The 114,401-nt window shown below is 52.1% G+C and carries 111 protein-coding genes and 1 tRNA gene (2 of these 112 cut by a window edge); 90 read left to right on the plus strand and 22 right to left on the minus strand.

Annotation, left to right across the window (positions count from 1 at the left end; genetic code table 11):
- The 3 genes in view from C1714_RS08790 to C1714_RS08800 are tightly spaced (at most 12 nt apart) and all read left to right on the plus strand, a layout consistent with a single transcriptional unit that may run on beyond the window.
- A protein-coding gene (locus C1714_RS08790; protein ID WP_102342816.1) for an RluA family pseudouridine synthase crosses the window boundary here: on the plus strand, positions 1–696 show its 3' portion. Its footprint begins 216 nt before the window's first position; the window shows 696 of its 912 coding nt (coding positions 217–912); its start codon lies beyond the left edge, outside the window; the stop codon is at positions 694–696.
- Positions 693–1,475: a rhomboid family intramembrane serine protease gene (locus C1714_RS08795; RefSeq protein WP_102342817.1), complete on the plus strand. Its 783-nt coding sequence runs from the start codon at positions 693–695 to the stop codon at positions 1,473–1,475. The genes C1714_RS08790 and C1714_RS08795 overlap by 4 nt, the downstream gene beginning before the upstream one ends.
- Positions 1,476–1,487: 12 nt before the next feature.
- Entirely contained in the window at positions 1,488–1,991 is a 504-nt protein-coding gene (locus C1714_RS08800) for a deoxycytidylate deaminase (RefSeq protein ID WP_102342818.1), read from the plus strand.
- Positions 1,992–2,101: 110 nt separating this feature from the next.
- Here the strand turns inward: C1714_RS08800 and C1714_RS08805 are convergent, their stop codons facing one another.
- Together C1714_RS08805 and iolC are read right to left on the minus strand one after the other, a co-directional pair.
- Positions 2,102–2,884 (minus strand): 5-deoxy-glucuronate isomerase, encoded by a 783-nt coding sequence (locus C1714_RS08805; RefSeq protein WP_210115284.1) that lies wholly within the window; start codon positions 2,882–2,884, stop codon positions 2,102–2,104.
- Between the two features lie 2 nt (positions 2,885–2,886).
- A complete protein-coding gene (gene iolC / locus C1714_RS08810; RefSeq protein ID WP_102342819.1) occupies positions 2,887–3,927 on the minus strand; it encodes a 5-dehydro-2-deoxygluconokinase in 1,041 nt (346 codons plus the stop codon).
- 111 nt (positions 3,928–4,038) lie between these two features.
- On the opposite strand from iolC, the gene C1714_RS08815 reads away from it, so the two are divergent.
- From C1714_RS08815 to uxaC, 11 genes are all read left to right on the plus strand, one after another.
- On the plus strand, positions 4,039–4,710 hold the full coding sequence (locus C1714_RS08815; protein ID WP_102342820.1) for an aspartate/glutamate racemase family protein: 672 nt from the start codon (positions 4,039–4,041) through the stop codon (positions 4,708–4,710).
- A gap of 27 nt (positions 4,711–4,737) precedes the next feature.
- Positions 4,738–5,502 (plus strand): DeoR/GlpR family DNA-binding transcription regulator, encoded by a 765-nt coding sequence (locus tag C1714_RS08820; protein WP_102342821.1) that lies wholly within the window; start codon positions 4,738–4,740, stop codon positions 5,500–5,502.
- Complete coding sequence (locus C1714_RS08825; RefSeq protein ID WP_102342822.1) at positions 5,499–6,134, plus strand: hypothetical protein; 636 nt, start codon at positions 5,499–5,501, stop codon at positions 6,132–6,134. The genes C1714_RS08820 and C1714_RS08825 overlap by 4 nt, the downstream gene beginning before the upstream one ends.
- Positions 6,131–8,095, plus strand: a complete 1,965-nt coding sequence (locus tag C1714_RS08830) for a BglG family transcription antiterminator (protein ID WP_102342823.1) — start codon at positions 6,131–6,133, stop codon at positions 8,093–8,095. The genes C1714_RS08825 and C1714_RS08830 overlap by 4 nt, the downstream gene beginning before the upstream one ends.
- Before the next feature lie 61 nt (positions 8,096–8,156).
- Positions 8,157–8,690 carry a PTS sugar transporter subunit IIA gene (locus tag C1714_RS08835; RefSeq protein WP_102342824.1) on the plus strand — a complete coding sequence of 178 codons (534 nt, stop codon included), beginning with the start codon at positions 8,157–8,159 and terminating at the stop codon, positions 8,688–8,690.
- Positions 8,691–8,925: 235 nt separating this feature from the next.
- Positions 8,926–9,240, plus strand: a complete 315-nt coding sequence (locus tag C1714_RS08840) for a PTS fructose transporter subunit IIB (protein ID WP_102342825.1) — start codon at positions 8,926–8,928, stop codon at positions 9,238–9,240.
- A 58-nt stretch (positions 9,241–9,298) separates the two neighbouring features.
- On the plus strand, positions 9,299–10,417 hold the full coding sequence (locus C1714_RS08845) for a PTS fructose transporter subunit IIC (RefSeq protein WP_102342826.1): 1,119 nt from the start codon (positions 9,299–9,301) through the stop codon (positions 10,415–10,417).
- A gap of 91 nt (positions 10,418–10,508) precedes the next feature.
- Positions 10,509–11,393, plus strand: coding sequence for a class II fructose-bisphosphate aldolase (locus tag C1714_RS08850; protein ID WP_102342827.1), 885 nt, complete (start codon positions 10,509–10,511; stop codon positions 11,391–11,393).
- A 57-nt stretch (positions 11,394–11,450) separates the two neighbouring features.
- Entirely contained in the window at positions 11,451–12,542 is a 1,092-nt protein-coding gene (locus tag C1714_RS08855; RefSeq protein WP_210115285.1) for an iron-containing alcohol dehydrogenase family protein, read from the plus strand.
- A 32-nt stretch (positions 12,543–12,574) separates the two neighbouring features.
- The gene (locus C1714_RS08860) at positions 12,575–12,769 is read left to right on the plus strand and encodes a hypothetical protein (RefSeq protein WP_102342829.1); all 195 of its coding nucleotides are present in this window, start codon (positions 12,575–12,577) and stop codon (positions 12,767–12,769) included.
- Positions 12,770–12,786: 17 nt separating this feature from the next.
- Complete coding sequence (uxaC, locus tag C1714_RS08865) at positions 12,787–14,244, plus strand: glucuronate isomerase (RefSeq protein ID WP_102342830.1); 1,458 nt, start codon at positions 12,787–12,789, stop codon at positions 14,242–14,244.
- A gap of 138 nt (positions 14,245–14,382) precedes the next feature.
- On the opposite strand, the gene C1714_RS08870 is transcribed toward uxaC, so the two are convergent.
- From C1714_RS08870 to eda, 3 genes are read right to left on the minus strand one after another with little or no spacing between them, the layout of a single operon-like run.
- The gene (locus C1714_RS08870; protein ID WP_102342831.1) at positions 14,383–14,823 is read right to left on the minus strand and encodes an HIT family protein; all 441 of its coding nucleotides are present in this window, start codon (positions 14,821–14,823) and stop codon (positions 14,383–14,385) included.
- 49 nt (positions 14,824–14,872) lie between these two features.
- A complete protein-coding gene (locus C1714_RS08875; RefSeq protein WP_102342832.1) occupies positions 14,873–15,898 on the minus strand; it encodes a sugar kinase in 1,026 nt (341 codons plus the stop codon).
- A 17-nt stretch (positions 15,899–15,915) separates the two neighbouring features.
- Entirely contained in the window at positions 15,916–16,881 is a 966-nt protein-coding gene (gene eda, locus C1714_RS08880) for a bifunctional 4-hydroxy-2-oxoglutarate aldolase/2-dehydro-3-deoxy-phosphogluconate aldolase (RefSeq protein WP_102342833.1), read from the minus strand.
- A 233-nt stretch (positions 16,882–17,114) separates the two neighbouring features.
- On the opposite strand from eda, the gene C1714_RS08885 reads away from it, so the two are divergent.
- From C1714_RS08885 to hpf, 8 genes are all read left to right on the plus strand, one after another.
- Positions 17,115–18,146: a LacI family DNA-binding transcriptional regulator gene (locus C1714_RS08885; protein WP_102342834.1), complete on the plus strand. Its 1,032-nt coding sequence runs from the start codon at positions 17,115–17,117 to the stop codon at positions 18,144–18,146.
- A gap of 22 nt (positions 18,147–18,168) precedes the next feature.
- A complete protein-coding gene (locus C1714_RS08890) occupies positions 18,169–19,653 on the plus strand; it encodes a tagaturonate reductase (protein ID WP_102342835.1) in 1,485 nt (494 codons plus the stop codon).
- Between the two features lie 4 nt (positions 19,654–19,657).
- Entirely contained in the window at positions 19,658–21,139 is a 1,482-nt protein-coding gene (locus C1714_RS08895) for a UxaA family hydrolase (protein ID WP_102342836.1), read from the plus strand.
- A gap of 45 nt (positions 21,140–21,184) precedes the next feature.
- A complete protein-coding gene (locus tag C1714_RS08900) occupies positions 21,185–22,516 on the plus strand; it encodes a C1 family peptidase (RefSeq protein WP_102342837.1) in 1,332 nt (443 codons plus the stop codon).
- Positions 22,517–22,587: 71 nt separating this feature from the next.
- Entirely contained in the window at positions 22,588–23,901 is a 1,314-nt protein-coding gene (gene rimO / locus C1714_RS08905) for a 30S ribosomal protein S12 methylthiotransferase RimO (protein ID WP_102342838.1), read from the plus strand.
- Positions 23,888–25,126 carry an aminopeptidase gene (locus C1714_RS08910; RefSeq protein ID WP_102342839.1) on the plus strand — a complete coding sequence of 413 codons (1,239 nt, stop codon included), beginning with the start codon at positions 23,888–23,890 and terminating at the stop codon, positions 25,124–25,126. The genes rimO and C1714_RS08910 overlap by 14 nt, the downstream gene beginning before the upstream one ends.
- 35 nt (positions 25,127–25,161) lie before the next feature.
- Positions 25,162–26,622, plus strand: a complete 1,461-nt coding sequence (locus tag C1714_RS08915) for a DUF2779 domain-containing protein (RefSeq protein ID WP_167849994.1) — start codon at positions 25,162–25,164, stop codon at positions 26,620–26,622.
- A gap of 176 nt (positions 26,623–26,798) precedes the next feature.
- A complete protein-coding gene (gene hpf, locus C1714_RS08920; protein WP_102342841.1) occupies positions 26,799–27,323 on the plus strand; it encodes a ribosome hibernation-promoting factor, HPF/YfiA family in 525 nt (174 codons plus the stop codon).
- Between the two features lie 84 nt (positions 27,324–27,407).
- On the opposite strand, the gene C1714_RS08925 is transcribed toward hpf, so the two are convergent.
- Positions 27,408–28,070: a hypothetical protein gene (locus tag C1714_RS08925; RefSeq protein ID WP_102342842.1), complete on the minus strand. Its 663-nt coding sequence runs from the start codon at positions 28,068–28,070 to the stop codon at positions 27,408–27,410.
- A gap of 413 nt (positions 28,071–28,483) precedes the next feature.
- Here C1714_RS08925 and C1714_RS08930 point away from each other — a divergent pair, with 413 nt between their 5' ends.
- From C1714_RS08930 to pssE, 5 genes are read left to right on the plus strand one after another with little or no spacing between them, the layout of a single operon-like run.
- Positions 28,484–28,858 (plus strand): MG284/MPN403 family protein, encoded by a 375-nt coding sequence (locus tag C1714_RS08930; RefSeq protein ID WP_102342843.1) that lies wholly within the window; start codon positions 28,484–28,486, stop codon positions 28,856–28,858.
- A gap of 27 nt (positions 28,859–28,885) precedes the next feature.
- Positions 28,886–29,122: an acyl carrier protein gene (locus C1714_RS08935; RefSeq protein WP_102342844.1), complete on the plus strand. Its 237-nt coding sequence runs from the start codon at positions 28,886–28,888 to the stop codon at positions 29,120–29,122.
- The gene (gene ptsP / locus C1714_RS08940; RefSeq protein WP_102342845.1) at positions 29,116–30,828 is read left to right on the plus strand and encodes a phosphoenolpyruvate--protein phosphotransferase; all 1,713 of its coding nucleotides are present in this window, start codon (positions 29,116–29,118) and stop codon (positions 30,826–30,828) included. Before C1714_RS08935 ends, ptsP begins: the two co-directional genes overlap by 7 nt.
- 52 nt (positions 30,829–30,880) lie before the next feature.
- Positions 30,881–31,363, plus strand: a complete 483-nt coding sequence (pssD, locus tag C1714_RS08945) for a PssD/Cps14F family polysaccharide biosynthesis glycosyltransferase (RefSeq protein WP_102342846.1) — start codon at positions 30,881–30,883, stop codon at positions 31,361–31,363.
- Positions 31,363–31,848, plus strand: coding sequence for a PssE/Cps14G family polysaccharide biosynthesis glycosyltransferase (pssE, locus tag C1714_RS08950; protein WP_102342847.1), 486 nt, complete (start codon positions 31,363–31,365; stop codon positions 31,846–31,848). The genes pssD and pssE overlap by 1 nt, the downstream gene beginning before the upstream one ends.
- Here the strand turns inward: pssE and C1714_RS08955 are convergent.
- Complete coding sequence (locus C1714_RS08955) at positions 31,826–32,560, minus strand: tRNA threonylcarbamoyladenosine dehydratase (protein ID WP_102342848.1); 735 nt, start codon at positions 32,558–32,560, stop codon at positions 31,826–31,828. The two genes, pssE and C1714_RS08955, sit on opposite strands and share 23 nt — an antisense overlap.
- Entirely contained in the window at positions 32,557–33,300 is a 744-nt protein-coding gene (locus tag C1714_RS08960; RefSeq protein WP_167849995.1) for a metallophosphoesterase, read from the minus strand. Before C1714_RS08960 ends, C1714_RS08955 begins: the two co-directional genes overlap by 4 nt.
- Positions 33,301–33,411: 111 nt before the next feature.
- Here C1714_RS08960 and C1714_RS08965 point away from each other — a divergent pair, with 111 nt between their 5' ends.
- From C1714_RS08965 to C1714_RS08975, 3 genes are all read left to right on the plus strand, one after another.
- The gene (locus C1714_RS08965; RefSeq protein ID WP_102343197.1) at positions 33,412–34,137 is read left to right on the plus strand and encodes a YebC/PmpR family DNA-binding transcriptional regulator; all 726 of its coding nucleotides are present in this window, start codon (positions 33,412–33,414) and stop codon (positions 34,135–34,137) included.
- Between the two features lie 127 nt (positions 34,138–34,264).
- Complete coding sequence (locus C1714_RS08970; protein ID WP_102342850.1) at positions 34,265–34,963, plus strand: response regulator transcription factor; 699 nt, start codon at positions 34,265–34,267, stop codon at positions 34,961–34,963.
- Positions 34,963–36,876 carry a sensor histidine kinase gene (locus tag C1714_RS08975; RefSeq protein ID WP_167849996.1) on the plus strand — a complete coding sequence of 638 codons (1,914 nt, stop codon included), beginning with the start codon at positions 34,963–34,965 and terminating at the stop codon, positions 36,874–36,876. Before C1714_RS08970 ends, C1714_RS08975 begins: the two co-directional genes overlap by 1 nt.
- On the opposite strand, the gene C1714_RS08980 is transcribed toward C1714_RS08975, so the two are convergent.
- A complete protein-coding gene (locus tag C1714_RS08980) occupies positions 36,854–37,987 on the minus strand; it encodes a tRNA(Met) cytidine acetate ligase (protein ID WP_102342852.1) in 1,134 nt (377 codons plus the stop codon). The two genes, C1714_RS08975 and C1714_RS08980, sit on opposite strands and share 23 nt — an antisense overlap.
- 110 nt (positions 37,988–38,097) lie before the next feature.
- Here C1714_RS08980 and C1714_RS08985 point away from each other — a divergent pair, with 110 nt between their 5' ends.
- From C1714_RS08985 to C1714_RS14580, 27 genes are all read left to right on the plus strand, one after another.
- Entirely contained in the window at positions 38,098–38,991 is an 894-nt protein-coding gene (locus tag C1714_RS08985) for an alpha/beta fold hydrolase (protein ID WP_102342853.1), read from the plus strand.
- 67 nt (positions 38,992–39,058) lie between these two features.
- The gene (locus C1714_RS08990; protein WP_102342854.1) at positions 39,059–39,577 is read left to right on the plus strand and encodes a YceD family protein; all 519 of its coding nucleotides are present in this window, start codon (positions 39,059–39,061) and stop codon (positions 39,575–39,577) included.
- An 18-nt stretch (positions 39,578–39,595) separates the two neighbouring features.
- The gene (gene rpmF, locus C1714_RS08995) at positions 39,596–39,778 is read left to right on the plus strand and encodes a 50S ribosomal protein L32 (RefSeq protein ID WP_102342855.1); all 183 of its coding nucleotides are present in this window, start codon (positions 39,596–39,598) and stop codon (positions 39,776–39,778) included.
- Between the two features lie 273 nt (positions 39,779–40,051).
- Positions 40,052–41,365, plus strand: a complete 1,314-nt coding sequence (locus C1714_RS09000; protein ID WP_102342856.1) for an IS4 family transposase — start codon at positions 40,052–40,054, stop codon at positions 41,363–41,365.
- A gap of 480 nt (positions 41,366–41,845) precedes the next feature.
- Positions 41,846–42,277, plus strand: a complete 432-nt coding sequence (gene mraZ / locus C1714_RS09005; protein WP_102342857.1) for a division/cell wall cluster transcriptional repressor MraZ — start codon at positions 41,846–41,848, stop codon at positions 42,275–42,277.
- Positions 42,274–43,221, plus strand: a complete 948-nt coding sequence (rsmH, locus tag C1714_RS09010) for a 16S rRNA (cytosine(1402)-N(4))-methyltransferase RsmH (protein ID WP_102342858.1) — start codon at positions 42,274–42,276, stop codon at positions 43,219–43,221. The genes mraZ and rsmH overlap by 4 nt, the downstream gene beginning before the upstream one ends.
- Entirely contained in the window at positions 43,218–43,532 is a 315-nt protein-coding gene (locus C1714_RS09015) for a hypothetical protein (RefSeq protein WP_102342859.1), read from the plus strand. Before rsmH ends, C1714_RS09015 begins: the two co-directional genes overlap by 4 nt.
- A gap of 6 nt (positions 43,533–43,538) precedes the next feature.
- Positions 43,539–45,719 (plus strand): penicillin-binding protein, encoded by a 2,181-nt coding sequence (locus tag C1714_RS09020; protein WP_102342860.1) that lies wholly within the window; start codon positions 43,539–43,541, stop codon positions 45,717–45,719.
- Positions 45,720–45,760: 41 nt separating this feature from the next.
- Positions 45,761–46,723 carry a phospho-N-acetylmuramoyl-pentapeptide-transferase gene (mraY, locus tag C1714_RS09025; protein ID WP_102342861.1) on the plus strand — a complete coding sequence of 321 codons (963 nt, stop codon included), beginning with the start codon at positions 45,761–45,763 and terminating at the stop codon, positions 46,721–46,723.
- Between the two features lie 78 nt (positions 46,724–46,801).
- Positions 46,802–47,089, plus strand: a complete 288-nt coding sequence (locus tag C1714_RS09030) for a post-transcriptional regulator (RefSeq protein WP_102342862.1) — start codon at positions 46,802–46,804, stop codon at positions 47,087–47,089.
- A 13-nt stretch (positions 47,090–47,102) separates the two neighbouring features.
- Positions 47,103–49,391, plus strand: coding sequence for a protein translocase subunit SecD (secD, locus tag C1714_RS09035; protein ID WP_102342863.1), 2,289 nt, complete (start codon positions 47,103–47,105; stop codon positions 49,389–49,391).
- A 79-nt stretch (positions 49,392–49,470) separates the two neighbouring features.
- Positions 49,471–50,838 (plus strand): MurL-like N-terminal domain-containing, encoded by a 1,368-nt coding sequence (locus C1714_RS09040; protein ID WP_102342864.1) that lies wholly within the window; start codon positions 49,471–49,473, stop codon positions 50,836–50,838.
- Positions 50,835–52,139, plus strand: coding sequence for a UDP-N-acetylmuramoyl-L-alanine--D-glutamate ligase (gene murD, locus C1714_RS09045; protein ID WP_102342865.1), 1,305 nt, complete (start codon positions 50,835–50,837; stop codon positions 52,137–52,139). The genes C1714_RS09040 and murD overlap by 4 nt, the downstream gene beginning before the upstream one ends.
- Positions 52,136–53,731 (plus strand): single-stranded-DNA-specific exonuclease RecJ, encoded by a 1,596-nt coding sequence (locus tag C1714_RS09050; protein WP_102342866.1) that lies wholly within the window; start codon positions 52,136–52,138, stop codon positions 53,729–53,731. Before murD ends, C1714_RS09050 begins: the two co-directional genes overlap by 4 nt.
- Positions 53,732–53,826: 95 nt before the next feature.
- Positions 53,827–54,354: an adenine phosphoribosyltransferase gene (locus C1714_RS09055; RefSeq protein WP_102343198.1), complete on the plus strand. Its 528-nt coding sequence runs from the start codon at positions 53,827–53,829 to the stop codon at positions 54,352–54,354.
- 123 nt (positions 54,355–54,477) lie between these two features.
- Positions 54,478–56,199, plus strand: a complete 1,722-nt coding sequence (locus tag C1714_RS09060) for a RelA/SpoT family protein (RefSeq protein WP_425349051.1) — start codon at positions 54,478–54,480, stop codon at positions 56,197–56,199.
- Positions 56,200–56,207: 8 nt separating this feature from the next.
- Complete coding sequence (locus tag C1714_RS14675) at positions 56,208–56,690, plus strand: ACT domain-containing protein (RefSeq protein ID WP_425349052.1); 483 nt, start codon at positions 56,208–56,210, stop codon at positions 56,688–56,690.
- A 268-nt stretch (positions 56,691–56,958) separates the two neighbouring features.
- Positions 56,959–58,227, plus strand: coding sequence for a histidine--tRNA ligase (hisS, locus tag C1714_RS09065; RefSeq protein WP_102342867.1), 1,269 nt, complete (start codon positions 56,959–56,961; stop codon positions 58,225–58,227).
- Between the two features lie 2 nt (positions 58,228–58,229).
- Positions 58,230–59,996, plus strand: coding sequence for an aspartate--tRNA ligase (gene aspS, locus C1714_RS09070; RefSeq protein ID WP_102343199.1), 1,767 nt, complete (start codon positions 58,230–58,232; stop codon positions 59,994–59,996).
- A 368-nt stretch (positions 59,997–60,364) separates the two neighbouring features.
- Positions 60,365–60,583: a YneF family protein gene (locus C1714_RS09075; RefSeq protein ID WP_102342868.1), complete on the plus strand. Its 219-nt coding sequence runs from the start codon at positions 60,365–60,367 to the stop codon at positions 60,581–60,583.
- A 121-nt stretch (positions 60,584–60,704) separates the two neighbouring features.
- Positions 60,705–64,256, plus strand: coding sequence for a pyruvate:ferredoxin (flavodoxin) oxidoreductase (gene nifJ, locus C1714_RS09080; RefSeq protein WP_102342869.1), 3,552 nt, complete (start codon positions 60,705–60,707; stop codon positions 64,254–64,256).
- 147 nt (positions 64,257–64,403) lie between these two features.
- Entirely contained in the window at positions 64,404–66,395 is a 1,992-nt protein-coding gene (locus tag C1714_RS09085) for a RecX family transcriptional regulator (protein ID WP_167849997.1), read from the plus strand.
- Between the two features lies 1 nt (position 66,396).
- Complete coding sequence (locus C1714_RS09090; RefSeq protein WP_102342871.1) at positions 66,397–67,338, plus strand: 3'-5' exoribonuclease YhaM family protein; 942 nt, start codon at positions 66,397–66,399, stop codon at positions 67,336–67,338.
- Positions 67,335–68,657 (plus strand): Mur ligase family protein, encoded by a 1,323-nt coding sequence (locus C1714_RS09095; protein ID WP_102342872.1) that lies wholly within the window; start codon positions 67,335–67,337, stop codon positions 68,655–68,657. Before C1714_RS09090 ends, C1714_RS09095 begins: the two co-directional genes overlap by 4 nt.
- Complete coding sequence (locus C1714_RS09100; RefSeq protein WP_102342873.1) at positions 68,654–69,409, plus strand: type 1 glutamine amidotransferase; 756 nt, start codon at positions 68,654–68,656, stop codon at positions 69,407–69,409. Before C1714_RS09095 ends, C1714_RS09100 begins: the two co-directional genes overlap by 4 nt.
- Positions 69,410–70,191: 782 nt before the next feature.
- Complete coding sequence (locus C1714_RS14680) at positions 70,192–70,572, plus strand: reverse transcriptase domain-containing protein (protein ID WP_425349058.1); 381 nt, start codon at positions 70,192–70,194, stop codon at positions 70,570–70,572.
- Entirely contained in the window at positions 70,559–71,260 is a 702-nt protein-coding gene (locus C1714_RS14580) for a group II intron maturase-specific domain-containing protein (RefSeq protein WP_280952016.1), read from the plus strand. The genes C1714_RS14680 and C1714_RS14580 overlap by 14 nt, the downstream gene beginning before the upstream one ends.
- A 90-nt stretch (positions 71,261–71,350) precedes the next feature.
- Here the strand turns inward: C1714_RS14580 and C1714_RS09115 are convergent, their stop codons facing one another.
- From C1714_RS09115 to C1714_RS09125, 3 genes are all read right to left on the minus strand, one after another.
- The gene (locus C1714_RS09115) at positions 71,351–71,746 is read right to left on the minus strand and encodes an HIT family protein (protein WP_102342875.1); all 396 of its coding nucleotides are present in this window, start codon (positions 71,744–71,746) and stop codon (positions 71,351–71,353) included.
- Positions 71,747–71,825: 79 nt separating this feature from the next.
- Complete coding sequence (locus C1714_RS09120; RefSeq protein ID WP_102342876.1) at positions 71,826–72,758, minus strand: hypothetical protein; 933 nt, start codon at positions 72,756–72,758, stop codon at positions 71,826–71,828.
- On the minus strand, positions 72,755–73,930 hold the full coding sequence (locus C1714_RS09125) for a peptidylprolyl isomerase (protein ID WP_102342877.1): 1,176 nt from the start codon (positions 73,928–73,930) through the stop codon (positions 72,755–72,757). The genes C1714_RS09120 and C1714_RS09125 overlap by 4 nt, the downstream gene beginning before the upstream one ends.
- Before the next feature lie 251 nt (positions 73,931–74,181).
- Here C1714_RS09125 and sufC point away from each other — a divergent pair, with 251 nt between their 5' ends.
- The 12 genes from sufC (at position 74,182) to C1714_RS09185 (ending at position 82,431) form a co-directional block, all read left to right on the plus strand.
- Positions 74,182–75,030 (plus strand): Fe-S cluster assembly ATPase SufC, encoded by an 849-nt coding sequence (gene sufC / locus C1714_RS09130; RefSeq protein WP_102342878.1) that lies wholly within the window; start codon positions 74,182–74,184, stop codon positions 75,028–75,030.
- Entirely contained in the window at positions 75,027–75,836 is an 810-nt protein-coding gene (locus C1714_RS09135; protein ID WP_245305089.1) for a SufB/SufD family protein, read from the plus strand. Before sufC ends, C1714_RS09135 begins: the two co-directional genes overlap by 4 nt.
- The gene (locus tag C1714_RS09140) at positions 75,824–77,062 is read left to right on the plus strand and encodes an aminotransferase class V-fold PLP-dependent enzyme (RefSeq protein ID WP_102342879.1); all 1,239 of its coding nucleotides are present in this window, start codon (positions 75,824–75,826) and stop codon (positions 77,060–77,062) included. Before C1714_RS09135 ends, C1714_RS09140 begins: the two co-directional genes overlap by 13 nt.
- A 15-nt stretch (positions 77,063–77,077) precedes the next feature.
- Positions 77,078–77,533, plus strand: coding sequence for a Fe-S cluster assembly sulfur transfer protein SufU (gene sufU / locus C1714_RS09145; RefSeq protein WP_102342880.1), 456 nt, complete (start codon positions 77,078–77,080; stop codon positions 77,531–77,533).
- Positions 77,530–78,942, plus strand: a complete 1,413-nt coding sequence (gene sufB / locus C1714_RS09150) for a Fe-S cluster assembly protein SufB (RefSeq protein WP_102342881.1) — start codon at positions 77,530–77,532, stop codon at positions 78,940–78,942. The genes sufU and sufB overlap by 4 nt, the downstream gene beginning before the upstream one ends.
- Positions 78,942–79,466 (plus strand): 5-formyltetrahydrofolate cyclo-ligase, encoded by a 525-nt coding sequence (locus tag C1714_RS09155; RefSeq protein WP_102342882.1) that lies wholly within the window; start codon positions 78,942–78,944, stop codon positions 79,464–79,466. Before sufB ends, C1714_RS09155 begins: the two co-directional genes overlap by 1 nt.
- A 57-nt stretch (positions 79,467–79,523) precedes the next feature.
- Positions 79,524–79,598 (plus strand) — tRNA-Val (locus C1714_RS09160).
- A gap of 8 nt (positions 79,599–79,606) precedes the next feature.
- The gene (locus C1714_RS13860; protein WP_135567924.1) at positions 79,607–79,831 is read left to right on the plus strand and encodes a hypothetical protein; all 225 of its coding nucleotides are present in this window, start codon (positions 79,607–79,609) and stop codon (positions 79,829–79,831) included.
- Between the two features lie 490 nt (positions 79,832–80,321).
- A complete protein-coding gene (locus C1714_RS09170) occupies positions 80,322–80,795 on the plus strand; it encodes a hypothetical protein (RefSeq protein WP_102342883.1) in 474 nt (157 codons plus the stop codon).
- Positions 80,796–80,897: 102 nt separating this feature from the next.
- Positions 80,898–81,068 (plus strand): hypothetical protein, encoded by a 171-nt coding sequence (locus tag C1714_RS14075; protein WP_167849998.1) that lies wholly within the window; start codon positions 80,898–80,900, stop codon positions 81,066–81,068.
- 194 nt (positions 81,069–81,262) lie between these two features.
- A complete protein-coding gene (locus C1714_RS09180; protein ID WP_102342885.1) occupies positions 81,263–82,111 on the plus strand; it encodes a GNAT family N-acetyltransferase in 849 nt (282 codons plus the stop codon).
- 89 nt (positions 82,112–82,200) lie between these two features.
- Positions 82,201–82,431, plus strand: a complete 231-nt coding sequence (locus tag C1714_RS09185; protein ID WP_102342886.1) for a hypothetical protein — start codon at positions 82,201–82,203, stop codon at positions 82,429–82,431.
- Between the two features lie 76 nt (positions 82,432–82,507).
- Here the strand turns inward: C1714_RS09185 and proC are convergent, their stop codons facing one another.
- Positions 82,508–83,329 (minus strand): pyrroline-5-carboxylate reductase, encoded by an 822-nt coding sequence (gene proC, locus C1714_RS09190; RefSeq protein WP_102343201.1) that lies wholly within the window; start codon positions 83,327–83,329, stop codon positions 82,508–82,510.
- 70 nt (positions 83,330–83,399) lie between these two features.
- Here proC and priA point away from each other — a divergent pair, with 70 nt between their 5' ends.
- From priA to C1714_RS09230, 8 genes are read left to right on the plus strand one after another with little or no spacing between them, the layout of a single operon-like run.
- Positions 83,400–85,559, plus strand: coding sequence for a replication restart helicase PriA (gene priA / locus C1714_RS09195; RefSeq protein ID WP_245305090.1), 2,160 nt, complete (start codon positions 83,400–83,402; stop codon positions 85,557–85,559).
- A 4-nt stretch (positions 85,560–85,563) separates the two neighbouring features.
- Complete coding sequence (gene rsmB / locus C1714_RS09200; protein WP_167849999.1) at positions 85,564–86,781, plus strand: 16S rRNA (cytosine(967)-C(5))-methyltransferase RsmB; 1,218 nt, start codon at positions 85,564–85,566, stop codon at positions 86,779–86,781.
- Positions 86,782–86,810: 29 nt separating this feature from the next.
- Positions 86,811–87,851 carry a dual-specificity RNA methyltransferase RlmN gene (gene rlmN / locus C1714_RS09205; protein WP_102342889.1) on the plus strand — a complete coding sequence of 347 codons (1,041 nt, stop codon included), beginning with the start codon at positions 86,811–86,813 and terminating at the stop codon, positions 87,849–87,851.
- Entirely contained in the window at positions 87,848–88,615 is a 768-nt protein-coding gene (locus C1714_RS09210) for a Stp1/IreP family PP2C-type Ser/Thr phosphatase (protein ID WP_102342890.1), read from the plus strand. The genes rlmN and C1714_RS09210 overlap by 4 nt, the downstream gene beginning before the upstream one ends.
- Positions 88,602–90,323 (plus strand): Stk1 family PASTA domain-containing Ser/Thr kinase, encoded by a 1,722-nt coding sequence (pknB, locus tag C1714_RS09215; RefSeq protein ID WP_102342891.1) that lies wholly within the window; start codon positions 88,602–88,604, stop codon positions 90,321–90,323. Before C1714_RS09210 ends, pknB begins: the two co-directional genes overlap by 14 nt.
- Positions 90,324–90,332: 9 nt before the next feature.
- A complete protein-coding gene (gene rsgA, locus C1714_RS09220) occupies positions 90,333–91,193 on the plus strand; it encodes a ribosome small subunit-dependent GTPase A (protein WP_102342892.1) in 861 nt (286 codons plus the stop codon).
- An 18-nt stretch (positions 91,194–91,211) separates the two neighbouring features.
- Positions 91,212–91,859: a ribulose-phosphate 3-epimerase gene (gene rpe, locus C1714_RS09225; RefSeq protein ID WP_102342893.1), complete on the plus strand. Its 648-nt coding sequence runs from the start codon at positions 91,212–91,214 to the stop codon at positions 91,857–91,859.
- Positions 91,813–92,469, plus strand: a complete 657-nt coding sequence (locus C1714_RS09230) for a thiamine diphosphokinase (RefSeq protein ID WP_102342894.1) — start codon at positions 91,813–91,815, stop codon at positions 92,467–92,469. The genes rpe and C1714_RS09230 overlap by 47 nt, the downstream gene beginning before the upstream one ends.
- Positions 92,470–92,651: 182 nt before the next feature.
- Here C1714_RS09230 and C1714_RS09235 read toward each other — a convergent pair whose 3' ends face one another.
- The 4 genes from C1714_RS09235 to rpmB form a co-directional block, all read right to left on the minus strand.
- Positions 92,652–92,951 (minus strand): hypothetical protein, encoded by a 300-nt coding sequence (locus C1714_RS09235; protein ID WP_102341322.1) that lies wholly within the window; start codon positions 92,949–92,951, stop codon positions 92,652–92,654.
- A complete protein-coding gene (locus C1714_RS09240; protein ID WP_167849870.1) occupies positions 92,948–94,363 on the minus strand; it encodes an ISL3 family transposase in 1,416 nt (471 codons plus the stop codon). Before C1714_RS09240 ends, C1714_RS09235 begins: the two co-directional genes overlap by 4 nt.
- Before the next feature lie 34 nt (positions 94,364–94,397).
- Positions 94,398–94,871, minus strand: coding sequence for a DUF6431 domain-containing protein (locus tag C1714_RS09245; protein ID WP_135567852.1), 474 nt, complete (start codon positions 94,869–94,871; stop codon positions 94,398–94,400).
- A 299-nt stretch (positions 94,872–95,170) separates the two neighbouring features.
- Complete coding sequence (gene rpmB / locus C1714_RS09255) at positions 95,171–95,383, minus strand: 50S ribosomal protein L28 (RefSeq protein WP_102342895.1); 213 nt, start codon at positions 95,381–95,383, stop codon at positions 95,171–95,173.
- 142 nt (positions 95,384–95,525) lie between these two features.
- On the opposite strand from rpmB, the gene C1714_RS09260 reads away from it, so the two are divergent.
- The 5 genes from C1714_RS09260 to C1714_RS09280 all read left to right on the plus strand — a co-directional run bounded on the left by C1714_RS09260 (position 95,526) and on the right by C1714_RS09280 (position 101,701).
- A complete protein-coding gene (locus C1714_RS09260; protein WP_102342896.1) occupies positions 95,526–96,791 on the plus strand; it encodes a cell division protein FtsA in 1,266 nt (421 codons plus the stop codon).
- A 13-nt stretch (positions 96,792–96,804) separates the two neighbouring features.
- Positions 96,805–97,917, plus strand: a complete 1,113-nt coding sequence (gene ftsZ / locus C1714_RS09265) for a cell division protein FtsZ (RefSeq protein WP_102342897.1) — start codon at positions 96,805–96,807, stop codon at positions 97,915–97,917.
- Positions 97,918–98,000: 83 nt separating this feature from the next.
- Positions 98,001–98,423, plus strand: a complete 423-nt coding sequence (locus tag C1714_RS09270; RefSeq protein WP_102342898.1) for a flavodoxin domain-containing protein — start codon at positions 98,001–98,003, stop codon at positions 98,421–98,423.
- Positions 98,424–98,592: 169 nt separating this feature from the next.
- On the plus strand, positions 98,593–101,457 hold the full coding sequence (locus C1714_RS09275; RefSeq protein ID WP_167850000.1) for a glucosaminidase domain-containing protein: 2,865 nt from the start codon (positions 98,593–98,595) through the stop codon (positions 101,455–101,457).
- The gene (locus C1714_RS09280; protein ID WP_167850001.1) at positions 101,423–101,701 is read left to right on the plus strand and encodes a ParB N-terminal domain-containing protein; all 279 of its coding nucleotides are present in this window, start codon (positions 101,423–101,425) and stop codon (positions 101,699–101,701) included. Before C1714_RS09275 ends, C1714_RS09280 begins: the two co-directional genes overlap by 35 nt.
- On the opposite strand, the gene C1714_RS09285 is transcribed toward C1714_RS09280, so the two are convergent.
- The gene (locus C1714_RS09285; RefSeq protein ID WP_102342901.1) at positions 101,695–103,350 is read right to left on the minus strand and encodes an Rqc2 family fibronectin-binding protein; all 1,656 of its coding nucleotides are present in this window, start codon (positions 103,348–103,350) and stop codon (positions 101,695–101,697) included. The two genes, C1714_RS09280 and C1714_RS09285, sit on opposite strands and share 7 nt — an antisense overlap.
- 96 nt (positions 103,351–103,446) lie before the next feature.
- On the opposite strand from C1714_RS09285, the gene gmk reads away from it, so the two are divergent.
- Positions 103,447–104,022: a guanylate kinase gene (gene gmk / locus C1714_RS09290; RefSeq protein WP_102342902.1), complete on the plus strand. Its 576-nt coding sequence runs from the start codon at positions 103,447–103,449 to the stop codon at positions 104,020–104,022.
- 65 nt (positions 104,023–104,087) lie between these two features.
- On the opposite strand, the gene C1714_RS09295 is transcribed toward gmk, so the two are convergent.
- The 3 genes from C1714_RS09295 to C1714_RS09305 all read right to left on the minus strand — a co-directional run bounded on the left by C1714_RS09295 (position 104,088) and on the right by C1714_RS09305 (position 106,790).
- The gene (locus C1714_RS09295; protein WP_102342903.1) at positions 104,088–104,453 is read right to left on the minus strand and encodes a helix-turn-helix domain-containing protein; all 366 of its coding nucleotides are present in this window, start codon (positions 104,451–104,453) and stop codon (positions 104,088–104,090) included.
- A 123-nt stretch (positions 104,454–104,576) separates the two neighbouring features.
- Positions 104,577–105,179 carry a 30S ribosomal protein S4 gene (rpsD, locus tag C1714_RS09300; protein ID WP_102342904.1) on the minus strand — a complete coding sequence of 201 codons (603 nt, stop codon included), beginning with the start codon at positions 105,177–105,179 and terminating at the stop codon, positions 104,577–104,579.
- Between the two features lie 228 nt (positions 105,180–105,407).
- On the minus strand, positions 105,408–106,790 hold the full coding sequence (locus C1714_RS09305) for a peptidoglycan bridge formation glycyltransferase FemA/FemB family protein (RefSeq protein WP_102342905.1): 1,383 nt from the start codon (positions 106,788–106,790) through the stop codon (positions 105,408–105,410).
- Positions 106,791–106,937: 147 nt separating this feature from the next.
- Here C1714_RS09305 and C1714_RS09310 point away from each other — a divergent pair, with 147 nt between their 5' ends.
- The 4 genes from C1714_RS09310 to C1714_RS09325 are packed head-to-tail and all read left to right on the plus strand — an operon-like array spanning position 106,938 to position 111,228.
- Positions 106,938–108,656, plus strand: a complete 1,719-nt coding sequence (locus tag C1714_RS09310) for a septation ring formation regulator EzrA (RefSeq protein ID WP_167850002.1) — start codon at positions 106,938–106,940, stop codon at positions 108,654–108,656.
- Positions 108,637–109,782, plus strand: coding sequence for a cysteine desulfurase family protein (locus tag C1714_RS09315; RefSeq protein WP_102342907.1), 1,146 nt, complete (start codon positions 108,637–108,639; stop codon positions 109,780–109,782). Before C1714_RS09310 ends, C1714_RS09315 begins: the two co-directional genes overlap by 20 nt.
- Positions 109,769–110,962, plus strand: a complete 1,194-nt coding sequence (gene thiI, locus C1714_RS09320; RefSeq protein WP_102342908.1) for a tRNA uracil 4-sulfurtransferase ThiI — start codon at positions 109,769–109,771, stop codon at positions 110,960–110,962. The genes C1714_RS09315 and thiI overlap by 14 nt, the downstream gene beginning before the upstream one ends.
- A gap of 14 nt (positions 110,963–110,976) precedes the next feature.
- Complete coding sequence (locus C1714_RS09325) at positions 110,977–111,228, plus strand: hypothetical protein (protein ID WP_102342909.1); 252 nt, start codon at positions 110,977–110,979, stop codon at positions 111,226–111,228.
- A 34-nt stretch (positions 111,229–111,262) separates the two neighbouring features.
- Here the strand turns inward: C1714_RS09325 and C1714_RS09330 are convergent, their stop codons facing one another.
- Positions 111,263–112,138: a metallophosphoesterase gene (locus C1714_RS09330; protein ID WP_102342910.1), complete on the minus strand. Its 876-nt coding sequence runs from the start codon at positions 112,136–112,138 to the stop codon at positions 111,263–111,265.
- Positions 112,139–112,193: 55 nt separating this feature from the next.
- On the opposite strand from C1714_RS09330, the gene C1714_RS09335 reads away from it, so the two are divergent.
- The 3 genes from C1714_RS09335 to C1714_RS09345 form a co-directional block, all read left to right on the plus strand.
- A complete protein-coding gene (locus C1714_RS09335; protein ID WP_102342911.1) occupies positions 112,194–112,946 on the plus strand; it encodes an HAD family hydrolase in 753 nt (250 codons plus the stop codon).
- Positions 112,947–113,055: 109 nt separating this feature from the next.
- A complete protein-coding gene (locus C1714_RS09340) occupies positions 113,056–114,348 on the plus strand; it encodes an HlyC/CorC family transporter (protein ID WP_102342912.1) in 1,293 nt (430 codons plus the stop codon).
- Positions 114,349–114,350: 2 nt separating this feature from the next.
- On the plus strand, positions 114,351–114,401 hold the 5' portion of the coding sequence (locus C1714_RS09345; protein ID WP_102342913.1) for an RsmE family RNA methyltransferase. The gene runs 657 nt beyond the window's last position; the window shows 51 of its 708 coding nt (coding positions 1–51); it begins with the start codon at positions 114,351–114,353; its stop codon lies beyond the right edge, outside the window.

Raw genomic sequence — 114,401 nt, forward strand, 5'->3', positions numbered from 1 at the left:
GGGAGTATTCCTCTGGATATTCTGTATGAAGATTCGGATGTGATTGTCATCAACAAGCCGAAAGGAATGGTCGTCCACCCGGCCCCCGGTGTTTATACGGGGACACTGGTGAATGCGCTGCTGTACCATTGCCGGGATCTTTCCGGTATCAATGGTGTACTGCGGCCGGGAATCGTGCATCGAATTGATAAGGATACGACCGGATGCCTGGTCGCGTGCAAGAACGATTTTGCGCATCGCGCCATTGCCCTCCAGCTGCAGGATAAGACCTGCCATAGAGAATACAAGGCGGTTGTGGAAGGTGTACTGAGGGATGATGATGGTCTGATCGATGCGCCGATCGGCCGTGATGCGCGGGATCGGCAGAAGATGACGGTCACTGAAAAGGGCAGAGAAGCACGGACACGCTTCCATGTTCTGGAGCGCTATGCCCATGCCAGCTTCATTCAGTGTGCGCTGGATACGGGAAGGACCCATCAGATTCGTGTCCATATGAAGTTTATCGGTCATCCGGTAATGGGGGATGAGAAGTATGGTCATGCCTGCAGGTATATGGATACGCAGGGGCAGGTTCTGCATGCCTACCGGCTGACCTTTGTTCATCCCCGTACTGGGAAAGAAATGACGTTTGAAGCGCCGCTTCCCGACTATTTCGAGAAGCTGCTGACGATTCTGCGCGGAGAAACAGAGGCATGAAGAAGCAGCGGATGCCGCTGACCTGGGTGGTGATTGCGGTCTGTGCGCTGAATTATGGTGTCTCTCTGCTGTTGCAGCACAGCGGCATTTCACAGATTAACGCCGAGATTCTTGCCGGTGCCTACTATAAGCCGTGGATTCTCTGCGGCGAGTGGTGGCGGTTATTGACGGCCGGGTTTGTGCATGGAGGCTTGTGGCATCTGGTCATGAACATGCTGGCGCTGTATTCGCTGGGCCGGATGATGGAGCCATATTACGGTTCGCTGCGCTACGGGATTCTCCTGCTGGCGTCGACCGTATGCGGTTTTCTCTTTCTGATGGCAGGCGGTCACAATACGATAGCCGTCGGGCTGTCGGGCGGTCTGTACGGACTGATGGCAGCCTATTTCATCCGCCTGACGTATCTGCGTGCGTGGAGACTGCCGGGGATCCGGCGCAGTATGATTGAAATGGCCGGTCTGAACCTGCTGATCAACTTTTTGCCGCAGGTTGCCTGGCAGGCGCACTTCGGCGGCTTTGTGTGCGGAGGTCTGCTGGCGATGGTGGTAGATCCCGATCCCCGCCTTTCGCAGAAACTGCGCCGGAGCTTTACGGTATGCTTTGCGTTTTTTGCCATCGTGCTTGTTTCATCTGTGGTTAAACAGCGGACCATTGACCCGGATGAAGTATATCTGGGTACGGACCGGCAGATTCTGATGGTTCTTGATGAACATGGAATGAGCAGTTACAGCAGTCAGATGTGGAACCGGCTGCTGAAACTGTATGGCTTTGATCAATGAAGGGAGACAGCTATGACAGGAAAACGGCCAAGTGATCAGGTACTGACCTGGGATGAGTATTTTATGGGGCTTGCGCATCTGAGTGCGCTGCGTTCCAAGGATCCCCATACACAGGTTGGTGCGGCAATTGTCGATGAAAACCACCGGGTTGTTTCGGTGGGCTACAATGGCTTTCCGAAAGGCTGCAGCGACGACGTCTTCCCCTGGGATCGGGATGGAGACGGCCTCAACAGCAAGTATCTGTATGTCGTTCATGCGGAGCTGAATGCCATTCTCAATGCGCCGCGCTCGCTGCAGGACTGCACACTGTATGTTTCGCTGTTCCCGTGCAATGAATGTGCCAAGTCCATCATTCAAAGCGGTATCAAGCGCATCGTTTATGAGTCTGACAAGTATGCCGATACCGAGGCGATGAAGGCATCAAGACGCATGCTGGAGGCGGCAGGCATTGAACTGATCCGCATTCCCAACACCATTAAGCTCCACGTGGAAAAGGTTCCCAATACATCTCTATGATCATTGAAAGCGTCCGCAGTCTGTGGCCGCTTTTTTCTTTTTCCCCTTTTCTTTCTTTGCTGATAAAACAACCGGAGGGATGCTTGCTCCTCCGGTTGTTTGTATCGTGATCAGGATTTAGCGTCGTGCATCCAGGTGAAGGCTTCGTCTTCACACCGGTCGGTCTGCAGCCACGGGTTTCCGTCAATGTGACGGATCATCCAGCAGGTGTACATCTGGTAGCCGGGGGCAGCGGACTGCGGATGCAGGCGGCCGCCGGGGATGGCTGAGAAGCTGTTGTTCACGGACTTGAACACATCATCGCCGACAAAGGATGCACCGAAGCCTTCCGGGCGGTCAAACTTGAAGAAGTAGCACTCCGGCTGCGGGTGACGGTGGGGCAGATAGCCGGACCAGTTGCCGCGGTCGTTGAGCACTTCGCCCAGGACCATATTTGATTCGGGGCAGATGTCATGATCGAAGATCGTATTGACGCGGCGGTTTGCCGTATTGCCGTAAAGACCCTTGCAGGAATACTTCCACGGCGCATCGGCCGGAGTATAGAGGCGGCTGGCAAAAACACGCTCATTCTTCGTGCACTGCACCAGAATCTCACAGTCGCTCAAAGCCATGACGCTGACCGGCGTATCTTTTGAAACATGCAGAGCGTAGGGGCCGTCGGTGAAGACATCCTTTCGATGTGCATTCTCCGACTTTCCTTCCCACTGGTAGGTGATGTCGCCGCTCAGCAGAAGAACCGCCATCTCTTCCTCCGGCTTTTCGAAGGAGCGGATCTGATACTTCTTCATGGCATAGACACGGATGTCCATGTTCATGTGGGCATATTCACCCTCGTAGCTGACCAGTGGCATTTCGCCGTTTTCATTAAATTTTCCGTAGCCGAATACCTTCATGTTCAATCCTCCATTCTGGCAACCTGTTCGCCATATTGTTTCTTTTCTTCGTCAATGAACTGCTGTACTTCTTCCGTCGAAGGAAGGGCATCAGAGCAGTTGTTGGCGCGTACCATCATACTCGCTTCTGCAGAGCCGAATTCCAGACACTTCGTCATGTCCCAGCCCTGATAGATTCCATACAGGAAGCCGGACGCATATCCATCGCCCCCGCCGAATCCCTTGCGGGCATGGACAGGGAAGGGCTTGATCGAATATTTCTGACCGTCAGCCGTATAGGCCGTGGAACCCTGCATGCCGTGCTTGATCACGCATACCCTGGCATGGAACTTTTCCCAGTAGGCGGCGCTTTCTTCATCGCTCATGCCTGGGCGGATCAGACGTTCCGTGAGATCAAACTCTTCCCGCGATCCCATGATGATCGATGCCTGACGGGCGGCCAGCGTATAGTAGATGCTGATTTCATCCGGATTCTTCCAGTTGTATTCCCGGTAGTCGATATCGAAGATGACCGGCGTATGAACCTTTTCGGCATACATCATTGCCTTCAGCGCTGCTTCTCTGCTCGGCGACTGGGCAAGGGCACAGCCCGAGATCAGCAGTGCCTTGCTTGAGGCAATGTAGGCTTCATCGATGTCATCCACATCCAGGCTGAGATCGGCAGCCATGTTCCGGTACATCAGGATATGGCTTTCGGTTGCGGAACACATTTCCGTAAAGGTAAGGCCGAGTTTTTCACCGTGCTTTGCCCGCACGATGCGGCTTGTGTCAATGCCGTGATCCGCAAAATATTCCGTCACGAAGTCGCCGAACTGATCATCGCTGACCATGCCGATGAAGCCGACCTTCATGCCGTGCTTCCGCGTCCCAAGGGCAACGTTGGCCGGAGAACCGCCGACATACAATTCGAAATTGTGTACCTTCCTGAGCGGCTTGAAGTCTTCCTTGACCTGATCGTTCCAGGCGGGGTTGAAGTCAATGGCAATGCGCCCGAGTAGAATGAGATCCAATGGCCGGCTTTGATCCAGATGAATGTATTCCATATCTGTCCTTCTTCCTTGTCCCCTTGATAGTAACATCAATTTATCAAAAGATGATCATAAAATGACAAAAATATGATACATTGATCGTGAAAATGGACAGGAGAAATAATCATGACAAAAATCTATGCAGTTCATACCAGCAACGTTTCCTATAACGATCTGAAGGCTCTGTTTCATAAATATGCTCCGGATGTGGAGTACTACAGCATCGTCGATGATTCTCTGATCGAAGAGGTCAAGACCGTCGGCTATATCACGCCGGGCATCATTTCCCGGATGAGTGCCTATTTCAAGATTGCCGAGGACTGCGGCGCCGACCTGATCTTCAATCAGTGCAGCTCCGTCGGTGATGCGGCCGACATTGCGGCCAAAGGCGTCGATATCCCGGTTGTGCGCATTGATGAGGCAATGGATGAAACGGCAGCCAGGATCGGTCATCACATTGCCCTGATTGCGACGGTTGCTTCGACGGTCGATCCTTCGACGCGCCTGCTGAAGCGCAAGATTGCGGAAGCCGGCAGTGATGCGAGTGTAGATTCGATTCTTGTGGACGGAGCCATGGACATGGTCATGGCGGGAAAGGTTGAGGAACATAACCGCCTCGTCAAGCAGGCAATTGATCAGGCAGCTTTGGATCATGACTGCATCGTACTTGCCCAGGGCTCGATGACGGCGATTCTTCCGTATCTTGGCGATGTGAAGGTTCCGGTACTGACATCCCCGGAGCTTGGTGTAAAGAAGGCGGTCAGCGTATTGAGAGCATCGCTTGCAATGAAGAAGTGACCAGGCAGATCGGATATAATCAATCAAATGAAGTACGAACGGATCAGTTCTGTTGAACAGTATATTGAGGAACACGGCAGTGCGTCGCTCGAAGATCTGAGCAGCCATTTTAACGTCAGCGTGCAGACGATGCGCCGTGACATCGCATCCTTGTGTGCGCAGGGCGTGATAGAAAAGGTGTATGGCGGCGTTGTATGGAAGGGATCGCCTGTCCAGTTTACGGTTCCTGCCGCGATTAAGCGGGATCAGGAGTGCGCGGAGGAAAAAAGGGCCATTGCCGCCCTGGCTGCCGAACAGGTCGAGGACGGTCAGGTCATTTTTCTCGATTCGGGAACGACCGTCTGCCGCATGGTTCCGTTTTTGAGCACACGGAAAAATCTCACGGTCGTAACCCATTCATTGCTGGTGCTTGATCAGCTGCGGGCAGTGCCGATGATCCGTACGATTGTGCTGGGCGGTGAGCTGGATCACAGTGCCAACTGCATGATCCCGGATACGGTGAACTACCAGTTTGATCAGGCCTTTGTGGCAACCGTCGGCATCGATGTGGAGGGCTGCACCAATACCAATCTTTCGGAGGCCAGAATCAAAAGCTATGTTCTTGGCCACAGTCAGCGGGGCTGGATTCTGGCGGATCATCGCAAGTATGTTTCCCGCGGCTGCCGCCGCTTTGCCTGCTGGAAGGATATTTCAGGCATCATTACGGACGGAGCGGGCGCCGATTGGCTGGATCGGCTTTCAAAAGAGCAGAATCTGAAGATCCTGCGTGCGGATATGAGGAAATCCATATGAATAATCTGACACTTCTTCTGCTTTTCATTCTTCTGTTCATTTTGACCGGGTGGGCGTTTCAGGCTGCCCGCATGTATCCGGAATATAAAAATTCTCCGCTGGGCGAACTGTTCGGCGGTTTCATCGGCTACTTCTGGCACGCTGCCATCCGTCAGGACGCAAGTCAAAGCTTTACGTTGCGCCGCGAGATCGGTACCAGCCGCCTGCTGTATTCAAAGGTGGATGACAAGGGGCATACGGTGGCGAGAATTGTTACCGTGTTCTACAGCCGCGGCATCATGGTCATTGCCTATCTGATTACGGAAGGAACCTTCCGCGGCAAGGCCAAGGATGCGGACTGGATCGTCACCCGTCAGGAAAAGAAGGAGACTGTCAGCCGGCGCATTACCAATCCGACGCCGTATATCGAAACCTATCTTCTGCGTCTTGCCCGTACCTATCCGGATGTGCATCTGGAGACGCGCCTGTGCTTTCCGGATCAGGCCGACGTTTCGCAGCTGAAAAGCGACATCCGGTGCATCCACGCTGCGGATGTTTTGAATGAGCTGAAAAATGTCACCGGTGCGACCATGAGTGATCAGCAGATTCTTGACTGTGTGGCCAGGACAGTGGAAGGCACCTCGAAGAAATGAACCAGAAAAAGGAAACACAGGAGGCAATGGCAATCATTCAGCAGCTGCTGGATGGAAAGGCGATGGCGGCGCAGCAGATTGCGGCGAATGTCGGCATTTCCGAGAAGACGGTACGCAAGCGGATTGCCACTGCAAATGAAATACTAGGACAGCAGAATCTCGGCCATTTGACGGCACGACCGCGCAAGGGCGTTGTGCTGGAATGCGTTCCGGGGCAGAAGGAACAACTGCTGGCTCTGTTTGCACGTCAGGATACGCCGCAGGCGGTGCTGGACCAGGAACGCCTGAAGCCGGCGCTGCGCATGATTCTGCGCGCTGTCTTTTCGGATCCGGTAACCGTCAACCAGGTTGCGGATGCTTTGTATCTTTCGGCTCCGACGGCAGCCAAGCTGATCCGTGAATGCGGACAGTGGCTGTCCTCCAGCGGCATGCAGCTGCAGATGGTGCGCAACCGGGGCATTACGCTGGCGGGCAGCGAGTCATCCTACCGCCAGGCGGTCACTGCCTATCTTCTGATGATGGTGCAGCCGCAGGATGCGCAGAGCGAACTATCGTATCTGTTTCCGCATCTTGATGTGGCATTGATTCAGGACTGCCTCGTGAAGGTGGAGAAGGAGTGGAATTTCAGCTTTACGGACTCTTCGTTCGTTGAAATTCTGACCTGCGTATGCATTGCATCCTACGAAAACATGCAGAACCAGTATCTTCTGAAGCTGAACTATGATGGCGAAGCACTGGAGCAGTATAACGAATACAATTTTGCCGCAACCGTCTATTCGACGGTCAATGAACGGATCGGACTGGAGAATCGAAGGGAAGAGGTGCAGTATCTGACGATTCAGATTCTGTGTTCCCGGGTCATTTCGGCGGGCAACACGGAAACGCCGGAAGAGATGGTTCGGGAGTATGGCGAAAAGCTGAGCAGCTTTGTCAAAAAGGCGATTCTCGTTGTATCGCAGGTGCTGAACATTGATCTGACGAAGGATCAGGATCTGTATTCGGGCCTGTTGAATCATATCCGGGCACTGATGTTCCGGGTCAAATACGGACAGCCGCTGGAGTCGACCGTCAATGCCTATGTACGCAAGGAGTTCATTATGACTCTGCGCGTGACGTGGCTGATTTCGACGCTGTTTGAGGAGTACTTCTACTTCTCAATCAACGATGATGAGCTGAGCTACATTGCCCTTTACATCCAGAGTGCGATTGACTCTGTTTCCCGTCCTGTCCATGCGCTGCTGGTCATGGGGCAGAACCGCAGTGTCATGCGTCTTGCGCATGAGCGGATCATGCGCTGGAGCCGTGATATTTCCCGCCTAGAGGATGTGACGGCACATGAGTTCCGCTCGCATGCATGGCCGGATGCCGACCTGATTCTGACGACCGTTCCGCTGGACGGGGACGATCCCAGAGTCCTTCTGATCAAGGAGACGATCGGGGAAGATGATATGGAAGCGATCCATTCCCGCATCAATGATCTGCGGATGGAACGTGAGATGAAGAAGCAGTTTCACTTTGACCCGGTTTGCCATCAGCTGTTTGAACCTGATCTTCTGATGACAAGAGTCCACTACGATTCGAAGGAAGATCTTCTGCGGGATATGTGTCTGAGGCTGAAGAAAAAAGGCTATGCGAGCAGCCGCTATCTGCAGAGTGTGATGAAGAGGGAAGCGGCCGCCACGACGTCGATCGGTCAGGGCGTTGCGATTCCCCATGGCAATATGCGCTACACCAACGAGTCGAAGATCGTGATTGCGACGCTGGATACGCCGATTGACTGGGGCAATGAGAAGGTTGATACGGTGTTTCTTCTGAATATCCGGATGAACAATGAAGTGGAACTGAAAAAATGGCAGGCTTTTTACCGGCAGTTCCTCCGTCTGACCGGTTCCAAGGAGCTTGTCAGTAAAATAAACCAGTTTACGAATCCGGTCGATCTGTATTATTATTTGATTCAGTAACACAACATATTCAATGAACCTTTTTCGAGAACTGCGCTGACTGGAAGAGAAAGGGCGGATTATGGATCTGAGTGAAATTCTGAATCCTGCGATTGTAGATCTGCAGGTGGAAGGTACGACGAAGCGCGAGGTGCTTGAGAATCTGAGCGGGCGCCTTCTGGCCAATGGCTACATTGGCGATGTGAAACAGTTTGTAGATGATATTTTTGTGCGGGAGGCGGAAGGCCCGACCGGCATGGGCTCGCAGCTTTCGATTCCTCACGGAAAATCGAAGACAGTGAAGAAAATCGGCATTGCCATCGGCCGTACGGTCAATCCGATCCGCTGGGAAAGCTCGATTGAGGATGGCGGCTGGCAGGATACGCGGCTGATCTTTCTGTTCTGTGTCAGTGCGGATTCTTCCTTTGCCGAAAACCACATGAAGCTGCTGAGCCAGCTGGCCGGCAAGCTTGGCAACGATGCGCGCGTCAAGGCGCTGCAGAAGGCGCAGACGGCGGATGAAATCATTCATCTGATCCTGTGCGGGGATGAGGAACTGGAAGGTTCGGCGACTGATGAGTCCGAAAAGATCGTTGACCTGGACATCAAGTTCTGAGTAAAAAACGGTAATTCAAGTATAAAAAACGGAAAAAAACGAAAAGGATGCGCTTACATCGGCGCATCCTTTTTCTGCGATAGTAATACGGTTTACCTTTTTGTTTACTAACCGGTTTACTTAAATAAATAAAAAAATGCCGTTTATCCGGTACGCAAAATTCTTATTCGCTGATTTGTGAACGATATATTTTAGGTAACAGCGCAGTAAACGGTTTCAAAGAAAGGAGTTCATCATGAAGATTATTGGAGTTACCGCATGTACAGCGGGTATTGCACACACTTACATCGTTGCCGAGAAAATTCAGAAGGCAGCGGAAGAAGCAGGGTGCCAGTGCAAGATTGAAACCCAGGGCACCATCGGTGTCCAGAATGAACTGACCGCAGAAGATGTAAAGAATGCTGATGTCGTCATTCTTGCTCATGACATTGCTGTTCATGGCACAGAGCGTTTTGCTGGAAAGCCGGTCGTTGACATTCCGATCAGTGTCGCAATGAAGAATCCGAAGAGTCTGATCGCGACGATCCAGAAGAAGCTCGGCAAGAAGTAAATGAAGTTTGGATTCAACTCAGTAAACCGAATCACAGAAAGGGGATAAACAAAGGTTTATGAAGTGGCAGGAATTTAAGAAGCACTTGATGACCGGAATCTCATTCATGATTCCTATGGTCGTCGCCGGTGGTATCCTGGGAGCTCTTGCAAAGGGCCTTGGCGGATACACCATCGGATCCTTGGGTCCGGAAGCTGGTGCAACAGCATTCTCGAACCTCAATGCATTCAACTGGACGCAGTACTGGTGGGCAATCTCGAAGCTGTCTGACTTTGCGATGAGCTTCGTCTGCGGCGTTCTGGCTGCCGGTATCGCATACTCGATGGCAGACCGTCCGGGGATTGTTCCGGCGTTCATCATCGGTTATACCGCTAACCAGGCAAAGGCAGGCTTCCTTGGCGCAATGCTGATGGCTTACATCGTCGGTGTCATCGTTCTCTGGATGGAGAAGTGGAAGCTGCCGAAGGCGCTGCAGGGTCTGATGCCGGTTCTGATCATTCCGGTGCTGGCTACGCTGATTTCCGGCTCTCTGTTCTTCTGGATCATCTGCAAGCCGATGGCTCTGGTGATGACTGCTTTCCAGAACTGGATTCAGAGTCTGTCTTCCGGCTCTCTGTTCATTATCGGTGCTGTTATCGGTGCCTGCATGGGCTTCGATATGGGCGGCCCGATCAACAAGACTGCATCCATGGCAGCAAATGCTCTGTTTGCGGATGATCCGGATGGCACGGGCATCGGTTCTTCGGCCGAATCTGCAAAGATTGTCGGCGGCATGACTCCTCCTCTGGGAATCGGCATCGCTACGATCATTGCCAAGAACAAGTTCACGCAGGAACAGCGTGATGCCGGTATCACCTGCATCCCGATGGGACTCTGCTTCATTACCGAAGGTGTTCTGCCGTTTGCAGCGGAAGATCCTCTGCGTGTCATTCCGTCTTCGATGATTGGTTCCGCAATTGCCGGCGGCATGGTCATGGCAATGGGCTGCCATACACCTGCAGCTCATGGCGGTATCTTCATCGTTCCGGTCACCACGAATCCTGGTGCATTCCTTCTCGCTCTTGCCGTTGGCACGATCGTTACAGCAATTCTGTATGCAGTACTGAAGAAGCCGCTGGATGAGAGTGAAAACGTTGAAGAGAAGGTTGATGACAACCTGGACATCAACATTCAGTAACGATTGATTTTGAACAGGGCAGAGTCGTTCGGCTCTGCCCTTGGTTATGTATTAACAGCAGAATCATACGAACAGGAGGAAGATATAGTTTATGTATGAGTCGATGAAGTATATTCTCAAGGATGCCAATGAGCACAACTACGCCGTCATGGCGGTCAACAGCGTAAACATGGAGATGGCGCGCGCCGTCATCAGTGCCGCTGCTGAAAAGCATTCGCCGATTATTATCAATATCGGTGTCGGCCAGATGAAGAAACTTGCGCATCCAAGCGAGATGGTTCCGATGATCAAGGAGATGGCCGAGCGTGTCGATGTTCCGGTCGCTCTCAACCTGGATCATGGTTCCACGTTCGAGGATGAAGTCGCTGCCATGCGCTGGGGCTTCTCGTCGGTAATGATCGACGCTTCTTCGCTGCCGTATGAGGAAAACGTTGCCCGTGTTTCCAACATCGTCGCTCTTGCGCATGCACGGGACATCTGCGTTGAAGGTGAGCTGGGTCATGTTGGTCAGGCGAATGTCGGCGATAACGAGCATCTGGATCTCTACACCAATGTTGCCCAGGCACGTGACTATGTCGATCGTACCGGCATCGATGCGCTGGCCGTTGCCATCGGAACGGCGCATGGTGACTATCCGAAGGGCATGGTTCCGAAGCTGGACTTCGACCGTCTTGCCGAGCTGAAGGCTGAACTCAAGATGCCGCTGGTTCTTCATGGCGGTTCCGGTTCGGGTGAAGAGAACATTCGCAAGGCGGTTGCCGGGGGCATCAACAAGATCAATGTCTGCACCGATGCATTCCATGCGGCTGAAAAGGCGATGAAGGCCAAGTGGGAAGAGAATCCGAACACGAACTATCTTGAAATCATGATGACGGCAGAAGCCGCAATCAAGAAGTTCGTCATGGACTACATTGATCTCATCGGCTCAGCAAACCGTTATGGCTACGGAGCTACGTTCTCCGACAGCCAGGAGTAAGTTTCGCAATCCATTCGGGCCGGGGTTTTCCCGGCCTTTTTTACAAAGGAGCGAATGATGAATTCATTGTTTCTACCCCGCGTATCGGTCGGTACGGATGCCTATGATGCCTTTGCGGATATTCTTCCTTCGGCTGGAACAACCTGTGCCATCTATTACGGGGAACATGCATGGAAGGCGGCGGGAGGGAAAGTGCTTTCGGCCATGAGCCGGGCCGGCATCAGGATTCTCGAACAGCAGTGCTATGGCAAAGAGGCTTCCTTTGAAAATGCGCAGCGTATCATTGATTCTTCTTCTGCAGCCAGCGCTGACTTCCTTCTGGCTGTCGGTGGCGGCAAATGCATGGATACGGTCAAGTATGCCGGCTTTGTGATGCATAAGCCGGTGTTTACGTGTCCTACGATTGCAAGCAACTGCGCCCCGGTCACCAGGATTGCCATCATGTATACGCAGCAGGGGGCCTTCAGGGAAATTGTTCAGCTTTCCGAGCCTCCCCGGCATTGTTTTATTGATCTTCAGGTCGCTGCTGAGGCACCGGATTGCTATCTTTGGGCAGGTATGGGAGACACAATGGCAAAACATGTGGAGGCATCCTTTTCTGCAAGGGGCGATGAACTGACATACGGACCAAGGCTGGGTATAAAAGTAAGCGAGCTTTGCTATGAGGATATTCTGCAGTATGGTGCCAGAGCACTTGCCGATGCCAATCGAAAACAGACATCGTTTGCGCTGGAAATCGTTGTCCAGAACATCATCGTTACAACCGGACTAGTATCGGTCAGTGTAGGCGCGGATTATAACAGTGCGCTGGCGCATGCGCTGTACTATGGCCTGAGTGTCCGCAGGGATGTTGCGGAACATCATCTTCATGGAGAGATCGTCAGCTACGGGACACTGGTGCAGCTGATGATGGATGCTCAAACGAAGATGTTTGAGGAAGTGTATGCCTTCAACAGGTCGATCGGTCTGCCGCTGAAACTGGCGGATCTTGGTCTTGATGTCAACAGTGATCTGAGCGATGTTCTTGAGGTGACGGCGAACAATCAGGAGCTGATTCACGTTCCCTATCCCGTGACGAAAGAGAAGATACTGCAGGCCATGAAGAGGGTGGAGCAGTACCGTTTGGATGATAGGGATTTGGTAGAATAAAGGTGCTTTTGCAGGAAGGAAACGGTGAGTGTATGCTGCGAATGATTATTATGCTCGTGATTCTGGCTGCGGGCATGTATCTGATTCTGAAGGCGAAGGTTCACTTTGCCCAGCGTCAGAAAACCCAGCCGGATAATGCATGGTCCAAGGAGGAAAACCGCTGGCGGTACATGGGCTATGTGCTGTGTGCGATTGATGTTGTAATTGCAGGGTTTATTAACTTTTAAGAGGTGAAAGTAAGAGTATGAAGGAATATATGGGTCCGGATTTTCTGCTGGAAACGGAAACGGCGAAACGTCTGTATCATTCATATGCGGAGAATCTTCCGATCATTGATTATCATTGCCACATTCCGCCCAAGGATATCTATGAAGATACGCGTTTCACCAATTTGGCACAGGTATGGCTTGGCGGTCATCAGAAGAGAGAAGACGGCAGCGACTACTATTATGGCGATCACTATAAGTGGCGGCTGATGCGTGCCAACGGTGTTCCCGAAGAATACATTACCGGTGATGCGCCGGACCGTGAGCGGTTCCAGTACTTCTGCGAAACATTGGAGAAGACGATCGGAAATCCGATGAATCACTGGTGCCAGCTGGAACTGCGCAAGTATTTCGGCATTGAGAATGTGATCTGCGGTGCCAATGCGCAGAAGATCTGGGATAAGGCCAATGACATGCTGCAGAATGATCCGCACTGCACCTGCCGCGGCCTGATAGAATCGTCCAGCGTCCGCTTCATCGGTACGACCGATGACCCGGCTGACTCGCTTGAGTGGCATCAGAAGCTCAGAGAAGACAGCAGCTTTGCGCCGATCGTTGCGCCCTCCTTCCGTCCGGATCTGGCACTGAATATTCAGAAGTCTTCCTTTGCCGGCTATATGAAGCAGCTCGGGAAAGCGGCAGGCATGGAGATCAACAGTGCAGCCGATGCCGCCAGAGCACTGGAAAAGCGTCTCGACTTCTTTGTAAGCATGGGCTGCCGCGCTTCGGATCACGGCATTGAAACGATTCCGCATACCGCTGCCTGGAACGATGAGAAGCGTGCCGATGAAGTGTTCCGCAAGGCAATGGCAGGGGAAGCGATCAGCGAAGCGGATCGCGATGACTGGCAGAGCTGGCTGCTGTATCAGCTTGCCTGCATGTACGATGCGCGCAATGTTGCGATGCAGCTGCACTACAATGCGCTGCGCAACACCAATGAGAAGTACTTCCATCTGCTTGGCGCGGATACGGGCTTTGATGCCATGGATGCGCATGACTGCATTCATGGAATTCAGAGTCTTCTGTCGGATCTGACCATGGCCGGCAGGTGCCCGAAGATGATTCTCTATTCGCTGAATCCGGAAGACTTTGATGCCCTTGAGACGCTGGCCGGCTGCTTCCAGCAGGATTCCAGTGTGAAGAGCCGTGTTCAGCTCGGTGCTTCCTGGTGGTTTGTGGATACGAAGGACGGCATGGAACGCCATCTGCATATCTATGGACGTCTTGGTGTGCTGGGCAACTTCATCGGCATGCTGACGGATTCGCGCAGCTTCCTGAGCTATACGCGTCACGAGTACTTCCGTCGCATTCTGTGCAATACGATCGGCAGCTGGGTCGAAAACGGCGAGTTCCCGGATGACGATGCGATGCTCAAGCCGATTGTGGAAGGCATCTGCTACTACAATGCCGCCAGATATTTCGACATTCCTGAGTAAAGACAAAACAGAAACGATCAGAAAAACGATCAGAAAAAAGCTGTCAGAGATGTCTCTGGCAGCTTTTGGGTAAAAAAAGGGCTGTCAGGATCATCGATCATTGACAGCCCCTGGGAGGATAAAACGTGTGATGGAAGATTACTTCTGGTTCAGAATCAACGGACGCAGACGGTCGGCGATGACTCTGGCTTCTTCGTCGCTGATTTTGTTGGGTGTCGGGTTCATGAGGAAGGTGCCTCCCCATTCTGCCTGATCCTTGTATTTCGGCACCAGATGGCAGTGGAGGTGGTGGCCGGTATCACCGAACATACCGTAGTTCAGCTTGTCCGGATGATAGGCTTCATGGATTGCTCTGGCAACCCGTACAACATCCGCAAGGAAGGCATGCTGTTCTTCCAGAGGCAGGTCGACGATTTCCGAAACATGATGCTTGGAAGCGACGACGCAGCGGCCCGGATGTGTCTGTTCACGGAACACGTAAACGGTTGAAGCCGGCAGTTCGCAGATTTCATAGGCGAACGCATTGACCAGATCGCCCTTGGCGCAATAGCTGCAGTTGGGATCTTTGATTTCTTCCATAATCTGATTGTCTTCTTTCTGTTGTTTTCTGATTTCCCTGAATGTTCACTTACCGCTGAACACGGCCCGACGTGTTGCCGCCGGCGAGGGAGAGAACTTCACTTTCGGATACACAGTTGAAGTCGCCCGGCAGGGTATGCTTGAGAGCCGAGGCTGCGACGGCAAACTCCAGTGCCTTTTGCGGATCATTCCACTTCAACAGACCATGAATCAGGCCGCCCGAGAAACTGTCACCGCCGCCGACACGGTCAACGATCGGAACGATTTCATAGTGACGCGATTCATAGAACTGTTTGCCGTCATAGAGCAAAGCCTTCCAGCCGTTGTCCGAAGCACTGTGGCTTTCCCGCAGCGTCGAGGCAACAATGCTGAAGCCGAACTTCTTTGCCATCTGTTCAAAAATCGTATGATAGCCGGCCGCATCCGTGCTGCCATGCTCGACATCGGAATCCGGTGTAAAGCCAAGGCACTTCTGCGCATCTTCCTCATTGCCGATGCATACGTCAACGTATTCCATCAGCGGTGTCATGACTTTCTGTGCCTCTTCCTCGGTCCACAGCTTCTTGCGGTAGTTGAGATCGCAGGATACTCTGACGCTGTGCTTCCTGGCTTCTTTGCAGGCAACTTCCGTCAGCTTTGCACTCTTGGCTGATATTGCCGGTGTAATGCCGGACCAGTGGAACCAGTCGGCTCCCGTAAAGATTGCATCCCAGTCGAAGTCTTCCGGATCCGCTTCCGCAATTGCCGAACCGGCACGGTCATAGATGACCTTGGAAGGGCGAAGAGAAGCACCGTTTTCTGCATAATAGATGCCGACACGGCTGCCGCCGCGGGCAATGTATTCCGTATGAACACCATAACGGCGCAGCGCATTGACAGCGGCCTGCCCGATTTCGTGTTCCGGAAGCTTGGTTACATAGTAGGCATCATCGCCATAGTTGGCCAACGATACAGCAACATTTGCTTCGCCGCCACCCCAGATGACATCGAAGCGGTCAGCCTGGAGAAAACGCTGTGAAGGATCCGCCGGCGTCAGCCGGAGCATGATTTCACCAAGAGTTACAACTTTTGTCATGATATGGACCTGTCCCTTCAGTCATTGACCAGATGGATGGCAAAGCCGCCGATCTCGTCCTTGAAGTAGATGAACTTGAGATCACCATTGGCATCATAGGTCGCAGAGTCTTCATCAAACGCATAGCCAAGGGTACGGAAGTAGGCTGCTGCCCGTTCGGTGGAGTGAACGCCGATGGCGATGTGGCCGTGGGCTCCCTTGTGCTGGTTCACCATGATTTCGACCAGCTCACTGCCGAAGTAGCCCTTGCTGGTTTCACGGACACTGCCCTGGAACAGCTTTGCGAACGCATCGGCTGTCTGTTTTCCTTCTGCTTCCGTGCAGTTGACGCCGACATGCTTGATATGCATTCCGAGCATCTTCAGTACTGCATCGTGCGAGATCCGTTCGATCTCATCGAATTTGCCGGCATCGATCAGCGCTGACTTAACCATCCAGGTGCCGCCGACTGCGAAGATCTTCGGATCATTCAGATAGTCGAGCATGTTATCCGTATTGACGCCGCCGGTCGGCAGGAAGGTCATACTGCGGTAGGGACCGCACAGTGCCTTGATTGTCTTGAGGCCGCCCAACTGTTCGGCAGGGAAGAACTTGACCGTGGAAAGACCAAGGGCAAGTGCCTGTTCGATTTCACTGGCGGTCGAAATGCCCGGGATCATCGGCAGACCTTTGCTCAGGACATAGGATACGATTTCCGGGTTCAGGCCGGGGGAAACGATGAATTCTGCACCTGCATCGATGGCGGAATCCACCTGTTGCTTTGTTAGAACCGTTCCGGCTCCGACGAGCATTTCCGGGCAGGCTTTCTTCATTTCAATCATTGCATCGTGCGCAGCTGCGGTACGATAGGTGACTTCCGCCACCGGAAGGCCGCCAGCACACAGTGCCTTGGCAAGAGGAGCCGCATCTTCGACACGGTTGAGGGCAATGGCAGGAATAATGCCGATGCCATGCATTCTTTTCATGACTTCTTCTTTGTTCATGGGATTTCCTTTCTGTGGTAAACCGGTATACTTAAACTCTAGTTCCGCCATATCTGCTTGTCAATGGCAAAATTCTTCTTTCGTTTTTTCGCTGCCGGATCCCGTGCGACATATTTTTGATCATACAGAACATGTCCATATCAGAGGAAAAACAGCGATCAATTTACGTTGACATCAACTCTCAAAACGGTATAACGTAGATTTAGTAAACAGGTTTATCACGGAGGCGGCCGATGAAGCAGAAGATCACGATCAACGATATTGCAAGACTTGCAGGTGTTTCCAAGGCAACTGTCTCTTTCTACCTCAACGGGAAATATGAACGAATGTCCGAAGCGACGCGGCAGAGAATTGAAGCCGCGATCCGCAAAACGGACTACCGCCCGAGCATGGTCGCCCGTTCGCTGAACTTCAAGCAGACGCATCTGATCGGTGTCATCATCGGTGACATTACCAATTCCTTCGCTGCCCAGATCGTCAAGGGCGTCGATGAAGTGTGCCGCAGCCATGACTACCAGATGATTGTCGGCGACAGCGGCTACGAGCTTAAAAATGAACATAAATGTGTCACCAGCATGGCGGCGATGGGAGTTGACGGTTTTATTGTGCAGCCTACGGTTCACTTTGAAACGATGTGGAATGAGCAGCACCTGGAAAAGCCGATTGTCTATTTCGATTCGCCCAACAGCCTGGACAAGGGACTGTGGGTCAAGACAAATAACTATGAAGCTGTTCTTGAAGCGACGGACATGCTGGTCAGCCGCGGCTACCAGCGCTTTGTTATGGTCACGGCCGATCCGTATGTTCTTCATACACGTCTCGAGCGCAATCGCGGCTTCACCGACTGTCTTGATGAACGCGGCATTCCCTATGAGGTCATCGTAGCGGATGCCGGCACCACGGCGGACATGATCGAAGAAAAGCTGAAGCCGTATCTGAACGGGGAACAGCCGACCTGCGTTTTTGCCTGCAACAACTGGCTGCTGGACAAGACCTATCTGGTGCTGCGCAAATACAGCTCCTTGATGCCACAGTATCTTGGCCTGATCGGCTTTGACTCGCTGGAATGGACGGAGCTGGCTGTGCCTTCGATTACGACGATCGTGCAGCCTGCCTATGAAGAAGGAAAATGTGCTGCCCGCGTATTGATCGATGCGATTGAAGGGACGGGCAAAGAGGCACCCAATCACATCCTCATGTGCAGGATCAATGAGATGACTTCGACGAAGCGGAACGTTTCGCCTATGAATACAGAACATGACTAACAGAGATATTCAGGAGGAAGCTATGGAAACATTAAATGCATCAATGACGCATCCCGTTGACCGCCCTGTACGGGTGGCCCAGTTCGGTGAAGGAAATTTCCTTCGCGCATTTGTCGATTATATGGTCGACCTTGCCAATGAGAAGGGTGTGTTCAACGGCAGCGTCGTACTGATCAAGCCGATTGCCTTCGGATCACTGGACAATTTCAAAAAACAGGACTGTCAGTATACCCTGCAGCTGCGGGGACGGGTCAACGGTCAGCCTTACAAGGAAACCCGTCAGATCACCTGCGTCAAGGATATTGTCTCGCCTTACGATGACTATGACCGCTACATTTCCATCGCCAGGATTCCGACGCTGCGCTTTGTTGTATCGAACACAACTGAAGCGGGCATCGTCTTCCATGCGGAGGATCGTTTTGAAGAGAAGCTGAATATCACGTTCCCGGCCAAGCTGACGCAGTTTTTGTATGCGCGTTATGAAGAGTTCCATGGCGATCCTGAAAAGGGACTTGTGATGCTGCCGGTGGAGCTGATCGATGACAATGGCATCGAACTGCACAAGGATGTTCTGAAGTACATCGATCTCTGGAAGCTTCCGGAAGGCTTCCGCAGCTGGGTTGAAGATGCCTGCATCTTTACATCGACGCTGGTTGACCGGATCGTCACCGGCTGGGTACGCGATGAGAAGGAGCGCAATGCCATCTACGAAGAGCTTGGCTATGTCGACAATCTGCTCGATACGGCCGAGCCGTTTGCACTGTGGGTTATTGAATCGAAGAAGGATATTTCGAAGGAATGGCCGATGGACAGGGCGCTGGCAGGCAAGGAAGGCATGAATGTCATCTTCACCGACAACCAGAAGCCCTACAAGCAGAGAAAGGTGCGCATCCTCAATGGCGCCCATACCTCCTTTGTTCTGGCTTCCTACCTCAAGGGCAATGATTTCGTCAACCAGTCGATGAAGGATCCGATCATCTGCGATTTCATGATGCACACGATTCATGATGAGGTGATCCCGACCCTGACGCTGCCGAAGCAGGATCTGGAAGACTTTGCCAATGCGGTCGTGGACCGCTTCAACAATCCGTTCATTCAGCACAGCCTGCTTGCCATCTCGCTCAACTCCGTTTCCAAGTGGAGAGCACGCTGCCTGCCTTCGCTGCTTGGCTACGTTGACAAATATCACCGGCTTCCGGAACATCTGACATTCTCGATTGCGGCACTGATGGCGTTCTACTCTTCGGATGAAAAGGGTGAAGGCTGCCTCAAGGGACATCGGGGCAGTGATGTGTATGACATCAAGGATGATGCGGCTGTTCTCGACTTCTTCGCATCCGAGTGCCGTAAAGATACCCGCACCTTCGTGCATGACTATCTGTCGCGGGAAGATTTCCATGGTCAGGATCTGACGAAGATCGATGGTCTGGAAGACAGGGTGTGTGAATATCTCGATGCCATCCGCAGGGACGGCATGCAGAAGACACTGGAAACCTATTTCGGCTGACCTCATGAAGAAAGCGATACAGATTCATCCTGCCGACAGTGTGGCGGTTGCTCTGCAGCCGCTGCGCAGAGGGGAACAGATCGTTCTTCCTTCCACTGCCGTCACTCTGCAGGAAGACATTCCCCTGGGGCACAAGTTTGCGCTGCGCGACATTGATGCGGGCGAAAACATCATCAAATACGGCACCATAATCGGTCATGCGATGGCGCCGATCAAAGCCGGTGAACATGTCCATACCCATAACATGAAGACCAATCTGTCAGATATTCTGGAGTATTCCTATCATCCGGTTTTCCTGCCGCAGCCAAAGGCGGAAGGACGCACCTTCCAGGGCTTTGTGCGCAGTGATGGGCAGGTGGGCATCCGCAACGAAATCTGGATCATTCCGACCGTCGGCTGCGTCAACGGCATCGTGCGCCAGCTCGAGCAGCAGGCACAGTCGTTTATCCACGGCAGCGTAGACGGCATCCTCGCCTTTACGCATCCCTACGGCTGCAGCCAGATGGGCGATGATCAGGAGAATACGCGGCGGGTGCTTGCGGATCTTGTGCATCATCCCAATGCCGGCGGCATTCTTGTTCTCGGCCTTGGCTGCGAAAACTCAAACATCAATGTTCTCAAGCCCTACATTGGAGACTATGATTCTTCGCGTATGCGGTTCGTACAGGCGCAGGATGAAGAGGATGAAGTAGAAACGTGTCTTCAGGTGCTTAAAGAGCTCTGCGATCTTGCGGCGCAGGATCAGCGTACGACTGTTCACGCTTCAAAACTCCGGATCGGTCTGAAGTGCGGTGGCAGCGACGGTCTCAGCGGCATTACGGCAAATCCGGCAGTCGGAAGGCTTTCGGATCTGGTGTGCGCCGATGGGGGCAGTACAGTGCTGTGTGAGGTGCCGGAGATGTTCGGCGCGGAGCAGCAGCTGATGAACCGCTGCGCAGATGAACAGACATTTGAGAAGACAGTCCGTCTGATCAACGACTTCAAGGATTACTTCAAGGCTGCACATCAGACGATCTATGAAAATCCTTCACCGGGCAATAAGGCTGGCGGCATTTCGACGCTGGAGGACAAGTCCAACGGCTGCGTGCAGAAAAGCGGCACTTCTCCGGTCAATGACGTGCTTGCCTATGGGGATCGTGTTCAAAGGTCCGGTCTCAATCTTCTGAGTACGCCGGGCAATGACCTTGTTGCGGCAAGCGGCGAGGCGGCTGCCGGCTGTCAGATGATTCTTTTTACAACCGGACGGGGCACGCCGTTTGCTTCGTGTGTGCCAACCCTGAAGATTGCGACCAACGATACATTGGCCGGCAGGAAGAATAACTGGATCGATTTCAATGCCGGTGTCATCGTGGATGGAACGTCCATTGATGAGTGCGGGGAAGATCTGTATGATCTTGTCATTGCGACGGCAAACGGGCAGAAGGCAAAGTCCGAAGCGGAAGGCTATCACGACCTTGCGATTTTCAAGCAGGGTGTAACGCTCTGAACAAATGGAACACTGCGGTATAATGAGCGGCAGAAAGAGGATACGATGACAGAAATCAAGGAAAAGGATCTTCAGAATCTGGAAAAGAAGTACAGCCAGAACGATAAGGCGCGCGTTGTCCGCAATGCGCTTACGAGCAATGACATTTCGACGATCTCCAATGTGCTGGAGGCACAGGAAGCCAATCCGCGGTATTTTTCGATCGACCTCGCCAAGCTTCCGGTAACCAATCAGATGCAGTCGGGACGCTGCTGGATCTTCTCGTCCATGAACGTTCTGCGTGAGATGATTGCGAAGAAGTACAAAATCGACGGGCAGTTCGAGCTTTCGCAGAACTTTATTGCCTTCTATGACAAGCTTGAGAAGGCAAACTGGTTCATGGAATGCGTCACGAAGGAACTCGACAATCCGCTCGATGAACGTACGATGCAGTGGCTGCTCGATACGGGTGTCGGTGATGGCGGTCAGTGGAACATGGTTGTCTCCATCATCAAGAAGTACGGCCTCTGCCCGAAGAGCGCGATGCCGGAAACCTACCAGTCTTCGCATACCCACAGTATGAACGGCATTCTCAACAAGCGTCTGCGCCGGTTTGCGATTGATGCGAAGAAGGCACATGACGCAGGTGATGACAAGGCGATTGCGTCGCTGCGCAAGGATGCGCTGCAGGAAGTGTACGGACTGCTGTGCGACTGCTTCGGAGTTCCGCCCAAGAGCTTCACGTTTGAATACTACGACAACAAGAAGGAATACCATGGTCACCGCAATGTGACGCCGCTGGAGTTCTATGAAAAGTATCTCGGCGTCGATCTTGATGATTATGTAGTCATCATCAATGCGCCGACGGCTGACAAGCCCTACCACCAGATCTTCAGTGTGAAGTACATTGGCAATGTTGTCGGCGGCGAAGAGATCCGCTATCTGAATCTGGACATGGCCGAATTCAAGAAGGCTGTTCTGAATCAGATGAAGGATGGCGAGTGTGTCTGGTTCGGATGCGACTGCGGCAAGGAAGCCAACCGTGACTACGGTCTGTGGGATGCAGCGGCATTCGATTATGAAAACACCTTCGATATGAATCTTGCCATGACGAAGGCCGAAATGCTGGACAGTCGTGAGTCGGCAATGAATCATGCGATGGTTCTGACGGGCGTGAATCTTGACGGAAAGAAGCCGGAGCGCTGGAAGATCGAAAATTCCTGGGGCGATACGCATGCGGACAAGGGTTTCTATACTGCAAGCGATTCCTGGTTCGATCTCTATGTGTATGAAGCTGCGGTGAACAAGAAGTATCTGAGTGCGGCTCAGCGCAAGCTTCTGGATCAGAAGGCGGTTGTGCTGGCGCCCTGGGATCCGTTTGGAACATTGGCGGACTGATGTCTGAGCAGCAGGGGACGAAGCGGATCTCCTGCTGTTTTCTTCGCTGTCCGCTTTGATTGGAGAACTGTATGAAGATAGCTGTCATTTCCCTTGGCTGTGCCAAAAACCTGGTCGATACCGAGAATCTGCTCGGCATTCTGCGCGAAAGCGGGCAGGAGTTTACCTCCTCCTGGAAAGATGCCGATGCCTGCATCATCAATACCTGCGGCTTTATTACCTCGGCCAAGGAAGAGGCCCTGGACACCATTGAAGAAGTGCTTGCCCATAAAGGCGGAAAACTGAACAGGGTGATTGTCATGGGCTGCCTTGCCAAGCGGTACAAGCCGGATCTGGAAGCGGCGTTCCCGGATGTGGACCGGGTGATTTCTATTGATGAATACGGGCATCTTGGTCAGATTCTTTCCGAGACGCTCGGAGTCAGAATCGCCAATGACTACGGCAAGGCGCCGCGTGTTCTTGCCGGCAAGCCATGGATGGCCTATGTCCGCATCGCTGATGGCTGCAACAACCGGTGCAGCTATTGTGCAATTCCGACGATCCGGGGCAGATTCATATCCCGGCCCCAGGAGGACATCGTCAGGGAAGTCAGGGATCTGACGGCAGCCGGTGTGAAGGAAATCAATCTGATCGCCCAGGATTCCAGCATGTACGGTTTTGATTTTGACGGGCATCTGCATCTGAGCGAACTGCTGAAGAAGCTCGATGCCGTTGATGGGGTCCGCTGGATCCGGGTTCTGTATCTGTATCCGGATGAGATTCCGGACGATCTGATCGATACGATCAACAGCAGCTCGCATATTCTGCCGTATTTTGACATTCCCGTTCAGCATGGCGGCGACCGTATGCTCAAGGCAATGCATCGGCGTGGATCCCGTGCACTGATCGAGGAACGCTGCCGTGCCATTCGCAGCCGTGTCCCCAATGCCGTCCTGCGGACGACGCTGATCGCCGGCTTCCCGGGTGAAACCGAGGAAGATCATCAGGAGAATCTGTCTTTGGTCCGGGCAGTTCATTTTGATCACCTGGGCGCCTTTACCTATTCAAAGGAGGAGGGGACGCCTGCCTTTGACATGGATGACAATGTCCCTGAGGAGGTAAAGGAGCAGCGCAAGGCTGAGATCATGAAGCTGCAGGAATCCATTGCGGCGGAAGACCGGAAGAAGATGATCGGAACAACCGCCGAGGTGCTTCTTGAAAGTAAGCATCCGCTTGGAAACATGTACATTGGACGTTCGGCCTTCTATGCGCCGGATGGCGTTGATGGGTGTGTATATGTAAAGTGCACGGGGCAGCATTCGCCTGGCGATATGGTGTCCGTGAAAATTACGAAGACAGCAAAACAGGATCTGATCGGGGAGGAAATTGACAATGCCGTCGAATGAAACGCTGAATACCTATGCCCGTCTGCTGGTGCGTACGGGTGTAAATCTGCAGCCGGGGCAGCCTCTGGTTGTGCGCTGCGCACTGGAAACGGCGGATTTTGTACGCCGCGTCGTAAAGGAAGCATATCTGGCAGGTGCTTCAAGCGTGGATGTCCAGTGGCAGGATGATGAGATTACGCGGCTGGGCTATACCTACCGTTCCATTGATTCACTGTCAACGTATCCCGACTGGATGGTGCAGCGTACCAGGGCACAGCAGGCCGCCGGAGCGGCACTGTTGGCCATTGTGAGTGAGGATCCCGATGCCTTCCGGGACGTGGACCCGGAAAAACACCGGGCGGCAGCAGCTGCCAGACAGAAGGCGACGCATGATCTTGAAGCGTATACGATGAACAATCATGGGCAGTGGTGTGTTGCGGCGGTTCCTTCTTCGGCCTGGGCAGGGAAGGTGTTCCCGGATCTAAGCAGTGAGGCGGCCATGGATGCGCTGTGGAAGGCGATTCTTCATACGGTGTATCTGGATCAGAAAAAGGATGCCGAGACGCTCTGGGCGGAACATTCCAGTGCTCTTCAGAGGCATGCGGCCTGGCTGAATGAGCGTCAGTTTGTGTCGCTGCACTTTGTCAATGAACTTGGTACGGATCTTGTTGTCGGGCTTGCAAAGCATCACATCTGGGGCGGCGGCAGTGAGAAGTGCATTGATCGCAACTGTGAGTTTCAGCCCAACATGCCGACGGAGGAAATCTTCACGACGCCGGACCGTACGCGTGTCAACGGCATTGTTTATGCCTCGCGCCCGCTGTCCCATGAGGGCAGGCTGATCCGTGATTTCAGCCTGCGGTTTGTCAATGGCGAAGTGGCAGAATATCATTGTGCTGAGGGAGAAGAGGCACTGGTTTCGATTCTCAGGGCGGATGAGCATTCGCGATATCTGGGCGAAGTGGCGCTGGTTCCGTATGATTCGCCAATTTCGCAGAGCGGCATTCTGTTCTACAATACGCTGTTTGATGAAAATGCGGCCTGCCATCTGGCGCTGGGCGCTTCGTATCCGGGACAGATTGAAGGCGGAGGAGCAATGTCGGAAGAGGAACTGCTGGCGCATGGCGGAAATGTTTCGGCGGTTCATGTGGACTTTATGTTCGGCAGCCGCGAAATGCGTGTGACGGGCATTGATGACAGCGGGAATGAAACTGTGATCTTTGAGCACGGAAGTTTTGTGATCTGATTTCTTCTGGGGGTTTTATGTATCATATTTCGGATTTGAAAAAATATATGCGCTGTCCCCGTCTGTTTGTGCTGGATCAAAGGGAAGAACAGCAGGAGCGTCCGCAGAGCTTTCTTCGTCTGGATCAGACGGTAACCGATCTGGCGGCTCAGAAACTCGGGATCAGGGATGCCTTTACGGGCTCGGTCGGGGATCCCAAGGAAAAGGCACTGTCCGCTCTGGCAGATTATGAGTGGCTGATCAAGGCGCGCTTTGAATATGACGGGTTGCGGGTGAAGGTTCCGTTTCTTCATCGTCTGCCGGACGGGAGCTATGAGCTTTACTTTCTGATGCTCGGCCTGTTTCCGATGGACAACGACATGCTGTTTTACAGTTCCATGGTATGGGTGCTGGAAGGAAACGGTCTGCGGATTTCGAAAATGCATATCATGCACCTGAATGCGTCCTATGTGCGCAACGGTGAGCTGGACGTGGATCAGCTCTTTGTGGTTTCGGATTATTTCTATAACGGCCGCCATCATCCTTCCAAACCGGTGGAAGAAGCGGTCCGGGAGTCGATCCGTGATCTGCACGGGCCGTTGAGGATGATGGATGCGGCTCTTCTCAAGGAGGCGCCGGCACCTGTACATACCGGCCGCTGTACGGGACGGATCGTGTGTCCGTATTACGGTTCCTGCTTTGTGAGTGAAGCCGGGATGCCGTTCAACAGCATTCTTACGCTGACGGCTTCGGGACAGCGCTATGCGATGAAGCAGGCGGGAAAAGAATACCTGCGGGATGCGGATTTCAATGCGATTGAAGGTACGCGTCAGCAGTATGCGCAGATCATGGCGGATCACAATGGCGGCGTCTTCGCGGACCGCTGCGCGATTCAGGCGTGGCTCGATGATGTGCGCTATCCGATTGCCTTTCTGGATTTTGAATGGGAACGCTATGCGATTCCGCCGTTTGACGGTCTGCGTCCGTTTGACGTTGTGCCTTTTGAGTACAGTCTTCATGTGCTGGAAGAGGATGGATCCATTCGTCATTCGGTCTTTCTGTCGGTGCAGGATGATCGGCAGGATATGATCCGCTCTTTACTGAAGGAAATGCCGCCGGCCGGGTCACTGATTGCCTATAATGCCGAAGGGGCGGAGAAGATCCGTCTGCAGGAGTGGATGGATCAGTTTCCGCAGTACCGCAGCGATCTTGAAAAGCTGACGGCGCGGATGAAGGATCTGCAGCAGCCGTTTATGAGCGGGGCTGTCTATGATACTAAGATGGCCGGCAGCTGGACGCTGAAGTCGATTCTGGCGGCGATTGGCGGGCAGGGCTATAAGGACCTGGATATTCATGAGGGGATGAGCGCTGTCTATGCTTGGCGGCATCTGGACCGGGAAGAGGAAAATGTGGACCGGCAGCAGATCATTGATGATCTGAAGGCCTACTGCAGTATGGACAGCTACGCAATGATCTCGGTTTTTCAATGGCTGCAGCAACTGGCAGGGCAGAAATGACAATTTGCCGTGACTGTCTGTTCTTTCATCCGGATTTCAGATTGCGAAGCATGGTGCATGCTATAATGCAAGCAGTGATCCCCCTTGCCCGTGTATGAGGCAGCGGGATGAAAAATGCACATCATTCCCTTTGTCCTTTACGGGGCATGGACTCACTTTGAAAGCGAGGTAGTTGTATGCATTTTGAAATCGTTGGCAAGAACATTGAAGTGACACCTGCAATGCGGGCACAGATCGAGAAGAAGCTCTCGCATCTGGAGAAGTATGTCCTCATTGACCCGGATGCGACGGCACGGGTTGTGACCCGTGTGTATCCGAACAGCCAGAAAATCGAGGTGACCATTCCGACGAAGTTCGGCATTCTGCGTACAGAAGTGGTGAGCGATGATCTGTATGCGGCGGTGGATCTTGCCGTAGATAAGCTGGAGGATCAGCTGCGCAGACAGAAGACGCGTCTTTCCCGCAAGCATCGTGAGTCGCTGTCGGATGCCTTCCTTGCGGAAGCGGATGAAGCGGAACCGGATATCCCGGTCAAGACGAAGAGCGTGACAGCGGATGCGATGGATCTGGATGAGGCGATCATGCAGATGGAACTGAGCTCCCATGACTTCTTCGTTTACACGGATACGGAGTCGGGGCGTGTTTCGGTTGTCTACAAGCGCAACCATGGCGGCTATGGTCTTCTGGAGACGGATAAGTAAACCCTGCGTCGATCAAATGATTAAAGCAAAAGGAGCCGGCGGGCTCCTTTTGTTATGGGCGATTTAAGATGGAGGGACTGTATCTCAGGCCGACAGAATCAGAATCTGATACAGGAAGTAGACAATGGTCATTGCCGCCATGCCGGGCACAAAGGAATGGGACTGGTTGTAGAGGTAGGCGGAAAAGGCGATGGCCAGAATGTTGTAGAGATACACCGGAATAAAGATGTGAAGCGAAGCCGGTGCAAACAGCAGCGTATAGTACAGCCCGAAGGCAAAGCCGCTCAGAAGTATGACAAGCACCTCCTGGCTGCGGACGTTGAAGTGGTCGGTCATGCATTTGAAGCCGATGTTGATGAGTGCGGCCTGTGAAAAGGAATAGGCAATCAGAACCGGCGGCAGAGCTCCCGGATAGGCGGCAGCTTCCGTTACATGGTCAATCGGCAGCGGCGCCTTCAGAAAGCGCTCGTTGACAAACAGCCATATGCTGAGGAAGACGATGCCGATGACGGTCCATAAAACAGCTTCACCGATATGGTCCTTGGCCCGATTGTAATGAACACCCAGCAGGTTCCAGTCATACAGAATCAGGATCCAGGCTGTAATGTTCAGACTGAACATGTCGGCGATTGCTTCGATGGAAATAAACATTGAAACCACCCTGCGAAGGACCGGGACCAGAAGAAGAATGGCCATGGTCAGCAGAATACGCTTTACGGAAAGCGTTGACTGTGTAGAAACACTCATAGAATCTCCTGAAAAACTAAAGCGATTATAGCGGAATTGAAAGACGGTCACAAGCCGGACTGTTTCCATGCAAGCACACGGGAATGATCATCGCCAATAATCCTGTATGATTCTTTCTATTTTTCTTCGGGAATCCGGTGCTGCTTTGACTATGGAATGGTTGAAAGGGGTGGAAAAGGGATAAAAATCAACAAAAACATTGGATAATTGTATTTTCCTATTGTAATTGACCTGTTTCGCATGCAAGAATACAAACGGAAGTGATAACCATTATCATTTCTGCTTTTGTATCACGTTCTTCATACTTTCGTCAGACGCTGGCTGCGGGATTGAAATAAAGTTCAGCGTCCTGACACATGCTTATGCTATCTGTTTTGTTAATCGAGAAATAGAAAGGAGAGGGGAAGAGAAAGATGGCAGACAACAAAAGCACAGTGAAGACGCAGGCAGAGAAAGTTGCCGAAGCAAAGCGGGACGACACCATTATGAGGCATCTGGGTGAAGTTTCCCGTGCATGTTCCAGAAATGTGGATCTGGCCAATACGCTTGGGCCGGGTTCCATGATCGTGTCACCGCAGAAACTGGCGGATGATACAAAGTTCATTGCGATACTGCAGAGGGCGGTACAGGATCTGCCCCCAAAGTACCGGTTGATTATTGAGAAAGAATATCTCAGTATTTCAGAGAAGGGCTGGTACAAGCAGTACTTCCCGCGTTCGAGCTATGCCAAGGCGAAGCGGGAGGCGGTCAAGCTGGTTCTGGATATTCTTCATATCGATCGTTTTTGATGATAAACTTAGGAGAAGGAAAGTCTTATGGATCGTTTTTCTTCTCTGAAGGCATTGCTGAAGGAGTTCAGCTCTGATCAGTCAATCACGCCGGAAACAACGTTTGAAGAGCTTCACATGGATTCGTATGCGGTGGTTGATTTCATGCTGAAGGTGGAAGAGACGTTTGGAATTGTACTGGATAATGACATGATTCTTAAGGTGAAGACGGTTCAGGACGTTCTGGATTTAATCCAGCAGGATACTGAGGAGGAAGCATGTTAAAAGGAATTGCCGCGTCACAGGGTGTTGCTGTTGCCAAGGTTTACAAACTGGAACAGCCAGTGTTAGACATTCAGAAGGTTGAAGTAACAGATCTTGAAGCAGAGAAGGCAAAGATTGAGCGTGCCTTTGCAAAGACGGTGGAAGATATTGAGAAAATCAAGGAAACTGCCGCCGGTCATCTGGCTGCGGAAGAACTGGCGATCTATGATGCGCATCTGATGATGGCACAGGATCCGGAGTTTAAGAGCCAGATTCTGGATGAGATCGAAAACTCAAAGGAAAATGCGGAATACGCTGCGCAGACCGTTGCGTCCAACATGGTTTCGATGTTTGAAAACATGGATGACAGCTACTTCAAGGAGCGTGCTGCTGACATCAAGGATGTTTCGTTCCGTCTGCTGTGCAATCTGACAGGAAAGACGATTCCGAATCTTGCGACGCTGGATTCTCCTGTCATCATTGTTGCCAAGGATCTGACACCTTCTGATACAGGTTCCCTGAACAAGGAATTTGCCAAGGGATTTGCGACGGAAATGGGCGGACGTACCAGTCACAGTGCCATTATGGCCCGTTCGCTTGAAATTCCGGCTGTCGTCGGTGTCAAGGATCTGATGGCAAATGTGAAGAGCGGTGACACCGTAGTTCTGGATGCGATTGCCGGCGAAGTGATCGTCAATCCGGATGAAAAGACAATTGCCGAATACAAGGCCAAGGGTGCAGCCTATGAGAAGGAGAAGGAAGAGCTGAAGAGTTTCAAGGATCAGCCTTCTGTCTCTACCGATGGTCACAAGGTTCTCATTGTCGGCAACATCGGTTCTCCGGCAGATGTCCAGGCTGTCCGTGACAACGGCGGCGAAGGCGTCGGTCTGTTCCGTACCGAGTTCCTGTACATGAAGAGCGAAGATGACTTCCCGAATGAGGATACGCAGTTTGCTGCCTACAAGGAAGTCCTCGAAGCAATGCAGGGCAAGCCGGTTGTCATTCGTACGCTGGATATCGGCGGCGACAAGAAGCTGAAGTACTACCAGTTTGCGGAGGAGATGAACCCGTTCCTCGGTGTTCGCGCCATCCGTTTCTGCCTGCAGCGCAAGGATATCTTCCGGACGCAGCTGCGTGCTCTGTTAAGAGCATCGGCATATGGGCATCTGTGCATCATGTTCCCGATGATCGCTACCGTAAATGAATTCAAGGAAGCAAAGCAGTGCTATGAAGATGCACGTGCAGAGCTGATCAAGGAAGGCGTCAAGGTTGGCGACGACGTTGAGGTCGGCTGCATGATTGAGATTCCGGCTGCTGCGGTTCTGGCGGATCAGCTGGCCAAGTATGCGGACTTCTTCTCCATCGGCACCAACGATCTGATTCAGTATTCGATGGCGGCAGACCGTATGAGCCAGTCGGTATCCTATCTGTATCAGCCGCTGAGTCCTTCCATTCTGCGTCTGATCAAGATGACGATCGACGGTGCGCACAAGCATGGCCACTGGTGCGGTATGTGCGGTGAGATGGCCGGCGATGAGCTGGCAGCTCCGGTACTGCTGGGACTTGGTCTGGATGAGTTCTCGATGAGCGCAACATCCATGCTGAGAGCACGCCGCATGATCAACGGCCTCAGCTATGCAGAAATGCAGAAGCTTGCCGACAAGGCTTTGGAAATGGATACCATGGAAGAAGTCAGCGATCTCATCAAGAGCGCCATCGGCAAGTAATCCATCCGCGGTATAATCAGGAGGTGCTTTCGGGCACCTCCTTTTATTGATTATGAAAAAGTCGACAAGCATCGTATTTATTTCCAGCACCGGCGGTCACCTCAGCGAGCTGCTGCAGCTGAAGGATCTTTTCGGGGAGTGTGATTATCACATTGTCTCGGAAAATACACCTTCCAACGCCCATCTCAAGGAAGACTATCCCCAGGGACGGGTGGAGCTGCTGGCCTACGGGACCAAGGCACATCTGTTTCCCTATCTCTTCATATTTGCCTGGAACATTTTCCGCAGCTGGCAGCTGTTCCGGAAATGGAAGCCGCAGTATGTCATTACGACCGGTACGCATACGGCTGTTCCAATGTGCAAAATTGCGCACCGCCACGGAGCCAAGGTCATCTGGATTGAAACGATGGCCAATGCCAAGACGCCGACGGCGGCAGGCAAAATGATCTATCCGATTGCGGATCTCTTCATTGTGCAGTGGAAGAGCATGCTTGAGGTGTATCCCAATGCTGTATATGGAGGGTGGATTTTCTGATGATACTGGTAACGCTTGGTACGCAGGATAAGCAGTTCCGCCGCCTGCTGGATGCGGTTCAGAAGGCGGTCGATGACGGCGCGATCCATGATCGCATTGTCGTTCAGGCAGGCTATACGCAGTTTTCTTCCCGGGACATGGAAGTGTTTGACTACATTCCGCAGGAGAAGTTTGCGTCGTTTCTGAATGAAGCGGATCTCATTATTACCCATGGCGGCGTTGGAACGATTATGACCGGTCTTCGGGAACATAAGACCATTCTTGCGGCGGCCCGTCTGGCGCAGTATAAGGAACATCACAACGATCATCAGACGCAGCTGCTGGAAGCCTTTGAAGAAGACGGATTCCTCATCTACATGCGGGATCTGCGTGACATCAGGCCATATCTGAAAAAGGCGGAGACCTTTCATCCCCGTCCCTATGTTTCCAATAATGCGGCGTTTGTGGCCAGAATCCGCGACTTCATCGAGAAGACGGGAGGCTGAGCATCTGCCGCACAGCTTCATAGGCCAGCAATAATCCGGCGGCACACGGTACAAACGGAGAAGAACCGGGAACGGCTCTGCGTCTTGTACCGTTTTCTTTTTCAAGATCTATGAGAGGCTTCAGCGGCGTTTCCGTTGAAGTGATGACGGTCAGATGCCTGATCCGGCGCTTGCGGCATTCACTGCGCATGATGCGGGCGAGCGGATCATTTCTTGTGTCGTAGAGGTCCATGACGCTGAGCCTGGAAGGATCGAGGCGGTTGCCGCAGCCCATCGCCGAGAGAATCGGGATGCTGCGTCGGTCGGCTTCTTCGATGATGCTCAGCTTGGCAGAAACCGTGTCGATGGCATCGATGATGAAATCCCACTCTTCAAAGGGAAACTGATCCTTCGTTTCCGGAAGATAGAAGAGGGGAAACAGGCGCAGCTCAATGCCCGGATCGATGCTGCGGATGCGCATGGCGGCCGCATCCGTCTTCTTCATGCCGATGGTTTCGCGGGTCGCAAACAATTGCCGGTTGAGATTGGAAAGGGCAACGGTATCGTTATCAATGAGATCCAGATGGCCGACACCGGCTCTGGCCAGTGCCTCGACACAGCTGCCTCCAACTCCGCCAAGGCCGAATACGGCGACCCGTTTTGTGCGCAGTGTGTTCAGTGCTTCTTTTCCCAGCAGCAGTTCCGTGCGCTGGTGCTGACTTTCTTCGATCATGATCCTTCCACCTTCAGATAGGGATAGCTGCTTTCAATATAGAATTCATGAAGATCATCGAGGCGCAGACAGCCTAACGTTCTTCCATAGACGCATCCACAGTCGATATGGAAGATGCGGTCGTCTTTGCCATGGAGTATCTTCCCGTCATATTCCTTTCCATAGATAAAGGTGGGCATGTGCCCGACGATCATGCGGGTGCCGTCGGTATAGGGGTTGTCATCGATGCCGATGTGGCTCCATACCTGATTGAAATGGGTTACTTCGCTGACCCGTGTCCCCGGGGCGGGAGAGGCGCCGCAGCCGGCATGGACCAGGACATAGTTCTGGCCATGGACATTGATCGCTGCGTAATAGGGAACCTTTTCCATATACAGCTGCAGATCGTAGCAGCTGTTAAAGTCTTCATCCATGAACTGGTCAAGGGTCGTCATGCCGCCGTTGTAGTAGAGCCATGTCATGAAGTCGTTGGTCATGGCGGTATAGATTCTGGAAGCGTCGTGCTTTCCTTCGATCATGATGGGCATGTAGCGGCGAAGCCACACGTCGTGGTTACCCATGATCACGTGCATGTTGTCATTGGCGGCAATTTCCTTGAGCAGGGAGATGGACTGCTTTCCGCGGTCGCAGATATCGCCGACGATCCACAGTTCGTCGTAGGCGGAGAATTCAATTTTTCTGAGCATGGCGTCAAATTCATCTTTACAGCCATGCAGATCACTCATGACATAGACCGGCATCGTTTTTCCTGCAATGCTATGATCATAGCACAGCTGTGCGGCTTTTCTCTTTGCATTGATCAGCCTCTTTGCTATAATAGGACAGCTGAAAAAGAAGGGTGGTATTTTACTATGGGAAGAGCGCATGAGGTGCGTGCGGCCGCAATGGCAAAAACGGCAGCCATGAAGTCCAAGCTGTATTCCAGATATGGAAAGGAACTGTATATTGCAGCGAAGTCCGGCGTCCCTGACCCTGATATGAACCTGACGCTTGCTCGTAAGATCAAGGAAGCCAAGTCCAACCAGGTCCCGGCAGACGTCATCAAGCGTGCAATTGACAAGGCAAAGGGCAACGATTCGACAAGCTACGAAGAAGTCCGCTATGAAGGCTTCGGCCCGGGAAATTCGACGGTCATCGTTGACTGCCTGACGGATAATACGAATCGCTCCTATACGAACGTGAAGACGGCATTCAACAAGTGCAAGGGTGCGAAGATTGCCGGTGCCGGTGCGGTCAGCTTCGGCTATGAGCAGGTCGGTCTCTTCTATTTCCCGTATGACGATGAAGAGAAGATGCTCGATGCGATGATGGAAGCGGATGTCGATGTACTGGATCTCAACGTCGAAGACGGTGAGATGATGGTCAAGACTGCCTATGCAGATTTCTCGAAGGCTCAGGATGCGATCGAAAAGCTGATCCCGGATGTCAAGTTCGATACCTGCGAGGTTACGATGCTTGCCAATGAGACAGTCAAGCTTACCAGCCAGGAAGATATCGATGCGTATCACAAGCTGCTGGATACGCTGAATGACATCGACGATGTCAACAAGATTTACAGCAACGTTGACGAAGACTGATCAGGGTAGTACGCATGAGGATGGCGTGATGCCATCCTTTTTTGTGCATCTTAAAAAATTCTTAAACGGTTCCGTTCTGTTTTCTTAAGGATGGTTTTTTACAATAAGGTTGCTTGATGGAGGGGAAATGACAAGGATACTGATCACAGACGACGAGAAGGATATCGTCAATGCACTGGAAATCTATCTGAAACCGGAAGGCTACGAAATTCAGAAGGCGTATACCGGAAAGGAAGCCGTGGATGCCGTCCGCCAGGGAAACATTGATCTGGTGCTGCTCGATGTCATGATGCCGGTGATGGACGGACTGCAGGCGATGAGCCGGATCCGCAGCTTTTCCAATGTCCCGATCATTCTTCTGACAGCGAAAAGTGAAGATACAGATAAAGTGCTCGGGCTGAATATCGGTGCCGATGATTACATTACCAAACCGTTTAATCCGGCCGAAGTCATTGCCCGCGTACGCTCGCAGCTGCGCCGTTATATCAGCCTTGGCGGCAGTCAGCGTCAGGGGGAACATGTTCTGGTGAATGGAGGTCTTGTCCTGAATGAAGATGCTAAAAGTCTAACCGTTGATGGGACGGCCGTAAACCTGACACCGATCGAATTCGGGATTCTCGAACTGTTGATGCAGAATCCGGGGAAGGTCTTTTCTTCCGCTGATATTTACCGCCAGGTATGGAATGAAGAAGCCTATGGAAGTGGGGCGACCATTGCCGTACACATCCGCCACCTGCGGGAAAAGATTGAGATTACACCGAAAGAGCCTCGTTACATCAAGGTTGTCTGGGGCCTTGGCTACAAGATGGAAAAGGAGAATGGATGATGAAAAAAAGCGTATGGCAGCAGATGCTGCAAAGCCGTATCTGGAAACTGGTGGGCGTCATTCTTCTCTGCCTCAGCGGCAGCGGCATCTTTTTGACGACCATTGCGCTGGACATTGACATGAACAGTGCCCGCGGAGACACTCACCTGAATGAAGATCTGCAGAGCATTTTTGAATCCCAGATGTATTCTTCCGTGCCGCAGCCGCTGCGTGCTGAGAGCTGGCAAAGTGCAGCTTCTTCTTTGAGTAAAGAAAACTCCAACCTGCGGATCCGGGTTTCTTCCATCACGGACCTGGCAATGACGACGCTCGTCGATACGCGGCAGGACGGAGAAACCTATTATGAAGGTTTCGTGGGAGAACTGTACTGGCAGGATGGACAGGGTATTACCAGTACAGAGGTTCACTCGGTGTCGGAAGCGCGTACAATTCTGTGGGATATTGACGGAGTTCATGAATGTATTCTAGTGCTTGGCTGGCTGCGAAAGCCCATGCCGGTACATGATATGTACTGGTTTACGATGAAAGCCGCTGCGATCATGACGTGGCTTGACTCGTATCCGGTTGTCTCCATGTCTGTATGCATCATCGTGTTTGTTCTGGCGCTGATCTATGAGTTTTCGGCAGCCGGACATTCGGCAAAGCAGGAAGAAATTGCACCTGCATGGATTGATGCCGTACCGTTCGATCTTCTGACAGTTCTCTGGCTGATTACTGAGCGTGGTGTTGTGCCTGTCTTTTATTCTCCTCTGGGATCCAATCTGCCTGGCTATTTCGTTGCCGATCTTGGATTGATGGCAATGGCACTGCTGTTTTTCTTCTGGCTCATGTCACTGGCCCGTCATTGGAAACGGAAGGATCTTGTCAGCAATCTTCTGATTGTGCGTCTGATCCACTGGCTGCTGTCATTGTCAAAAAAGTTTGGCTGGCTCCCGGTCGCTTCCTGGATGATTCTGGGGATCATTGGCTTTTCTCTGCTGCGTCTCGCCGCATGGGAGATGTCCGGGGCAGGACTGCTGTTATTGGGAGTTGTTTCTGTTCTGCTGTGGAGCGTTCAGCTCTATGAGCTTTGGGGAAGTTCCATCATCTGCAAGAGTGTTGCGGAATATCAGAAAGGCGATCTTTCCTACCGGATTGAAGATCAGAAGCTGAAGCACTTATATGGAAAGCTGGGACAGTCCGCCCGGCAGGTCAACGATCTTGGCAGCGGACTGGAAAAGGCCGTGGAAGAGCGCCTGCGGACGGAACGCTTAAGAACCGAGCTGATAACCAATGTCAGCCACGATATCAAGACGCCGCTCACTTCGATCATGAATTATGTTGATCTATTGCAGAAGGAACATACGCCCCAGCAGGAAACAGAATACCTTGAAGTGCTGCAGCGGCAGTCGCAGCGCTTAAAGAAACTGACCGAGGATGTGCTGGAATCTTCCAAGGCAGAGTCTGGAAATATTGAAGTGCATATCGAATCGGTATCGGTAGTGGAAATTGTGGAACAGGCGATGGCCGAATACCAGGACCGGCTGGAAGCGGCCAGTCTGACGATGGTGATTGATACGGATCATGTGCCACACGTTTCGGCGGACGGACGGCTGCTGTGGCGCGTTCTGCGCAACCTTTTGTCCAATGTTTCCAAGTATGCGATGGAAGGGACGCGCGTCTACCTGGATGCCCACTGCCCGGATCCGGAGCATGTTGAGATCGACTTGAAAAACATCTCCCGTAGCCAGCTGAATATTTCTTCCAATGAGCTGATGGAGCGCTTTGTGCGCGGTGACAGTTCGCGGCATACGGAAGGCAGCGGGCTGGGGTTGAATATTTCGGAAAGCCTGGTGCGCCTGATGGGAGGCGACTTCCATATTGAGATTGACGGCGATCTGTTTAAGGCGGTTATCCTTCTGAAGAAAGCGTAACGCGCTGCGCACCGCCGATCTCCTGCTTCAGCAGGTCACGGCGCTGTTGTTCTTCGAAGAAAGAGGCATAGGCAAGGGATGCCCGGTATTCCATGGTCCGGTAAGGATAGGGGATATCCGCAAAGCGCGAAGCAATGTGCATCTCTTTCTTGCGGCAGTCGTGCAGCCACTTCTGACCTTTTTCATTAAAGCCAAGCACATGGATGTAATCCAGCGGAGGAAGTTTGGAAACCTCCGCTTTTGTTGTCTGTGTCAATACCTGCAGCAGTGTGCGGCGGATGCGCGAAGCGGTATAGCGTGGTGTGACGGCGGCGTTCAGAAACAGATTCCAGTCAGCGTACTGCGCGGCACACGCAGCCAGATGATTTTCAATGCCTTCCGAAAAAAGAAACAGAGAAGCAAGATACTCCCGCGGCGCGGTTAACAGAAACAGCCGCAGATACGGCCACATCTGTTCCATTGAGGGAACATGGGCTTTGGCAAGCTGCTCTGCCATGGGCGTGTAGGCGGAAACGTCATGAAGGTCTTTCAGCATGCGGCGGATCGCCATCGCACTGGCGACAGGCCCGTCGGCGGTTTCATCCAGATAGTTTGTTGTCCGGGGGATCAGAACAGGTTCAATGCCGCTATTCTGCAGCTCTTTCAGATAGCAGACGGCCAGAATGTCATTGGGCATCATTTCGCTGGTCAGCAGGCTATAGGCTTTGGGAAAGGACATTCCCTGTTTCAGCGACATATGAAGATGGTCCGGATTGACCGGTGTATCAGCGATTTCCTTCAGATTTTCCAGATCGCCGCATTCCGAACCGAAGCTGATGGCATCGACGCCGGCCTGCTTCAAAATGGTGACGGCGCCATGGGCAAAGGCGGATGCACTCTGGATGCAGTAAATGTAGGGAAGCTCCAGAACAACATCAATGCCGCTGCTTAAAGCTGCTTTTGCCCGCGAATATTTATCAATGCATGCCGGTTCGCCGCGCTGAACAAAGTTCCCGCTCATGACGGCGATGAACAGTCCGGCACCGGTTTTTTTCTTTGTTTCCTGGATCTGATAAATGTGACCTGTATGAAACGGATTGTATTCAGCAACGATTCCAACAGTGTGTATCATTTTCTGTAAGCCCTTTCAATCTACCTGAGTTCGAAACTATAATAGCAAAAGAAGAAACGCATATGGAGATGCGTGAATGTTGAGGATCTACACAGAAAGAGGCTGCAGGAATGGCTACAGAAGGTTTTGATTTTGATCTTTTCGTACCGGCAGGTACACCGAAGGCATCCGTTGAGATTGTTCACGGGATGGCGGAGCATCGCCAGCGCTATACGGCATTTGCAAAGTATCTTGCAAGCAGAGGATACGCCGTCGCAATCTTCGATCTGCCGGGGCACGGCACCTCCTGCAAAAAGGAGGATCTTGGCTGGTTTGGAGAAAAGAATGGCTGGAAAACGATGGAGGACAAAGTTCTTGACATCATGAAGATCGTCAAGGAACGCTGGCCGGATGTTCCGTTTGTTCTGATGGGACATTCCATGGGTACGATTCTTACCCGCGATGTTCTGCAGGATCACAGCTCTGAATTTGATGCGGTGATTCTTTCCGGGGCTCCCAACTGCAATCCGGCCGCAAAGTCCGGTATCACTCTGGCAAAGGTCGTTAGGACCTTCAAGGGCGCCAGAGGGCATTCGAAGATGCTGGATCAGATGGTGACGGGCAATTTCAACAAGAAGATAAAGAACGCCCATACACCGGTCGACTGGCTGAGCTATAACACGGAGAATGTGGATCGCTATATTGCGGAGCCGCTGGACGGGTTCCCGTTTACGATTCAGGGCTATATCGATGAGATGGAAGGCATTGTCAAGATGAGCAATGGAACGTACCATGTGACACGGGCTGATCTTCCGATCTATTTCTTCGCCGGAGAAGAAGATCCGTGTACGGGTGGAAGTGAAGGGTTCGCCGACAGCATTATGCGGCTTCATCAGGCAGGCTATACGGCCATCGATGCGAAACGCTATCCGCATATGCGCCATGAGACGCTCAATGAAATCAACAGGGAAGATGTATGGGCGGATGTTGGAAACTGGCTTGACAGCCACGCATCGCGGCAGTAAATCTCCGTTGACTTTGATAGTCCGTTTGTTATAATTGTCTCCGTTAACGAACAAGGGGATACTGGGCGTGAAATGGTCGCGGAGTGAATTAATTCAAAGTGGAAATTTCAACGTTACAGTCGATGAGGATACGGTTCTTCCTGAGGATGCCTTTGACGGGTTCAGCCTGATTGACGGTGCCAGGGATGTTCACGTGTCGGGAACGGGATTCCTTGATACAGATGAAAACCGTTTCTACGCGGATCTTCACATTACGGGCAGCATGCTTGTGATGGATGCGATCAGTGGTCGTCAGATTGCGGTTCCCTTTGAAACGGATGCGTCCGAGACCTATGCCTTTGAACCGGTAGAGGATGAGGATGAAGATATCCGCGTCGTTACAGATGATGTCATTGATCTGATGCCGGCGGTACGTGATGCCATTCTGATGGAAGCGCCGCTGCAGGTGACTGACGTCGATCCGCAGGACTATCCTTCCGGTGACGGCTGGAGAGTGATTACGGAAGAAGAATACGAGAGCAGCAAGAAGAATGCGATTGATCCGCGCCTTGCGAAGCTCCAGGAATTCAAAGAGGAAAAAGAATAACAGGAGGTGTAAGGCGATATGGCAGTACAGCAGAGAAGAAATTCCAAAACAAGAACCGCAAAGAGAAGAACGCATTATAAGCTGGTAGCTCCGAAGCTGGAGAAGTGCCCGGCATGCGGCGCTTGGAAGCAGCCTCATCATGCTTGCCCGCAGTGCGGCTACACCGGTGCTGATGCATCGGCAGCGAAAGAAAACGCATAAGCCGGCGCATTGATTGTTCAGGTGAAAAGGCGAGACCGAAAGGTCAATGTCAGTAAGTTAACAGGAAACACTGACTTCTGACAAGAAACACTCGTTTCAAAATATGGCGAGTGTTTTTTATTTTGCAAAGTGCTATGCCAAGATGTTTTCATCACTTACATAAAAGCATCAGAAAATGCATAAACATGCACTTTTTTCAAAAAAGCACTTGACAGGCTGAACGCCGGAATTTTTAGACAATCCGAAGGAAATTGTAGGGGGTATTTTTCGACTATGGTTTCCTATCACTATTCGCTGGGCGCTGTTCATAAGCATCTCAATGATGCGATCAACTATGTGTCTTCTTCTATTGGCTGCTACTGCAAATCTCCCGGGTTTGATTTCACCCGCAAGCGTAAGCTGCCGCCGGAAGAACTCATGAAATTCCTGATCCAGTTCCAATCCAAATCATTATCTTCTGAGATCGGAGATTATTTCACTGATATGGAGGTCCCTCCATCTGTTTCTGCTGTCATTCAACAGCGGCGGAAATTGGATCCCCGGGCGCTGTATCGGGTATTCACTTTATTCACTGACAGTATTAACGTCAACAATCGGTTTCAGGGATATCGACTTCTGGCTTCCGACGGATCCGATATCAATATTCCATATAATCCGGAAGACAGTGAGACTTATCATATCCAGAACGGAATGGCACGAGGCTTTAATCAGCTTCATCTGAATGCGTTATACGATGTTTTGAATCGCTGTTATGCCGACATTGAGATTGATACAGCAGCCAAATCAAATGAGCCCAATGCCGCAGAAGAAATGCTTGAAAAGAATGCAGAGAAATATGGAAAGTTCATTTATATTGCCGATCGCGGTTATGAGAAATATCAGCTGCTGGCATTTCTCACTGAGAACCAGATAAAATACATCATTCGCGTCAAAGATATCTCAAGCAATGGGATTCTCAGCACCATGAATTTGAAGGATGAGGAGTTCGACCTTGATCTGGGAAAAGAAATTACCAGACTGCAGACCAATGAAGTAAAGCGGCATCCGGAAAAATATGTCCGTATCATGAATAATCAGGTCTTCCGATTTCTTCCCATCGAAGAAGAATCGTATTATCTGAATTTTCGGGCAGTACGATTCAAAATCACCGACGATACTTATGAATGCCTGATTACCAACCTGCCAGGAGATCAGTTCCCGATCAGCGTAATGAAAGAGCTGTATCACCAAAGATGGGGCATTGAAGGAAGTTTTCGCGAGTTGAAATATACTATCGGGCTTACCGAATTTCATGGCAGAAACATACAGTTTCTTTATCAGGAAATCTATGCGCGGACAATTCTGTATAACCTCTGCCAGTTCATTGTGGCAGCCGTGCCGTCAGAAAAGTCAGCCACCATACATGAGTACAGATTCAATTTCAGCTCTGCTGTGACAAATATCAGGCAGTATCTTGCAGGCCATATTGATGAGGAGAAGCTGATACTCAGAATAAAAAAGTTCCTGATCCCAATCAGACCAGGAAGATCGTTTGTTAGAAATATACGTTCTCAATCCGCAAAGTTGTTTACGTATAGATCTGCCTAACGATCAGAGTATAAAACATCCGCAAACCTAAATCCACCGATTTTCGTGACAGGCAATCGCTCTGCCCTTTTCGTTATGGCAAAATGTGTCAGTTTTGATCACACGATCCGGAAGAAAAGCCACACCGTTGATCATCTCAATCATCAGTGTGGCTCAGAATGCCAACTGCAACAGATATCAGGGCTTTTCAAGCCCTTAACTTAACGCCATTGNTTGGCAAAATGTGTCAGTTTTGATCACACGATCCGGAAGAAAAGCCACACCGTTGATCATCTCAATCATCAGTGTGGCTCAGAATGCCAACTGCAACAGATATCAGGGCTTTTCAAGCCCTTAACTTAACGCCATTGACCGAAAGGTCCCGCCTTTTTTCATGCCTTCCCGGCTTTCCTTAAGAAAATCATAAAAAAACCGTTGCGTTTCAAAGGCTGAATGGTAGACTTGTGGTAGAAAGTGTCAGAAAGTGGGGGAAAGTGGGAGATGTTCACCGGTGAATACAGACATTCTCTGGATAACAAAAACCGCCTGATCATTCCTGCCCGCCTTCGCAGTGAGATCGGTGACACTTTTGTTTTAACAAGAGGGCTGGATGGATGCCTGAGCATCTATACCGCCGCAGCCTGGGAAAAACAGGAAGCACAGCTGGAAAAGCTGCCGTCAACCAATAAGGCGGCCAGAGCGTATACGCGCTTTATTACCAGCGGTGCGAGCCAGCAGCAGTTTGACGGACAGGGAAGAATCCAGATTCCTTCCTCCCTGCTTGGCTATGCCGGCATTTCCAGGAACTGCGTCGTGATCGGTGCTGGCGAAAATGTCGAGATCTGGGATGAAGCCAAGTGGGATGCGTATAACAATTCCACCGGTGAGAATTTCGATGATCTGGCGGAAAGTCTGACGGAGTTTCTGAAATGATGGAGCATCAGAGTGTTCTTCTGAATGAAACAATCGCTGCGCTGCAGGTAAAGCCGGAAGGCATCTACGTGGACGGTACACTGGGCCGCGGCGGCCATTCCAAAGTGCTTGCACAGCAGCTGACGAGCGGACATCTCTACGCCTTCGACAAAGATGAAACAGCCATTGAGGAATCGCGGGAGGTTCTGAAGGATGAGATGGATCGGATCACACTGATCCATGGCGATTTCAGGACAATGAAGGAAGCGCTGAACAGACTTGGCATTACGAAGGTGGATGGAGTCATGATGGACCTCGGCGTCAGTTCGCCGCAGTTCGATGATCCGTCCCGGGGCTTCAGCTATCGCTATGACGCAAGGCTGGATATGCGTATGGATCAGAGTCAGTCAAAGGATGCCTGGCAGGTGGTCAACACCTACAGGGAGCAGGAGCTGACACGGATCCTGCATACCTATGGAGAAGAACGCTACGCTTCCTCCATTGCCCGCATGATTGTCAAGGAGCGGGCAGAGCATCCGGTGGATACGACGCTGCAGCTGGTTGACATCATCCGCAGAGCACTGCCGGCAAGGGAAGTCAACCGCAAGGGACATCCGGCCAAGAAAACCTTCCAGGCGCTTCGCATTGAAGTGAATGGCGAGCTGGAGGCTCTGCAGCAGGGACTGAGCGAAGCGGCAGATCTGCTTGCGCTGCACGGGCGGCTGGCAGTGATTACCTTCCAGTCTCTGGAAGACCGGATCGTAAAGGACTATTTCCGTGATCTGACTTCGGTTCCCTATGTGGCACCGAAGCTTCCGATTCCTGAATCCGAGATCGAGCAAGCATCGTTTGCGCTGGTGACGCGCAAACCGGTCACAGCGGATGAAGAGGAATTGAATGAGAATCACCGTGCTCACAGCGCAAAGCTGCGGGCCATTGAGCGAACAAAAGAGGCAGAGAAATGACAAAGCGGACGATCAAGAAGAGAAAAAAGAGATTTCGGCTGATGAGTGTATCGTTCATCATGTTTTTGACTGCGTCCATTCTTTATCTGGGCAGCGCTCTGTTTCTGCGTTCCTATAACAATTCCCTTTCCACGCGGCAGCAGGAGATTGCAGCGCAGATTTCGACCCTGCAGGTGCAGAATGATGCAGTTGCAGTTGAAGTCAATACGCTGAATAATAGAGATCGTGTCAATACCATTGCGGGTGACAGCGGGCTGTCTTTGGATGAAAGCAATATTGTTACGATCACAAAAACGGACACAGGAGAGTAAGTCCTGATGCGAAAAAGAAACAGAGGATCGTTCACGATTCTTCTGATTTTCATTGCGGCATTAGCGGTCATGGTTCTGCTGGCTTCTAATGTCTTTTTCGTTACCGTTCTGAAGGTCCATGTTCGCTCCGGGACCGATCTTTCCGTATATGCGGACAGTGCCAATACGGTAACGGAAGTGACGAAGGCGATGCGGGGACGCATCTATACTTCGGACGGAACGATTATTGCCGAAGATAACCGTACCTATAACATTGTCTGTATCCTTGATCCGAGCCGTCCGGCTGTTTCGGGCCAGATCGCCTATGTTCAGGATAAAGAGGGGACCGCGGAGCAGCTTGCCAAGTATCTTTCGGCTGATAAGGATACGATTCTCGGCTATCTGAACCAGAATGTTTATCAGACGGAGCTTGGGACGGCGGGCCGCAATGTTTCGGAGTCGGTGAAGAATGAAATCGATGCTCTGAATCTTCCGGGCATTGAGTGGACCGACAGTATTCAGCGTGTTTATCCGCTGGGGACGTTTGCGTCGAATCTGATCGGCTTTGCGCAGTCGGATGATAGCGGAAGCACGGTCGGCAAGATGGGCACCGAACTGTATCTGAATGATTATCTGATGGGTACCGACGGCTACCGGATCTATCAGGCGGATAAAAACGGCTATATTCTGCCCGGCATGCGCGAAGAGACGCAGGCGGCTGTCAACGGCTGCGATGTCTATACGACGCTGGATCAGGATATTCAGGAAGCTCTGGAAGAGGCCTTCCAGATGACGGAGGAGCGTTTCCATTCCCGGCGCATCTGGGGTGCGGTCATGGAGATTGCGACGGGCAAGATTCTTGCCTGGGGCCAGTATCCTTCCTTTGATCCCAATACGCTCGAGATTACGGACTACAACAACTATGGGGCTGAGGTTCCGTATGAACCGGGTTCTACCTTCAAGGCATTTACCTGGGCGGCAGCCATGAACGAGGGGGTGTATAACGGGGATGATGAGGTTTACTCGGGACCGTATTATTACACGGTCGATGCCAGCAACAATCCGATCCGTACGGAATATTCCAGTTTTCAGCCGGTCATCAATTCGGATAACCATAACTGGGGCATGATCACGTATGACAAGGGCTTTATTCTCTCGTCCAACGTTGTTGTGGCCGAGATTCAAAACCGCCTCATCACACCGGATACCGATCTTTCCTATCTGAAGAAGTTCGGCTTTTTCCAGCCGGTCAGCAGTGATGGTATGGCGGAGGAAACCGGGATACTGATGTTTACCTGGCCTTACGAGAAACTGGCGCTTGCTTACGGGCAGGGTTCCACGGTCACAACGCTGCAGATGCTGCAGGGATATTCAGCAATCTTCGGCGACGGTACGATGAAGCGGCCGTACTACATTGAATCGATCCGGGATCCTTACGATTCCAACCATGTGATCTATCAGGCCCAGACCAAGATTACCGGCACACCGATCACGGAAGAAACAGCCAAGCGGATGCAGGAACTGATGGCCAAGGTCGTTACGGACGAAAACGGTACGGCGCGTCACTACAAGATTCCGGAGTGCGGCCTTCTGGCCAAGACCGGAACAGCGCAGGTCGCAATCAACGGTTCCTACCAGTCGGGTATTACAATTGTTTCGATCATGGCAGCACTTCCGGCCGACGATCCGAAGGTCATGGTGTATTACGCTTCCGAGGCGCCATACAATATCACCGCGCATCGTTATACCGAGGCAACGGTCCATGTGCTGCGCACGGTGGCAATGAAGCTCGGCCTGTCAGAAAGCAGTGACAGCAGCGACGAATCTTCCACTGAAACTGCAGAAACAGTTACGGCAATCCGCAGCGAGATGCCGCAGCTGATCAACCATTCGCTTTCGTATGCTGAGGAGAAGCTTGCTGACAGTCAGGCAGATGTTCTGGTACTTGGCGCAGGCGACACGGTCATCAATCAGTATCCGACGGAAGGTTCGACTGTATACAGTGGTCAGCATGTGTTCCTTGTTACAGATACCAACAGCTTTGTGATGCCGGATCTGACCGGCTGGTCGCGGCGTGATGTGACGGCGCTGTGGCAGGTGGTTCAGTTCGGCTTCAAGCTGAGCGGGGAAGGAACCGTAATCTCGCAGAACATTGAGCCGGGCACAACGGTAACAAAGGGGACGGAGATCGAGGTTGAATTCGGCTGATTCTCCGGTCTATAATGGCATGGTTTTCAGGGGATTTTTCTATGTGGATACGGCTTGTTCTGGGGATGCTTATTTCGTTTGTTGTGGTACTGGCATTGATGCCGTACTGGATCCGCTGGCTGCAATCCAGACACTATCATCAGACGGTCAGCTCCTACAGTCTGAAGGAATACAGGCAGAAAAACCGGACGCCGATCATGGGCGGCGTCCTTTTCATCCTTGTACCGGTCGTTCTGGTTCTCTTTCTTGCGCCGGCTTCCTTTGGTGACAGGGATCTTCTCCTTGTTCTATTGACATTTGCCGGCTACGGTCTGATCGGCTATCTTGATGATCGCCTGATTATTCGCCGTCATTCCAATGCCGGTCTTTCGCCGAAAAAGAAAATGGCGCTGCAGGTGGTCTTCGCCGTCATCTTCTATGTTCTCTTCCAGATGCATCATGATGGCATTCTCCATGTGCCCTTTACAAAGATCTACTGGAATATGGGCATCCTCTACGGCCTTCTTGCCGTAGTGATGCTGGCGGGAAGTTCGAATGCAGTGAATCTGACCGATGGCATGGACGGCCTTTCGGCAGGCTGTACCGAATGTGCGCTGGCTGCGTTTCTGGTCATCGCTCTGGTTGAGGGGAATGTTTCAATTGCCATTTTCTGCGGGTGTTTGATGGGGGCCCTGGCCGCTTATCTTCACTTCAATGTGAAGCCGGCCCGGATCTTCATGGGAGACACAGGCTCGCTGGCGCTCGGCGGTGTGCTGGCCGCGATTGCCATGGTTCTGCATACGGAGCTTGCCTATATTGTGATCGGCGGGGTGTTTGTGATTGAGACGGTGTGTGTGATCATTCAGCAGATCTCGGTACGCACCGGTCATGGCAGGGTATTTGTGTATACGCCGATTCACTATGCCTTTCTGATGCGGGGCATGAGTGATACGCAGGTTGTCCATCGCTTCTGGCTTTGGGCAGCGGTGTTTGCGGCAATCGGCTGCTGGGTTGGCCTGCACTAAGGCGGATTTTATTTCGCTAAGGAACAGGTATTCAGATATAATAATCAGGTTACTGGGGGATGTGTCTGCTTTTGAATTATGGATAACGATCGGTTTGATACGGACAACACACAGGTGCAGATGGTTATGGTTGTCAAGCTGCAGCAGCTGCAGCGGGAAGGGTTGGCGCACCTGACTTATAAAAATCTGGAAGATTATCTGAACGATGTGCTCTGGAAAGATCACGTTCCGGTTGGACTGGCACAGGCCGCGGATCAGGTGATGAAGCTGACGACGAATGATATTGTGCGATATCTGTCAGTTCAGGCGATCAAGGCAGGCAGCAGGTGCAAGCTTTCGGATTTCAGTGATCTGCTGGGAGGATGAAGAGGATCGAAGTATGAAAAGCAATAAGAAAAATCTGGCTGTATTCTGGGTAATTGTGGCAGCCATTGCCGTTTTGATCGGCACGACATTCAATGCGATCAAGGACAGTCTGAACCTTGGCCTGGATCTGGTCGGCGGCTTTGAAATTCTGTATCAGGTGGAACCGCTGGATTCATCTTCGACGGCAGACATTGATATGACGTCGGTCGTCAACAGCATTCAGAAGCGTATCAATGTACTCGGTGTCAGTGAGCCGACGATCACGGTGGAGGGAAACGACCGTGTCCGTGTGCAGCTGGCCGGTGTTGCGGATCCGGAAACTGCGCGTCAGATGATCGGTACGACGGCAAATCTGACGTTCCGCGATGTGGATGACAATGAGCTGGCGGATTCCAGCATTCTGCAGGAGGGCGGTGCTTCGCTTGCCTATCAGGATGGTAAGCCGGTTGTTTCGCTGAAAATTGCGGATACGAGCAAGTTCGCTGAGATTACTTCCGAGATTTCACAGAAGTCGTCCGGTGATAACATCATGGTCATCTGGCTGGACTATGAAGAAGGGGATTCCTACAAGACGGAGGCTGCCAAGGCGGCTGCCGGTGAAGAACCTGCTTACATTTCAGCGGCAAGTGTCAAAAGCACCATCAGCGGTGACTGTATTATCGAAGGCAATTTTACCGAAAAAGAAGCTTCAACTCTGGCTTCGCTGATCAATTCCGGATCTCTGCCGGTGAAGCTGACTGAGATCAGCTCGAACGTTGTATCGGCACAATACGGTGCGGATGCGCTGCATGCGACGGTCATTGCCGGTGCGATCGGCGTTCTGGCTGTCATTCTGTTCATGATCTGGCAGTACAAGCTGGCAGGTGTGGTTTCTGCTGTCATGCTGGCGCTGTATTTGTGGGGCGTATTCGGCATCTACAGTGCGATCGGTGCGGTGTTTACGCTGACAGGCATTGCGGCACTGGTACTTGGCGTTGGTATGGCGGTCGATGCGAACATCATCATGTTTGAGCGTATGCGCCAGGAGCTCTACAAGGGGCATCCGGTACGTACGGCGATTGCGGAAGGTCAGAAGCTGTCCTATTCGGCAATCTTCGATGGTCAGATTACGACGCTGATTTCGGCCCTGATCATGTACATCTGGGGCAATGGCTCAGTTAAGGGCTTTGCCACGATGCTGATTATCACGACTGTGATGACGCTTCTGCTGAACGTTGGCTTTACGAAGCTGCTGCTGAACCTGCTGTCCGGTTCCGGCATCTGCGATAACAAGCCGCAGTTCTTCGGCGTAAAGAAGGATCAGATCCCGGATGTTACCAAGGGACAGGAGCAGTTCTACTATGGCATCAAGCGGGGACGCAACTGGATCGGCAATTCACCGAAGTTCATCCGTGTCTCTGTTATTGTTCTGCTGGTCGCTCTTTGCTGCGGAATCTTCGGAGCGGTTCGAGGAGACGGCTTCCTGAATCTCGGCATCGACTTTGCATCCGGTACCCAGATTACTGTTACATCGGATTCGCCGATTACAATTGACGATGTCCAAAGCGAATTTGAGACGCTTGGCTATTCGGACTTCAGCTATCAGTCGGCCGGTGATTCAACGGTATATGCGACGACGAAGCAGTCGCTGACGACGGATGATCTTACGACGATCAAGGAAGCGTTCAATGAGAAGTACGGCCAGGAGCCGGGCGATAACGTTGTGACTCCGACGGTTGGTCATGAGCTGGTGCGCAATGCGCTGATTCTGACGATTGTGGCATGGGTTATGATGCTGGCGTATGTTGCTTTCCGCTATGAGTGGAGCTATTCGCTGGGTGCGCTGGTTGCACTGGTGCACGATGTGCTCATTACGCTGAGTGCGTTTGCAATTCTGCGCTTTGAAGTCAATACAAGTGTCATTTCGGTTCTGCTGACGATCATCGGCTATTCCATCAACAACACGATCGTTGTCTTTGATCGCATCCGTGAGATGGTCGGTGAGGCGAAGAAATCCAAGGGGGCTTTGGATCCGGCGGCCCTTGCCAACCAGGCTATCGACGATACGCTGAAGATGTCGCTGTTCTCTTCGATTACGACGCTTCTGCCGGTGTTGTTCATGCTGCTCATGGGCGCAAAGAGTATCTTCACCTTCGACTTTGCAATGTTTGTCGGTATGGTTTCAGGTACGTTCTCGTCGATCTTTGTGGCTCCGTACATCTGGTATCAGCGGACCATTCATAAGAAGGACAAGCCGAAGAAGGTTAAGAAAGTCAAGAAGGAAGCGCTTGACGAATATACGATCAAGGGCATCAACGCATAAGGCTATGCAGGCAGCTCAGTGGAGCTGCCTGTTTTCGGAAATGGGTTTGTGATAGGATCGGGGGCAGGGAGAAATGAACATGGATGTAACAGAGCTGCGAAAGCGTTATCCGCGTTTTTATTTTCATGACTATGAAATAATGGAATCGGAGCAGGAAATCCAGCTGCGGTTTGATTTTGAGATTGAGGGGCTTTCGCATTTCAATCCTGAGTTTTATCTTTCAAAGCCGAAGACTCCGATGACGTACAGCGATCTGTCTTCGGTGCGCAATGCGGCATTTTCGCTTGGCATGATCGAACTGATCAGCTATTGGAAGCTGACCTGTTCACCGGATGTCATCGTGGAATGCGGGCGTCTCGATCCTGAGCAGATCGCCTGGTGGAAGAAACTGTACTTCAACGGGCTGGGGGAATTCTTCTATCGCAATCAAATTGCGGCGGATCCGCAGGAATTCATGAATCTCAACTCCACTGGCGAAGAGGCCGGGGGAAAAGAGGATATCAGGAAATTCTCGGGAAACCTCATTCCTGTCGGGGGAGGAAAGGATTCCTTCGTTACGCTTGATGTCCTTTCGCCACAGTTTGATGACAATCTTGCGTTCATCATCAATCCGATCGCATCCGCCCGTCACAGTGCGATTGCGGCGGGCTATACCGGCGAGAGGCTGATCATCGCGGAGCGGACGCTGGACTGCCGGATGCTGGAGTTCAACAAGCAGGGCTATCTGAACGGACATACGCCGTTTTCGGCGCTTGCGGCCTTTGCCAGTACGTTAGCGGCGATCATTTACGCGAAGAGCTACATCTGCCTTTCCAATGAGGCGAGCGCCAATGAGTCGACGATCAAAGGATCAACGGTCAATCACCAGTATTCAAAGACCTATGGCTTTGAGAAGGACTTTCAGTGGTATGCGGCCAGGTATATTCAGGCGCCGGTGCTGTATTTCTCGTTTCTGCGTCCGCTGTCGGAGCTGCAGATTGCCGGCATCTTCTCGCGTCTGAAGCAGTACCATTCGGTATTCCGCTCCTGCAATGTGGGACAGAAAACGGAGACGTGGTGCGGTCATTGTGCGAAATGTCTGTTTGTGTGCCTGATGTTGAGCGCCTATCTTGATCATGAGGATCTGGTTTCAATTTTCCATGCCGACATGCTCAATGATCCGGACATGATGGATCTGTTTGAGCAGCTCACCGGCATGCAGGATAACAAGCCGTTTGAATGCGTCGGTACGCGGGATGAGGTCAATACCGCCATCTGCATGTCCATTGCAGGATATGAAAAGAAAAACAGACCGCTGCCTCTTCTGTACCGGGAATATCAGAAGACGCCTTACTATGAGGCATACCGTGACCGGCGGGTCAGCTGGGACAACTGGAATGATGAAAACAGTCTGCCTGACGCGTTCAAGGTCCTTCTTAAGGAAAGACTGAAGGAGATGAAACAATGAGTGCCGGGAGCTGGAAAAATGAGTTTGAGGGACATCGGATTCTGATCTGGGGCTATGGCCGGGAAGGAAAGGCTTCCGTTGAATTCATTCACAGGATCTGCCCTGATCTGAAACCGGTTATTTGTGATGAAAGTGAGAAGGCGCTGGCGAGTGCCCGGAACAATCATCCCTATGCCGAAGTGAAGCCGCAGCAGGAAGTTGATTTCTCTGCCTTTGACCTGATTCTTAAGGCACCCGGCATTGTTGTGGGCGGGGACGTTGACCGCACGCATCTTACCGGAGAAACGCAGCTGTTTCTCAAGCACTATGCGGATCATACGATCGGCGTCACCGGAACAAAGGGCAAGTCAACAACGACGAGTCTTGTCTATGCAATGATGAAGGAAGAAAAGCCGGTGCACCTGGTGGGCAATATCGGTACCCCCTGTTTTGAGGCGATTGACGGCATGGAGAAGGGGGACTATGCGGCCTTCGAGATCAGCTGCCATCAGCTGGAGTTCTGCCCGTATTCGCCGCATGTCGCGGTGTTTCTGAATCTCTATCCCGAACACCTGGACCATTATGGAACCTTTGAAGCCTATGGCCGTGCCAAGGCGAATATTTACCGTCATCAGAAGGCGGGAGATATTCTGATCGCGGATCCATCCATTCCAGAAATTGAAGAAGAGAGGCCGGATCTGATCCGCATTGGCAGTGATGTGCGTGCGGAAGGAAAGACACTGATCATTCCGGGCAAGACGCTCGATGCCAGCGGCTGTGCATTGCTGGGAGAACACAATTACCAGAATGCGGCAGCGGCCTTTGCGGCAGTCCAGACACTCGGCATCTCGGATCAGAGTGTGCTTCATGCATTGAACACATTCCATCCGCTGGCACACCGGCTGGAGGATCTGGGCGAAAAGGACGGGATCCGCTATATCAACGATTCGATCTCAACGATCGGGCAGGCGACGATCAAGGCACTCGAGACTCTGCCTGAAGTAAATACCGTGCTGATCGGCGGAATGGATCGCGGTATTCCGTATGGCGAACTTGAGGACTGCCTGATGGCGCATCCTTCACTGCATGTCATCCTGATGTATGCAAGCGGAAAGCGCATCTATCAGGAGCTGCAGCAGAAGAATGCAAACATGGAGCGTGTAATCCTTGTGGATGATCTTGCGGAAGCTGTCGCTGCCGCCAGAAAAGTGACAGCAAAAGGCATGATCTGTCTTCTTTCACCGGCGGCTGCCTCCTATGACCACTTCAAGAATTTTGAGGAGCGCGGCGATGCGTTTAGAAAGCTGACGGTCGGCGGATGAAGTGGAACATCATTTCAAGTGACGTGGATGCGGTATGCCGTCACTATCGTGTCGGAAGACTTTCCGGGGCTTTGCTTGGTGCCTGTGGTGCCAGCGATGAGCAGATACAGCAGCTGCTGAGCGATGATATCAGCCTGTCCACGAGTCAGGCGGACTGCATTGCGGCCGCATGCCGGCGGATCAGAGAAGCTGGCGCAAACCATGAGAAGGTCATGATTGCGGGCGACTATGATTGCGATGGTGTATGTGCGACGGCAATCATGAAGGATACGCTGGACCGGCTTGGAATTGTCAATGGCTACTACATTCCGGACCGCTTCAAGGAAGGCTACGGTCTTGCGCCAAAGACGGTCGAGCTTGCAGTGCAGAAGGGCTATTCCTTATTGGTCACCGTTGATAACGGCGTGAAGGCGCATGCGGCTTTGATCCGCGCAAAGGAGCTTGGTCTGGAAACGATCGTGACGGATCATCATCAGATCGAAGAAGAGGTGGAAACCGGTCTTCTTGTTCATCCGACTCTGATGGAAGAGGACTACAGGTATCTTTCCGGTGCCGGCGTGGCGCTGGAAATCAGCCGCAATCTTCTTGGTACGGTGGAGCTGCATACGGCGCTGGCGTCTTTGGCAGCGGTGGGTGATGTGATGCCCCTGTGGAGACAGACGCGCCATATCGTCAAGGCGGGTTTTGCGGCCGTCAACAGCGGTTTTGCGCCGTCAATTCTCCCGTTGCTGCAGGGAAGGGAAATGGATTATGAGTCCGCGGGCTTTCAGGCGGTTCCGCGTCTCAACAGCGTGGGGCGGATGAATGATCTTTCCAATGTGAATACACTGGTTCCCTATCTTCTGTGCAAGGATCCGGGGAAAATCAGCCGCTATGCGTCGCAGCTTGAGACGATCAACAGCCGCCGCAAGCAACTGAGTGAGATGATGAACAGCAAGGCTGAAACAATGCTGGATGATTCTCCGTTCTATGTTCTCTATGATGAAAGCTTTGCGGAAGGAATCTGCGGCCTTGTGGCGGGAAGGATTGCCAATGGGCATCATCGTCCGACACTGGTGCTGGCAGGACATGAGGATCTGATCAAGGGGAGCGGACGTTCGGTTCCGGGCTTCAACCTCTTTGATTTCTTCGCGTCCGGTTTTGATGAACTGACGGCCTTCGGCGGGCACGAACAGGCCGTGGGGCTTGCCTTTGCCAGGGCGGATCTGGCGGCTTTTCGTGCCAAGGTGGAAGCCAAAATGGCAGAAAGCGGATATGAGTATCAGGAAGCTGAAGAAACTGCAGCAGCTGTCGATGCGGATGATCTGACGCTGGATGAGGTGCGTGATCTGAAGCGGCTGGACCCCTGGCCGAAGGAGTTCGGGCGCGGGATGGTTGCGATTGAGCATCCGCGGATTCTGCGGATTGTTGAAGGACCGAAGGTAACGAAGGTGATGATCGGCAGTGATGCCGGACCGATTGAAGGTGTCTTCTTCGGCTATCAGAAACTGAAGGTTCCCGAAAACATCCGTGCCGTTATCGGCCGCCCGGGCATACATACCTGGCGCGGTGCGTCAAGTGTTCAGCTTCAGATTGCGGATTTTGTCGAGTAAAACAGCAGCGGTGTCTTGTGAGAAAGAGCACTTGTTGTATAATGAGCACGTTGTTTTTCTGATGTTGAAAAACGAGGGAGATAGAAATTATGGCCATTGATCTCAAGGATTACATCGCTTCAATTCCGGATTATCCGACGAAGGGCATTCTGTTCCGTGACGTGACTCCGCTGGTTGATGACGGGGAAGCGTTCAAGGAAGCAGTCAGGCAGCTTGCAGAGTATGCGAAGAGTGTTGGCGCTGATCTGATTGCCGGACCGGAATCCCGTGGATTCATCTTCGGATGCCCGACGGCTTATGAACTGGGCATCGGCTTTGTTCCGGTACGCAAGCCGGGCAAGCTGCCGCGTGAAACGATTTCGGCAAGCTATTCGCTGGAATATGGAACCAATGAACTGTTCATGCACAAGGATGCTGTCAAGCCGGGACAGCGGGTTGTAATCATTGATGACCTGCTGGCAACGGGCGGTACAGCAAAGGCGACGGCTGAGATGGTTAAGAAGCTTGGCGGCGTTGTTGCCGGATGTGCATTCGTCATTGAGCTGGATGGTCTGCCCGGCCGCGTTACGCTGGAGCAGGAAGGCTATGATGTCAAGGCGCTGATGCACCTGAGCGATCACTGAGCAATTCCTTATTGAGAGACTTCTTCGGAGGTCTCTTTTTTGCGGTTCTGCAGGAAAAACAGGCGCAGATTTTGTTTCTTGGCCGTTATGCGATTACAATAAGTAGCAATAAAAGGGGATTGCATGGCGAAAGAGGCTAAAAATGTAACGGATGAAATGGTGATGGATCAGGTTAAGACCTACATCAGCAATCCGGATTCGCTTGCACTGATTGAAAAGGCATGCCGTTATGCGCATGAGCATCATGAGGGGCAGATGCGCAAGTCAGGGGAGCCCTATGTCGTTCATCTGACCAATGTCGCCTATATTCTGGCAGGTCTTCATTGCGGCCCGAGTACGATTGCGGCCGGCTATCTGCACGATACCATTGAAGATACCGGCATCAGTAAGGAGGAGCTTGCCGCTCAGTTCAGTCCGGAAATTGCGGATCTTGTCGAAGCCGTGACCAAGGTCAGTGCTCTGCAGTATCGGGGCAAGAACGATCCGGAGTACCAGGCGGCCAACCACCGGAAGATCTTCATCGCCATGGCAAGAGATATCCGCGTCATTCTGATCAAGATTGCGGACCGTCTCCATAACATGCGCACGCTGCAGTATCAGCCTCCCGAGGCGCAGAAGCGCATCTCTGCGGAAACGCTGGATGTCTATGCGCCGATTGCGCACCGGCTTGGTTTAAGTGCGATCAAGAACGAGCTGGAGGATCTTGCGTTCTATTATCTGAACCCGACCGAATACTATACAATCGCGCATCTGGTTGAAATGAAAAAGACGGAGCGCGATGCGAGCGTTCAGAAGATGATTCAGGAAATCTCTGAGATGTTAACGGAACATAATATTCAGTTCCGCATCTTCGGCCGCTCGAAACACCTCTATTCGATCTATCACAAGATGACTGTTCGCCATAAGCGCTTCGACGAGATTCTGGACCTGCTTGCGATCCGCATCATCACCAAGACGGAGCTCAACTGCTATGAGATCCTTGGCTATATTCATGCAAAGTACAAGCCGATTCCGGGCCGTCTGAAGGATTATATTGCCGTTCCGAAGCAGAACATGTACCAGTCGCTGCATACAACGATCATCGGCGATGAGGGCAAGATCTTTGAAGTACAGATCCGTACGGAAGAGATGGATGAGATCGCTGAACGCGGTGTTGCGGCGCACTGGCGCTACAAGGAAGGCTCGAAGTACGATGCCCGCAAGGAACAGAAGGAAATTGAGGACAAGCTTTCCTGGTTCCGTGATTTTGCTGAACTGACGGGTGACAATGTCAATGAATCCGCGTCCGAATACATGGAGACGCTGCAGAAGGATGTCTTTGAAACCAATGTCTATGTCATGACTCCCAAGGGAAGGGTCATCGATCTTCCTAACGGCGCGACGCCGATTGATTTTGCCTACCGCATTCATACCGATGTCGGCAATACAGCGGTCGGCGCCATTGTCAACGATGCACTGGTGCCGCTGAATACCGAGCTGCATACGGGCGACGTTGTTCAGATTAGAACAGCCAAGGGTACCGGGCCGAGTGAAGACTGGCTTAAGATCGTCAAGACCAACCAGGCCAAGAACAAGATCCGGGCCTGGTTTGCAAAGAAGGAAAACGAGAAGCGGGAACAGATGGTCGCCGACGGCGAGAAGATTCTCACCGATGAGCTGAAGAAGCGCGGCTTCGATCCGAAGGATTACATGCAGAAAAAGAAGATCGAAGACAGTCTGACCCAGCTGCAGGTGAAGACCTACAACGATCTGATGTATGACATTGCGACCAAGATCATCGCCCCGGTTACCGTCGTTGAAAAACTGACCAATCAGAAGCGGCCGCTGAATGATGATGCGGCCTGAGCCGTCTGATGAATGAGCCGGCGGCACCGAAGCAGCACATCATGACCCGTACCGGCATCGTTGTTCCGGGCATCGAGTCGATGAAGATCACGCTTGCCCAGTGCTGTCTGCCGGTATATGGTGATCCGATCGTCGGCTTTGTGACCAAGGGGGAAGGCGTTCGTGTTCATCGGGCAGACTGCCCCAACGTTAAGGGACAGGATGCACGTCTGATCAACGTTGAATGGGAAGAGGAAGATGCCAACCGTCTCTATGATTCGACGCTTCGCATTCTTGCCCATGATCGCAGCTTCCTTCTGACGGATATTGTGACCTCCGTTTCCCAGTCGCGTGCCCCAATGGTCAATGTTCGGGCGAACGTGAACCAGGAGAAGCTGCTTTCCACGGTCCGGCTGACAATTCAGGTTCACGATCTTGCGCAGCTGACCCAGGCGATCGCCAATATCCGCAAGGTGGAGGGTGTCATTAGCGTGGAACGGGAGGCGCATTGATCGTTGCCAAGCCTCAAAAATCGGATATAATCAGGATGTTCTTAGAAGAAGAGGAGCTTCTGCGAAGCCTTCCAGAGAGTATGCGTCCGGTGCAAGCATACAGGATCACAGTTGATAGACACTTTGGAGAACGGCCTTAACCGGTCCGCCGACGACGTTACCGTCATCCAAGCGGTAAATGCAGAAACTGCATTTGCAAACAAAGGTGGTACCACGCGCAGGCGTCCTTGTATGGATGCCTGCTTTTTATTTAGAGAGGAGATTCAGCATGAACTATCAGACCCCGCGGGGCACGTACGACATTCTTCCCGACGAGATCGGGCCCTGGCACACAGCTGAGCAGAAGATCCGTGAAATCTGCCGGCTCTATCGCTACCGGGAGATCCGGACACCGTACTTTGAGGCAACCAATGTCTTTGCCCGTCAGAATGATTCCAGCGACATGGTCAACAAGGAAATGTATTCCTTCGGCGATGAGAAGGAATATACACTGCGCCCGGAAGGAACGGCCGGTGTCATCCGTGCCTTTGATCAGCACAAGCTGTACGGGACGATGGAACTGCCGGCACGGTTCTACTACATGGGACCGATGTTCCGTCACGAGCGTCCGCAGAAGGGCCGCCAGCGGCAGTTTACGCAGTTCGGCGTTGAAAACATCGGCGCCAAGAGTCCGGCTCTGGATGCGGAGACGATTGCCCTTGGCATTGATATTGTCAAGTCTCTCGGTATCCGGTCGGTCAAGGTGTGCATCAATACACTGGGCGATGACGCCTCCAGATCCGCCTATCGTCAGGCACTGAAGGAATACTTTGCGCCGCATATCGATGAGCTGTGCGGAGACTGCCACCGGCGTCTGGAACAGAATCCGCTGCGGATTCTTGACTGCAAGGAAGATGCGGGCAAGCAGGTTCTTCTCGATGCGCCGCGTCTTGGCGACTATCTAAATGAGGAGTCGAAGGATTACTTTGCCCAGGTGCTGGCAGCGCTGGATGCGCTCAACATTCCGTATGAGATCGATGATCGTCTGGTGCGCGGGCTTGACTATTACACGCACACGGTGTTCGAGGTCAAGAGTACCCGGGAGGATGCCGGCGCTCAGTCAACGATCTTTGCCGGCGGCCGCTACGACCATCTGGTGGAGTACTTCGGCGGACCGCAGTTAAGCGGCATGGGCTTTGCGATCGGCATGGAGCGTCTGCTCATGCTCGCTAAGGATGAGGGTTACCCGTTCCCTGGCGATCCGGCTGCAGATGTGTACGTTATGTCCCTTGGCAATGTGCAGAAGGAAGCGCTGCATTGTGCAGAGCTGCTGCGCTCTCAGGGTCTGATCGTAGAAGCAAATCTTCTGCCGCGTTCGATGAAGGCGCAGTTCAAGAGCGCCGATCGCTCTGGTGCCGGGGCAATCGTCATCATCGGTGAGGATGAGGCCAAAGCAGGCAATGCGGTGATCAAGAAGGCAGGCACAAAGGATCAGCAGACCGTCAGGATCGAGGATCTGGCGGATGCTGTGAAGAAGATGAAGGAGGAAGCTTTATGAGCATGGAAAGAACAGCGCACAATGGGGATCTGCGCGAAAGCGATGCCGGAAAGAAGGTAGTCATTGTCGGCTGGGTTGCCCGCCGGCGCAATCTCGGTTCTCTGGTATTCATGGATCTGCGCGATCGTTCGGGCATCGTGCAGGTTGTCTTTGACGAGACACTGGCGGATGCCGTCAAGGATGTGCGCAACGAATATATTCTGCATGTCTGGGGCACGGTGCAGAAGCGTCAGGATGCCAACCCGAAGATGGCAACCGGTGCCATCGAAGTTCATGCGGAGAAGGTTGAAATCATCAACCGTGCAGAGACAACACCGTTTGTCATCAGCGATGATACGGATGCCAATGAGGATATCCGTCTGAAGTACCGGTATCTCGATCTGCGCCGTCCTATCCTGCAGAAGAATCTGATGTTGCGGCATCAGATCTGCATGAGCGTACGTCATACGCTGGATGAAGAGGGCTTTGTCGAGGTGGAGACACCGATTCTTGCCCGTTCGACACCGGAGGGTGCGCGTGACTATCTGGTTCCTTCGCGGATTTACAACGGTCGTTTCTGGGCTCTTCCGCAGTCGCCGCAGATCTACAAGCAGCTGCTTATGATTGCCGGCATGGAACGGTATTTCCAGATTGCGCGGTGCTTCCGTGATGAGGATCTGCGTGCAGACCGTCAGCCGGAGTTTACGCAGATCGACATTGAGATGAGCTTCGTCGATGAGGATGATGTGTTCGGTGTGGTTGAGCATCTGATGCACAACATCTTCCATGATGTGAAGGGTGTTGAGCTGGAGGATCATTTCATCCGGATCCCGTGGCGTGAGTGCATGAAGCGCTTCGGTTCCGATAAGCCGGATCTTCGCTTCGGCAATGAGATCCAGGATCTGACGGATCTGTTCAGCGATTCTTCGTTCACGGTGTTCAAAAACACGGCGAATGATCCCCGCGGCATGATCGGCGCATTGAAGTTTGAGCATGCGGCGGATAAGTACAGCCGCAAGGGACTGGATGAGCTGCAGGAATTCGTGAAGCATGGCTTTGAGGCCCATGCGCTTGCCTATCTGAAGGTCGGTTCGGATGGTACGCTGTCCGGCTCGATCGCCAAGCCGCTGAGCGATGAAGAGAAGGCTGCGGTTTCCAGACGTCTTGACCTGCACGCAGATGATCTGGTGCTTGTCATTGCGGACAAAGAGCGGGTAACAGAGACGGCGCTTGGTGCGCTGCGTGTGCGTCTGGGCCATGAGCTGAATCTGATCCCGAAGGATGCGGGCTACAAGTTCCTGTGGGTGACGGAATTCCCGATGTTTGAGTGGAGTGAAGAGGATCAGCGCTGGGTTGCGGCGCATCATCCGTTCACGGCACCGAAGGCGGAGGATGTGGACAAGCTGTTCTCGGATCCGGAACATGTTTCGTCGCGGGCATATGATCTGGTGCTGAACGGCTATGAGCTGCTGTCGGGTTCGATCCGTATTCACGATCAGGATCTGCAGGAGAAGGTGTTTGAGGCCATTGGTCTGACGATGGAGCAGGCGAAGGAGAAGTTCGGCTTCTTCCTGGAGGCCTTCAAGTACGGTGCTCCGCCTCATGGAGGCGTCGGCATCGGTCTGGAGCGTCTGACCATGGTACTGGCCGGTACGGACAATATCCGTGATGTGGTTGCCTTCCCGACGACGAATTCGTCGCTGTCACTGATGGATGAGGCTCCCAATACGGTTGATCCCAAGCAGCTGCAGATTCTCGGCATCGAGATTTCCAAGAAGGACAAGCAGTAATTGAGCAGAAATCATTCCCGGGAGATTGTCAAGTCTTGCCTGGGAAGGAGTCTGTGTTAGTATTGTGTTGCCAGGAGGAACTAATTTTTTTCCTACATTTTGATATTCGGGATCCCAGACTGGAGACGCTGGTGTTGAACGCCTGCTGCGGGCAGGAATCCTAAAGGCCGACCAAGGGAACCCACCTCTACATAAGAGGGAACATATCACCTTCTGGCTGTTGAAACTGTGAGCGTTCTTTCCGATCAGGTTCGGATAGAACGCTTTTTCTTCCGGTTGTGTGCCTGCGGCGGTCAGTTCCTGATTGAAACGGCGCAGGGGTGCAGGTAAAATAAAGCAAGCGAGCAGTTAACTTAAGGAGGATAGTTATGTCGGCATTCTGGTCATCATTGGGATGGTTTGTTCTGGGAGGCGCGGTCGGTGCACTTCTGGGATTTATTTTTACAAGGAGAAAGTTCGAAAAGGAACTGAAGGAAAATCCGCCGGTCAACGAGAAGATGATCCGGGCAATGTTCATGAGCATGGGACGCAAACCTTCCGAGGCACAGATCAAACAGGTGATGCGGTCCATGAACAATGCAAAGTGACGGCAGAAATGCCGTTTTCTTTTTATGTGATTTAAGTTTCAGATACAAAGGAAATGCGCAAAAACCTGCGCGGATAAAGTAAATCGGTTTATAATAATGGGCGTAGTAAACAGGAGGACATATGTCAGAGAACAAAAAGGTTTTCCAGGCGATGGACGGTAATACCGCAACTGCCTCTTCCGCTTATGCGTTTACGGAAGTTGCCGGCATTTACCCGATCACGCCGTCTTCACCGATGGCTGAAAACATCGATGCTTGGTCCACAGCAGGCCGCACGAACGTTTTCGGAGACAAGGTGAAGGTTGTAGAAATGCAGGCTGAGGGCGGTGCTGCCGGTGCCGTTCATGGCGCAGCCCAGGGCGGCGCTCTTGCGGCAACGTTTACCGCTTCGCAGGGTCTGTTACTGATGATCCCGAATATCTACAAGTGGGCTGGCGAGATGCTGCCGATTGTCGTGCACGTTGCGGCACGTTCACTGGCGACGCATACGCTGAGCATCTTTGGCGATCATAGTGATATTTATGCCTGCCGTCAGACGGGTGCAGTCATGATGTGCTCGCAGTCGGTTCAGGACTGTATGGACCTGGCCGGTGTTGCACATCTGGTTGCAATTGACGGATCGGTTCCGGTTATTCATTTCTTCGATGGTTTCCGTACGTCACATGAAATCGACAAGATCGAGGTCATGGACTATGACTTCATGAAGTCGCTGCTCCCGATGGACAAGCTTGAGGCATTCCGTGCGCATGCAATGAACCCGCATACGAATCCGATTGTCCGCGGCGGCAATGAAAACGATGATATCTTCTTCCAGGCTCGTGAAGCTCAGAACGAGCATTGGGCTGCGATTCCGGAAATCGTTGCCAAGTACATGAAGGCTGTCAGCGAGCATACGGGTCGCAACTATGCACCGTTTGTTTATGATGGTGCTCCGGATGCGGATCGTGTCATCATCGCCATGGGCTCGGCAACCGATACAATCAGCGAGACTGTTCACGCTCTGAATGCAAAGGGCGAGAAGGTCGGCGTAATCAAGGTTTATCTGTATCGTCCGTTCTCGGTGAAGTACCTCGAGGCTGTTCTGCCGGCTTCCGTCAAGAAGATCGCTGTTCTTGACCGTACGAAGGAAATCGGTGCACGTGAGCCTCTGTATCTTGATGTTGTGGATGCTCTGCATCATCACAAGGATCTGACGATCATCGGCGGCCGTTATGGTTTGTCCAGCAAGAACTTTGAGCCGGCAGATGTTAACGGCATCTTCGAAGAACTGAAGAAGGATGATCCGAAGGAAGAGTTCACGGTCGGCATTCATGATGATGTGACGCATCTGTCCATCGATCCGGTTCCGATCAAGATTGACAGCGACTATACGTCCTGCCTGTTCTACGGCCTTGGTTCCGATGGTACGGTCGGTGCAAACAAGTCGACGGTTAAGATCATCGGCAACAACACGGATTTGTATTCGCAGGCATATTTCCAGTACGACTCCAAGAAGGCAGGCGGCGTTACCCGTTCGCATCTGCGCTTTGGCAAGAGCCCGATTCATTCTCCGTACTACATCAAGTCCGCTGACTTCATTTCCTGCTCGCTGGATTCCTACTGCTACAAGTTCGACATGGTACGTCAGCTCAAGGACGGTGGTACATTCCTGCTGAACACGACGTTCTCCGCGGATGAGGTTGAGAAGCATTTCCCGAACCGCATGCTGGCAGGTCTTGCCAAGAAGCATGCAAACTTCTATATCATCAACGCTACGAAGCTTGCAATTGAGACCGGCATGGGCCGTCATACCAACACGATTCTGCAGTCGGCATTCTTTAAGCTCAATGAGCAGATCATGCCGTTCAGCAAGTCGCTGGCTCTGATGGAAGATTCCGCCCGCCATACCTATGCACGTAAAGGTGATGATGTCGTTAACGCCAACATCGCTGCAATTGAGAAGGGCGCTGACGGACTGGTCAAGGTTGAAGTGAAGCCGGAATGGGCTGATCTTGATGTATCGGCTCCGCTCTATGAGAAGACAGGCGATGCGCATTACGATGACTTCGTTCAGCGGATCAACGCTCTCGAGGGTGAGGATATGCCGGTTTCCGAGTTCATGAAGCCGGATGTCATTGACGGTTCGATCCCGGAGGATGTTGCATTCCGTGAGAAGAGAAACGTCGCTGCTCAGGTTCCGACCTGGGATGCGGACAAGTGCATTGAGTGCGGTAAGTGCGGCTTCGCATGCCCGCATTCCACGATCCGTTCGTTCCTGATGACGCCGGAAGAGCTTGCAGAAGCTCAGAAGATTGCGGCAGAGAACGGTGTTGACTTTGCGGTCAAGGATCCTTCTCCTGCTTATAAGACGGCTAAGGCAGACGGTCTGAAGTTCCGTATTCAGGTTTCTCCGATGAACTGCGTCGGCTGCGGCGTCTGCATTACGGTCTGCCCGACGAAGGCTCTGTCGGCTGCTGATATCAACGATATGACCAAGGAAGAGCCGGTTGCGGATTATCTGTACAAGAAGACGACTTACAAGCCGCAGTATGGCAATCCGAACACGGAGAGCGGCGTATCTCTGATGCGTCCGTACTTCGAAGTTTCCGGCTGCTGCCCGGGCTGCGGTGAAGCTCCGTACTATCGTCTTGCTTCGCAGCTGTTCGGCAAGGATATGCTGGTTGCCAATGCAACAGGCTGCTCGATGATTTACTGCTCCGCAATTCCTTCGACACCGTTTGCTACGGATGAGAACCACGAGGGTGTTGCATGGGCTAACTCCCTGTTCGAAGACAACGCTGAGTACGGCTTCGGTATGGCTGTTGCTCAGAGCTTCAAGGAAGCCAAGATCCTGAAGATCATGGAAGACAACATGGATGCTGTTGAGCCGGCTCTGAAGGCTGACTTCGAGGCATACATTGCTGCCAACGATGATCGTGAGAAGCAGAGAGCAATCAAGGATCAGCTGGTTGCGGATGTCAAGGCATCCAAGAATGAAGCTGTCAAGACTCTGCTCGAGATGGAGCGCGACCTGGTCGGCAAGAGCTGCTGGATCATCGGCGGCGATGGCTGGGCTTACGATATCGGCTACGGCGGACTGGATCATGTCATGGCCAACAACCTGAACGTCAATGTTCTGGTTCTGGATACAGAAACATATTCCAACACCGGCGGCCAGGCTTCCAAGTCGACGCAGGCTAGCGCAATTGCCAAGTTCGCTGCCGGCGGCAAGGCTACGGCCAAGAAGGATATCGGTCAGATCTTCATGGAGTACGGTACAGTTTATGTAGCTTCGATCTCCCTGGGTGCAAACCAGATGCAGGCGATCAAGGCAATGAAGGAAGCGGAGTCCTACAATGGTCCGTCGATCATCCTTGCCTACAGCCCTTGCCTGGAGCATGGCATTAAGGGTGGTCTGGTGAAGAGCCCGATCGTTGAGAAGGATGCTGTTGCCTGCGGCTACACGGTACTCTACCGTTATGATCCGCGTAACGAGAAGCCTCTGACGATTGATTCCAAGGAACCTGACTGGAGCAAGTTCAACGACTTCCTGATGAGTGAGGCACGTTACTTCAACCTGCCGAAGCTGAAGGGTGAAGAAGTTGCGAAGGAAATGTTTGCAAAGACACTCTCCGATGCACAGACCCGCTACAACAAGCTTGTTGCCAAGGTCAAGATGCAGAACGAGCAGTAATCTGCAGAATCTTCTGAACGCATGAACAAAAGGAGACATGTCCCAATGGATGTGTCTCCTTTTTGCATGGCTCTCCCGGGCGGTGGTCCGGTTGAGGATGGAGTCGTTTCAACGTATAATAAAGCCAGTATTTCGGGAGATTTTTTTATGCGCATCGGCTTGTTTACAGATACTTATCTACCGGATCTTAACGGCGTAGCCAACAGTACAAATATTCTTTTTCGTGAGCTTCGCAGGCAGGGACACGAAGCCTATGTCATTGCGCCGCGCAAAGGTGTTGGCGCTGCTCAGTGGAACGAGGACCATACGGTGCTGCGTCTTGCCGGCATTAAGCTGAAGCAGCTCTATGGCTATGTGGCAACGACACCTCTGCATCTCAATGCGCTGGAAGAGATCGGCCGTCTGCATCTCGATGTGATTCATGCACAGACCGAGTTCGGTGTCGGCTTTTTTGCACGCATGTGTGCGCAGCAGTTCGGAATTCCGATTGTCATTACCTATCACACGATGTATGAGGACTATACGCATTATGCCAATCTTCTGCACAGTGAGGCGTTTGATGAGAAGGCAAAGCAGGCGGTTGCCTATCTGACCAAGCTGTATGCAAATGCGTCGGTTGAGGTCATCGCACCCAGCATCAAGACAGAACAGCTGCTGGAACGCTATCATGTTTCGACGAATATTCATGTCGTTCCGACGGGATTGGAACTGGACCGGTTTGATCCGGCCAAAGAAGACAAAGAGAAGACAGCGGCCATCCGTAACGAGGTCAATGTTTACGGAGATGAGAAACTCATCGTCTATGTCGGACGCATTGCGGAGGAAAAATCACTGGATCTTGTTGTCCGCGGTTTTGCGATGGCAGCTGACAGCTGCGTTCCGGTGCACCTGATGGTGATCGGCGGGGGACCGGATCTGGAGAAACTGAAAGATCTTGCCGGACAGCTTGGTGCCTCCGGTAAGATTACGTTCCTTGGTCCGAAACCTGCTGTTGAGGTTCCGGATTACTATCGGGCAAGTGATGCTTTTGTTTCGGCGTCACGCTCCGAAACGCAGGGTATGACCTTTATTGAGGCGATGGCCAGCGGTCTTCCGTTGCTGGCACGTACAGATGAGGTGCTCAAGGACATTGTGGTGGAAGGAAAGACGGGCTGGTACTTTGAGACGGAAGAGGACCTTGCGGCGTGCCTGAAGCGGTTTGCTGCGATCGATGCGGATACGCTTTCTTCGCTGAAGAAGAACTGCCTTGCGCAGGTGCAGCCGTTGAGTGCACAGGTGTTCTGTGAAAAGGCGCTTGCCGTGTACCAGGAAGCGATCGATAACTATGAGACGATGGTCAAGATCGCTGATGTCGCAGTCAAGGATGATATCGTCAAGCTGACCCTGTCGGATCTGAAAAACAAGAAAGATGAGACGCTGTATCTGACGCTGGAGGATTATGCGCAGGCAGGACTGCGCAAGGGCGGCCGGATCAGTGCCCGCTTCATGCTGGCCTACCAGAAGAAACAGGAGGCTGTGCTTGCCTATCAGCGGTGCATGCAGCGGATTGCGGTCAAGGATCGTTCGATTCAGGAGGTCAGAGACTGGCTGAAGAACAATACGAAGTGCTCCGCAGAAGAGATTGATGCGATTGTGTCCCATCTTAAGGGAAAAGGCTATCTTGACGATGAGCGCTACTGCCTCGAGTCTGTTACTTCGATGCGGGCACGCCTGCTGGGACACAGGCGGATTGAGTATGAGCTTCATAAGCGTGGCATTTCCGATGATTTGATCCAGAAGGCTTTGTCCAGGGAACCGGATCGCGAGGTTGAAAATGCGATGCGCAGTGCGGAGCGGATTTCGGATTCCATTACCGGTGTTTCGGTGCGCCATAAGAAGGAAATGCTGCGGCAGAAGCTGATGACGCGCGGCTACGACAGTGATACGATCACGCAGGTAATCGGGCAGATGGATTTCGGTCTCGATGAGAGTGCGGAACTCGATGCGCTGCGCAAATGTGCCGCCAAAGCCAAGAAACGGTACGAGAAGAAATACAAGTCGACGCAGCTGCGCAATACGGTGTTCCGTTATTGTGCTGCGCAGGGATTTGATACCGAAGATATTTATGTGATTTTAGATGAAATGAAATGGGGTGACTGAGATGCCTGATGTCAAAGATTTCAAGGAGCATGATCGGATCTGCCAGAATCTGCTGATTAAAAGCAGTGTGAAAGGTGTGACGACAAAGGGTTCTCCTTATCTGATTCTGCAGCTGCAAGATGCGACCGGAACGATTGAAGGCCGTTTCTGGGATGCGACCGGAGACAAGGCGGCGGCCGTTGTTGCGGGGCATGTGGAACAGATTTCCGGTGAAGTTCTGGAATACAACCATAATCTGCAGATGCGTGTATCGGAAGTGGTTGATATTGATCAGTCGAGCATTGATCTTTCAGCGTTTATCCGCAGTTCGCGGATGAGCACAGAGGAACAGAAGAAACAGGTGGCCGGATATATTTCTTCCTTCAGCAATGCCAATATCCGTACGCTGGTTCAGGGAATGCTGGACAGGGTCGGGGATGCGTTCTATGAATATCCCGCTGCGAGCCGGATCCATCACAACTACCGCGGAGGTCTGGCGGAACATACACTCGGGATGGCAAAGCTTGCCGAAGAGGTTGCAGGTCTCTATCCGCAATTGAATCGGGATCTTCTGCTTGCGGGCGTCCTTCTGCATGATCTGGGCAAGACGGCGGAACTTGGCGGCCTTGTTTCTTCGGAATATACCGAGGAAGGAAAGCTGATCGGACACATTTCCATCGGCCATGGCTGGCTGATGGAGGTGGCGGAAGAAAAGGGGCTGCAGAACAGTGAAGAGGCGATTCTTCTGAGGCATATGATCCTTTCGCATCATGGCAAGCTCGAGTTCGGTTCGCCGATGATGCCGGAGATTCCGGAAGCGGAGGCTCTGTTTCTCATCGATAACATGGATGCGCGCATGAATACGCTGAAGCAGGTGCTGGATGGCGTGAAGCCGGGCAGCTGGTCGCAGCGGGTCTTTGCACTTGACAATCGGCAGTTCTATAAACCGCGGGAGATGAAATGAGCGATCCGAAGCTGTTTCTGGTGCAGAAGGCGCATCAGATCCTTTCAAAATACGGGCGCGGCGGTTCCTTGCCCGGTGAGCTGGCGCTGAAGATGGATCCGGATTTCATCGGACGTTTTCATATGCCTGAGACGGTAGTTCTGGTCACCGGTACCAATGGCAAGACGACGACAAGCAACCTGATTGCGGAAAGCCTCAGGGCGGCAGGGAAGACGGTGCTTAACAATCACCGGGGTGATAACCTCAATGTCGGAATTGCGACCCTGCTGGCATCGGGAAGTGATGAGAATTACTACATCAAGGCGGATGCGGCAGTGATTGAGGTGGATGAGCTGACGCTGTTCCGCCAGTTTGCCAATCTTCATCCGACGCATCTTGTGGTGACGAATTTTTTCCGTGACCAGCTGGATCGGGCGGGAGAGATGGAGACAATCATCCGCAAGATCATCTCGGTTCTTGAGAACTTCCATGGGGATCTGATTCTCAACGGTGACGATCCCAATGTCGTGCGTCTGGCGGATCATGCGCCTTATGCGAAGGTTCATTATTATTCGGTGGACCGGTATCTGGAGTCGCGGACGATTACGGATGAGGCAGGCGAGGGAAAGTTCTGCCCGCGCTGCGGCAGCCGGCTGGTCTATGACTACTATCAGTATTCGCACATTGGCCGTTTCCATTGTCCGAAGGATCATTTCGGTGAGATTCAGCCGGAGGTTCTTGGAAGGAATGTCGACTTCATGCACGGTACCTTTGATGTGAATGGAAGGACCTACCATTCCTTTGTCAACACGATCTATGGAATCTATAACTGCTGTGCGGTTCTGTGTCTGCTTTCGAGCCTTGGCATTGATGGCAGATGTGCGTCGGAAGTGTTCTCGACCTACCATCTCAAGGAGGGCCGCAATGAGCAGTTCCATCTGTCGCGCCCGTGTGTAATTAATCTGATCAAGAATCCGACCGGCGCAAATGAGGTCATGAAATACATCATTGCGCAGCCGATGAAGAAGAATATATGCATCTTTCTGAATGACAATGATCAGGACGGCCATGATGTGAGCTGGATCTGGGATGCGCATTTTGAGAGGCTGAAGGATCCGCTGGTGCAGACGATTGTATGTTCGGGTCTAAGGGCCTATGATATGGCGCTGCGGCTGAAATACGAGGGCCTGGAGGATCGGATTCTGGTTATCGAAGATGCAGAGAAGGCTGTGGAGTGGCTGGATGATCAGCGGGTGGAAAGCTTTATTATGGCGACCTATACGGCGCTGCATCCGACGCGGCACCTGCTGGCAAAGCAGGAAAGGGGGCATCGGCAGTGAAACTGAAAATTCTGTGGATGTACCACGATCTGATGGACCTGTATGGGGACAAGGGCAATATTCAGGTGCTTAAGACAAGGGCCGCCAAGCGTGGCATTGATGTGACAGTGGATACCTGTACGATCGATGAGAAACGCACGCCGGCAGACTATGATCTGTTCTTTCTCGGCGGGGGCGCGGATCATGAACAAAGTCTGATTAAAAATGATCTGCTCAAGCGCAGGGATGCGATCAGGGAAGCCTATGACAGCGGATCGGCATTTCTTTTGATCTGTGGCGGGTATCAGCTGTTTGGTGCCTATTACAAGGATCAGGACGGGCATCTGGATGAGGGGCTGCATTTTTTTGACTACTACACGGAGGCGAGTGATCGCAGTCATCGTTGCATCGGCAATATTGCGGTGGAGGCGAGCATCGATGGTGAGACATTTCCGGCGGTCGGGTTTGAGAACCATGGCGGACAGACACGCAATGTTGATACGGTCTTTGCCAGAGTATTGAAGGGACATGGCAATACCTTCGAAGGCGGCACGGAAGGCTTTGTGAATGATCAGGTGCTTGCGACCTACATGCACGGGCCGCTGCTGCCGAAGAACCCGAGAATTGCGGATGCTGTGCTGCGGCGGGCACTCAGGAGAAATTACGGCAGCGTGGATCTGGAGCCTCTGGATGATACGCTGGAAGAAAAGGCGCAGGAAGTAATGTTCCGGCGTATGCATGTTCGCATCAACCACGAAGAAGAAAGTAAATAAGCAGGTAAATGAAAGGCGGCCGCAGCCGCCTTTTTCATTGTGTGCCCGGCATGGGCGATAACTAGGTGGTGAAAGACCACTACGAACTTGGCAGTAGGAATCGTTAGCCGAAGGCAAGGGTGTCCATCGCAAGGTGGAATCTGAAAGAAGCCGGATGCGCAGGAACATACTAACTGCGCGGGCAAAGTTCCGGCCTGACGAACAGGAACGCCATATGAGGTAGTCATGCAAGGATGAAGCCGCAATACAGGCAGAAATCCAATACTGCACGGATTGCATGGGTATAAATGGCGCAGGTAGATGGAACGAAAGTTGTCGTACTTACCCGGGGAGATCCGCAGAAATACCGAAGGGAACGGGAACCATCGCTATACATTGAAGGCGGTGCTGATTCTGCGGAAGTCAGCCGAGGTCGTAGTAGCCGGAAAAAAACCAAAGGGAGTTGCGGCGAAGGACCAAATCAGTATGAATCCTGAGTAACCGATTGAAAGAAAGGAGATGCTATGAAAACAGAAAACCAGAATATGGGCTGTCCACAGAGGAATAGCACGGAATGCGAAAAGCATGCGGAAGCGTCGAGCATCTGCCATTCGGAAGACGAGGAAAGGGAGCGCAGTTGCAGGGCCGAGCACCTCATGGAAGAGATCAGTTCAATCCCGAACATGAAGGAAGCCATGAAGCGTGTGAGGAGGAACGGAGGAGCAGCCGGAGTCGATGGGATGAAAATCCCGGAGGCAATGGAATGGCTGGAGACACATTTCGCCGAGGTTCAGGCACAGATGATGGGTGGCTACTATCACCCTACAGCCGTAAGACGCAGGGAAATACCGAAACCGGATGGAGGAGTGAGAAAACTGGGGATTCCAACGGTTAAGGATCGTGTTGTACAGCAGGCCATAGCTCAGGTGCTGGCGCCTCTTTATGAGCCACAATTCGCGGAAAACAGCTTTGGCTATCGACCGGGAAGAAGTGGACAGCAGGCCATTATGAAGGTAAAAGAATATGCGGAGGAAGGGTATTGCTGGGCAGTTGTTCTGGATTTGTCCAAGTATTTCGATACCCTGAACCATGATCGTCTGATCAGGGAACTGAGAAAGACAATTAGGGACGAANGGCGGGAATCTCAGTCCGCTGCTGGCAAACATATACCTGAACGAATTTGATCAGGAGTATGCACGCAGAGGAGTACCGGAAATCAGGTATGCGGATGACATTGTTCTACTGGCCAAGAGCAGAAGGGCCGCAGAGAGAATACTGGAAGGCAGTATCACGATGCTGGAAGGGAAGCTGAAGCTGAAGGTAAACAGGGAGAAGAGTAAAATCGTCAATCTGGCGTCCAACGGTGGGAAGTTCAAATATCTGGGGTTCGGAATGGGTAGAAGAGCGGATGGGCATTATCACATCTATGCGCACATGAAATCCAAGAAGAAATGCAAAGAGAAGCTCAAAATCATGACGAACAAGAAACGTCCGGGAAAGTTTTCCGATATTTGTCGGGAGATTAAGCGGAGCATCACCGGATGGATCAACTACTACGGCGTGGCGGAGCTGAGAAGCTGGCTGAAAGAAATGGACCAGTGGCTTCGCACAAGGATGAGAATGATTATATGGAAGCATTGGAAGAAGCCGAGAACGAAATACAGGAAGCTCATAGAACTTGGCATTCCGAAGCAGTACGCATTCATGGCGGCAAACACCCGAAAAGGTACATGCAGGGCAGTGCAGTTAACGACTGTCAAGCGCGCGCTGTCAAATAGAAAACTCGAAGAATGGGGATGCCCATCTGCATCCAGATACTTCGAGTCTGTTCATCCTAAATATTCTGCAGTTCAACTGCAACTTGTGTTCTAAGTACTGAAACCGCCGTATGCCGAACGGCACGTACGGTGGTGTGAGAGGACGGCGGTTAATCACCGCCTCCTACTCGATCGGGATCATTCGTTATTTCGTGATAGTCTTCAGTACTTCATCCAGGTCAAGGTTCTCGTGCGGTGTTTCCCGGAAGCCGAAACCGTCGTTTTCATCGTAGCGGGGAACGATATGGAAATGGAGATGATTCACGGACTGACCGGCTGCGGCACCTGCATTGGTTACGATGTTGGCACCTTTGGCACCGGTGTTTTTTACAATCTGCCTGGCCAGCTTCTGGGTGACCAGTGCACAGTACGATACGGTCTCGGGGTCTGCTTCCAGGAAATTGTCGACATGCTTCTTGGGCATGACAAGCGTATGGCCATAGGTCAGCTGGGAAAGATCGAGAATAGCGAGAACCTTGTCATCTTCATAGACGACTTTGGACGGGATTTTCTTATTGATGATGTCACAGAATACACACATAATATCTGCCTCCTGAATGTTTTCCATTATACAGAAAAGGCAGCCTGAATGCGGCTGCCCTGTTGGAATCTCTGTTTGCTTAATTTGCGTCAGCGGAAGCACTTGCGGATGCACTCTCTTCCGGTGTCGGTGTCGGATCTGCGATTGCCTGCACAAGAGCGTTGGGATCTGCACTTGCGACGGCATTGTAGAGATCGATATCGTAGACATGGAAGTTGTATTTCTTGAACCAGTAGGTCGTCGCATCGTTCTGTACGGACGTTTGCTGGTAAGCCCAGTCGATGAATTCGTCACGGTAATCTGCAGGAGTATTGGAATCCAGACGCAGAACATACCATGTGTCTTCCGAGCTTCCCGGAACAACCTGCCAGCCGTCATCGACCGATGCAGAACGCAGATAGCTCAGCGCAATCGTATCAATCGAAGTTGTATCGATCGTGATCAGCTGGGATTCACCGCTGTCCGAGAGGGAATACTGCGAGATGACATCGGCGACGGTCGTGGAGCCGTCTTTCAGGCCGCTGACGGCTGCGTTGGCATCGTCACTGGATGTGAAGGTGAGAATGGTTGCCTTGATCGGATTGTAGGCCGTAACAACCGTGTCGAAGTTCTCTTCGATGTACTTCTTGTACAGCTCCTGCTTCTTGGTGGAGACGAGGATGACGTTGTTGATGTAGTCATCTTCAGTCATGCCTGTCGATTCAAGATACTGGTTAAAGGTATCTTCGCCATACATCATCTTATATCCGCTGAGGGTGCTCTGTGCATTTGAGAGCATCTCATCCGTGGTTTCGATTTCCTGATCCTCAATGACCTGCCACGAATGGCTGATCGCTGTTGATTCGCCGACGGATGTCATCAGGGAAGAATACAGCTGACCTTTGGTAATGCGCTTGCCGCCGATCGTGACGACCGGTTCATTGGCGCTGTCCAGCTTTGCGCTGGCATCGTCACAGCCTGCCAGAGGAACAATTACCAGAGCTGCGGCACAGATTGCAATTAACTTCTTCATTGTGCGCCTCCTTCCGTTGCGGCCGGGGATTCTGTCGGTTCAGCGCTTGCTTCACTTTCCAGTCCCATGTAGCTGCGCAGAGCAGCACGATCATCGTCGTTAGCGAAAGTGATGCCAAGCTCTTCAGCTTTATCCCAGATAGCCTGTCCGGTCAGGGTTGTATCCCATTTCGAAACAAGATCGTAGTACGGATTGGAATCGATCGTATCCGGATCGACGGTTGCCTTTGCCGAAGCAGATGCGGAAGGCTGTGCGGAAGCACTCGCTTCCGGAGAAGCGGAGGCAGACGGTGATGGCGTTGCCGGTGAAGAATAGTCGACGCCGTTAGCTGTATCAAGATCCTGCTGCTTTACAACCGTCTCCAGTGTTTCCGGAGTTGCGGCGTTGCACTTGATCTTGAAGAAGCCGAAGTTCGAAGAATAAACCCAGTTGCTGATTTCGCCTTCATTAAGCTCGAGGGCAGCCGTCAGAAAGTCTTCATCGAGGTTGCTCGTATTCTTATCGATCGTTCCCAGAACACCGCCCGAAGAAGCCGTGGAGCTGTCTGCGGAGTAATCAGCCGCAACAACGGCGAAGTCCTTGCCTGCTGCGATTGCGGCATCAACGGCATCCATCGTTGCCTGCTGCGACTCGGATGGCTGACCCGGTGTTTCGGAGTTTGCGTCCGCTGCTACAAGGATATAGGAGATGTTGCGGATCTTCAGTTCATCAAAGTGATTCTTTGCGTAGTCGCCTGCGATCTGCAGTTCCTTGTTGTAGTCGATAAAGTACTGCTCCAGATCATCGTAGCCGCTGTAGCCCATCGATTTCAGCTGCGAATCCAGAGTTGTCTGATAGCTGGAGCCGTAAGATGAAGCGTAGCTGGAAATGATGCTCTGTGCCTGACTTGCGGCATTCGTTTTCATTTCATCCGTTGTGTCGACTGTCTGATCCACGACCTGACGCAGTACGGCATGATACAGAGCGGATACGCCGCTGTCGGCGTACATCTGATCATAGAATTCGGATGCTGTTACATCATCGTCATTGATCTGGTATACAACGTCCTCTCCATTCGACTTCTTGCCGCGGAGCTTGTCTTTACTTGTGTCGTAAATGTAATATCCGCTGACACCGGCAAGGGCGACGACGAGAACACAGATAAACCAGTTCTTCTTTAAAAAGCTGCCCATGTTTCCTCCTGAAAAAAATGCTTTCTAATTATAAGACAATGGTTTTGGCAATGCAATTTTAAACGGATCCGTCCGGGTGTCTGCTGTGTATGAGCGGGAGATCAGGTTTCAGATGTCAGCCGGGGCTGTTTGATACAGATTATCCGAAATGTATTCTGAAGCAGTCTGGGCATCGAAACGGAAGAGCGTCAAAAGCCTTGTGGAAGGGAGGCTATGCTATAATTCCGAGCGTAAATGAAAGGAAGCTGGGAATGAAGAACTTAGCAATTGAAAACCTCCACGTATCCGTGGACGATAAAGAAATATTGCATGGTGTCAGCCTTAATGTAAATGAGGGCGAAATCCATGCACTCATGGGGCCGAACGGCAACGGCAAGTCGACGCTGCTGGCGGCGATCATGGGCAATCCGAATTATAAGGTGACTTCCGGTTCCATTACATGGGATGGCAAGGACGTGCTGGCCATGAGCGTCGATGAGCGTTCGAAGGCAGGTCTTTTTCTGGCCATGCAGTATCCGCAGGAGATCCCGGGTGTAACCAACAGCGACTTCCTGCGTGCCGCAATGAATGTGCGCCGTGAGACGCCGATTCCTCTGTTTCAGTTCATCAAGGCTATGGAAAAGACGATCAAGGATCTTGATATGCGGGAAGATCTGGCCCACCGTTTCCTGAACGAAGGATTCTCGGGCGGCGAAAAGAAGCGCAACGAGGTTGTTCAGATGGAGATGCTCAAGCCGTCGCTGGCGATGCTCGATGAGCTGGACTCTGGTCTTGATGTTGATGCGATGCGGATTGTCGGTGATGCCATCAACAATCTGAAGGCGGAAACGAACATGGGATTGATCATTGTGTCGCACTATGAGCGTTTCTTTGAGTTGATCCGTCCGGAGTATACGCATGTGCTGGTCGATGGCCGGGTTGTTCTGGAAGGTGATGGCGATCTGGCACGCCGGATCGATCACGATGGCTACGACTGGATCTATAAGGAATATCATGTGAAGCCGACGGCGGAGGAAGAGGATCCTTACAAGCGCAAGTCGGTAGGAACACTTGGCAGCTGCGCTGTGCGTACAGCTGCTGAAGCAGGGGTCCGGAAATGATGACGCCGATCCATGTTGATACGGATCTTCAGCTTGCGGACGGTTTGTTTTCGTATGAGATTGACAGTGAGCGGAAGCTGAATCTGACGTTCCGCTGTCAGGGAGACTGCCGCATCTTTGTGCGGATCAAGCACGCGGCAGACATTCGTGTGCGTACCTATGCCGCCCGCAATGCGAAGGTGACCTATCTCTTCTGGAATGAAGATGACTGTGATCTGAAGATGGATGAGACGCATGAGGCGCTGGCCGACAGTGATGTGACGGTTGCCTATGGTGAGCTGAACGATCATGCGATTGAGCGTGATACGTATCTTGCCCTGCTGGAGCCGGGAGCGAGAGGTCTTCTTTCTTCAGCCAATCTGGTACAGACGCGCCGCAGCTATAACATGCAGGTCGTCAACTATGCGCCGAAGACCTACGGCAATATGGAAAACTATGCCGTGGTTCTGGAAAAGGGAAAGCTCATGATCAATGCCGTCGGCAAGATGGTGAAGGGTGCTTCGCATTCGGAGTCCCATCAGACCAGCCGCGCCCTCTCCTTTGCGCAGGGGCAGAATACGGAGATTCTTCCGCAGCTGCTGATTGATGAGAATGATGTGCAGGCGAGCCACGCCATGAGCATTGGCCAGGTGGATCCGGAACAGCTGTATTACATGGAGTCGCGCGGCCTGGACCACAATACGTGCACGGCTCTGCTGGCGCAGGGATATCTTCTGCCGATCGCCGATACGATTGATGACGCCGATCTCAGGCAGATGCTCAAGGATGAAATGGAAAGGAAGCTCGAGGAACTATGTTCAATGTAAACAAAGTCCGCGGCGATTTTCCGATGTTCCGGAACAACCCGGATCTGATCTATTTTGATAATGCGGCCACAACACTGAAGCCGCAGCCGGTCATTGATGCGGTCACTGACTTCTATACGAAGCATACGAGCAACGTGCACCGGGGTGACTATGGCATTGCGGTGACCAATGACCGTCTCTATGACGGGGCGCGGAAATCCTTTGCCAGGCTGATTCATTGTGAGCCGGATGAGATTGCCTATACGCATAACGTGACCCAGTCGCTCAATGAGGTCGCCTATGCAATGCAGCATACGTTTCTGAAGCCCGGCGATGTTGTTCTGACGACAAAGGCCGAACATGCCAGCTGCCTGCTGCCGTGGTTCCGGATGGAAAAGGAATACGGCATCAGGGTGGAATACATTCCGACGGATGGCGAGGCGAGAATTTCAATCGATGACTTCAAGAAGGCTCTGCATCCGGGCGTAAAGGCGGTGTGCGTTGCCCAGATGACCAATGTGCTCGGCTCTGTTCAGCCGATCAGGGAAATGACTAAGGCGGCACATGCGGCCGGTGCCTATATGATCGTGGACGGTGCGCAGTCCGTTCCGCATCTGCCGGTGGATGTGAAGGATCTTGATGTTGATTTCCTGTGCTTCTCGGTACATAAGATGTGCGGTCCTTCGGGAGTCGGCATTCTGTACGGGAAGAAGGAGCTGCTGGACCGGATGGATCCGCAGATGCTCGGGGGCGATATGAATGCGCGCTTTGAGGATGACGGTTCGATGATTCTCAAGGAGACGCCGGTCAAGTTTGAAGCCGGTACGCCGAACATTGAAGGTGTGATCGGTGCTGCGGCTGCGGCGGACTATCTGCTTTCGCTCGGGATGGATAACATCGAGGCCTATGAGATGGAGCTTCGCCGGTATTTCTGTGAGAAGATGCTGCAGCTTGATAACGTCGTTCTTTATAATCCGGATAATGAACACGGGCCGATCGATTTCAACGTCAAGGATCCCAAGAGCGGAAAGATGATTTTTGCGCAGGATGCGGCCGGGTATCTGGCTGCGAAGAATGTTGCGGTGCGCTCGGGCAATCACTGTGCCAAGATTCTTCACCATATCATTGGTACGGATCAGACGGTACGGGCGTCGCTGTATTTCTACAACACGAAGGAAGAGGTGGACCGTGCGGTACAGGTCATCTCAGAGGTTTCTCTGGAGAATGCGGTAGGCATTTTCTTCTAAGGAGGCAGTGGTGATATGTCTGAATCTGATCTTCTGAACGATCCGATGGTGCTGCGGGAGCTGATCATGGATCACTATCAGTATCCGCACAATCATGGACTGGTGAAAAATGACGCCGGTTATCTGAGCCGGCATATGGCATCGGATTCCTGCATTGACGACATTACGGTGCAGTCAAAGATTGCCGACGGCAGGGTGCAGGATGTGCGCTTTGATGGTACGGCCTGCACGATTTCGACAGCGTCGACGTCGATGATGACGGATCTCATCAAGGGAAAGACCGTCGAAGAAGCCGATAAGATTATCGACAACTACTTCAATATGATTGAGGAAAAGGACTATGATCCTTCTCTTCTGGAGGAAGCCGTTGCGATGAAGAATGTGCACAAGCAGGCCAACCGCATCAAGTGTGCAACCATCGGCTGGAAGGCGATGAAGGAGATGCTTGAGGAAAGCGAGGAAAAGAAATGAGCGAAGAAAACAGAGACGATATACTGACTTCGCAGGATCACTACAAGTACGGCTTCAAGGACAATGTGAAAGCCGTTCTGGATACCGGCAAGGGCCTGAATGAAGACATTGTGCGCGAGATCAGCGCCTTCAAGCATGAGCCGGAATGGATGACGGAGTTCCGTGTGAAGGCGTTCCATACGTTTGAGTCGATGCCGATGCCCAACTGGGGACCGGATCTTTCGGAGATCAATTTCCAGGATTTCACCTATTACAAGAAGGTTTCGCAGGAGGCCGAGAAGAGCTGGGACGATGTGCCGGAAACGGTCAAGAACACCTTCGAGAAGCTTGGCATTCCGGAGGCGGAGCGCAAGTACCTGGCAGGAGTCACGACGCAGTACGAGTCGGAAGCGGTGTATCACAACATGCTGGACGAGGTGCAGAAGAAGGGAGTCATCTTCCTGGACATTGACAGCGGTCTGAGAGAATATCCGGATCTGTTCCGGAAGTACTTTGCGACCATCGTTCCGCCGACGGACAATAAGCTTGCGGCGCTGAACAGTGCCGTATGGTCGGGCGGCAGCTTCATCTACGTTCCCAAGGGCGTGAAGCTGGAGAAGCCGCTGCAGTCGTATTTCCGGATCAATTCGGAATCGATGGGTCAGTTTGAGCGTTCAATCATCATTGTGGATGATGGAGCGGAATGTTCCTATGTAGAAGGCTGCACGGCGCCGCAGTATTCGAAGGATTCGATGCATGCGGCCGTTGTTGAGGTATTTGTCGGCAAGGGTGCGAAGTGCCGTTATTCTTCGGTGCAGAACTGGTCGGGCAATATTCTGAACCTGGTAACCAAGCGGGCGAAGGTCGATGCGCACGGTACGATGGAATGGGTCGATGGAAACATCGGTTCCCGGATTTCGATGAAGTACCCGGCCTGCATTCTGGCCGGTGAATATGCGCACGGCATGTGCATTTCCATTGCGGTCGGTTCGAAGAACCAGTTTCAGGATACGGGTGCGAAGATGATTCATCTGGCGCCGCATACGAGTTCTTCGATTGTTTCCAAGTCGATTTCGCGCAATGGCGGTGTGACTAATTTCCGTGACTGGATCCGCTTTACGCCGAAAGCTGATTACAGCAAGGCGCACATTGAGTGCGATACGCTGATTCTCGATGATCTGTCGCGTTCGGATACAATTCCTCTGAACATCAATGACAACGCAACATCGACGATCGAGCATGAGGCCAAGGTTTCCAAGATCAGTGAAGATGAGCTTTTCTATCTGATGAGCCGCGGTCTTTCCGAACAGCAGGCGACGGAGATGATCGTGATGGGCTTCCTGGAGCCCTTCACCCGTGAGCTGCCGATGGAATATGCGGTCGAGCTCAATCAGCTGCTCAAGATCGATATGAGCGGTTCGATCGGCTGATGAACAAGGAAGACGCAAGAAAGCTGGGAAGAAATCTACGCTCCTCATTAAGTAATGGGGAGCGTGCTTTTGAAGAAGAAGCCGTTCTGTCACAGCTGAAGGAAATCTGCCGGGATGTAGAAGTCATCGGCTGCTATGTTTCAGTGAAAGATGAGCTGGATACCAGGCGTTTCATTGCCTGGTGCCTGGAAGAAAAGAAAACGGTGGCAGTTCCGAAGGTGGAAGGCGGTACGCTGGGGTTTTACCGGATCGAAAGCTTTGAAGATCTTGTTCCGGCTCCGTTTTCTATTCTTGAGCCGAAAAACGGTGCCGGGAAGATCAATCTTTCCTCCATCGGAATGATGATTGTTCCGGCGCTGGCCATTGACTGTGAGGGCAACCGTGTCGGCTATGGCAGGGGCTATTATGATTCCGTGCTCTCTGCAGGCATGGATGCTGTCGGCATTATCTTCCGCGGGCAGCTGGTGGACCGGATTGATGCGGATCCATGGGATGTGAAGCTGAGCAGAGTCATCACCGGTTGAGGCAGGGATCCAAATTCACTGGCGGCAGTCAGTGAAGGATGGTATACTGTTTGCACTGGTTGCTTAGCTCAGCGGGAGAGCATTCCCTTCACAGGGGAGGGGTCAAGGGTTCAAACCCCTTAGCGACCACCATATCTTCAGTGGCAGGGCCACTAGATAGATTTTGTACCTATCTAGTGGCCTTTTTTCATCTTTTCAAGGTTTGTGATTTTGGTTTGTGGATTTGGAAAGAGGTGATGCTGGTGATGGATAAAAAGGGTAAAGAAGATCAAAATTCTGAAAATCCTGCGGATAGCAAGAGCAGTGGTAGTGAGCTTGGCCTGATGCTGTATTGCAAATTCACGAAAAAAATACGTATGCGGTAATTCCGGGGCGAAACACCCTGAAGGGCAGGAGGCTTGAATTTTGATGAACCAATGCACCCATTGGGTGTAAAATTCTGGCGGTGAAGCATATTGAAATAAGAGAAATGAGAGCGATGCTTGGAGATACGCGATCCGATTTTTCTGAGCGTTATAAGATCCCGGTACGCACAATTCGGAATCTCAATAAAATATGAAGCAGGGAATCATCAGGATTCTTTGCCTGTTTATATTGCAAGGAGTTGTGATTTTCACACTGCATATATTGGAAACAGACGCTGTATAATGCTTACTCCGTCAGAAGAACTTGCCACACTTCCGGCATTGAAAAAGCAAAAGCATATTTGACGACTCCTTTCAGAGGATAACAGTGTTGACGATAGTTCCATTGTTTTATCTTTTGCTAAATTAAACAAGATTTGGTTCACTATACGTTTTTTGTGCGCCCTAAGTAGGAAGCTGTCATTTGAAGCCATAAAGATGGAGGCCAACTATGAGAGTTCCCGAAGTGATTCGTAAATTCTTCAACCTTACGGATTCCCAGCAGGATCGCGTCATCCGTATCGTTAATGACATGGCGAATCTGAATGATCAGCTTGCTGGGACCGAACCTGCAGTATGCCCTAAATGCCATTGCACGGATGGATTTACAAAAGCTGGCTTTGAGCACATTAAACATACGGGCGGGAAGCGTACTGGCAATCCTTACGCCACTAAGCAGATCTATCGCTGCAAGTCCTGTGGCAAGCGCTTTGTATATGATTCCGGAATGATGACGCATAACCTCAAGATCACGCAGGAAGAATTCGTTGAGATTTGTAAGGATGCAATTCTCTGCGTACCGATGAAGAAGACTGCAGCCAGACTGAATCGGTCCATACAGTGTGTATTTGAGAACCGTCATAAATTTCTCTGCTTCCTTGAAAAAGCTCTGGGCAGGAAACAGAGAAGCTGGCAGGAACCGTAGAGCTTGATGAAACGTATGTTCTTGAGTCTCAGAAAGGAGCCAGATCAATCAAACGTGAGGCACGTAAAAGAGGCGAAGCCAGCCACTACAGAAGCATTTCCCATGAATTATATTCGGCGGTACAAATTGAAAGAAATCATCTATCCATCAATCATTCTGGCAATAGCAGCCGTTGAAGGAAATGACAATGCTTTACGAAGATCTGAGAAGGAAGCGATTCCTGAATTTATGCGATTCAACATCGTAGAAAATGATATCCGCGATGTTGCCTGAGCAGAGCGTAGAGTTTACAAATGGCCGTTTGTCTTAGTCTTCCTGCATATTCCTGCCTGTGCAGGAGCGATGATGATCCGTTGTCCGGTGGCATGGATTTTGGAAATTTTCAGGGTGGCGAATCAATGACAGGCAGCGGATATGGTGTAAAGTAATGCTGTAGGTAGCAGTCAGGATAGGAAGGGATCATTACGATGGCAGTCAATCTGAAACAGCTGGTAGATGAAATATCGATGGTTGATGAGGATCAGGATATCTGGTATTCCCCGTCGACGGAAGAGTTTTACGAACAGGATGATGATGTTCCTGAGGATGCGGTGCAGCTGCCGACCAAGATGGAACGCGATGATTACGGCATGATCCGTGATTTTGCGGAAAGCCGTACGGGAGAAGAGCGTGATTGGCTTGTCAATGCGATCTCGGGCCGCGGTGCCTTCCATCGGTTTCGCTCGGTTCTGCAGCGCTTCGGTATCGAAGATCAGTGGTACCGGTGGCAGGAGAATGCATTGATGGACCTGGCGATGGGCTGGTGCGAAGACAACGGTATTCCCTACAGCTTTTCCGGTGCAGATGTGGATCCTGAGGATGCGGCTGACGAAGAAGCAGAGGAAAGGGAAGCCCCTGTTCAGTCTTCTTTCAACGAAGCTGCGGTATCCTGGCGCATTGTTGAAATCAACCGGAACAACTACATGCGGCTGCTGATGCTCAAGAAGGATTTTGAGGGATGCGATGTATCCCTTTCGCAGCAGGAACTTGAAAATGATCTTCGCTCCTTTCATGTGTATGCGGCTTCGCTGCGTGGGCAGTTTGCAGGCTATCTTGAGGTAAGTGAAGACGGTAAGGTCAGGGAAGTATACGTGGATCCTTCCATGCGCAGAAAAGGTGCTGGAAAAGCTCTGTTGAAGAGTGCCTCAGAGAACTATGGTCCGCTGGTCATCCATCTTCCGTTACAGTTCAAGGATGCCAGGGGCTTCTTTAGTGCATGCGGATATGGACGTGAGGAATACGTGGATCTGTATCCGGATTCTGAAGAGACGAAGTGAAATACGGGCAGTTCTACGAAGATGTGGGGCAGATTTCACGCATTATTCAAACATTGACCGTATACTATAAAAAACCCAGGAGGTTTGTTATGAAGAAAACAGCTGATGTAAAAACGCTTGTTCCGCAGATCTTCTATATCCTGAGCATGGTTCTGACGGCGCTGTTCATCTTCGCGCTTCGCAGCTATCTTGCTTCGGCCGGTGTGTCGGCATCTCTGCTTTCGAAGCAGGTGATTGTTGATATGATCGCTTTGCTGGTGCCCGGTGCGGCCGCTCTGGTTGCAGGGTATCTGCTTGAGAAGAAAGGCAGTAAAAACTGAGAAACAACTGAAAACAGGACTTCGGCATAGAACCCGGAGTCCTGTTTTTGAATGCTTGAGTGGAACGCGAGATGAATTATTTGCGGCTTCCGATCTCTTCGGCGCGCTTGATGCAGGCGTCATCCGCTTCATGAACCATACGGTCGAGGCCGTTTTTCTCAAAGGAACGTACGGCTTCAATGGTCGTGCCGCCTTCGGTGCATACTTCCTTGATCAGATCTTCGATCGCGTCAGCCTGATGTTCCTGCAGCAGCTTGCCGGCGCCAATCATGGTCTGTACGAGCAGCGCCCTTGCGCTTTCATCTTCGATGCCGCGGGAGGTTGCGTCCTTGAGCAGACTGTTGAGGAAGACATAAAAGTAGGCGGGGGTCGACCCGTTGACGGAGATGATCTGACTCATCTGTGATTCCGGAATGGTGCGGCTGATGCCCATCGAGGCAAACAGCTTGAAGACAAAGTCATAATCGTCAGCCGAAGTGTTGTCCGACATGCACAGGGCCGTAGCGCCTTCGCCAATCGAAAGCGCCATGTTGGGCATGGCCCGGATCACCGGAACATCCTGTCCGAGCTTTTCACGATAGTACGACGTCGGAATGCCGGCAACGATGGTAAGCAGGCATTCGATCTTCGTGCCCTTCAGCTTTTCCAGGCAGGCGTCCAGCGCCTGGGGCTGGACGGCAATCAGGGTGATATGGGACTGGGAAGCGACATCCTTTTCGTTTTCCATGTAGGCAAAGCTTTCGTTGCGGCATAGATCACGTGTACGCTGCTCATGGTGATCATAGACGCAGATCTGATAGCGTTCGAGATATTCCGTGATGACGGCGCCATGGGCGATAGCGGTTCCCATCGCTCCGCAGCCGATCAGGCCGAGTGTATATTTACGTGAGGATTTCATAGGGAGGCCTCCTGTTTCTGTCCATAATTATTGCACATTCGATGCACGGGCTTATAGTAAAATATCGGCGATGGAATTAATCGAAGTTTGGATCGAACATCCGGTGCGATCACTGGACCGTACCTATACGTATTGGTATGATACGCCTCTTCTCTGCGGTGTAAGGGTGGAAGTCTCTTTCAATCATCGTCAGCTGATCGGGTTTGTTGAAGAAGGCTGTCATACGGATCAGACACTGGAAGAAGTAGAGAAGGAAAAGGGATTTGAGCTTCAGAAAATCGGGAACGTGCTGGATGGGGAGCCTTTGATTACTCCGGAGCTTCATGATCTTGCGCTCTGGATGCGGGATGAGACGCTGTCTTCCGCCATTGCCTGCTTTCAGGCGATGCTGCCGGCAAAGATCAAGCCGGCGGGCAACCGGGCAGCGGTCGTCAGTGAAAAATGGGTACGCATCACGCAGAACGGCGCCGAACTGACACCGAAGGAACTGCTGGCCTATGAAGCGGTCGCCAATGCGAAGGAGATGCGCTACAGCGACTTACGAAAGGAATTCCCCAATCAGGCACATAACCTTGTCACAAAAGGCGTCGTTGAGCTTTTCAGCCGCGAGCGGCAGGCTGCACCATCCGCGGGGACGGCGTCCGCGCGGCCCTATCCACTCACCCGTGAGCAGCAGGAAGCCGTAGATGCTATCAACCACAGTGATGACGAAGTGTATCTGATCTATGGCGTAACGGGATCAGGAAAAACGGAAGTGTATCTCGAACTGGCGCAGCAGGCGCTTGCTGAAGGAAAGCAGGTCCTGTTCCTGGTGCCGGAAATATCGCTGACGCCGCAGATGATTTCGCGTGTGCACAGCCGTTTTGGAAATGATCTTGCCGTCTATCATTCGGCGCTGAATGCGCAGGAGAAATATGAGCAGTACCGCAAGGTGATGAGCGGAAAGGCTTCAATTGTCGTCGGTACGCGCAGTGCGGTGTTTCTTCCCTTTACCAACCTGGGCCTCATCGTTCTTGACGAGGAACAGGATTCTTCCTACAAGCAGGAAAATCAGCCGGCCTACCATTGTCGGGATGTGGCACTGTTCCGGGGCAGGTACAATCACTGCAAGGTGCTGCTGGGATCGGCGACGCCGTCGCTGGAAAGCTTTGCACGGGCAAGGAAGGGTGTCTATCATCTCATTACGCTGAGTCAGCGGGTGAATCAGCAGATGCCGGCGATCACGGTTGTGCCGATGAAAAATGCGCTTCGCTCCCGTGATTTCATGATTTCCGAAGTCCTGAAGGAAAAGATGAAGGCGGCCCTGGATCAGCACAAACAGGTCATCCTTCTGCTGAACCGCCGCGGGTATACGAGTATCCTGCGCTGTCGGGCATGCGGGCAGGCGATCATCTGTCCCCATTGTGATCTGGCCATGAGCTGGCATAAGTCGGAGGGGTTGCTGAAATGCCATTCCTGCGGAACGGTCAGCCGCCTTCCGAAGGTGTGTCCTTCCTGTGGAGCTTCGGATGGTTTCTCAACCTTCGGCTACGGGACGCAGCGCTTGGAGGAAGAGGTTCAGAACATGTTCCCGCAGGCGCGGATTCTGCGCATGGACGCCGATACGACGGCCTATAAAAACAGCCACGAAAAGATTCTGTCCTCCTTCGGCCGCCATGAGGCGGACATTCTTCTTGGGACGCAGATGATTGCCAAGGGACTGGACTACCCCGATGTGACGCTTGTCGGCATTCTGAATGGTGATGAAGGCCTCAGCCGCAGCGACTACCGCAGCTGTGAAATGACGTTTGATCTTCTGGTGCAGGCCGCCGGAAGAAGCGGACGCAGCCTTGATGCGGGAGAAGTGGTTTATCAGGTATTCGATCCCGATCATTATGCAGTCAGGGCTGCTGTGAAACAGGATTATCTGATGTTCTTTCAGAGCGAGATGCAGTTCCGTCACGCCGGCATGTATCCGCCGTATACGTATCTGATTGCGCTGACGATTACGGGAAGGGATGCGAAGGCTGTTCATTCGGCCTCGGCGCGGCTCAAGCAGCATCTTTCCGGCAGTTTCAAAACGATCGGCGTCATCAATCTGTTTAAACTGCAGGATCTGATGCGCGACCGCATCCTTCTGAAGGGAAGGGACCTGGACGAAATGCGCAGCAGCGTCCGCGAAGCCCTCAGGGAAAAATATCCTTCGTCGGTATCCATCCGGGTCGATGTCAACCCGATGGCACTGGAGTAGAAAAATGAATGCACGAATGTATGCATGGAATGTACTGGATCGGGTAATGAATCACGGTGCCTACGCATCACTTGTGATGCGTGAGAAAAATGATCTTTCGCCGCTCGATCAGGGACTTGCCTCCGAGATTATCTATGGAAGTCTGCGCAGCTGGATGTGGCTGCAGTACCAGTGGCAGGATCTTGCCGCTAAAACAAAACCGAAGACAGCTGTTTTGCTTTCGATGAGCGTCTATCAGCTGTTGAAGATGGAACGCGTCCCGGCCTATGCCGTGATCAATGATGCCGTCGCCATGGCAAACCCGTATGAAAAAAAGTTCGTCAATGCGGTTTTGAGGCAGGTGCAGCGGCGCGGGGAGCTGCCGGTGGATGAAACCGATGAACTGAAGAAGGCAGCGATTGAAACAAGTCATCCGCTCTGGATTCTGAAACTCTGGGAAGCACACTATGGAAAGAGCACCGCTCTTTCCATAGCACAGGCGGACCAGCAGCCGGCTGCCGTCTATGGAAGATGGAACACTCTTCATGAAGGGTGGCAGACAGCCGCTGCCGATCCGAAGGTAAAAGCGATCGAAGACGATTGCTTCCAGTATGACGGGATTCTGGCGTCGTCACCGCTGTTTCAGAAGGGGTTCTGTGTCATTCAGGACCGTACTTCGCAGCGGGTTGTGCGCATGCTTGATGCAAGGAGTGGAATGGAGGTTCTTGATGCCTGTGCGGCTCCCGGGACCAAGACGCAGCAGATTGCCTGTGCAATGAACAATCAGGGCAGGATTACTGCCTTCGATCTCTATCCGGGCAGGGTGCAGCTGATCAATGCCCTGATGAAACAGACCGGGGTAAACATTGTCGAAGCGTCGGTGCATGATGCCAGCGTTGCGGCAGATGGGATGTATGATCGGATTCTCCTGGATGTGCCGTGTTCGGGTCTGGGGGATCTGGCGCATAAGCCGGAGATCCGGTACCATCTGAAGCCGGAGAATCTGGATCAGCTGATCGATGTGCAGCAGAAGATTCTGAATGCGCAGGCATTGCGGCTGAAAGAAGGTGGCCGCTTCGTGTACAGTACATGTACCCTGGATCAGAAGGAGAATGCTGCCCAGATTCGTTGCTTCCTTCAGGAGCATCCGCAGTTTTCGCTCTGTGAGGAACATACCTGGTTTCCGCAGGACCTGCATGGAAGCGGATTCTACGGGGCGCTGGTGGAAAGAGTACATTTCTGAGGGGCAGGGATGATAAAATAAACAGGATTATGCGGACTATTTATGATGAAACGATTGCGCAGCTGACAGACTGGCTGGCGCAGCGGGGGCAGAAAAGCTACCGTGCAAAACAGATCTATGCGTGGCTGTACCGGAAGCAGGTTTCTTCCTTTGATGAGATGAGCGATCTTCCGGCAGCTTTGATCGAGCAGCTGAAGGCAGAGTTCTATATTGATCCGGTGCATCTGGTCGATAAACAGGTGGCAAGAGATCTGACGGCGAAATATCTCTTTGAGATGAAGGATGGCTCGACGGTGGAAGCGGTGCTGATGCACTTCAGCTTCGGGGAAAGTGTATGTGTCTCTTCCCAGGTCGGCTGCAACATGGGCTGCAGCTTCTGCGCCTCCGGTCTTTTAAAGAAACAGCGCAACCTGACGGCGGGCGAAATGGTCGGTGAAGTGATGTTCATTGAGCGCGAACTGATGGCGGAAGGCAAGCGTGTCGGCAATATCGTTATCATGGGAACGGGCGAACCGTTCGATAACTATGACAACGTGCTCGACTTCTGTGCCGTCGTCAACAGTGATCTTGGGCTGGCCATCGGTGCACGTCACATTACGATCAGCACCTGCGGCATTGTGCCGCGGATCCGTGACTTTGCGGCGGGACATTATCAGTACAATCTGGCGGTGTCGCTCCATGCGCCCAATGATGAGATGCGCCGGCGTTTGATGCCGGTCGATCAGGCCTATCCGCTGGATACGCTGATGGCGGCGCTGAAGGATTACAGCGTCGATAATCATCGGCGGCTGACGTTTGAATATATTCTTCTGAAGGGTGTCAATGATTCGGATGCCTGTGCGATTGAGCTGGCGGATCTGATCCGCGGCATGAATGCATATGTCAATCTCATTCCATATAATGAGGTGGACGAAAACGGATACCGGACAACGGACGGGCGTACAGCGCTGCACTTCTATGACGTCCTCATGAAGCATGGCGTCAAGGCGACGCTGCGCACCAAGCATGGAGATGATATTGACGCAGCGTGCGGACAGCTGCGGGCACGGCACGAATTAGGAAAAGAATGAAATATTTCGGACTAACGGACCGCGGAAAAATGCGGAAGACCAATCAGGATAGCTATTCCATCGCCGCTGGGGAACAGGGCGATGTTTTCGCTATGGTCTGCGATGGGATCGGCGGGGGAAGAGGGGGCGATGTGGCGAGCCAGATGGCGGTCACACACTTTTCCAGAGCGTTTTCGGATCATCGTCCGTTCCGGGATGGTGAGGATCTGAAGTGCTGGCTTCTGGGTGAAATCAATAAGACGAACCGCGAGATCCACGCGATGGGGGACCGCATGCCTTCCCTGAAGGGAATGGGTACGACGCTGACCGGCGTCGTTCTGAGTGATGTTGGCCGCTACATTGTCAATATTGGTGATTCGCGTACCTATGCGTTTGACTGGGACGGGAAGCTGAAACAGCTGACGGAAGATGATTCTTTGGTCAATGAGATGGTGAAGCGCGGCGAGCTGACGCCGGAAGAGGCGAAGGATTTTCCGCGCCGCAATGTGCTGACCAATGCGCTTGGCGTGTGGGACCATACGCGGGCAAGAATCTTCCGCTACGATACGGAGGCGGCCGGTTTCCTGGTATGTTCCGACGGTCTGCACGGCTATGTGAGCGATGGCGATATCAGCGATGTGCTCGGGCGCAGGGACATGGACCCGGCACTGAAGGTGCGTAGCCTGTTCAATCTCGCCATGGATGCGGGAGGCTACGATAACGTTACGATCATTTTGGTCGACCTGGAGGAAGAGGGAAAGGAGGAGACCCATGGCAGGAAATAATCTGATTGCGAATCGCTACGAAGTCTATAAGCATATTGGTCAGGGCGGCATGGCGGATGTGTTTCTGGCTACGGATCTCATTCTGAACCGTCGGGTTGCAATCAAGATTCTGCGTTCCGAATTAAGCACGGATCCGACTTCGGTTCTGCGCTTTGAACGTGAGGCTCAGGCGGCGACGGCACTTTCGCATCCCAATATCGTCGAAATCTATGACGTCGGAGAATATAAGGGCCATCACTACATCGTGATGGAATACTGTCCGGGCAAGACGCTGAAGCAGGTGATCAAGGAGCGGGGGCCCTTACTGAAGGAAGAAGCTGTTGACATCATGAAGCAGCTGGTTTCGGCGACGGCGGAAGCGCACCGGCGCGGTATCATTCATCGTGACATCAAGCCGCAGAACGTAATGGTTACGGCTGACGGCTCAATCAAGATGCTGGATTTCGGCATCGCTCTTGCCAAAGGAAGTATGCAGCTGACGCAGGCAAATAATGTCATGGGCAGCGTCCATTATCTGGCCCCGGAACTTGCCAAGGGGAAGCCTGCCTCGGCACAGTCAGACATCTATGCGCTGGGCATTGTTCTCTATGAGATGCTGACGGGGGATGTTCCCTTTAAGGCGGAAAGTGCGGTGCAGGTTGCTCTGATGCAGATGCACAACGAAATTCCAAGTATCCGCCAGCAGAATCCGACGGTGCCGCAGTCGCTGGAAAACATCGTGATCCGGGCGACAGCCAAGGATCCGGCAAACCGCTATCGCTCCTGCACCGAGATGCTGCAGGATCTCAATACCTGTCTGTATCCGGAGCGTCTCCATGAGCCCAAGGTCAGGTTTTCGCAGCCCCGTACCGAGACACCGAAACCAAGGCCGGCAGTAAAGGAACCAGAGAAGAAGGAAGAAACAGACGAACAGACGGAGCGGCGTGTCGTACATTCCGCTGTTCCGCGCAAGAAGCGCCATAAGAGTTGGCTGGTGTATCTTCTGATTGTGCTTCTGATTCTGCTGGGAGCGGCAAGTGCGTACTTTGCACTTTCGATGTCTGGCATTCTTGCGCCGGCGGTGACGACGGTGAATGTTCCCAACGTTGTCGGCATGACGCTGGCGGATGCGAAGAATCTTGCGGTGGAAAACAACCTTGTGCTTGATACATCCAATGTGACCTATGAGCTGACAACGGATACTGAAAAAGGGAAAATCATTTCCGTGTCGCCCGATGTCGGCAGTTCGGTTGAGAAGGGAAGCCGTCTTACGGTTGTCGTTTCCAGCGGCATTGGCGTTACGACAAAGGACTATACGGGCTGGACCCTGTCCGATGCGCAGAATGACCTGGCCCAGTATCAGTACATGACCATCGAGACGCAGGAAGAGGAAAGCGACACGGTGGCGGCCGGAACCGTCATCCGTCAGGAGCTGCTGGATCCGGGAACAATGTTCAACCCGGGCACCAGTACAACGATCCGGCTCGTTTATTCGGCCTGGCCGACGATCACGATTCCGGATGATCTGATTGATCAATCAATTGAGGATGCGACCGCAGAGCTGGAGGCGCTGAATGTCAAAGTCGTTACGAGCAATCTTGATGTTTCGGGACTGAGCAGCGAAGAAATTGCCAATCTGAAGACAGGCGTCGTCATCAGCGTTGAGCCGGAAGGCGGCAGTGAATATACGCAGCGCGACGACAATTATGTGATTCTTTACTACTATTGATCGGACAACATGCAGGCAAAGATTATCAAGATTCTTTCCAAAGACTATACGCTGCAGCTTGAAGACGGGCGGATTGTGACCGCGGTTGCGATGGGAAAGCTGCGCAAGGGTTTTTCACCGGTCATCGGTGACGAGGTTGAGGCACAGCAGATGGACGGCCGCTGGGGCATCCAGAGAATATACCCCCGGCGCAATCAGCTGGTGCGCCCGGCCTGTGCCAACATTGATCAGGTACTGATCGTGATGTCGGTCAGGGAGCCGGATTTTTCTTCGACGCTTGTGGACCGTCTGAGCATGCTGATTGTGCATGCGGGGATTACGCCGGTATTAGCGGTTACGAAATGCGATCTTGGCATTCCGGAAGAAGTGGAAAAGGAAATTGAAGCCTATGAAGCCGGCCCGATGCAGGTGATCCGCTGCGGAAGAGGTCAGCTGAGCCGGGAGCTCGGCGGAATCTTAAAGGGAAAAATCACCGTTTTGACAGGACAGTCCGGCGCGGGTAAGAGCTCGCTGCTCAATGAGCTGGATCCTTCGTTCCATCTTGCGACACAGGAGATTTCCAAGGCTTTGGGACGTGGCAAGCATACGACGCGCCACTCGCAGCTGCATCCGGCGGCCGGCGGTCTTGTGGCAGATACACCGGGTTTTTCTTCGCTGGACTTTTCGTCCATTACCAAAGAGGAGCTGGCGGACTGTGTGCTCGAGTTTCAGCCCTATCTCGGCAGCTGCCGCTTCAATGACTGCCGCCATGATCAGGAGCCGGGCTGCGCAGTGAAAGAAGCTTTGGAAAAAGGAAAGATCCGGCCCGAAGCCTATGCGCATTACATTGAAATTCTGCACTGGATTGAAGCACAGAAGAAGACCTACTGAACAAGGAGGAAAAAGCTTATGACAATCGTTGCCCCTTCGGTATTATCACTGGACTACAGCCATATGGAGAAACAGATTCAGCAACTCAATGAATCGGAAGCGGAATGGCTCCATTTCGATGTGATGGATGGACATTTTGTTCCAAATCTGACCTTTGGCACCGATATTATGAAAGGCTTTGCCAAAAGCAGCCGGCAGAAACTGGATGTGCATGTAATGATTGAGGACCCGGTTGCCTTCATGGATTCCTTTTATGAAGCCGGTGCCTATAACTATACGTTCCATGAGGAAGCTCTGATGCATAAGGAAGAGATCGCAAAGCTTGCCGCACATGCCCATGAGCTTGGAAAGTCTGTCGGCCTCTCGATCAAACCGGGCACGCCTCTGGAATATCTGAAGCCGTGGATCGGAAAGTTTGATCTGTTTCTTCTGATGAGTGTTGAGCCCGGATTCGGCGGACAGAAATTCCAGCCGGCGGTTCTTGATCGTATCCGCACGCTGCGCAAATGGTTGATGGAAGAAGGCAGTACAGCATTGATCGAAGTGGATGGCGGCATCAATGCCGAAACCGGAAAACAGTGTGTAGAAGCCGGCGCGGATGTTCTGGTAGCGGGAAGCTATGTGTTCAAAAACGATATCCGGAAAGCTGTGCATTCCCTTGTCTAAGACCTGTGTCATCATGCTCAAGCAGGGCGGACAGCTGCCGCAGGATCTGGGGGATGCAGATTATATCGGCGCGGATAAAGGTGCACTTCTGCTTGCACAGAAAAAGATACCGATGGTGCTGGCCATCGGTGACTTTGACTCGGTTCATGAAGAAGACATGGCATTAATCCGCCGATACAGCAAAGAAGTAGTCAGGCTGAATCCCGTCAAAGATGACTCGGACAGCGAAGCCGCTGTCCGGGCCGCCCACAGGCTTGGTTATGAGAAGATCATTCTGCTTGGCGGCCTTGGCGGGCGCATGGATCATACGCTGGTCAATCTGCGGCTGTGTGCTGTGTTTGCCAATCAGCTGGTACTTGCGGATGAGTGCAACCGGATCGAGGCGGTCACAGAAGGCGGCTATGACTTTCGTGAGAATGATGGCTGGAAGTATTATTCCTTCTTTACGTTTGAGGAGGCGGTGGTTTCACTGGAAGGTTTCTATTATCCTTTGAAGAATCAAAGACTAGGGCCGCTGGACCTTTATACCGTGAGCAATGAATTGAGTGCAGCGGAAGGAAGGCTGGTTGTAAAAAAAGGCACTGTTCTCGTGATACGGTCACGGGACTAGTGCCAAAAGAAAATCCGGTTCTCCGGATTCCTTTTATTGGCGATCTAAATTTATCTGGGGATGCCTCGAAAACGAAGTAAAAAAACTTGGGGTGTCAGGGTACCCCATGAAGGTTTATCCCACCACGAAACCGTCTGGTAAAACAGGCGGTTTTTGAATGGAAAGGAAAAGGAGACCGCCTGTTACGGCTGCGTCTCCTGAAGTTCTTCGTATTCATCCAAAAACATCTCGCAATAGATGGCGATGCGGGCAAGCATCTCGTCTGTGTTCATGGCATACAGAGTCATACTGCTCGTTTGGTCACACTGCTTCAGCTCGCATTCAATGCCGCGCATTAATCGCTGTGCTGAGCGGCATATTCGGTTCATGGAACGAATGCTGGCCTGCAGATATTGTTCTGCTTCTTTGCCATACAAACAGGCTCCTTCTGCAGTGATCCATGTCTGCTCGGGACTCAGGGGCTGAAAGCTGGTTGAAGTCATTGCTTAACCTTCTTTGGCGGAATGACAGGATTCAACATTGGCTTGGAGCTCTTTCTGAGCACATATAGGCAGCGGCTGCGGAACCTGTCCCAGTTGGTATATCCGTTGGCTGCTTTCTTGATCGTCTTGATGATTGAGTTCCGGTTCTCCATCAATCCGTTATTCAGTTTTATGTCGGACACTACCACCTGGCCTGTGTCCTTATCGACTGTATGACGCTGCTTTACGACAATGAAGGAGTTGATAATCTCCTCTCTCCAGCTGATCAGGGTGCGGGAGAACTCTTTCATTTCCGGAATACCACTGGCTGCGAAGGACTGAATCAGTTTGTTCAGCTCCTGGGGAGCAGTATCGTAAGTGCAGTTGTCATAGAAGTCCACAACGTCATCCTTGAGGTCCCATGCCTTTTTCAAATCGGGATGAACGGCTTCGATCATGGCTTTAATTTCGTAATAATTGAGGAACCGGTTCAGCTTGCGGTTCATTTTCCTTGGATGGCCGGGATCGAACAGCTTTTTACCATCTTTGTCTCTGGCGTCCAGCCGCTTGAATATCATCCAGTTGAATGTCTTCAGCAGATAATACTCGTTGGTTTGTGTTTTTGTGCCTTCAATATATTTTGGAGTCTGCTTCATTACTCTGATCCGGACGCTGTCAGCCTTTCTGGAGAGCTCCTGGCTGACATGATAATGGTCAACGGAATGATAGGCCTTAGGGAACAGCTGACGTATGATGGCGCGGTATTCACTATACATGTCCGTGGCAATCATTTTGACGCGCTTTCGCTCTTCCACTGGGATTTTGAGAAAGTAGCTGAGCAGATAATCTTTTCTTCTGCTTGGCAGGATATCCACCGGCTCCTGTGACTCAAAGTCGAGAATAACGAACACATATTTTGAGTTCTCTCCCGGATGATAAAATGCGTAGTTCTCATCCCAGCACATCAATGTGGGCAGAGGTCTTCGCGCCTCCTTTACGTGGGCATCGAAGACGGAGGCAGCGGTTGTGGGAGAGATGTGATACCGCTTAGCGACGGAAGCGAAGGTCTCGGTCTGAATCTTCAAATCGTTCAGAATGTTTTCAACCGTGAGGGCGGAGATGTGCTGCTTCCTGAAACAGAATGGATTGTTCTCATAGTACGTTCGATGACAGACAGGACAGATGTACCTGCGGGCATGATAGAAGATGGTGCACTCACGATCAGTAAAGACGCCGTGGCTTATCTTCTTGTCAATGTAGTCCTTAACCCTTGGCAGGGTACAGCCGCAATCGGGACAAGGCGGATGATCCGGCCGCAGTAAAACATGGACAGACGCACTGCCATTGTCATTATGGAAGATGACATTCTCCACACTGCCTGTATCGAGGTTAAAGAATTCAAGAATGGCCTGTTTATCAGATTGTTCGGACATAGATCTTCTCCTTTGAGCCCAGCATAGGGGAAGATCAGGAAAGGCCCAAGTCAAAGTCATTTGGCCCATTCAGGCAGAGATTGATTCCGGCCACCCAGCCACTGGAAGAATCATATTCCGGAGCCCGGCGGACATCACGCCGGAATAGAACACGAAGCTGTTGAAGCAGCGAATCAGGCGGATCAACCAGCTTCAGGAAAATCCGGAGCTGCACAATGAGCTTATCGAGCCATTTGTTCCAACGGTAAACGGAAGAATCGGAAGGAAGCGAATAACGATCAAGATCCAGATCATTGTCCAGAGCCGATTCGATGGTCTGCACCGAGTAGTGCTTGTAAGGGACAAGGAAATCAGGGAGAACACGGTGATGTCTTCCGTTGGAAGAGACGGCGACAGGAATCCAGATCCAGTAAGAACCTTTTGGCGTTTTAACGCACCTTCTGGCTGTTCCGCAGAATCTCATTGGCAGGCCTGTTTCAGGATCCAAAACAGGTTCGCTGCATTTCATCAAAAATCATTCGGATGATTAGGATGTTTAACAATTTTGTATTGTGAATGTGGTACACTAACCATGGTTTTGGTTACGGGTTCAGAGAGTGCTGGGAAGCTTTGTCTCTGAACCTTTTCCTTTCTATTGATGTCTCTAACCGCATGATAATCGGTAAATACGAAAAGGAGAAGGCCGTTGTGCCTCCCCATGAGGGTTTACAGCTCTTTAACTCCTCCCGGATCATCAATCCCAGGATTTCTTAGAGGCACCCCCAAACCCCATCTATTTTTAGATAGTCCTTTTATTTATTAGGATACTTAAGCCGCTTTCGCTGCTCTTTTTGCCTTGGCTCCGCCTTTGAGGGTCCTTAATGCACGTGCGGAAACCTTTACTGTCTTGGGCTTTCCGTCAACGATCATATGTACCTTCTGCAGATTGACATTCCATCTTCTGCGGGTTGCACGCAGAGAATGGGAACGAGCATTGCCTGACAGCGGTCCCTTGCCGGATACTTCGCATACTCTGGACATGACTGCACCTCCCTTACTTCATAACGCTTCAGTAGAATATCATGATTAAAATGCAAATGCAATATGGAAAATACGGATGGGGCCGGGGATAATCCGATATCCTGTGGTAAAATGTAGCAAAGATTCGAAAGGAGCATTTCCCGTGGACGATAAACAGATTTTTGCGGCACTGGAAATTACCGGTCATGAAGTTCGTCTGATCGTTGGCGAATTTTTCAATACGCGCTTCAATATTATTAAAGTTGAGCAGGTTCCGTGCACCGGTCTTTCTCTGAATGCGGTTGAGCAGCCGGAGGAAGTGGTGGATGCGATTCAGAAAGCTGCCGCGGATGCGAGCAAGCTGATCGGAGCTCCGCTGCAGAAGGTGATCCTGGCGATTCCTTCCGTGAACATGCACCGGTATTCGGTCAAGGTTACGGTGCCGATTGAAGGAATCGACGGCGAGATTACGGTCGAGAATATCCGTCAGGCCATGCGCAAGGCACAGACGATCAATATCGGTAAAGGCTACGCACTGATTCAGACGGACTGTGTGAAGTACACTGTCAACGGCATTTCGACGCGTCGTCTTCCGATCGGTGAAAAGGCACGTCAACTGACCGTTGAGATTGACATGCTGTGTGCGGACAGGAAGCTGAGTTTCGATCTGGTTGGCTGCGTTGAAAAGGCCGGCCTCTCGGTAATGGATATTTACCTTGATATTTACGCTGTCAGCAAGGAGGCTGCGCTGTTCGAGCAGTCGGTGGATCAGAACGTTATCATTCTGAAACTGGAGAGAGAAGGGACGACGCTGGGACTGCTGAACAAGGGCAGAGTCACATCGGCAGTCATTAACCCGGTCGGTCTAGCGTCCTTTGCACAGGCACTGGTGGAAGCCTATGGTATGGGCATGAATGAGGCGATGGAACAGATCAAGTACAGTGCCCGTCTTGATGAGAAGGTTTACGGAGACATGCTCGTTCATATCTGGTCCGATGCGAACGGTCACAGCCGCACCTTGAGCGAAAAACAGCTGATTGAATGCATTCAGCCGCGCATCCAGTCATGGGTTCAGGATGTGGGCAATTTATGCGGGCCAATCTTGCAGGCCGGAAAAACTGCTGTTATTATTACCGGTGAAGGTGGCGAACTGCAGGGCCTTGATTCCCTTTTACGCCGCCATTTGAATTGTGAAGTTAGAAACTATATTCCGGAAACGATCGGGGGGCGCAATTCTGGGCTGACTGCGTGTCTTGGACTGTTCTATGCATACAAGGACAGGCTTCCGATCACGGGTTATACAGACAACAGTCTGGACATGGAGAAGTTCATCCGTTCCGTTTCCTATCGGGAAGCACGGGCGGAAGGAAAACCCGAAGACACGTTAACCAATAAATTGAAGGGCATTATTTTCGATTCCAGAAAGTGAAGAGGAACAGGGTATGACAGATTTAAGCTATAATCAGGTCGCCAAAATCAAGGTGTTCGGTATCGGCGGCGCAGGCGGAAATGCGGTTAACCGGATGGTTCAGGATGGCGTTCAGGGCGTAGAGTTCTACGTTGCGAATACAGATGTACAGGCGCTTGATGTGTCGCCGGTGCAGAACAAGATTCAGCTCGGCAAGGCCGGTTTGGGTGCCGGCGGCAATCCGGACAACGGGCGCAAAGCTGCCGTTGAAAGTGAAGCGGATATCCGCAAGGCAATGGAAGGCGCGGACATGGTCTTCCTGACAGCGGGTCTTGGCGGCGGTACTGGTACCGGTGCTTCGCCTTTGTTTGCAAAGGTTGCCAAGGAGCTTGGTGCTCTTACAGTCGGAATCGTTACGAAGCCGTTCTCCTTTGAGGGCCGCAAGCGTATGGTTCAGGCGGAGCAGGGTCTTGAGAATCTCAAGGAGTACTGCGATTCTCTGATCATCATCTCCAACAATAAGGTCCTTGAAGTCATCGGTCATATTCCGTTTGAGGATGCCTTCAAGGAGGCAGACAATATTCTGCGTCAGGCGGTTCAGACCATTACGGATCTGATTGCGGTTCCGGCAATGATCAACCTGGACTTCGCCGATGTCCGTTCCGTCATGGAAGGACAAGGATCGGCTCTGATCGGTATTGGTATGGCTTCCAGTGACAACAAGGCGCAGGAAGCTGCCGAGAAGGCAATTCAGTGCCCGCTGCTTGAGGCCAAGATTGCCGGCGCCAAGAGTGCCATTGTCAACGTTACCGGTGGTGCCAGCATGTCCGCCTATGATGCGCAGGAAGCGGTTGATTATGTCCGTCAGGCGGCCGGAAATGATATCGATATCATCTTCGGTGTCGCGATCAACGAGAAGCTTGGCGAAAGCCTGATCGTTACCGTCATTGCGACGGGCTTCGATCTTCCGAAACCGGAACTGATCGATACGGAAAAGGCTGCTGCTGAAACCAGCCCGGTCAAGAGCGATGGGCTGCAGGTTGAGCAGGGATCGGATCCGGTCAGCTTCGGAAGCGTTGATGACAGTAAGGAAGTGAAGACAGAAGATGACGATGCCAATGACATCCCTGCCTTCTTCCGCAACTGAGTTTATCTGGAATATTCGTTTGGCTGCAGTGACATGCTGCAGCCGTTTTATTACTGTAGAAGTTTGGAATCTGGAGAAAAGACATGACTGAGATCAGTATTGCCTATTGGACAACGACCGGGAATACCCAGGAGATGGCCGAAGAGATTGCCGAAGGTGCCAAAGCGGCCGGTGCCTCGGTATGGATTGATTTTATCGATGAGCTTGATGAGGAACAGATCCAGAAAAGCGACGTCATTGCCCTTGGCTGTCCCGCTATGGGAGAGGAATCCCTCGACGGTTTCTTTCAGAAATATTACACGCGGCTCAAGCCGCTGCTGAAGGGGAAGAAGGTTCTGCTGTTTGGCTCCTGGGGCTGGGGCAATGGTGCCTATCTTGAAACCTGGAAACAGGATGCCGAAGCTGCCGGAATGACTGTTCTGGCAACGCTGGGCCTGAAGAAGAAGCCGGATGAGGAAGGAAAGTCTGCCTGCCGCAGGCAGGGGGAAGCGCTGACGGCTGCCTGACGCCTGTTCATTCCTGCATGGATATGCGGTGCGGATGGAGATGATCCTGATTTGTGTTCACATCTAAAACATAGTAGAATTGCCGGGTATGACTTGGATGAAAAAATTTTCAGCAATCCTGATGTCGTGCCTGGCTTTTATATGTTTCTTCCCCCAGCGGGTCAGGGCGATGGATGCGAGCTGGTATAGTGACGGGCTTTATCACATTGTTGACTACTCTGGAACGGATGCGGAGTACGGATCCTACGATACTTACGAAAAGGCTCTGAAGAACTTTGATGCGGCGGCGCAGATTTATCAGAATGCGGCCATTGTCAAAGACGGTACGGTGCTGAAGGCGGAGCGTGCCTTTGTACTTTTCAATCGCGATGATGCATGTTCGCTGGATCTTGAAATGGAGTATGCCGATCACTCTACAACGACCGTGAACGGCTGCTATGGAATTGATGCGGCCTATATCAGCACCAGTGATGACGGACAGACGGTGAATCTTCTGCTCTCCGGAGCCGAGCTGGGCGCGAGCATTTCGGACGTGACGATTCTGCCGATTGAAAACAGCAGTGTCCGTCTTTCGACGTATTCCGTGATTGATGGTCATCTGTATCATCAGATCAAAAACGAGATCGATGATGAAAACTATTATGATGAGATCGATCTTGGGCCGGCGCCTTCCTTTCTGAATGCGGAAGGCATCTTTCTGAGCTATGACGGTCACTACTTCTACAATTCGGATTCGATGTGGGCGTTGGAAGATGATCTGCATGCGGGCACCCATGCGCAGGCCATCAATCCTGATGATCCCTGGTATTACTACTATCAGTTTGTCTCGCACCGCACGGTTACATCTGTCAGCTATAAGACGGCGCAGTCCTATATCAACGATACGATGGGGACGCTTGGTCAGCTCACTTTCTACAGCGATATGGATCTTGACGGGGCGAGCGACGATCTTTCCCGCAGCCAGTATTACGGCATGATGCCGGCCTTCTGGCAATATCAGTATGAGTATGGTGCCAATGCATTGATGATGCTGGCGGTGAGTGTCAATGAGAGCAGCTGGGGCAGAAGTTCCCTGGCCTTTTCCCGCAACAACCTATATCGTCACGCTGCCTATGATACGGAAGAAGAGGCGGCCGTGAGCCGGTATTTCTCTGTTGAAGATTCCATCTATTCGCATGCGAAGTACTATATTTCGGGCACGTATGCTTCGCCTGTCAAGACGACCTTTGCCGGTTCCTTTTTCGGCAATAAGTCGGCGGGCATGAATGTCAACTATTCTTCGGATCCCTACTGGGGCGAAAAGGCGGCTTCCGCCTATGAGAAGCTGGATGAAGATTGCGGAGGCAGCGACGGGAATGCGTATACCCTTGGCATCCGTACGGTCAGCGGCGAGACGAATGTATATGACGAACCGGATGGCAGTGTGCTGTACGGGACCGGTGATCATCCGGATATGTCGTTCATCATCCTTGGTGAGACGGACACGGATACGGGCCACTGGTACAAGGTGCAGTCCGAGGCAACCATCAGTGAGGAAGGTTCGGTCGATCTCAGCTACAATTATTCGTTTACCAATGATATCGGCTATATCCGGGCGGAAGATATTCAGCTTTCCATGGTGGGCACCCTTGGAGGTGAGCCGTCCTACCATACCGTTACCTTTGATGGGGCCGGCGGGGAAATGGTCGGCAGCGAGAGCAGCGTGTCCTACGAAATCATTGACGGTCAGGATGCGGCGTCCGTGGAACCGGTCAAGGACCATGCGCTGTTCAATGGCTGGGATGGCTCGAGCGACGCGGTCAGTGGTGATCTGTATCTGACGGCGCAGTACAAGGACGTTGACCGGATTGAATTTTCCGAACAGCCGAAAACGGATTATGAGCTGAATGATCGGATTGACCTCTCGCAGGGGAAGATCATGGTCTACTTTACGGACGGTACGACGCAGGAAGTCGGTCTCGCAACTTCCGAGGTTTCAGGCTTTGATTTCAGCGGCGGCGGTACGCAGGAAATTACGGTTTCCTATGCCGGCTGTACGCTGACGTATGAAGTGAATGTATCCGAAGAAAAGGATCAGACGCGTACAGATACCAAGCAGGAGATTCTGGATGTCATTGAAAAGTACAAGGGCCGGGACTCGCTGAGCGACGATGAGTGCAATGAAGTTCTGCAGCTGAAGGAAAAGATTGATGCGACGGTGCTGCCGTATCTGACCATCGGACAGACGCGTGACATTGATCAGATCATGCGCCTTGCCTATGGGAACAAGATTCACTATATTGTGGAGTCCAATTCCTACAGCTTCGGGGTCAGCGGTCTGGGTATTTCGATTCCGCTGGGAGATTCCCTGACGAAGAATTCGCTGTTCAGTGATACCTATCGTGTACGTGTGCATCATGGCATTTCCTCTGCGTCACAGGAAGCGATGCAGAAGGTTGCGGAATTCCTTGATCAGACGCCGGTGGACACGTTTACGGTCCGTCTGCTGAAAAACTATACCGATGCCTCGACGCAGGAGCCGCTGGTCTTTTCCATTGCCAAGCCGAATGATACGCAGCTGGGAGACCTGTATACGGTTCTGCAGGTGGATGATAACGGAGATGTGATCAAGTGCTATACGCGCCAGTCGACAGGCCGGATCATTTTCATGGCAAAGCACCCGGGAGAGTTTCTTTTGGTCAAGGAATCTTCGAGCAACCAGTATACGGGTGAGGATCCGGTTGAGGTTGTGACACATGAGACGAGTTCCTTTGACAGGGAATATGCCTTTGTGCTGATCAGTGTCGGGGCGGCCGTTCTGCTTGGTGTACTTGTGTTTGTGATGCGCTGGCTGAAGAAGCGGCGTCTTGCCAGGGCTGTCGTTCAGCATGCGGCGCATCAGGATGACGTCAAGAAGGAAGTGGAAAACCTGGAAGTGACGCAGGCTCTGCATATTCTTGATACGAGCATTCTGGATCTGAATGAAGTCAAGAAGGCGGACCAGGAGGCGAAGGACAACGATGATCAACACGATGGTACCGATTCAGGACATTGATTTTGAGGAAGAGGAACCGGGCGAAGTACTTTTGGCAAGCATCCGGGAGCGGGGAATAGCCATTCCTGTCCATGTGGATCGAAAGGAGGACGGCCGCTTCCAGTGTGTGGACGGGCGCAGGAGACTGACCGCCTGTGCACGGTTAAAAGAAAAGAATGCGCGTTTCGGGCGCATTCCGGTGCTGATCATGAATGACTATTCGCAGGCAGGCAATTCGTTCTGGGGCGCAAAGAATCATCACTGACGGGGTTCGAGAATTCCATACGGGGCAAGCTGCGATGCGTCAGGATCGATGTATATGGTTCGATAGCTGCCGAGCTGTACCATTCCGGGTTTTGCGCCCGGAATTTTTTTGAGGTTCTTGACAGGGCACCAGTTGACCGGGACCGAGGAACTGTCACGGCCTTTGGAAAAATAGGCGGCGATATTGGCGGCCAGGCGCAGTGTGGCTTCGTCCGGCTGATCGGTATGGATGACGACATGGGAGCCGTGATAGTCCTTGGCATGGAGCCAGATTTCATTCTTGCGTGCCTTGTGCCACGTCAGAGCGTCGTTCTGCAGATTGTTGCGGCCGAAGGAAATGGAGACGCCGTTTTCCATGGTGAAGGTGGTGATATGCGGTTCTTCATTTTTGCGGCGGCGGGGACGGCGGCCTTTCTGATTTTCTTCCATATAGCCGCCCTTGATCAGTTCCTGCTTGATCTCTTCGGCCGTCTTGAAATCAGCCTGATCGAGCTGTTCCAGCAGGCCGTTGAGGTAGCTGATTTCGTTCTGGCAGATGTCAATCTGTTCCTGAAGATACTTCTGTCCCTTCTTCAGCTTCTGATAGCGGTTGAAACATTTCTGGGCGTTCTGGACGCCATTGAGTCTTGGATCGAGAGGAATGGTGACATCTTCACCGGTTTCAAAATCCTTGAGGATGATGGAAGTGTCGCCTTTGGTATCCTGAATACCGTAGGAATACAGCAGGGTGCCGTAGGTGTTCCACTTTTGGCAGTCGCGTGCTTCGTCGTACTCCTTGAGCAGGCGGGGCATTTTCTGTGTCTCGTGCTTCAGCTGCTTCTTGCAGGCATGGTAGACGTCGCCGCTGATCTCCTTGATGCGATCCTTTTCCTCTTTGTGATAGTAGAGAATGTCAAAACCTTCAAAGAGCGGATAGCTGTGGCAGGGGCCGACGGAAGTCAGCTCGATGCAATGGAAGACGGGAGACGGATCTTCTTTGGCAATATAGAGACTGGTACTGGCCTTGATTTCCTCCATGATTGAGGCAAAGGACTGGCCGTGGGCCATGCGGTATTCGGCCTCTCTGGCAAGGAAGGGAGAGAAGCCGGCAAACTGCTGGATCAGGCTTTTTCCTTCTTCGATATAGCAGTCTTCAAAGGGATTGCGCTTGTTCTGGGGTTCTACGCTATGAAAATCGGCACCGGGCTGAATGATGCGGTGATTGTTTTCAAAGGGGGGAATGCGCTTGAGGGCGTCAATGATCTTCCCGCTGCTGGAGACGAGGATGACGTTGGCATATTTGCCCATCAGTTCGACATATAGCTTCATCGTCTCGACGTCGCCCAGATCGTTGCGGCGGCGTACCTGAAAGAGGCACCAGCGGTCGAGACCGGCCTGTTCGATGGATTCGAAGCTTGCGCCTTCGAGATATTTGCGCAGGACCATAATAAAATTGCCCGGTTCATCGGGTGTTGGATAGCTGCGATCCGACAGCAGCATACGGTTGTATTCGCTGTGACAGGAAATCAGAAGCTGCTGCTTGCCATGGCTGCCGTGGATTTGAAAAAGAATCTCCTGGGATGAGATCTGATAGATCTTCTGAATCCGGCAGGGCAGTGAAGCCGCAATCTGCGGAACAATCTTTGATAACAGGATGCCGTCAAGTGCCATTTGTTTACTCCTGCGTGCGATTATAACATGCCTGCCGCATCGATTGACGTGAGCGGCTGAAAGCGATAACCTAATACGAAACAGGGGCTAATAAGAATGACTAAAAAGGGGCTGTTAATCGTAATCAGCGGGCCAAGCGGAGTTGGCAAGGGAAGTGTCATTTCGCGCTTCATCAATGATCCGGATTTGAAGCTTTCCTATTCGGTTTCGATGACGACGCGTTCTCCGCGGGCCGGCGAGAAAGACGGCGTTAACTATTACTTTGTTACGCGCGATCAGTTCATGCAGGCAGTGAAGGAAGGAAAGATGCTTGAGTGGACGGAGTTTGTCGGCAACTGCTACGGGACGCCGCTGGAAGGCGTTGAGAAGCTGCGCAATGAGGGCCGCAACGTTCTACTTGAGATTGAAGTCAACGGCTGCAAGCAGGTGAAGGAGAAGTGCCCGGATGCCTTGACGATCTTCATCGTACCGCCCAGCACCAGGGAGCTGGAGGATCGGATCCGCAAGCGGGGCAGTGAGCCGGAGGAAATCGTTCAGCAGCGCCTTGCCAAGGCAGCCAAGGAACTGGAGATGACCGATCAGTACCGCTACGTCGTCTGCAACGACGATATTGACCTTGCGGCGGATATCATTCGTACGATCATCCGTCATCACATGGAAAAGACATTCTGAGGAAAGAAATGATCCGCATGTCAGTCAGTTGACAGCGGATCTTTTTCGTATCGTCCGTTTTCTGTTTATTGTTCTTCTTTCTGATGCAGGAACTGGATGAAATCGAAAGCTTCCTTCTGATGCTGGTGGGAAAGAGTCTTCAGCAGGGCGGTAAATGCCTCAATATCAGGGGTGGAATTCCGAGATGCTTTTCCCTGGGGAACCTCTCGTGCGAGACGGTCCCATTCTTCATCCGGATCGATGCCGACTGCCCGGCACAGTTCATCCCATGCCTCAACAATTTCCGGATCGCCTTTTTCATAGCGGGAAATTGCTTCAGGGGAAAGACCGGTCAGTTCCGATACACGCTGCAGCTTAATTTTTTTTGCCATCCGCTGCCTGTGCAGATCTCTGCCAAGGGCTTCATAGAAATGATGATCAATGTTTGCCATAGATGATCCTCTGATGTCTAAAGACAGTTTAGCAGAAGGACAGGGGGAAGAAATAAAAAAGCTGATACACGGCCGTATCTGCGTTTTCGGCTTATGTATCAGCTTTGTCAGAAACTCAACTAATTACCTGTTGTAGTATTCGACGATCAGGGACTCGTTGATTTCCTGGTTCAGCTCAGAACGCTCCGGAATACGGACATACGTTCCTTTCTTGTTGTCCTTGTCAACAGTGACAAAGGCAGGAGCTGTATAGTTGGAATTCAGCGCATCGTTGATGACCGTCATATTGCGGGCATTCTCGCGGACTGCAACGACCTGACCCGGAAGGATCTGTGCCGAAGGGATGTCCAGCTTCTTGCCATCAACCTCAATATGACCATGCGTCACCAGCTGACGGGCTGCCTTACGCGTACGAGCGAAGCCCATACGGTAAACCAGGTTATCCAGTCTCGACTCCAGAAGGACAAGGAAGTTGACACCGGCCATGCCGTCCATCTTCTGTGCCTTCTGGAAAAGGTTGCTGAACTGGCGCTCTGTTACGCCGTACATGTTGCGGACTCTCTGCTTCTCACGAAGCTGCAGACCGTAACCGCTGAGCTTTACGCGCTTGGTCGGACCATGCTGACCCGGAGCGTAGGTTCTCTTCTTGAGTTCTTCGCCGGTTTCAAGGATTGAGAAGCTGAGACGTCTCGACTTCTTCCATACCGGACCTGTGTAACGTGCCATGTTTGTTCGTTCCTCCTTATGACATTGGCGAAACGACAACAGGTGCAGATTATCATGCGGGGTGTTGTCACACATCGTTTCACCGAACGCAGCTCGGTTACTGGGACTAGAGAGGTTCTCCTGCCAACGCCTGACGCATAACTCTGTATGCTGCTATCATTTGACGCTCAACAATCATACAAACGGAGCCTGCAAAAGTCAATGGAAAATGCCGTATACGGCGCGGTTTCAGCGGCTTTTTCCGCTCTCTTTCATGGCATGCTTCAGAAACAGGGGGTAGACTTTGTCGAACATGCTGTACAGGAAGGGATCGGTCACAATGTTGAATTCGCCGATATACTCTTCGACATTCATCAGCCAGTTGGATTTGAACAGCGTCAGACCATCATCCAATGTTCCCTCGACACCGCCGAAGGAACAATGACGGATGCCGAGCTCGACGCAGCGCTGCAGACATTTGCTGTAGAGAAGGTAGCTGGAGTACAGGCGCATATAGTCCGGATGGTTGCCCATGTAGAACAACTCCATCAGCTTCTCGTTATAGACGGCCAGAATTCCGCAGGTAATCACTTCCTCACGACCTTCGCGGGCATATTCCTCCTTCAGGCGTTCAACTTCCTTCCTGTCGTTTTCCATCTGCTGCTGAAGCTGCTGCAGATCCGCTGCAGAAAGCTGCAGCTTCTGCCTTGCCTGCAGCTGCTGGTTCTCTTTGTTCAGCGCCTTGATTTCAGCTTTATGATCTTCTCCGTCCGATTTGAACTGCTTCAGAAGGGACCGGTTCTTCTGAAGCTTTTCCTTCAGCTGTTCCGCTTCCTGCTGGTCGGGCTGCGCATCCAGCTTCTTCTGGAGAGCAGCGATTTCTTCCTGCAGGCGGGAAATCTGCTTTGGAAAGTTGAGCTTCGCGACCATCAGGATGCAATGATCCCCGTATACCCTGAGCATGTTGGCAAAATATTCCTTGTTGCGCAGAGCAACCTTCTTGCGGACTTCCGTATAGTGCATGGCTGTCGCAAAATCATCCAGATACTGCGGCCCCTCAAACACTTCTACGCCTTTGTGAACCGCCGCCCGGATGCACTTGACGGTCTTGTGCTCAAGCTTTTTCTCAAAGTCGGCAGTCACATCCATGGCCGCATTAAAACGCGGCTGCGTCGATTCGATGATGGCGGTTGTATAGCCCCTGTGGCGTGCGCCCAAAGACTGCAGGAGCGCAATGACATCTTCGTTCTGACGGTCATGATGTTCCTTGCGTTCCTTGTATGGATACACTCTGGATAAAACTGCCGGATCAAAGCGGATGTCGATGGCGTGCTTCTCTTTCGCCAGCGTCTTCAAGCCCGCCAGCATGAACTCTACAAGTTCCGGATTGTGATAATCCATGACGGGTCCGCGGGGAATATAGAGAAGTGTCTTTCCCAGCGGCATCGGCCGGATCAGCACAAGGGCGGCGGCCACCAGAGTCCCGTCCCGGCTGACGCCGATGCGCTGCGACTTCCAGTTCACTTTGATGTCCGCCCAGCTGGAACACTGAAAGAGAGTGTTCTGATCGGATGCGACCACGAAGGCATCCAGCTGCGGGGCAGGAAGATTCCAAATCATCTGATAGCTCATAAGCAGGCTCCTTTACAAGCAGCGAACAAATTCTAGCATACCCCCGGAATACCTGCAGAGGAGCCCAATTCACGGGCAAGAGGAAATAAATAGTGTGCTATTATTATTCCGTATGAAAGGCTGGTCCTCTCTATTATGAACACCGTAATGAAATATCTTTCGGACATCCGCGTTGTCATTGCAATTGCGGCCGTTGTCCTGATTATAGTTGTATGGCTGATTGCGCAGAGAATCCGTGCAAATTCCTACCGGAAACAGCTTGAAAACCTGGAACGCCGGTACAATTCCATCAAGAGCGTTCCGATTTCCTTTAAGCTGAACAAAGCTGTGGCCATCTGCCGCGTCGAACCCGGGACCATGGATAAGGTCGCATCCACGAAAGATGATTTCGAAAAGTGCCAGGCAAACCTGACGCAGATCTCGCAGATGCTGGCGGATACGGAAGATGAAATTCTTGCCGGCAAGCTGAAGCGGGCAAAGCTGGATCTTGGCGATCTGGAAGCCTCCATTGAGCTTGGCGAGAAACAGGTCAAGAACCTTGATACCTTCCTCGATTCCATCCTTGAAAAGGAGAAGTCGCAGCGGGAGGAAGTAACCCAGTATAAAAACAGATTCCATGATCTGCGCGCCTATGCACAGGATCATCAGACACAGCTGGGCTTCATCTGGCCGACGGTGGAGCAGAATATCAGTGACATTGAAAAGATGTTCTCCGCCTTTGAAGAATGGATGTACGCCAATGAATATGAAAAGGCGAAGGAAGAGCTTGTCAATATCCAGAATGCCCTGAATCATTTTGAGGCACTGACGCAGGAATTCCCGAATCTTCTGAATGATGCGCGCGGTGTCATTCCGAAGATGGTTGAAGTTCTCAGCTCCGACTATGCCAAGGCCAAGAGCCAGGGCGTATATCTCGATCATCTGGAAGTTGAGAAGAATCTCTCCGTGATCACGTCCAGTCTGCAGGATGATCTTGCTGCGCTGAAGGCAGGCAATCCGCAGGACGTGAAGGATCATCTCGATTCCTACAAGACCCGTATTGAACAGATGCAGGGTCAGGTTCATGATGAGATCGAAAACACGGCTGAGCTGAGCCGTCTTGCCAAGGAAACAGAAAGTCTGTATCAGGAGACTGAACATACAGCCAAGTACATTCAGGATCAGTACAGCCGTCAGTCGACGCGTCTTGGCATGCGTCATCTGGAAGAGCGTATTCAGCAGGTCAGCGACGATCTGAAGGATATTTCCCGCCGCATGCCGAGTGTTTACGAGTCCTATAACGAACACCGTACAGCAGCCAGCTATATTCTTTCGAACATGAAGCTTCTGAACCAGAAGCTGACGATGTGCTCTGCCAAGGCAAACAAGATCCGCTCCGAGATTGATGCGGCGGTCAGCGATGAGGACCGTGCCCGCAAGCAGCTGATCGCGATGCAGGTCGTCATGAACCAGATGCAGATGAAGATCCGCAAATACAAGCTGCCGTCCATCTCGCAGCAGTATGAGGCCGACATTACGAAGGCCAATCAGTATATGCATACGCTGGATCATCTGCTGAATGAAAAGCAGCTGAACATGGAACTGCTGAATTCGACATTGAAGGAAGCCATCGATTTTGTCTACACGCTTCTTGATAAGGTGAATCAGCTGGTTGCCACCGTGATTATGTTTGAAAATACGGTTGTCTTCGCAAACCGCTATCGCTCGACGTATTCCGATATTGATTCGGATCTGACGCGTTCGGAACTGTGCTTCCGCAATGGCGAATATCAGGATGCGCTGCGCATTGCCATCGGAACGATCGAAAAGATTTATCCCGGCAACTATGAGAAGATGATCAAGGAGAATGCTAAGAGTGCAGCCTAGAGTATATTTTGACCATGCAAGCACAACCAATATCAATCCGGATGTGCTGAAGGTCTATGAGCATCTGCTGGAAACCATGTATGTCAACAGCGAATCGCTCTATGAAGAAGGTACACAGGTTCATGATCAAATGGAGAAAGCCCGCGCAGCAATTGCCGGGCTTTTAGGCTGTAAGCCCAGGGAGGTAATGTTTACCGGCGGCTCTTCCGAATCCAACAGTACAGCCATTAAAGGTGTACCGCTTGCTGTAAAAGGCAGGAAACACATCATTACCTCATGCGTCGAACACAGCAGTGTTCTCAATGCCTGTGCACAGATGGAACGTCTCTTCGGCTATCGGATTACCTATCTTCCCGTCAATGGGCAGGGCATCGTTTCCGTCGATGACCTGAAGGCTGCTCTGGATGAAGATACGGTTCTTGTGTCGCTGATGCTGGTAAACAATGAGAGCGGCGCCATCAACCCGATGGATGAGATCAAGGAGATTGTCAGGAAACAGTCCCATGCCTATCTCCACGTGGACCTTACCCAGGCCATCGGCAAGATCCCGTGTTCCCTCAAGGACATTGACCTGGCGTCCATCTCTGCCCATAAGATTGAGGGCCTCAAAGGCAGCGGCGTTCTGATCAAGAAAGAGTATGTCCCGCTGGAACCGCTGATATCGGGCGGCGAACAGGAACAGGGACTGCGTGGCGGAACGGCGAATGCGGCGGCCGACATGGTCTTTGCCAAGACGCTGCGTCTCGCTCTTGAAAATGAGAAGAAGTATGGCGCCTATGTTAAGAGCCTTCGGGACCGTCTGCTCGATGGTCTGGAAGCGATTGACGGCGTCGAGATCAACAGCAGCCGCGATGGCGTTGGCTGCCTGGTCAACTTCTCCTATGAAGCGATTCCGAGTGAAGTGATGCAGAATGCGCTGAACCGTGCCGGCTTCATGGTCAGTGCCCGCAGCACCTGCGAAAGCAATTCCAACAATCCGAGCTACGTTCTCACGGCCATGGGCTACAGTGACCGCCGGGCGAGCAGCTGTATCCGCGTCAGTCTGGGCTATCAGAATACTGCGGAAGAAATCGACGCATTTCTCAACGCATTAAAGGAGATTATTCATATATATGGTGAATTATGATACGGTACTGATCCGCTATGGAGAACTCAGCACCAAGGGACATAACCGCCGCGACTTCATCAAGCGGCTTGAAAGCAATCTGAAGTATGCGCTGCGTGATTTTGACGGCCTGAAGTACCGCCGTACGTATGATCGCATCTACATTCAGCTGCAGGGCGGAGAAGATACGGAAAAGATGAAGAAGATCATTTCCGGCGTCTTCGGCATATCTTCGTTTTCCTTCACGGAAAAGATTGCAAGCAGCCTGGATGCCATTGAGGCACGCTGCCTGGAAATCGCGAAAGAAAATGCCCCGACCAGGCACACCTTCAAGATGCTGACGAAGCGTCACGATAAGAACTTTCCGATGAACTCCGACAGCATCAACCGTGCCGTTGCCGGAGTCATCCTTGAGAATACGGACATGCAGGTGGATGTTCATGATCCGGACCTTGAGATCCGCGTTGAGGTTCGTGAGGATGCGACCTATCTGACCAGTGAGAAGATACCGGGAGCCGGCGGCTATCCGACCGGCATCAACGGCAAGGTGCTTCTTCTGCTTTCCGGCGGCATTGATTCTCCGGTCGCCGCCTATGAATTGATGAAGCGCGGCCTCAACGTGGAGGCGATTCATTTTGCCTCGCCGCCGTATACCTCGGATCATGCGCTTGGCAAGGTGCTGACGCTGGCATCGAAGATGTCGGTCTATGAAGGCCATATGAAGGTTCATGTCATCAATCTGACGGCCAATCAGATGTCCATCAACCGCAATGTCGGCGACTCCTATTCGATCACCATTCTGCGGCGGATGATGTTCCGCCTTGCGGAGCAGGTTGCACAGAAAAACGGCTGCCTCGCTCTTGCGACCGGGGAGAGTGTGGGCCAGGTGGCCTCGCAGACCCTTGAAAGCATGGCTGTGATCAATGATGTCGTACATATGCCAGTGCTGCGGCCGCTGGTATGCATGGACAAGGTGGAGATCATCGATCTTGCTCGCCGCCTGGGCACCTATGAAACATCGATTGAGCCGTATGAAGACTGCTGCACCATCTTCAAGCCGCAGAACCCGGTGACCCGTCCGCTTCTGCGCAAGTGCGAAGCCTTCGAAACAAAATGGGACTGGCAGAGTGAACTGGACCAGTGCCTGGCCAGTGAAGATACACGGATCGTGAAGCCGGCGGAAGAAGAGGAATTCCTCTAGGAAAAGGAGACCATATGCCATTATTTCATCGCAAGCACAACTCCACTGCTCTTAAGACATTTCAGGAAGTGTTCGAAGCAGGAAAGAATGAGACGGAAAGCGAATTTCTCGACAGTCTGAACGAAGTGGTCCGCGTAATCGAGGTTGACAAGTCCTTTACCACCAATGAGAAGCTTCATATCTATGAACTGCTCAGCCAGCTTTCCAACTGTTCCCCGCAGGAGCGTCAGCACTACGCCAAGAAGCTGTCCAAGGCGCTTCGCTGAACAAGCAGTATTCCTTACCGGCTTCGGCCGGTTTTTAATTTGACGATGCGTCTATGACAGCGCGGTGCTTGAGGCGGTAGAGAACAATTTCCGCATTGGCAAGGAAGCGTACATCCTGACCGGTTGTGCCGGTTCCGGAAGAGATATCCAGCGTAAAGGCATTGTTGCCAAGGGTATGCTTGCCCCGGAAGTACTTCTGTGCCATCGCCGGCATGTACAGGGAATAGTTGGCCAGGTATACCTGACCGCCAAGGCTGTGGCCCGAAAGAACATAGTTTGTCAGATCCGTCGGAAAATCATCCGCCGCATCCGGCGTATGACATACGACAATGGAATAGGAGGTGCGTGACACTTCGCTGAAGGCGGCTGTTACATCCATAGTTCCTGCCAGCGGAGAATCGAGGCCAACGATCGTAATGCTCTGGGAGCCTTTGTTGCGAAGCAGTGTGGAAGCGTTGTTCAACAGTTCAAAATCACTGTCATAGAGCACCTGTTCCACATACGATGTGACATCGTCACTGCGATGATCCGTATCCCCCAGTACAGCAAATTTGCCCAGAGGAGCTTCGATGCTTTTGAGCAGCGGCGTCACCATAGCTGCTGTATTGTCATCGACCAGTGCGTCTTCATCAAACAGATCGCCGCCGAAGATGACTGCATCCGGCGAAAGATCATTGATCGAATCCACCAGCTTCTCCAGCCGTTTCTGGTCCATGAAGGTGCCGAACTTCAGATCGGAAAAGAACAGAATATTGACATCGTTCAGCTGGTCGGGGATGAAGATCGAATCCAGCGTTTCATAGCGCACAACAAAACGCGAGGGAGCTACATTCCACGCATCGTAATACATTGCATAGCCGAGGCTGACCATCAATGCCAGTACCAGCAGAACCTTCGTCAGTGTTTTCATGCCTGTTCCTCATGATAGCACAGGGGGTGCATCCACCGAATGCTATAATCAAAGAATGCGTGTACAATGGCTGATTGATGGAAACCTGTTCCTGAAAGACTCTTCTGTTTCAAGACAGGATGATCTGCTCTGGCGGAAGCTGCGGGATCATGCGCTGCTTCTGAACATGGAAACGGTCCGCTCTGCTGCCCAGATCGCTGAGGTTTATCAGCAGGCCGGGCTGAGCGTTGAAGACAATCATATTCTGACTCTTCCGCAGGCTGCTGCGGCGTTTCTGCGGAAGAATGCACCGGAAAAGCGCAGGGTGATGTTCTGCGGCAGCCGGGCGGTCAGGGAGAGCTTTCTGGCGGCCGGTTTTGAGGAATCGCTGGCTCCGGATTATATTGTGATCGGCGACCGTGTTCAGGGAACGATGGATGACTTTTCGGATCAGTTGAACCTGATCGAACAGGGGACGCAGCTTGTCAGCCTCTCGGCCAGCCTCAAGCGCCGCCGGGGCAGTGTCGATGTTCTGGCCGGGGGAGCTCTGGTTCAGATGCTTGCGGCTGCCTCCCATCAGGAACCATTGCGTCTGGACAGCTTTTCTTCCGCCGTTGTGCCGGTTGTGACAGGGATGAAGGCAGGCAGAGCCAATGACATGATCGTTGTGTCCGGACAGGCGGAAACGATTCTTGCTCCGGCGTCCATGGCGGGCATGAAGACCATTCTGGTCAGTTCGGCGATGTCTGCGCAGACGGATCTCTTCGCGCTTCCGGTGCATCCGGACTGGATTGTTCAGAATTTTCAGGACATCGGAGCGGCATTGTAGGAAACCGGTTCTGATGGTATAATCGCGCTATTCAACAAAGGAAAGGGTATATGGATTCAGATCAATATAGTCACTGTTGCAAGCCGAATTTCAGAATGGAGAAAGAAATATGAACGCCGCGTCACAGATGCTTGTTTTTGCGCTCATCGTTCTGATTCTGTTTTCCGGCCTTTTTTCTGCGGTTGAAACCGCATATTCGAGTGCTTCCCGGATTCGCCTGAAAGCCATGGAGAATGATGGCGACAGCGGTGCCGGCCGGGTTCTGAAGGTTCTGGACAATTATGATCGTTTTCTGACATCCGTTCTCATCGGAAACAATATCGTTAATATTCTTTCGGCTACGCTGGGTACGATTCTGTTCACCCGCTGGCTGGGAGAGACAGAGGGGCCGACGGTTTCGACGATTGTCATTACGCTGGTTGTACTTCTGTTCGGTGAGATTACGCCGAAGACCTTTGCCAAGCAGTCTCCGGAGCGTTTCGCCATTCGTACGCTGAGCTTTGTGCGTTTCATCATGGTTCTTTTCCGCCCGCTTGGACTGGTGTTTCAGGGCTGGCAGTATCTGACGTCGAAGCTGTTCAAGGTTGAGAACAAGGATCCGGATATTTCGGATGAGCTGATCACAATGGTTGATGAGGCGGAAAAGGACGGGGATCTTGAGGAACATGAATCGGATCTGATTTCGGCCGCCATCGAGTTCAATGATCTGGATGTCAAGGACATTCTGACGCCGCGCGTGGAAGTGGTGGCGATTCCGATCAATGCAAGTCTCAAGGAAGTTGCCAACGTCTTTTCCATGAACAGTTTCTCCCGTCTGCCGGTGTATGAAACAAGCATCGACAATATTGTCGGCGTCATTCATGAAAAGGATTTCTATAACATGATGTACCGGGACAGGGAACACGGGATGTTGCGGAAGATCATTACACCGGTCATCTATACGACGGAAAACGTTAAGATTTCAACGGTGCTCAAGCAGCTGCAGGGAGCCAAGGCCCATCTGGCGGTGGTACTGGATGAGTATGGCGGAACGGCCGGCATCGTGACGATGGAGGACATCATCGAAGAGCTGGTCGGCGAGATCTGGGATGAACATGATGTCGTCAAGGAGTATTACCAGCGTCTTGATGATCATACATTCCTGGTGCGCTGTGACGCGGATATTGACGATATGCTGGACCGCTTTGACGTGCATCCGGAGGATGAAGAGGACTATGACTTCATCACGGTATCGGGCTGGGTGATCCATGAACTGGATCATATTCCTGCGGTCGGCGAATCATTTGACTTTGACCGCCTTCATGTCACCGTTACAAAGGCTGACCGCCGCAAGGTTCTGGAAATCAAGGTCGAAGTCAGGGATTACCAAGACGAGGAAGAGCGAAAGGAATCAAAGAACTGATCATGCAGCAGTTTTTCTGTGAAGAGCCGCTGACCATCGGAAGCATCTATACC

It is taken from the genome of Galactobacillus timonensis (genome assembly GCF_900240265.1).
Lineage (GTDB): Bacteria > Bacillota_I > Bacilli_A > Erysipelotrichales > Erysipelotrichaceae > Bulleidia > Bulleidia timonensis.

What these genes read in the sequence shown, in the direction of transcription:
- C1714_RS08795 (WP_102342817.1), top strand. Translation starts at nt 693, where the DNA reads ATGAAGAAGCAGCGGATGCCGCTGACCTGGGTGGTGATTGCGGTCTGT.
- C1714_RS08800 (WP_102342818.1), top strand. Translation starts at nt 1,488, where the DNA reads ATGACAGGAAAACGGCCAAGTGATCAGGTACTGACCTGGGATGAGTAT.
- C1714_RS08805 (WP_210115284.1), bottom strand. Translation starts at nt 2,884, where the DNA reads ATGAAGGTATTCGGCTACGGAAAATTTAATGAAAACGGCGAAATGCCA.
- iolC (WP_102342819.1), bottom strand. Translation starts at nt 3,927, where the DNA reads ATGGAATACATTCATCTGGATCAAAGCCGGCCATTGGATCTCATTCTA.
- C1714_RS08815 (WP_102342820.1), top strand. Translation starts at nt 4,039, where the DNA reads ATGACAAAAATCTATGCAGTTCATACCAGCAACGTTTCCTATAACGAT.
- C1714_RS08820 (WP_102342821.1), top strand. Translation starts at nt 4,738, where the DNA reads ATGAAGTACGAACGGATCAGTTCTGTTGAACAGTATATTGAGGAACAC.
- C1714_RS08825 (WP_102342822.1), top strand. Translation starts at nt 5,499, where the DNA reads ATGAATAATCTGACACTTCTTCTGCTTTTCATTCTTCTGTTCATTTTG.
- C1714_RS08830 (WP_102342823.1), top strand. Translation starts at nt 6,131, where the DNA reads ATGAACCAGAAAAAGGAAACACAGGAGGCAATGGCAATCATTCAGCAG.
- C1714_RS08835 (WP_102342824.1), top strand. Translation starts at nt 8,157, where the DNA reads ATGGATCTGAGTGAAATTCTGAATCCTGCGATTGTAGATCTGCAGGTG.
- C1714_RS08840 (WP_102342825.1), top strand. Translation starts at nt 8,926, where the DNA reads ATGAAGATTATTGGAGTTACCGCATGTACAGCGGGTATTGCACACACT.
- C1714_RS08845 (WP_102342826.1), top strand. Translation starts at nt 9,299, where the DNA reads ATGAAGTGGCAGGAATTTAAGAAGCACTTGATGACCGGAATCTCATTC.
- C1714_RS08850 (WP_102342827.1), top strand. Translation starts at nt 10,509, where the DNA reads ATGTATGAGTCGATGAAGTATATTCTCAAGGATGCCAATGAGCACAAC.
- C1714_RS08855 (WP_210115285.1), top strand. Translation starts at nt 11,451, where the DNA reads ATGAATTCATTGTTTCTACCCCGCGTATCGGTCGGTACGGATGCCTAT.
- C1714_RS08860 (WP_102342829.1), top strand. Translation starts at nt 12,575, where the DNA reads ATGCTGCGAATGATTATTATGCTCGTGATTCTGGCTGCGGGCATGTAT.
- uxaC (WP_102342830.1), top strand. Translation starts at nt 12,787, where the DNA reads ATGAAGGAATATATGGGTCCGGATTTTCTGCTGGAAACGGAAACGGCG.
- C1714_RS08870 (WP_102342831.1), bottom strand. Translation starts at nt 14,823, where the DNA reads ATGGAAGAAATCAAAGATCCCAACTGCAGCTATTGCGCCAAGGGCGAT.
- C1714_RS08875 (WP_102342832.1), bottom strand. Translation starts at nt 15,898, where the DNA reads ATGACAAAAGTTGTAACTCTTGGTGAAATCATGCTCCGGCTGACGCCG.
- eda (WP_102342833.1), bottom strand. Translation starts at nt 16,881, where the DNA reads ATGAACAAAGAAGAAGTCATGAAAAGAATGCATGGCATCGGCATTATT.
- C1714_RS08885 (WP_102342834.1), top strand. Translation starts at nt 17,115, where the DNA reads ATGAAGCAGAAGATCACGATCAACGATATTGCAAGACTTGCAGGTGTT.
- C1714_RS08890 (WP_102342835.1), top strand. Translation starts at nt 18,169, where the DNA reads ATGGAAACATTAAATGCATCAATGACGCATCCCGTTGACCGCCCTGTA.
- C1714_RS08895 (WP_102342836.1), top strand. Translation starts at nt 19,658, where the DNA reads ATGAAGAAAGCGATACAGATTCATCCTGCCGACAGTGTGGCGGTTGCT.
- C1714_RS08900 (WP_102342837.1), top strand. Translation starts at nt 21,185, where the DNA reads ATGACAGAAATCAAGGAAAAGGATCTTCAGAATCTGGAAAAGAAGTAC.
- rimO (WP_102342838.1), top strand. Translation starts at nt 22,588, where the DNA reads ATGAAGATAGCTGTCATTTCCCTTGGCTGTGCCAAAAACCTGGTCGAT.
- C1714_RS08910 (WP_102342839.1), top strand. Translation starts at nt 23,888, where the DNA reads ATGCCGTCGAATGAAACGCTGAATACCTATGCCCGTCTGCTGGTGCGT.
- hpf (WP_102342841.1), top strand. Translation starts at nt 26,799, where the DNA reads ATGCATTTTGAAATCGTTGGCAAGAACATTGAAGTGACACCTGCAATG.
- C1714_RS08925 (WP_102342842.1), bottom strand. Translation starts at nt 28,070, where the DNA reads ATGAGTGTTTCTACACAGTCAACGCTTTCCGTAAAGCGTATTCTGCTG.
- C1714_RS08930 (WP_102342843.1), top strand. Translation starts at nt 28,484, where the DNA reads ATGGCAGACAACAAAAGCACAGTGAAGACGCAGGCAGAGAAAGTTGCC.
- C1714_RS08935 (WP_102342844.1), top strand. Translation starts at nt 28,886, where the DNA reads ATGGATCGTTTTTCTTCTCTGAAGGCATTGCTGAAGGAGTTCAGCTCT.
- ptsP (WP_102342845.1), top strand. Translation starts at nt 29,116, where the DNA reads ATGTTAAAAGGAATTGCCGCGTCACAGGGTGTTGCTGTTGCCAAGGTT.
- pssD (WP_102342846.1), top strand. Translation starts at nt 30,881, where the DNA reads ATGAAAAAGTCGACAAGCATCGTATTTATTTCCAGCACCGGCGGTCAC.
- pssE (WP_102342847.1), top strand. Translation starts at nt 31,363, where the DNA reads ATGATACTGGTAACGCTTGGTACGCAGGATAAGCAGTTCCGCCGCCTG.
- C1714_RS08955 (WP_102342848.1), bottom strand. Translation starts at nt 32,560, where the DNA reads ATGATCGAAGAAAGTCAGCACCAGCGCACGGAACTGCTGCTGGGAAAA.
- C1714_RS08960 (WP_167849995.1), bottom strand. Translation starts at nt 33,300, where the DNA reads ATGCCGGTCTATGTCATGAGTGATCTGCATGGCTGTAAAGATGAATTT.
- C1714_RS08965 (WP_102343197.1), top strand. Translation starts at nt 33,412, where the DNA reads ATGGGAAGAGCGCATGAGGTGCGTGCGGCCGCAATGGCAAAAACGGCA.
- C1714_RS08970 (WP_102342850.1), top strand. Translation starts at nt 34,265, where the DNA reads ATGACAAGGATACTGATCACAGACGACGAGAAGGATATCGTCAATGCA.
- C1714_RS08975 (WP_167849996.1), top strand. Translation starts at nt 34,963, where the DNA reads ATGAAAAAAAGCGTATGGCAGCAGATGCTGCAAAGCCGTATCTGGAAA.
- C1714_RS08980 (WP_102342852.1), bottom strand. Translation starts at nt 37,987, where the DNA reads ATGATACACACTGTTGGAATCGTTGCTGAATACAATCCGTTTCATACA.
- C1714_RS08985 (WP_102342853.1), top strand. Translation starts at nt 38,098, where the DNA reads ATGGCTACAGAAGGTTTTGATTTTGATCTTTTCGTACCGGCAGGTACA.
- rpmF (WP_102342855.1), top strand. Translation starts at nt 39,596, where the DNA reads ATGGCAGTACAGCAGAGAAGAAATTCCAAAACAAGAACCGCAAAGAGA.
- C1714_RS09000 (WP_102342856.1), top strand. Translation starts at nt 40,052, where the DNA reads ATGGTTTCCTATCACTATTCGCTGGGCGCTGTTCATAAGCATCTCAAT.
- mraZ (WP_102342857.1), top strand. Translation starts at nt 41,846, where the DNA reads ATGTTCACCGGTGAATACAGACATTCTCTGGATAACAAAAACCGCCTG.
- rsmH (WP_102342858.1), top strand. Translation starts at nt 42,274, where the DNA reads ATGATGGAGCATCAGAGTGTTCTTCTGAATGAAACAATCGCTGCGCTG.
- C1714_RS09015 (WP_102342859.1), top strand. Translation starts at nt 43,218, where the DNA reads ATGACAAAGCGGACGATCAAGAAGAGAAAAAAGAGATTTCGGCTGATG.
- C1714_RS09020 (WP_102342860.1), top strand. Translation starts at nt 43,539, where the DNA reads ATGCGAAAAAGAAACAGAGGATCGTTCACGATTCTTCTGATTTTCATT.
- mraY (WP_102342861.1), top strand. Translation starts at nt 45,761, where the DNA reads ATGTGGATACGGCTTGTTCTGGGGATGCTTATTTCGTTTGTTGTGGTA.
- C1714_RS09030 (WP_102342862.1), top strand. Translation starts at nt 46,802, where the DNA reads ATGGATAACGATCGGTTTGATACGGACAACACACAGGTGCAGATGGTT.
- secD (WP_102342863.1), top strand. Translation starts at nt 47,103, where the DNA reads ATGAAAAGCAATAAGAAAAATCTGGCTGTATTCTGGGTAATTGTGGCA.
- C1714_RS09040 (WP_102342864.1), top strand. Translation starts at nt 49,471, where the DNA reads ATGGATGTAACAGAGCTGCGAAAGCGTTATCCGCGTTTTTATTTTCAT.
- murD (WP_102342865.1), top strand. Translation starts at nt 50,835, where the DNA reads ATGAGTGCCGGGAGCTGGAAAAATGAGTTTGAGGGACATCGGATTCTG.
- C1714_RS09050 (WP_102342866.1), top strand. Translation starts at nt 52,136, where the DNA reads ATGAAGTGGAACATCATTTCAAGTGACGTGGATGCGGTATGCCGTCAC.
- C1714_RS09060 (WP_425349051.1), top strand. Translation starts at nt 54,478, where the DNA reads ATGGCGAAAGAGGCTAAAAATGTAACGGATGAAATGGTGATGGATCAG.
- C1714_RS14675 (WP_425349052.1), top strand. Translation starts at nt 56,208, where the DNA reads ATGAATGAGCCGGCGGCACCGAAGCAGCACATCATGACCCGTACCGGC.
- hisS (WP_102342867.1), top strand. Translation starts at nt 56,959, where the DNA reads ATGAACTATCAGACCCCGCGGGGCACGTACGACATTCTTCCCGACGAG.
- aspS (WP_102343199.1), top strand. Translation starts at nt 58,230, where the DNA reads ATGGAAAGAACAGCGCACAATGGGGATCTGCGCGAAAGCGATGCCGGA.
- C1714_RS09075 (WP_102342868.1), top strand. Translation starts at nt 60,365, where the DNA reads ATGTCGGCATTCTGGTCATCATTGGGATGGTTTGTTCTGGGAGGCGCG.
- nifJ (WP_102342869.1), top strand. Translation starts at nt 60,705, where the DNA reads ATGTCAGAGAACAAAAAGGTTTTCCAGGCGATGGACGGTAATACCGCA.
- C1714_RS09085 (WP_167849997.1), top strand. Translation starts at nt 64,404, where the DNA reads ATGCGCATCGGCTTGTTTACAGATACTTATCTACCGGATCTTAACGGC.
- C1714_RS09090 (WP_102342871.1), top strand. Translation starts at nt 66,397, where the DNA reads ATGCCTGATGTCAAAGATTTCAAGGAGCATGATCGGATCTGCCAGAAT.
- C1714_RS09095 (WP_102342872.1), top strand. Translation starts at nt 67,335, where the DNA reads ATGAGCGATCCGAAGCTGTTTCTGGTGCAGAAGGCGCATCAGATCCTT.
- C1714_RS09115 (WP_102342875.1), bottom strand. Translation starts at nt 71,746, where the DNA reads ATGTGTGTATTCTGTGACATCATCAATAAGAAAATCCCGTCCAAAGTC.
- C1714_RS09120 (WP_102342876.1), bottom strand. Translation starts at nt 72,758, where the DNA reads ATGAAGAAGTTAATTGCAATCTGTGCCGCAGCTCTGGTAATTGTTCCT.
- C1714_RS09125 (WP_102342877.1), bottom strand. Translation starts at nt 73,930, where the DNA reads ATGGGCAGCTTTTTAAAGAAGAACTGGTTTATCTGTGTTCTCGTCGTC.
- sufC (WP_102342878.1), top strand. Translation starts at nt 74,182, where the DNA reads ATGAAGAACTTAGCAATTGAAAACCTCCACGTATCCGTGGACGATAAA.
- C1714_RS09135 (WP_245305089.1), top strand. Translation starts at nt 75,027, where the DNA reads ATGATGACGCCGATCCATGTTGATACGGATCTTCAGCTTGCGGACGGT.
- C1714_RS09140 (WP_102342879.1), top strand. Translation starts at nt 75,824, where the DNA reads ATGTTCAATGTAAACAAAGTCCGCGGCGATTTTCCGATGTTCCGGAAC.
- sufU (WP_102342880.1), top strand. Translation starts at nt 77,078, where the DNA reads ATGTCTGAATCTGATCTTCTGAACGATCCGATGGTGCTGCGGGAGCTG.
- sufB (WP_102342881.1), top strand. Translation starts at nt 77,530, where the DNA reads ATGAGCGAAGAAAACAGAGACGATATACTGACTTCGCAGGATCACTAC.
- C1714_RS09155 (WP_102342882.1), top strand. Translation starts at nt 78,942, where the DNA reads ATGAACAAGGAAGACGCAAGAAAGCTGGGAAGAAATCTACGCTCCTCA.
- C1714_RS09170 (WP_102342883.1), top strand. Translation starts at nt 80,322, where the DNA reads ATGAGAGTTCCCGAAGTGATTCGTAAATTCTTCAACCTTACGGATTCC.
- C1714_RS14075 (WP_167849998.1), top strand. Translation starts at nt 80,898, where the DNA reads ATGAATTATATTCGGCGGTACAAATTGAAAGAAATCATCTATCCATCA.
- C1714_RS09180 (WP_102342885.1), top strand. Translation starts at nt 81,263, where the DNA reads ATGGCAGTCAATCTGAAACAGCTGGTAGATGAAATATCGATGGTTGAT.
- C1714_RS09185 (WP_102342886.1), top strand. Translation starts at nt 82,201, where the DNA reads ATGAAGAAAACAGCTGATGTAAAAACGCTTGTTCCGCAGATCTTCTAT.
- proC (WP_102343201.1), bottom strand. Translation starts at nt 83,329, where the DNA reads ATGAAATCCTCACGTAAATATACACTCGGCCTGATCGGCTGCGGAGCG.
- priA (WP_245305090.1), top strand. Translation starts at nt 83,400, where the DNA reads ATGGAATTAATCGAAGTTTGGATCGAACATCCGGTGCGATCACTGGAC.
- rsmB (WP_167849999.1), top strand. Translation starts at nt 85,564, where the DNA reads ATGAATGCACGAATGTATGCATGGAATGTACTGGATCGGGTAATGAAT.
- rlmN (WP_102342889.1), top strand. Translation starts at nt 86,811, where the DNA reads ATGCGGACTATTTATGATGAAACGATTGCGCAGCTGACAGACTGGCTG.
- C1714_RS09210 (WP_102342890.1), top strand. Translation starts at nt 87,848, where the DNA reads ATGAAATATTTCGGACTAACGGACCGCGGAAAAATGCGGAAGACCAAT.
- pknB (WP_102342891.1), top strand. Translation starts at nt 88,602, where the DNA reads ATGGCAGGAAATAATCTGATTGCGAATCGCTACGAAGTCTATAAGCAT.
- rsgA (WP_102342892.1), top strand. Translation starts at nt 90,333, where the DNA reads ATGCAGGCAAAGATTATCAAGATTCTTTCCAAAGACTATACGCTGCAG.
- rpe (WP_102342893.1), top strand. Translation starts at nt 91,212, where the DNA reads ATGACAATCGTTGCCCCTTCGGTATTATCACTGGACTACAGCCATATG.
- C1714_RS09230 (WP_102342894.1), top strand. Translation starts at nt 91,813, where the DNA reads ATGTGTTCAAAAACGATATCCGGAAAGCTGTGCATTCCCTTGTCTAAG.
- C1714_RS09235 (WP_102341322.1), bottom strand. Translation starts at nt 92,951, where the DNA reads ATGACTTCAACCAGCTTTCAGCCCCTGAGTCCCGAGCAGACATGGATC.
- C1714_RS09240 (WP_167849870.1), bottom strand. Translation starts at nt 94,363, where the DNA reads ATGTCCGAACAATCTGATAAACAGGCCATTCTTGAATTCTTTAACCTC.
- C1714_RS09245 (WP_135567852.1), bottom strand. Translation starts at nt 94,871, where the DNA reads ATGAAATGCAGCGAACCTGTTTTGGATCCTGAAACAGGCCTGCCAATG.
- rpmB (WP_102342895.1), bottom strand. Translation starts at nt 95,383, where the DNA reads ATGTCCAGAGTATGCGAAGTATCCGGCAAGGGACCGCTGTCAGGCAAT.
- ftsZ (WP_102342897.1), top strand. Translation starts at nt 96,805, where the DNA reads ATGACAGATTTAAGCTATAATCAGGTCGCCAAAATCAAGGTGTTCGGT.
- C1714_RS09270 (WP_102342898.1), top strand. Translation starts at nt 98,001, where the DNA reads ATGACTGAGATCAGTATTGCCTATTGGACAACGACCGGGAATACCCAG.
- C1714_RS09275 (WP_167850000.1), top strand. Translation starts at nt 98,593, where the DNA reads ATGGATGCGAGCTGGTATAGTGACGGGCTTTATCACATTGTTGACTAC.
- C1714_RS09280 (WP_167850001.1), top strand. Translation starts at nt 101,423, where the DNA reads ATGATCAACACGATGGTACCGATTCAGGACATTGATTTTGAGGAAGAG.
- C1714_RS09285 (WP_102342901.1), bottom strand. Translation starts at nt 103,350, where the DNA reads ATGGCACTTGACGGCATCCTGTTATCAAAGATTGTTCCGCAGATTGCG.
- gmk (WP_102342902.1), top strand. Translation starts at nt 103,447, where the DNA reads ATGACTAAAAAGGGGCTGTTAATCGTAATCAGCGGGCCAAGCGGAGTT.
- C1714_RS09295 (WP_102342903.1), bottom strand. Translation starts at nt 104,453, where the DNA reads ATGGCAAACATTGATCATCATTTCTATGAAGCCCTTGGCAGAGATCTG.
- rpsD (WP_102342904.1), bottom strand. Translation starts at nt 105,179, where the DNA reads ATGGCACGTTACACAGGTCCGGTATGGAAGAAGTCGAGACGTCTCAGC.
- C1714_RS09305 (WP_102342905.1), bottom strand. Translation starts at nt 106,790, where the DNA reads ATGAGCTATCAGATGATTTGGAATCTTCCTGCCCCGCAGCTGGATGCC.
- C1714_RS09310 (WP_167850002.1), top strand. Translation starts at nt 106,938, where the DNA reads ATGAAATATCTTTCGGACATCCGCGTTGTCATTGCAATTGCGGCCGTT.
- C1714_RS09315 (WP_102342907.1), top strand. Translation starts at nt 108,637, where the DNA reads ATGCTAAGAGTGCAGCCTAGAGTATATTTTGACCATGCAAGCACAACC.
- thiI (WP_102342908.1), top strand. Translation starts at nt 109,769, where the DNA reads ATGGTGAATTATGATACGGTACTGATCCGCTATGGAGAACTCAGCACC.
- C1714_RS09325 (WP_102342909.1), top strand. Translation starts at nt 110,977, where the DNA reads ATGCCATTATTTCATCGCAAGCACAACTCCACTGCTCTTAAGACATTT.
- C1714_RS09330 (WP_102342910.1), bottom strand. Translation starts at nt 112,138, where the DNA reads ATGAAAACACTGACGAAGGTTCTGCTGGTACTGGCATTGATGGTCAGC.
- C1714_RS09335 (WP_102342911.1), top strand. Translation starts at nt 112,194, where the DNA reads ATGCGTGTACAATGGCTGATTGATGGAAACCTGTTCCTGAAAGACTCT.
- C1714_RS09340 (WP_102342912.1), top strand. Translation starts at nt 113,056, where the DNA reads ATGAACGCCGCGTCACAGATGCTTGTTTTTGCGCTCATCGTTCTGATT.